The organism is Mesorhizobium argentiipisi (SeqCode) (assembly GCF_037179585.1).
GTDB classification, from domain to species: Bacteria; Pseudomonadota; Alphaproteobacteria; order Rhizobiales; family Rhizobiaceae; genus Mesorhizobium; species Mesorhizobium argentiipisi.
Genome location: NZ_JAPYKO010000020.1, coordinates 1 through 110,955 on the forward strand (window position 1 = coordinate 1; position 110,955 = coordinate 110,955).

Genomic DNA, 110,955 nt, shown 5'->3' on the forward strand with positions numbered 1-110,955 from the left:
CTCTTCGCCGCCGAGAAGCTTAACTGTCTCGGCCCAGCCATCATCAACAAGCGATTCGTGTGTCATCCCCAGCGTAGAATCACAACCGATTCCGCGCCGCAATACCCTATCTTAGCGCCTATGCCCTCAAGGGGGAGATTTGGCGCTACCGATCCACCCGCGTCGACAGAATGATCGACGACGACGTCCGCTCGACCCCGTCCATCGCCCCAATCTTGTCGAGCAGCGCGTCGAGGTCGCGGATCGATGGCGCGTCGACGATGACGATCATGTCGAAATTGCCGCTCACCGAATGCACCGTGCGCACCGGCGGCATCGCCGCGAGGCTGCGCACCACCTTGTCGGCGAGCTTCGGCGTGACGGTGAGCAGCACATGTGCCTTGACCAGCCCTTGCTCATAATCGGGCGACAGCCTGACCCCATAGCCGGTGATGATGCCGCGCTGCTCCAGCCGCTCGACGCGGCTCTGCACCGTGGTGCGCGACACGCCGAGCTGGCGCGCGAGCTCGGCGGTCGAGGCGCGGGCGTTGACGCGCAACAGCGTAAGCAGCGCCTGTTCGGCTTCACTAATCATTTTGACGAAACCTCTCGGCATATCGCTCAAAGTTCGGCGTCATATTGCCAGATTCCACGCTTCCTTTCGACAGGCAAGCTGCGAAGATTCGCGCCAAATCGAATTGGCCCAAATCAGGATTGGCAGGGATATTGATCATGAAGAACATCGTTGTTGTCGGCGCCGGCAAGATCGGCTCGACCATCGCGGAAATGCTGAACGCCACGGGCGACTACCACGTCACGCTGGTCGACCGCTCGGCGGCTCAGCTTGCCGCCGCCGAACTGCCGGCCGGCGTCGCGACGCAGGAGCTCGACATCACTGCCTCGGGTGAGCTCGAAAAAGTGCTTGCCGGCAAATTCGCCGTGCTGAGCGCCGCACCCTTCCACCTCACCACGCGCATCGCCGAGGCGGCCGCCGCCACCGGTGTGCATTATCTCGACCTGACCGAGGACGTCGTCTCGACCCGCCGCGCCAAGGAGCTGGCGCGCGACGCCAAAAGCGCCTTCATCCCACAATGCGGCCTGGCGCCGGGCTTCATCTCGATCGTCGCCAACGATCTCGCCAGCCGCTTCGACACGCTGGAAAGCGTGCGCATGCGCGTCGGCGCGCTGCCGCAATATCCGTCCAACGCGCTGAACTACAACCTCACCTGGAGCACCGACGGCGTCATCAACGAATATTGCGAGCCCTGCGAGGCGATCGTCGAGGGCGAGCTGATCGAGGTGCCGCCGCTGGAGGAACGCGAGGAATTCTCGCTCGACGGCGTCACCTACGAGGCGTTCAACACCTCCGGCGGTCTGGGCACTTTAGCCGAGACGCTGAAGGGCAAGGTGCGCACGCTGAACTACCGCACCATCCGCTATCCCGGTCACGCCGCGATCATGAAGGCGCTGCTCAACGACCTTGGGCTCCGCCACCGCCGCGACGTGCTGAAGGACATCTTCGAAAGCGCCCTGCCGGCGACCTTGCAGGATGTGGTGATCGTCTTCGTCACCGTCTCGGGCCGTAGGAACGGCCGCCTGCTGCAGGAGACCTACGCCAACAAGATCTATTCGCAGCGCATCGGCAATATCGTGCGCAGCGCCATCCAGATCACCACCGCCTCCGGCATCTGCGCCGTGCTCGACATGCTGGCCGACGGCTCGCTGCCGGCGAAGGGTTTCGTGCGCCAGGAAGACATCGCGCTCGACGCCTTCCTCGCCAACCGCTTCGGCCGCGCCTACGCCCAGCACGAGATGGTGAGCCGGCTCGCGAGCTGAGCTGTATAATCTCCCCCCTCGAGGGGGAGATGTCGCCGAAGGCGACAGAGGGGGTCCCCGCGCGCGGAGCGCTAATCTCCATCTGTCGCAAGGGAGGTCGCATCCAGTCGCACCGACCCCCTCTGGCCTGCCGGCCATCTCCCCCTCAAGGGGGGAGATTACGCTGCCTAAACATGCAGCGCGTGCCCCAGCGCCTTCAGCGCCGCTTCCTGGAATCCTTCGCCCTGCGTCGGATGCGCATGGATGGTGCCTGCGATGTCCTCCAGGCGAGCGCCCATCTCCAGCGCCAGGCCAAACGCCGCCGATAGTTCCGACACGCCCTGCCCGACCGCCTGGATGCCCAGCACCAGATGGTTGTCGGCACGCGCCACGACCCGCACAAAACCGTCCTCGCCCTGCTTCGTCATCGCGCGCCCATTGGCGGCGAAGGGGAACTGCCCGATCTTGATCTCGCCGGCGAACGCCTTCGCCTCTTCGGGCGACAGCCCCGCGGCGACCAGCTCCGGATCGGTGAAGCAGATCGCCGGAATGGCGCGTTTGTCCCAGCTTCTTTTATGACCGGCGACGATCTCGGCCACCATCTCACCCTGCGCCATCGCCCGATGCGCCAGCATCGGCTCGCCGGTGACGTCGCCGATCGCAAAGATGCCGCGCATCGAGGTGCGGCACTGGTCGTCGATGCGGATGAATTTACCTGCCATGTCGAGGTCGATCTGCTCCAAACCCCAGCCTTCGGTCAGCGGCTTGCGGCCGACCGTGACCAGGATCCTGTCGGCGGCGACCCTGGCGTTCTTGCCCTCGGCGGTTTCGACCAGCAGCGCATCGCCCTTGGTCGACAATCCCTTGGCCTTGACGCCCAGCATCACCTCGACGCCGAGCTCGCCGAGCCGCTTAAGCACCGGTCGGGTGAGTTCCGCATCATATTGCGTGAGCACGCGCGGCAGGGCTTCGACCACGGTGACCTTGGCGCCCATCTTGGCGAAGGCCATGCCGAGCTCCAACCCGATATAGCCGCCGCCGACGACCGCGAGCTTCTCCGGCACTTCGCTCAGCGCCAGCGCCTCGGTGGACGAGATGACCGGGCCGCCGAAAGGCAGGAACGGCAATTCGACCGGCGCCGAGCCGGTGGCGATCACCACGGTCTCCGCGTGGATGACCTGCGTGCCGGTCTCGGTCTCGACTTCGACGGTCTTGCCGTCCCGAAACGTCGCCCAGCCTTGCACGGTTTTCACCTTGGCCTTTTTCAAAAGTCCGGCCACGCCGCTGTTGAGCCGGCTAACGATGACGTCTTTCCATGCTATTGTCTTGGTCAGGTCGAGCGTCGGCGCACCGACCTTGATGCCCAGCGGATCCTTGCCGCGGGCCATATGCGCGATCTTCCCGAACTCTTCCGCGGCATGGATCAGCGCCTTCGACGGGATGCAGCCGACATTGAGGCAGGTGCCGCCCGGCTTGCCGAACTCGACGATGACCGTGTCGACGCCGAGCTGGCCGGCACGGATGGCGCAGACGTAGCCGCCCGGCCCGGCGCCGATGACGAGCAGCTTGCAGGAGATTTCTTTCATGGGATCACGCCATTTTGGTTGGAGGAGACCCCCTCATCCGGCCGCTTCGCGGCCACCTTCTCCCCAAGGGGAGAAGAGGACAGTGGAGGCGCCGGCGACCTCCTCTCCCCTCGGGGAGAGGTCGGATTGCCCCGAATTGCTCTTCGCAATTCGGCTGGCAATCCGGGTGAGGGGGCCTTTGCGACCATTGTCATTTTCAATCCACAAAGATCAGCGCCGGCGTTTCCAGCAGCGCCTTGATACGCTGCACGAAAACCGCGGCATCCCAGCCGTCGATGACGCGGTGGTCGAAGCTGGACGACAGGTTCATCATCTTGCGCGGGATGAACTGCGTGCCGTCCCACACCGGCCGCACCATCATCTTGTTGACGCCGACGATCGCCACTTCCGGGTAATTGATGACCGGCGTCGTCGCCACGCCACCCATGGCACCGAGCGAAGTGATGGTGATGGTCGAGCCGGAAAGCTCCTCGCGGCTCGCCGTACCGGCCTTGGCCGCATCGGCCAGCCGGTTGACCTCCGCCGCGCAATCCCACAGGTCCCGCGCCTCGGCATGTTTCACGACCGGCACCACCAGCCCGTTCGGCGTCTGCGCGGCGATGCCGATATGGATGCCTTCATGCTGGTGGATGATGCCGGCATCGTCGTCGAACACGGCGTTAAGGTTCGGCTGCTCGGCAATCGCCTTGACCATCGCCCGCATCAGGAAAGGCAGCAGCGTCAGCTTGGGCCTTTCCGTCCCCTTGGCGCCGCGCTTCTCCTTGTTCAACGTCGCGCGCAGTTCTTCGAGATGCGTGACGTCGATCTCCTCGACATAGGTGATATGCGGGATGCGCGATTTCGCCAGCGACATCTTTTCCGCGATCTTGCGCCTGAGCCCAACGACCTTGATGTCCTCGACGCCGTCCTTCCGGGCAAGCCCGGTGGCGCGGGCGACTTGCGGGCCGCGCGCGACGAACGCGTCGATGTCCTCATGGCTGATGCGCCCGGCCGGACCGCTGCCCGCAACCTGGCGCAGATCGATGCCGGCTTCCTTGGCGCGCAGGCGGACGGCCGGCGAGGCCAGCGGCTTCTCGCCTTCCGCGCGCGGCGGCGGGCCCGAAAGGCTGGGCATGGCGCGATCCTTTTTAATGCCGTCATCCCCGGGCTTCTCCCGAGGATCTGCCGACCTGCGTGGATGCGACGCCGCCAGTTCCGGGGAACCAGCGGATCCTCGGGACAAGCCCGAGGATGACGGCGCTGCGTCTTGCGCAGGCTGGAGGGGAAGACGATCGCCATCGCTCGCCCCAGCGGGGATACCATCGGCACCGCTCTCGCCTGGCGAGGTGTTTTTCACATTGCCTTCGCCGGCCACCTTCAGCCGCACGATCGGCGAGCCGATCGCCACCGTGTCGCCGATCTCGGCGCCCAGCCACAGGATCTCGCCATCGACCGGCGACGGGATTTCGACGGTTGCCTTGTCGGTCATGACGGCGGCGAGAACCGTGTCCTCGCGCACGAGGTCGCCGACCTTGACGTGCCATTCGACAAGCTCGGCCTCGGCGACGCCTTCGCCGACATCGGGAAGCTTGATGACGTGCTCGCCCATCTCAGGCCTCCATGGTTTCGATCAGGGCGCGCCCGACCCGCGCCGGACCGGGGAAATAGTCCCATTCCTGCGCATGCGGATAGGGTGTGTCCCAGCCGGCGACCCGTGCCACCGGGGCTTCCAGATGGTAGAAGCAGTTCTCCTGCACCAGAGCCGCCAGCTCGGCGCCGAAGCCGGAGGTCAGCGTCGCCTCGTGCACGACCACGCAGCGCCCGGTCTTCTTCACCGAGGCGACGATCGCCTCGAGGTCGAGCGGCAGAAGCGTCCTGAGGTCGATCACCTCGGCGTCGATGCCGGTCTCCTCGGCCGCGGCCTGCGCGACATAGACCATCGTGCCGTAAGCGAGCACGGTGACCGCCGAGCCTTGCCTGCGGATCGCCGCCTTGCCGAGCGGGATCGTATAGTGGCCGTCGGCGACCTCGCCCAACTCATGCTTCGACCATGGCGTCACCGGCTTGTCGTGGTGGCCGTCGAACGGGCCGTTGTAGAGCCGCTTCGGCTCGAGGAAGATCACCGGATCCGGATCCTCGATCGCCGCGATCAGCAATCCCTTGGCGTCGTGCGGATTGGAGGGCACGATCACTTTCAGGCCGGAGACATGGGTGAACAGCGCTTCCGGGCTCTGGCTGTGCGTCTGGCCGCCGAAAATGCCACCGCCGGTCGGCATGCGCACCACGATCGGGCAGGTGAAGTCGCCGTTCGAACGGTAACGCAAGCGCGCCGCCTCCGATACGATCTGGTCGTAAGCCGGGTAAACATAATCGGCGAATTGCACCTCGACGCAGGGCTTCAGCCCGTAGGCGGCCATGCCGATGGCCGAGCCGACGATGCCGGACTCGCTGATCGGCGCGTCGAAGCAGCGGCTCTTGCCGTATTTGGCCTGCAGGCCTTGCGTGGCGCGGAAGACGCCGCCGAAAAAGCCGACATCCTCGCCATAGACGATGACGCGCTCGTCGCGCCCCATCGATACGTCCATGGCGTCGCGGATCGCCTCGATCATGGTATGCCTGGGCATGATCAGACCCCCGCCTGCTGGCGCTGGCGTCTCAGATGCGGCGGCATCTCGGCATAGACGCCTTCGAACATGTCCCGCGTCGACGGCTTGCCGCCGGCATGCAGCGTGCCGTGACCCTCGGCCTCCTTCTGCGCCGCGATCACCGTCTCGAGAATCTCGGCCTCCGCCTGGGTGTGGCGATCCTCCGACCAGAGGCCTTTGTGGACGAGATGGTTCTTCAGCCGGATCACCGGATCGCCGAGCGGCCAGGCGTCGGACTCGGCCTTTGGCCGGTAGGCTGACGGATCGTCGGAGGTCGAATGTGCGCCGGCGCGGTAGGTGACGTATTCGACCAGCGTCGGCCCGAGATTGGCGCGCGCCCGCTCCGCCGCCCATTTGGCCACGGCATGGACGGCAAGGTAATCATTGCCGTCGACGCGCAGCGACGGGATCCCGAAACCGAGCCCGCGCGCGGCAAAGGTGCCGGAGCCGCCGCGCGCGATTCCCTGGAAGGTCGAGATAGCCCACTGGTTGTTGACGACGTTGAGCACGACAGGCGCCTTGTAGGTCGAGGCAAACACCAGCGCCGCATGGAAATCGGACTCCGCCGTCGAGCCGTCGCCGATCCAAGCGGCAGCGATCCGCGAATCGTTGGAGATCGCCGAGGCCATCGCCCAGCCGACCGCCTGGATATACTGCGTCGCCAGATTGCCCGAGATCGAGAAGAAGCCGTGCTCCTTCGACGAATACATGATCGGCAGCTGCCGGCCCTTCAGCGGATCGGCTTCGTTGGAATAGATCTGGTTCATCATCGTGACCATCGGATAGCCGTCGGCGATCAGAAGGCCGGCTTGCCGGTAGGTCGGGAAATTCATGTCGCCCGGCTTGAGCGCCTTTCGGAAAGCGCAGCTCACCGCCTCTTCGCCGAGATGCTGCATGTAGAAGGAGGTCTTGCCCTGGCGCTGCGCCATCTGCATGCGCGCATCGAAGGTCCTCAGCGTCATCATATGGCGCAGGCCTTCGAGCAGTTCCTCGTCGCTGAGCAGCCCGGCCCATGGCCCGACGGCCTCGCCGGCGCGGTTCAGCACCCGGATGATGGAGAAAGCCATGTCGCGGATGGTGCGCGGATCGACGTCGATCTCCGGACGCGGCACCGACCCGGCCTTGGGAATGGTCACATTCGAGAAGTCGGGCGTGCCGCCGGGCCGCACCTCGGGCTCGGGCACATGGAAGCGCAACAATCCAGCGTCGGCCATGAGCTCACATCCTCCAATGTTGGCGGTGCGATCTTTGCACATCCGCGCCGCCATTTCATCGGGCGAGAAGGTGGTCGCCCTCCCGGTCGTCGGCCCCGCGGAACCGATACGACACGCAGGCGCCAAGATGCAGATATGGGGGCGAAATTTCTTGTCGATGTTTTTGCTCGCCGCGCAATTTGGCGGAAGTTTGCGGGGCGATTGCCGCCAGAAAATGCGATTGGGAGGTGCGACACGGCCTTGCCCTTCTCCCCTTGTGGGAGAAGGTGGATCGGCGCGCAGCGCCGAGACGGATGAGGGGTGTTCCAGCGGAGTGAGGCGCCGGCTTTCCCTTGAGCACCTCTCATCCGTCGCCTTCGGCGACACCTTCTCCCACAAGGGGAGAAGGAAAGGACGCTGGTTCCCCTACCCCGCCCCGTGCTAACTCACCCGGCATGGCACAAAAGAAGGGATACGAGGTCGATTCGTGGCTGGCGAGGCCGGATCCGGCCATGGGAATCGTCCTGCTTTACGGTCCAGACCGCGGCCTTGTCGCCGAGCGGGCGAAAACCTTTGCCGCGAAAACCGGGCTGCCGCTCGATGACCCGTTCTCTGTCGTCAGGCTGGACGGCGCCGAAGTCGACCGCGACGAGGGTCGGCTGCTCGACGAAGCGCGCACCGTGCCGATGTTTTCCGACCGGCGGCTGCTTTGGGTGCGCAACGCGAGCGGCCAGAAGGCGCTGGCCGACGACATCAAGGCGCTGACCGCCGAGCCTGCGCGCGACGCCATTATCCTGATCGAGGCCGGCGACCTGAAGAAAGGCACCGGCCTCAGGGCCATCGTCGAGGCCGCGGGCAACGCGATCGCCTTGCCCTGCTACGCCGACGAGGCCCGCGACCTGGATACGGTGATCGACGCCGAATTGCGCAAGGCCGGCATGTCGATGACGCTGGACGCCCGCCAGGCGCTGCGCCGCAATCTTGGCGGCGATCGCCTCGCCTCGCGCGGCGAGATCGAGAAGCTGGTGCTCTATGCGCACGGCCACAAGGAAATCGACGTTGACGACGTCAACGCGCTGTCCGGCGATGTCTCCGGCGCATCCTTCGACGCCGCGGTCGACGCCATGCTGGACGGCAAGGTCGGCGACTTCGACATCGCCTTCAACCGTCACTGCCAGTCCGGCGGCCATCCCTTCCTGGTGCTGTCCTCGGCGATGCGGCAATTGCAGGCGATCCAGCTGATGCGCGCTCAGATGGAGACCGGCGGCCGCAACGCCGCCTCGGTCGTCGCCGGCGCCCGGCCGCCCGTCTTCTTCTCGCGTCGCAAGCTGGTGGAAAAGACGCTGGAGCGCTGGAACAGCGAGGCGCTCGGCCGCGCGCTCGGCCGGCTGCAGACGGCTGTTCTGCAGACACGCAAACGACCCGATCTGTCGGAAGCGCTGGCACGGCAGGCGCTGCTCGGCATCGCCATCGAAAGCGCGAGGCTGGGGCAAAGATAAACGCCGGCGATTGGCGACGGCCGGGGCGACAGCTGATCTCCCTCCTTGTAGGGAGATGGCCGGCAGGCCAAAGGGCGCTGTCTGCTTTCGTCATTCTGGGTCTGCGCGCGTCGCTTCGCTCCTTGCTCCGCCCTAGAATGACGAAGGATGGGTTGGCGGGACGGTGCCCTCTCTGCCCTGCCGAGCGTCCCCAGAGAGAGGAGACTGGCCGCAGCCACCCCCTTTCGCCAGTTCACCGCCGCCAAAAAAAAAGGGCCGACACACCGCCAGCCCTTCCGTCTATCACCGATATATCAGGTATATCCAGCCTTAAGCCAAAACCTGAGATGCCGCAGAATATCGTTACGCGCAGGCTGCCTACCGCTCATCCTTCAGCCGCCGGCAGAGCTCGTCGAGCTGCTCCAGGGAGCGGTAATCCACCTTGAGCGTGCCGCCGCTGCCCTTGTGCTCGATGCTGACGATCATGCCGAGCGTGTCGGTCATCAGCTTCTCCAGCGCCAGCGTGTCGGGGTCTTTCTCGGGCTGGCTCGCGGCGGACTTCACCTTGGCCGGCGTCGGACCGGCGGGCATCTGGGCAAGCGCTTCCGCCTGGCGCACCGAAAGCCCCTCCTTGACGATGCGCTTGGCAAGTCCGGCCGGGTCCTCGGCGGTGACCAGCGTGCGGGCATGTCCGGCCGACAGGTCGCCATCGACCAGCATGCTCTGGATGACATTGGGCAGCTTCAAGAGCCTCAGCGTGTTGGCGACATGGCTGCGGCTCTTGCCGATCACCTGGCCGAGATCGGCCTGGGTGTAGCCATGCTCGTCGATGAGCTGCTGATAGCCTTGCGCCTCCTCGACCGGGTTGAGATCGGCGCGCTGCACGTTCTCGATGATCGCCAGCTCCAGCGCGGTGCGGTCATTGACGTCGCGTACGATGATCGGGATCTCGGTCAGGCCGGCGCGCTGCGCCGCCCGCCAGCGCCGCTCGCCGGCGATGATTTCGTAGCGGCCGGGCTGCGAAGGCGAGGGGCGCGCCACGACCGGCTGCACCACGCCATGCTCGCGGATCGACTGGGCGAGGTCGGTAAGCTCGGCATCGCCGAAATGCCGGCGCGGGTTCTTCGGGTTCGGACTGACGAACTCGATCGGCACCTTGCCGTCGGCCGCCACCGCCGCGCTCGGCTTTTCCGGCGCCGCCGGACGGTCGATTTCGCCGATCAGCGCCGCGAGGCCACGGCCCAGTCTTTTTCTCGATTGGTCTTCGCTCATTATAGTGTCCAGATCGTTTCGGAATCGAATCGGCGGATTAACCAAGACGCAGGGCGAACTCTCAGGCCGCGCGCAGCTTGCGCTCGCGGCGGATCACCTCGGAGGCGAGCTGCAGATAGGCTTGGCTGCCCGAGCATTTCAGGTCGTAGAGGATCGCCGGCTTGCCGTAGGACGGCGCTTCGGAAACGCGCACATTGCGCGGGATGATCGTCTCATAGACCTTGTCGCCCATATGGGTGCGCACATCCTGCACCACCTGGTTGGCGAGGTTGTTGCGCCCGTCATACATAGTGAGCACGATGCCCTGGATGGTGAGGTCCGGATTGATCGTATGGCGCACCTGCTCGACCGTCTCCAGCAACTGGCTGAGACCTTCCAGCGCGAAGAACTCACATTGCAGCGGCACGAGAACGGAATCGGCCGCCGCCATTGAATTCAAAGTCAGAAGATTGAGCGAGGGCGGGCAGTCGATCAGCACATAGCCGAACGGCGCCGAACGTTCGGCCGCGGCACGCAGCGCATTGCGCAGCCTGAGCACGCGATCGGGGGCCGAAGCGATCTCCATCTCGATGCCGAGCAGGTCGAGCGTCGAGGGCACGATGGACAGGCCCGGCACGGCCGTCGGCACGGCAGCCGCCTCCAATTCGAGTTCGCCGGTCAGCACATCATATGAAGAAACCGTGCGGTCCTTGCGGTCGATGCCGAGCCCCGTGCTGGCATTGCCCTGCGGATCGAGATCGACGATCAGCACGCGCTCGCCGATCGCGGCAAGCGCCGTGGCCAGATTGATGGCCGTGGTCGTCTTGCCGACGCCGCCTTTCTGGTTGGCGACGGTGATGATACGCGCTGCTGTGCTCATGGGCTTATGCCAGTAATTCATTGCTGTTTCGCCGGGCGCAAGTCAGTGATTTCGAGGATGACGCCGAGTGGGTCGGTCATGCTCGAATGTTCTACCAGATCGAAGGCCCAGCGGTGAGTGCTTTCTTCCACTTCAGCCCGGTAATCCCGCCCTTTATGGAAAAGCGCGCGGGCGCCCTTCGTCAGCCAGGGCGCAGCCAGATTGAGCAGGTCCGGGAGCGCAGCCAGCGCCCGCGCCGTGACGATTTCCGGTGCAGAAACAAGTGCATAGCTGTCGTCGATACGCTTAGCCAGAACGCGTGCAGGAAGGTCGAACTGGCCGATGACCGACTGTAGGAACGACGCTTTCTTACGGTTGCTTTCGACCAGATCGATCAAGGCGCCGGGACGCTCGGCCAGCAGGAAGCCGAGCACCAATCCGGGAAACCCGCCGCCCGAGCCGAGGTCGACCCAGCGTGTTGCGGCAGGCGCGATTCGCGCGAGCTGCGCACTGTCCAGGATATGCCGGCGCCAGACATCGTCCAGTGTCGACGGCGCCGCCAGATTGATGCTGCGGTTCCATTTCAGGAACAGCTGCTCGAAGGCCTGCAGGCGCTCGAATGTTTCACGTGAAACCGGACCCGCTGCTTTCTGCAGGTCCGCCCAGGCATCCGCACTCACGCCACGGACCTTCGCGCGGCAAGCTCGGCATTGCGGACATGCGCGACAATGATGGCAAGCGCCGCCGGCGTCATGCCTTCCATGCGCTGCACATCGGCGATCGAACGCGGCTGGCGCGTCTTCATCTTCTGCTTCAACTCGTTCGAGAGCCCGGGCACGTCGGAGAAGTCGATCGCCTCCGGGATGAGCCGCGATTCCTCGTTCCTGATCTGCGCGACATCGGCCTGCTGGCGATCGAGGTAAACCGAATATTTCGCTTCCGTTTCGAGCCGCTCGGCGGTCTTGGCGTCGAGATTTGCAAAGCGCGGCTCGACGCGGGCGAGCCAGGCCATGTCGACGCCCGGATGCGCCAAAAGCTCATAGGCCGAGCGACGCACGCCGTCTTTATTGATCTCAAGCCCATGCCGCGCCGCCTCGTTCGGCGTCCAGGTAACCGACTTGGCCAAGGCCCGGGCCTCGTCGAGCTTCTGCGCCATCCCGCCAAAACGCTGCAGCCGTTCCGACGATGCGATGCCGAGCTTATCGGCCAGCGGCGTCAGCCGCTCGTCGGCATTGTCGGCCCGCAGCGAAAGCCTGAACTCGGCGCGCGAGGTAAACATGCGATAGGGCTCGGCGATACCACGGCTGGTGAGGTCATCAACCATCACGCCGATATAGGCCTCGGTGCGGCTGAGCACGACCGGCTTATCGCCAGATGCCGTGCGCGCGGCGTTGATGCCGGCGAGCAACCCTTGCGCGCCGGCCTCTTCATAACCGGTCGTGCCGTTGATCTGCCCGGCCAGGAACAGGCCGGCGACCCGCTTCGTCTCCAGCGTCGTCTTCAGCTCGCGCGGATCGACATGGTCATATTCGATCGCATAGCCCGGCTGCAGCATGGCCGCCTTTGCCAGCCCTGGAATGGTCTTCAAGATCTCGAGCTGCACATCCTCCGGCAACGAAGTCGAGATGCCGTTCGGATAGACCGTGTCGTCGTCGAGGCCTTCGGGCTCGAGGAAAATCTGATGGCCTTCACGGTCGCCGAACTTGACGATCTTGTCCTCGATCGACGGGCAGTAGCGCGGCCCGACGCCTTCGATCGAACCGGAATACATCGCCGAGCGGCCGAGATTGGCGCGGATCAGCTCGTGCGTCGCCGGCATGGTCCGGGTGATGCCGCAATGGATCTGCGGATTGGCGATTGCGTCCGTCATCAGCGAGAACGGCACCGGATCGTCGTCGGCGGCCTGGCTTTCCAGCGAGGCCCAGTCGATGGTGCGGCCGTCGAGGCGAGGGGGCGTTCCCGTCTTCAGCCTTCCAAGCCGAAAACCGGCGCGCGTCATCGTCGCCGACAGGCCCATGCTTGCCTGCTCGTTCATCCGGCCGGCGACGATCTTCTTTTCGCCGATATGGATCAGCCCGCGCAGGAAGGTGCCGGTGGTCAACACGACGGCGCCACAAGCCAGCCGCCGGTCGCCGGAAACCACCACCGCCCTGACGCGATCGTCTTCGATCTCGAGGTCCAGGACCTCGCCCTCGACCACGTCGAGATTGGCTTGCTCGCGGATCGCGGCCTGCATGGCGAGCCGATAAAGCTTGCGGTCGGCTTGGGTCCGCGGACCACGGACCGCGGGCCCCTTGCGGCGGTTGAGCAGGCGGAACTGAATGCCGGCGGCGTCGGCGATACGCCCCATCAGCCCGTCCATGGCGTCGATCTCGCGCACGAGATGCCCCTTGCCGAGACCGCCGATCGCCGGATTGCAGGACATGACGCCGATCGTCTCGAAGCGCAGCGTCACCAGAGCCGTCCTGGCGCCGGCGCGCGCGGCAGCACTCGCCGCCTCGCATCCGGCATGGCCGCCGCCCACCACCACCACATCATAGTGATCGGTCATTTCCAATAATCCGCTTTCAGAGATTGCCCGACACATGTCCCCGCTATAGCCTGCTGTCAAGGACGAAGGCGTTTCACGTGAAACATCGGTTCGCGCTTCGTCCGGTGTTTCACGTGAATCATTGCCGGGCAGGGGCCACCCGTTGTTTCACGTGAATCACTTACCGATGCAGAACTGCGAAAAGATGACGTCGAGCAAGTCTTCGACATCGACCGCACCGACGATGCGCCCAAGGCGCTCGGCCGCCAGCCGCAGTTCCTCGGCGCGCAGCTCCTGGCTTTGGCCCGACAGCGCCGCCCGCAGGAAATCCATCGCCTCTTTAAGCAACTCGACGTGGCGCAGCCTGGATGGCAGGACGTCGCTCGCCTCGCCAACCGCGGCGGCGGCGCGGGCCCCGATCTCGTTCAGAAGCCGCTCCAGTCCCGTGCCGTCCCTGGAAGAAATCACCAGGTCGTAGGCGCCGCTGTCGGCATCGGCGATATCCGACTTCGTCCCGATCGTCAGCAACGGAGCCCCACCGGGGACACCGCTGACCGGCGCCGGATCGGCCATATCCTCCAACAGCAGAACGAGATCCGCCACGCCCGCTTTGACCCGCGCTCTTTCGATGCCGATCGACTCGACCTTGCCCGCAGCCTCACGCAGCCCGGCGGTATCGACAAGCCGCACCTTCAGCCCATTGAGGTCCATAACAACCTCGAGCAGATCGCGCGTCGTGCCCGGTTCATCCGTGACGATCGCCGCCTCGCGCTTCGCCAAAGCATTAAACAGACTGGACTTGCCGGCATTCGGGGCGCCGAGGATAACGACCTCGAAACCGTCGCGAATGATCTCCGCGGCCTTGAATCCTTGGATGTGAGCCTCGATTTCTCCGATCATTGCCGACACGTCGGACCAGACCGCATCCGAAACGGAGCCCCGCACATCCTCCTCGTCGGCGAAGTCAATCTCCGCTTCGATCATGGCTCGCGCATGGATCAGCCGGCGGCGCCAACTCGAGTAGAGATCGCTCTGCGCGCCTTCGGCATTGCGCAGGGCGAAGCGGCGTTGCGCCTCCGTCTCGGCATTGACCAGATCGGCCAATGCCTCCGTCTCGACCAGATCCAGCCTGCCGTTGAGAAAGGCGCGCCGGGTGAATTCGCCCGGCTCGGCGTGCCTGACACCCTCGAAGCCGGTGATCGTCTCCAGCATCTTGGCCGCGACGGCGCGGCTGCCATGGACCTGGAATTCGGCGACGTCCTCGCCGGTGAAGCTGCCGGGCCCGGGAAAGAACAGGACAAGCCCGTGGTCGACCGTCGTGCCGTCGGGCGCCCTGAGCGTCCGCAAATTGGTAAACCGATCCTTAATCGGCCCGGCGATCGTTTCGACCACGAATCGAGTCTTGGGGCCGGAAATACGGATGACGGCTATGCCGGCAGGCAGGCGGCCGCTGGATAAAGCTACGATCGAATCCTTCGAAGCCATTGGGGAAATCATTTGCCGGACCTGCCGAACCGCCTAAATTAAACGTAGAGCATGATGCGGCCCAAAACCGCTCCGCACTTTTGGACATCATGCTCCAGCCTTTGCCGCATCCAAACCCCAACGCGGAGCCGCCCGTTGTGACCTTGCCCGCGCGAAACCTGCTTGCCGATGAAGCTAGCCCCTATCTGCGGCAGCACAGCGACAATCCTGTGCATTGGCGCGGCTGGTCGCCCGCCGCCCTTGCCGAGGCCAAAGAGCTTGGGCGGCCGATCCTGCTCTCCATCGGCTACGCCGCCTGCCACTGGTGCCACGTCATGGCGCATGAAAGCTTCGAGAACGACGCCGTGGCGGCCGTCATGAACCGGCTTTACGTGAATATCAAGATCGATCGCGAGGAGCGGCCCGACATCGACCAGATCTACATGGCGGCGCTGCATGCCATGGGCGAGCAGGGCGGCTGGCCGCTGACCATGTTCCTGACGCCCGACGGCAAGCCTTTCTGGGGCGGCACCTATTTTCCGCGCGAGGCGCATTACGGAAGGCCAGGCTTCATCCAGGTGCTGGAAGCGGTCGACAAGGCCTGGCGCGAAAAGCAGCAGAGCCTCGCCGGAAGCGCCGACGGGTTGATCGCCCATGTCGAGCAGCAACTGGCTGGCGCCAAAGGCAAGGCGGTGCTCGACCGCGACATGCTGGCCGATCTCGCCGGCCGCATCGACGGCATGATCGACCGCGATCTCGGCGGCTTGAAGGGCGCGCCGAAATTCCCCAATGCGCCCTTCATGCACACGCTCTGGCTATCCTGGCTGCGCGACGGCCAGGCGAACCATCGCGACGCCGTGCTCATCAGCCTCGAAAAAATGCTCGCCGGCGGCATTTACGATCACATAGGCGGCGGCCTCAGCCGTTATTCGACTGACGCCGAATGGCTGGTGCCGCATTTCGAGAAGATGCTTTACGACAACGCCCAGCTCATCCGCTTGTGCAACTGGGCCTATGCCGCGAGCCGCAACGACTCGTTCCGGACACGAATCGAAGAGACCGTCGACTGGCTGCTGCGCGAGATGCGGGTCGAAGGCGGTGCCTTCGCTGCCAGCCTCGATGCCGACAGCGACGGCGAGGAGGGGCTTTTTTACACCTGGAACCGCGACGAAGTCGAAGCCGCGCTTGGCCACAATGCGTCGACCTTCTTCCGCTATTTCGAGCTCGCCGCCCCGCATGGCTGGGAAGGCAAGCCGATCATTCGCCAGAGCGAGGCGCAGCAAGCTCAAGGCGTCGCCGACTACGCGCAACTTGCGCCTCTGAAGGCAAAGCTGTTGGGCGTTCGCGAAAAGCGGGTCAGGCCAGGGCGCGACGGCAAGGCGCTCACCGACTGGAACGGGCTGATGATCGCCGCGCTTGCCGAAGCGAGTCGCTCCCTTGGGCGACCTGACTGGAGCGAGGCGGCAGCCAAGGCCTTCGGCCATATTGTCGAGGCCAGCCAGGATGGCCGCCTCCCGCATTCCATGCTTGGCGCGAAAAAACTCTTTCCGGCGCTATCCAGCGACTACGCCGCCATGACCAACGCGGCCATCGCGTTGTTCGAGGCAACCGGCGATCCGGTCTATGCGGATCGCGCCAGGCAGTTCATCGGCGAGCTCGACCGCTGGCACTTGGATGGCGATAAGACCGGCTATTGGCTGACGGCGTCCGACAGCGGCGACGTTCCGATCCGCATCCGCGGCGATGTCGATGAAGCAATCCCCTCGGCCACCAGCCAGATCGTCGAGGCGCTGGTGCGGCTTTCCTCGCTCACCGGCGATCCCGATCTCTGGGAAAAGGCCTGGACGACCGCCGAACACGCCATGGGCCGGGCGTCTCAACAGCCCTATGGCCAAGCTGGCATCGTCAACGCCTGTGCACTGGCGCTCGAGCCGCTGAAGCTCGTCATTATAGATACGCCTCAGTCCCCAAGCCTTGTTCCGGTTGCGAATCGGAATCCCGACCCGCGCCGGGTCGACATCGTTGTGTCGATTGGTACGGAGGCGAATCGACCATCGCTGCCGGGCGGCGTTTTGCCGCCGACGGACAAGGCGGGCGCCTGGTTCTGCAGCGGACAGGTGTGTCTGCCGGTGGTGACGGATGCGGGTGAGGTGGAGAAGCTTCTGGGGCGAGGATAGCCACCCGGGCACGCGCCGGGTTCCTGATTTCCAGCGTCGGCGCTGCCCCTCATCTGGCTGCCGCCATCTTCTCCCCGTGAACGGGGAGAAGGGCGCTGTCGCCACCGCTTTCGCCAATCGCCAACGTTGAGAGGCCAACATTGAGAGAAGGAGTGCTGCCGCCCCAGCTCCCTCTTTCTCCCCGTTTACGGGGAGAAATGCCCGGCAGGGCAATGATGGGCGGCGCACACCTTCGCGATGACGCCGTGGCTTATGCGCCGACAGCCCTGAGCGTCGAAGCCCAAGTCAGGCAGCCGCCCTCTAATCACGTATTCATCGAATCGAAGAAATCCGCGTTGGTCTTGGTCTGCTTGAGCTTATCGATGAGGAACTCGATCGCGTCGGTCGTGCCCATCGGCGCGAGGATGCGGCGCAGCACGAAGATTTTCTGCAGGTCCGCGCGCGGCACAAGCAGGTCTTCCTTGCGGGTGCCGGACTTGAGGATATCCATCGCCGGGTAGATACGCTTGTCGGCCACCTTGCGGTCGAGCTGGATTTCGCAGTTACCGGTGCCCTTGAACTCTTCGAAGATGACTTCGTCCATGCGGCTGCCGGTATCGATCAGCGCGGTGGCAATGATGGTTAGCGACCCGCCTTCCTCGATGTTGCGGGCAGCGCCGAAGAAGCGCTTCGGGCGCTGCAGCGCGTTGGCGTCGACACCGCCGGTCAGCACCTTGCCGGATGACGGCACCACGGTGTTGTAGGCGCGGCCGAGACGAGTGATCGAATCCAGAAGGATGACGACGTCACGGCCATGCTCGACCAGGCGTTTGGCCTTCTCGATCACCATTTCGGCGACCTGCACGTGACGCGCCGCCGGCTCATCGAAGGTCGAGGAGATCACCTCGCCCTTCACCGAACGCTGCATGTCGGTCACTTCCTCCGGACGCTCGTCGATCAGAAGCACGATCAGATAGCATTCCGGATGATTGGCGGTGATCGAATGGGCGATGTTCTGCATCAGCACCGTCTTGCCGGTGCGCGGCTGCGCGTTGATCAGCGCGCGCTGGCCCTTGCCGATCGGCGCGACCAGATCGATCACGCGTGGCGAAATGTCCTTGGAGGTCGGATTGTCGACCTCCATCTTCAGCCGCTTGGTCGGATAGAGCGGCGTCAGATTGTCGAAGTGGATCTTGTGCCGGATCTTTTCGGGATCATCGAAATTGATGGTGTTGACCTTGAGCAGCGCGAAATAGCGCTCGCCCTCTTTCGGGCTGCGGATCGGTCCTTCGACCGTATCGCCGGTCTTGAGCGAAAAGCGCCTGATCTGCGACGGCGAAATATAGATGTCATCGGGTCCCGGCAGGTAGTTTGCGTTGGCCGAACGCAGGAAGCCGAAACCGTCCTGCAGCACCTCGACCACGCCGTCGCCGATGATCTCGATGTCCTGGGCGGCGAGCTTCTTCAGGATCGCGAACATCAGCTCCTGCTTGCGCATGACGCTGGCGTTCTCCACCTCGAGCGATTCGGCATAAGCGATCAGCTCTGGCGGCTTCTTGTTCTTGAACTCTGCGAGTTTCATTTCTTGCATTAGATAGACTCTGGGTAGGCTTTGGGGAGAAAAATCGGCTGAATACGACAAATGCCGGGCGCGGCCGAAAGCGAGTGAAAGGGGCGGCGCATGACGGGAAGGAAGACCCGTCTTTTATCGTCGGTCGCCTGAAAGAGCAAGCCGCCTTTTGCGGATCCTGGCTGGGCCGGGCGAAGCTAAAGCATGGTCCCCGAACCGGGGTCAGCGTGAGCTAAAAAGTGGGAACCGGCTTTCGGAAAAAACCTGCTCCTGATCTAGAACGGCTTCACGATCACCAGGATGACGATGACGATCATCAACAATGTGGGGATCTCGTTGACGATCCGCCAGTGGCGCACCGGTTTTTCGTTCCTGTCCTCGGCGAATTTCCTGACCGCGCCGGCGAGATAGCCATGCAGGCCCGACAGGACGAGCACCAGTGCGATCTTGGCGTGGAGCCAGCCACCCTGGAATGCAAAGCCTTTCCAGGCCAGCCAAAGCCCGAACACCCAGGTCACGATCATCGCCGGATTGATGATGGCCCTGAGCAGCCGGCGTTCCATCACCTTGAAGGTCTCGGACTGGACCGAGCCTTTCTCGGCATCGACGTGATAGACGAACAGCCTGGGCAGATAGAGCATGCCGGCCATCCAGGAGATGACCGCAACCACATGGATCGCCTTCGCCCAGAGATAGAAGCCGTCGCCGGCCACGACATAGAGAAGCGCCGTCGCCACGACGAGCAGGGCAATGCCGATCACCATGCGCTTCATCGCCTGGCCAGTGCTGCTCCCGCTGCTCGCGCTGTTCTCTTTCCTCACATCGCTCATCGGTGGCCCCTCACCATCTTGACCATCGCCTCGACATGCGCCACCGGCGTTTCCGGCGTGATGCCGTGGCCGAGATTGAAGATCAGCGGCCCGCCACCCAAGGTCCTCAGAATGGCATCGACGCCGTCGGCCAGCGCCTTGCCGCCGGCGACCAGGCGCAGCGGATCGAGATTGCCTTGCACCGCGCCGTCGCGCTGCAATTCCTTCGCCATCGACAAAGGCACGGTCCAGTCGAGGCCGAGGCCGGCAATGCCGGTCTTCTTCCTATAGTCGCGATAGCGTTCGCCGGCTCCCTTCGGAAAGCCGATCACCGGCACATCGGGGTAGACCGCTTTCACCTGACGGACGATCTCGGCCACCGGTTCGACGCAGAAGGCCTCGAAGGACGGTTCGTCCAGCACGCCCGACCATGAATCGAAAATCTGCACCACATCGGCGCCGGCTTCGACCTGGCGAATCAGATAGGCGGCCGAATGATCGGCCAGTGTCTTCAAAAGCCTCGCGAAGGCCTCGGGCTCGCGATAGGCGAAAAGCCGCGCCGGTCCCTGGTCGGGTGTGCCGTGTCCGGCGATCATATAGGTCGCCACCGTCCACGGCGCGCCGCAGAAGCCGATCAATGTCGTCTCAACCGGCAGTTTCGCCCGCAACCGGCGCACGGTCTCATAGACCGGTTCGAGATTCACGTGAAACACATCGCCGTTCAATGCCGGAATCTCGGCAGCCGAGATCGGCTTCAGGATCGGGCCGCGGCCTTCCTCGAAACGAACCTCGCGTCCCAGGGCATTGGGCACGACGAGTATGTCGGAGAACAGGATTGAAGCGTCGAAGCCGAAGCGTTCCATCGGCTGCAGCGTCACCTCGACGGCGAGGTCCGGATCGTAGCAGAGATCGAGGAAGGATCCCGCTCGTTTCCTGGTCTCGCGATACTCCGGAAGATAGCGGCCCGCCTGACGCATCATCCAGAGCGGCGGCGGTGAAACCGTCTCGCCCTTGAGGACGTCCAGCATGATCCGTTTCCCAGCCATCCTGCGCTGCCCTCTCCGGTCCCCTTAAATCAAATATCTATTTTTAAAGAGTCTTCTGATTCTAAGAGTCTGTTGGTTGTGATGGTTGCGACCTGTCCAGCCTGCGGCCCGAAAATGCCAGTCAGCATATTGTCGCGTACTCGCTTTCGCAATTTGGATGGCTCTGGGGACGAAGCGGATTCAGGCTTTGGAGTCAAAAGCTTGGGCTTTCCGTTCCGAACTCCGTGCTGTGGACGAAATCGGCCAACAAAAGTTGATCCCCGGTTTTGTCCCCAGCGCCGCGACAAAGCCTACAGCGGGTCGAATTGTGGACAAGCGGCCATCTGATACAGTCGCTTCCTTAGCCGAGGCCTGCCCATCCAGCCTTGTCCACAATTGCCCACAGCCCGGACCCATCCCCTGTGAACAAACCTCAGAGCTTCTTCCACCTGCACCTGATCTCCGACGCCACCGGCGAGACGCTGCTGGCGGCCGGCCGCGCAGCGTCCGCGCAATACAAGGACGCGCGCGCCATCGAGCATATCTATCCGCTGATCCGCACCGAGAAGCAGGTCGCCAAGGTCTTCGATGACATCGAGGAGGAGCCCGGCATCATCCTCTATACCGTCGTCGACCAGAAGCTCGCCCGCTCGATCGACGAGCGCTGCGCGGCGATGGGCCTGCCTTGTGTCTCGGTGCTGGAACCGGTGCTCACCGTCTTCCAGTCCTATCTCGGCACGCCGGCCGGCCGCCGCGTCGGCGCCCAGCATGTGCTAGATGCCGAATATTTCCGCCGCATCGATGCCTTGAACTTCACCATGGAGCATGATGACGGCCAGCTGCCGGCGAATATGGACGATGCCGATGTGGTGCTGATCGGCATCTCGCGCACCTCGAAGACCCCGACCAGCATCTATCTCGCCAATCGCGGCATCAAGACCGCCAACATCCCGATCGTGCTCGGCGTGCCGCTGCCCGAAAGCCTGATCGACGCCAAGACGCCTTTGGTCGTTGGGCTGGTCGCCACGGCCGAACGAATCTCGCATGTGAGGCAGAACCGCATCCTCGGCAACAGCGCCGCCTTCGTGCCGACCGACTATGTCGACCGCGCGGCCATCAACGAGGAGCTCGCCTATGCCCGCCAGCTCTGCACGAGGCATGGCTGGCCGATGATCGATGTCAGCCGCCGCTCCATCGAGGAAACGGCCGCCGCCATCGTTGCCCTGCGGGGCAAGACGCGCTAGGGCAAGCGACATAGGTGAGCACTCCGTCCAACACCCCTCATCCGACCGAGCTTCGCTCGGCCACCTTCTCCCACAAGGGGAGAAGGAAGAACGCGGCACCGGCATCCCGCAATTACCACTAGATAGCGGTTTTGCAGCGGCGATGGCCCAGGACTTTCCTTCTCCCCTTGTGGGAGAAGGTGGATCGGCGCGACACGCCGAGACGGATGAGGGTGTTGGACGGGTCGCAATCGTTGGATGAACCATCATGGCCGAGAAAATCATCCTCGCTTCGGGCAGCCCGTACCGCAAGGCGATGCTCGTCAATGCCGGCCTCGACATCGAGGCGGTGCCGGCAAATGTCGACGAGCGCGCGCTCGAGGCTCCGCTGAAGGACAGCGGCGTGTCGCCGGAGGATGTCGCCTCGATCCTGGCCGAGGCCAAGGCGACCGAGGTCAGCGAGCGCAGGCCAGGTTCCCTGGTGCTCGGCTGCGACCAGACCCTGTCGCTGGGCGACGAGATTTTTCATAAGCCCGCCGACATGGAAGGCGCTCGCCGCCACTTGCTCGCGCTCTCTGGCAAGACGCATCAATTGAACAGCGCCGCCGTGCTTTGCCGCGACGGCGAGGTGCTGTGGCGCCATGTCGGCGTCGCCAGCCTGACCATGCGCAAGCTCGACCCTGCCTTCATCGGCCGGCACCTAGCCCGCGTCGGCGCCAAGGCGCTGTCCAGCGTCGGCGCCTATCAGATCGAGGGTGAAGGCATCCAGCTGTTCGAGAAGATCGAGGGCGATTATTTCACCATCGTCGGCCTGCCGCTCTTGCCGGTGCTGAAGGAACTGCGTGCCCTGGGAGCCATCGATGGCTGAGGCAAAAGCTTTTGTCACCGGACATCCGATCGCCCATTCGCGCTCGCCGAAGATCCATGGTTATTGGCTGGCGCAATACGGAATCGACGGCAGCTACCAGGCGATCGACGTCGCGCCGGCCGATTTCACCGCTTTCCTGAGATCCCTCGGCGATAGCGGCTACCGCGGCGGCAATGTCACCATTCCGCACAAGGAAGCCGCTTTCGCCGGAGTGGCCCGCCGAGACCATGCGGCCGATGAAATTGGCGCCGTCAACACGCTGTGGTTCGAGGATGGCCTTCTCTGGGGCTGCAACACGGACGGCTACGGTTTCGCCGCCAACCTCGACGAGCATGCGCCGGGCTGGGCTGCCAATGGGCCGGCGGTGGTTCTGGGCGCCGGCGGTGCCTCCCGCGCGGTCATCCATGCGCTGAAAGAGCGTGGCATCAACGATATCCGCATCGTCAATCGGACGCTCGCGAGAGCCGAGGAACTCAGCCGCCACTTCGGCGCCGGCGTCTCGGCGCATGGCGCGGGCGCGGTCGGCGAGCTGCTTGCCGATGCCGGCCTGCTCATCAACAGCACGGCGCTTGGCATGCATGGGAACGAAGCCCTCGCCGCCGATCCGAGCGCGTTGCCCGGCCACACCATCGTCACCGACATCGTCTATGTGCCGCTGGAGACGCCGCTTCTGGCGGCCGCCAGGGCGCGCGGCCTGAAGACAGTCGATGGGCTCGGCATGCTGCTGCATCAGGCCGTGCCCGGCTTCGAACGCTGGTTCGGCCGGAAGCCGGATGTCACGCCCGAATTGCGGCGCATGATCGTCGCCGACATCGAGGGCCATTGATGATCGTGCTCGGCCTCACCGGATCCATCGGCATGGGCAAGTCCGCCACGGCGAAAATGTTCGCCGAGGCCGGCGTGCCGGTGCATGATTCGGATGAGACGGTGCATCGCCTTTATTCCGGCAAGGCAGCGCCTTCGGTCGAAGCGGCTTTCCCAGGCACGACGCAGGCAGGCGTGGTCGACCGCGTGAAGCTCGCCGGAAAAGTGCTCGCCGATCCGGCCGCGCTGAAGCAGCTCGAGGCGATCATTCACCCGCTGGTGCGCGCCGATGCCGATGCGTTTCTGGCGAAACATCGCGCCGCCGGCGCGCCGCTCGCCGTGCTCGACATCCCGCTGCTGTTCGAAACCGGCGGCCGCAACCGTGTCGACAAGGTCGTGGTCGTCACCGCGTCGCCCGAGATCCAGCGCGCGCGCGTGCTCGCCAGGCCCGGCATGAACGAGGAGAAGTTTGCCTCGATCCTCGCCAAGCAGGTGCCCGACGCCGAAAAGCGCCGCCAGGCCGATTTCATCATCGACACCGGAAATGGCTTCGACGCGGCGCGGAAGGCGGTTGAGGCGATCATCGCCGAACTCTCAGGGGAAAAGTCCGGCAAAGCCGGCTCCTGACAGCAGGCCGTCACCAGCCCCCATTGCCATTTTGTTCTGGTGTATGATTCTGCTCGCTTGGGAAGCGAACTGATTCGAATGCGTGAAATCATCTTCGATACGGAAACCACCGGCCTCGATTTGCGCGAAGACCGCATCATCGAGCTCGGCGGCGTCGAGCTGGTCAACCGTTTTCCGACCGGCCGCACCTTCCACAAATTCATCAATCCGCAAGGGCGCGCCATCCACGCCGAGGCGCAGGCCGTGCACGGCATCAGCGCCGCCGACCTGGTCGGCAAGCCGACCTTCGCCGAAATCGTCGATGAGTGGCTGGCCTTCACCGATGGCGCCAAGCTGATCGCGCACAACGCCACCTTCGACCTTGGCTTCCTCAACCTCGAATACAGCCGGCTCGACCATCCGGCCATCGATCCCGGCCGCATCGTCGACACGCTCGCTTTGGCCCGCCGCAAGCATCCGATGGGCCCGAACTCGCTCGATGCGCTCTGCCGGCGCTACGGCATCGACAACACGCGCCGCACCAAGCACGGCGCGCTGCTCGACTCCGAATTGCTGGCCGAGGTCTATATCGAGCTCATCGGCGGCAAGCAGGCGGCGCTGGTTCTGGAATCCGTGGCCGTGCAGATGAACGGCGCCGGCGAGGTGGCCGATATCGACATCTCCATCGGCGCCCGGCCTATCGCCCTGCCTCCACGTCTCACCGAGGCGGACCGCACGGCCCATGCCGGGCTGATTTCGACGCTCGGCGAAAAGGCGCTGTGGCTGAAGGTGGCGGTGGGTTGAGCGGGTGCTGTTGGCGCTGACCCTGGAGATTGGCCAAAACCTCCGTGACGTCGTCATACTCGGGCTTAACCCGAGTATCCATGCCGTGACCTCTGCGGTAGGGCGTAACGGTGCAGAATTCTGTAACCGCAGCAACGCCTTGGCGTAACGGCATGGATGCCAGGGTCTGCGCGCGTCGCTCCGCTCCTTGCTCCGCCCTGGAATGACGACCGGGAAGACGGTCACGGCCAATCGCGAAGGCTGGCGCTGTCCCGCCAGCAGCTCCAACAAAAAAGCCCGGCGCGGGGCCGGGCTCTCGATAGGATGTGGCGCCGGTTCGCCTCAGCTCACCTGCACCTTACTCGCCGCAGCCTGGTCTTCGGCGATCCTCTGCTGGAACATCTGCGCGAAGTCGATCGGGTCGAGCATCAGCGGCGGGAAGCCGCCATTGCGGGTGGCGTCGGCGATGATCTGGCGGGCGAACGGGAACAGCAGCCGCGGGCATTCGATGAAGAGCAGCGGCAGCATGTGCTCCTGCGGAAAGCCCGAAATGGCGAAGACGCCGCCATAGACCAGCTCGACATTGAACAGCACTTCCTGGTCGAAGGATGCCTTGGCGTTCAGCGTCAGATTGACGTCGAACTGCTTGTCCGAAAGCGGGTTGGCGTTGACATTGACATTGATGGCGATGCCCGGTGCCTTGTCGCGGCCGCGCAGCGAGTTGGGCGCGCCGGGGCTCTCGAAGGACAGATCCTTCACATATTGCGCAAGCACATTGAGCGAGGGCTGGTTCTGGGTGCCGTTGCCGTTGGCGGCGCCGGTCGCCGCGTCATCGTTGCTGGCCATGAGCCTTAGTCCTTTTGCCTGGGCAGCATTGCTGACCGGATTGAAATCGCGGGTTCGCTACCATGCTCGGCCGGACAAAACAAGTTTTGCCGCCCTGTCGGGCGAGAGGTCCGAGACTAATCGTTCTTCAGTCGCCGCCAGGGTGAATTGTGGTCCGGCCGGTTCGGATAATCGTCGCGCGAATAGTCGCTGTCGTCGAGGTCGATGACGTTGTCGCGCCGGCGGGCCGAAAAGCCGCGGCCGAAGCTGGTCGCCATGACGATGCGGTTCTTGAGCAGGCGCCAGGCGAAGTCGCGCACCGGCGGCAACAAGAGAAGAATGGCGAAGATGTCGGTGATGAAGCCCGGGATGATCAAAAGGATCGCCGCCAGCACGATCATCGCCCCATGCGCGAGCTGGCGGCTGGGATCGCGCCCGGCATCCATTTCCGTCCGCACCCGCGCCATGACGCCGAAACCCTGATGCCGAAGCAGCAGGCTGCCGGCGACGCTGGACAGGATGACCAGCCCGACCGTGGCCAAAGCGCCGATTTCGCGGCCGACAACGACGAAGCCGGCGATCTCCAGCAGCGGCAGCAGGAGCAGGAACAACGGGATGAAGGAAATGCGCAAAGTCTCGACCGATCGCTTTCTTCTTTTGCGGCGCTCGCGGACAATCGCCGCTGGCCTTGGCGCCTTTAGATAGGTATGGCTGCCTTTGATTTGAATGATAGCGCCTGCCGTTCTATATGCTTTGGGTGTTGAACGCTATGCGACCGCGATCCCCGAGGGGTTTACGCCGGTGCGGCAAGGACAGGGATCGAGTTGGCGGAAATTATGGGTTTCTTCGACTTCGGCACGATTTTCTTTTTGATTGCGGCGGTTGTGATCTTTTTCCAGCTGCGCAACGTGCTTGGACGTCGCACCGGAAACGAGCGCCCGCCCTTCGATCCCTATTCGGCGAGTCGCACGCGCGAGGCCGATGCGGCGCAAAAGCCTGAAAATGTCGTGTCGCTGCCGCGCAAGCGCATGCCGGGCGAACCCGCGGCCGAGACCTATGCCGCGATCGACGCCTTCGCCAAGCCGGATACCGACCTCAACAAGGGCCTGCGCACGATCAAGGACAACGATCCGTCCTTCGATCCCAAGACCTTCGTCGACGGCGCCAAGATGGCCTATGAGATGATCGTCATGGCCTATGCCGACGGCGACCGTAAGACACTGAAGAATCTCCTGTCGCGCGAAGTCTATGACGGCTTCGTCACTGCCATCGGCGAACGCGAGGCGAAGTCGGAAAAAATCCAGTCCTCCTTCGTCGGCATCGACAAGGCCGACATCGTCGCCGCTGAAATGAAGGGCTCGGAAGCGCATATCACGCTGCGCGTCGTCTCCGAGCTTATCTCGGCGACCCGCGACCAGGCGGGCGCCGTCATCGACGGCGACCCGGAAACGGTGGCCGAGGTCAAGGATGTCTGGACCTTCGCCCGCGACACCCGCTCGCGAGACCCGAACTGGAAGCTCGTCGCCACCGAAGAAGAAGACTAGATCCAGGCGGCGGGGCTCGGTCGTGCCGCTCTCTCCCATACTCAGCGAAAAATCTTTTGACGACCTGCCCGGGTGGCGCGGGGATGATCATACTGCAGCCTTCGCTGCGTTTCGCCGCTCGGCCTTCCACGCGCCGATAAAACCTTACCGCACCGGATCGCTCGGCGTCGACTTCAACACCTTTGCCGCTGCCTATGCCGAGGCGCGCGCTGTTTCGGCTCCGAGCAGGTCCGAGGCGCGATCCTTCTTCGAACGGCATTTCGTGCCGATGCTGGTGAAAGCCGAGAACGGTTCGGGTCTCGTGACCGGCTTCTATGAGCCTGAGGTCGAGGCCGCGCCGGTCAGAATCGGGCGGTTTACCGTGCCGTTGCTGTCCCGCCCCGCCGACCTGATCGACATAGACGACGGCAACCGGCCGACCGACATGGATGCCTATCTGGCCTTCGCCCGCCGGACGGATGGTGTTCCGGTCGAATATTTCGATCGTGGCGAAATCGAGCGCGGCGCGCTCGCCGGCAAAAATCTCGAAATTGCCTGGCTCGCCGAGAAGGTCGATGCCTTCTTCATTCATGTGCAGGGCGCGGCGCGCCTGAAGATGACCGACGGCAGGCTCACCCGCGTCACCTACGCCGCCAAGTCCGGCCAGCGCTTCACCGGCCCCGGCAAGATCTTGAGCGATCTCGGCGAGATCCCGCTGGAAAAGGTGACGATGCAATCGATCCGCGCCTGGTTCAAGGCCCATCCCGACCGGGTCGACGAGATCCTCTGGCAGAACCGCTCTTACATCTTCTTCCGTGAGGCCGCGGTCGACGACGCCGCGCTTGGTCCAATCGCCGCCGCCAAGGTGCCGCTGACGCCCGGCCGCTCGGTCGCGGTTGACCGGCTGCTGCACACATTTGGCACGCCGTTCTACATCGATGCGCCGACCCTCACCGCTTTCGACCAAAAACCGTTCCGCCGGCTGATGATCGCGCAGGACACCGGCTCGGCCATCACCGGTCCGGCGCGCGGCGATCTCTTCGCCGGCTCGGGCGACGCTGCCGGCGAGATCGCCGGCGTGGTCCGCAACGCGGCCGATTTCTATGCGCTGGTGCCGCGTACGCTTCTGGATGGAGTGACCCGGTGAGCCGCCGCGACGACCATCTCAGCGACGACGATCGCATCCTGTGGAACCTGGTCGCCCGCTCGGCCCGGCCGCTGAAGGGCAAGACCGCCGTCGAGATCCCCGACCTCGTCGAGCCCAAGCCCGAGCCACCGCGACCTGCCGCGAATGGCGTTGCGGCCGTGGCCGCCAAGCCGAAGACGCCGCATGTGGCGCACTCGCTCGACGACCAGACGCTGCACAAGCTGAAGAAAGGCAGGTTGCCGATCGAAGGCCGCGTCGACCTGCATGGCATGACGCAGGACGAGGCCTATTCGCTGCTGCTCAGCTTTCTTAAACGCGCGCATGCCGGCGGCATCCGCTACGTGCTGATCATCACCGGCAAGGGATCGTCCTCGGGCGGCGACGGCATCCTGCGCCGCGCCGTGCCGGCCTGGCTGTCAACACCCGCCTTCCGGCACCTCGTCTCCAGCCACGATCATGCCGCCCGCAACCATGGCGGCTCGGGCGCGCTCTATGTGCGGCTGCGGCGGACGCGTCCATGAGGGTTCGGCAATGAGCCAGCCGACATGACCCCGTTCGGCGAGAAGCTCAGGGCGCTGCGCGCCGAGCGCGGCGTCAGCCAGAAGGCGATGGCCGAAGCCATCGGCGTCAGCGCCGCCTATCTGTCGGCGCTCGAGCACGGCCGCCGCGGCGCGCCGACCTGGACGCTGATCCAGAAGATCATCGGCTATTTCAACATCATCTGGGACGATGCCGAGGATCTCGCCCGGCTCGCGGAAAGCTCGCATCCCAGGGTCAGGATCGACACGTCCGGCCTGTCGCCGGCGGCGACCGAACTGGCCAATCTGCTGGCCGAGAGCATCGAGAGGCTCGATGAGGCGGAACTGCGCCGCCTCAGCGCATCGATACGCGCGGCTCTTGATCGACGTTAATAATTCAGGCGTCTGGCGCCAGCGGATCGCCATGTCCGCTGGCGCTTGATTCGACTCTGTCTGAAGTCTTGAGATCAGAGCTTGCCGGTGCCGTTGGCGCTGCCGCCATTGGTGCTGCCCCGGCCCTCCTTGCCTTGATGGCCCTGATGATCGCGGCCATTTCCGCCGCCAAGGCAGTTCGCGGAGCTGACGCTGCAGCAGCGGCCGCTCCACAGGTCGTTGAGATTTGTCTTGGCGCAGCTTTTGGTGGTCTCGTCCGCCAGGGCCGATCCGGTCAGGGCCGACACCGCGATGGCGGCAAGCAAGGTGTTTCGCAGAAAAGCAGTCATTGAAATTCTCCATGGTTGGGTTTGTCGTCCACGGCTGTGTGTCGCCGGCCGGACGCAAAAGGTTCATGGAGAGATGCGGAAAATGTTTTCCAGAGAGCGAAGCCCTCTCTTCGTCATCTAGGGCCTACGCCGCGTCGCTGCGCTCGTCGCTGCTGGAAAGACGAAACTGAAGTTGGCGCGCTCGGCTCTGCCTACTGCACGGAGCCCACAAGCACCGGCTGGCCGTCGCGGATCGAGACCCAGCGTCCAGTGTTGTCGATCGCCTGGCGCTTGAGGAAGCGGTAGCCGGTCGCGTCCCAGGCTTTGATCTTGTCGGTCAGATTGTCGAGAACGTAGTCGCCCTTGTCGGTGCGCACTGTCAGCACCGAATGGCCTTCGCCATCGGGCTTGCGCACGACGGTGATCAAAAGGTCCGCCAGCGACATGCCCATGCGATAGAGCTGGCGCCGCTTTTCCAGCACATAGTCCTCGCAATCGCCATAGCCGTCGTCCGGATAGGCCCAGACTTCGTCCTTGCCATAGTGATCGAGGTCGCTCATCGGCTTGACGGCGGCGTTGACCTTGGCGGTCACGCTGATCAGCCGGCGCCACAGGCTATCCGTCATCCTGGCCGGATCGAGATCGACGGGGCGGATGTTGCATTCGCTCGGATGCGACTTGCAGAAATCATAGTGGCCGATCGGCTGCGACGTTAGGCCGCCCGTGGCCATCGCGCCCGCCGCCCAGGCCGGCACCACCCAATGCGCAGAGATCGCCAGTCCTGCGGCTGCACATAGGCGCAGTATCCGCGTCATCGCTGAGGAAGTCATTGCCCCCGCCCTGTTCTTTATTAACGAAACGTTAAGGGCGATTTACAGTCCGTGTCAATTAGAGACGACGGCCAGTTTGACGGCATGGTTACTTGCACGATCCCGTAGCGGCACTTTCGCAACAGAGACATGGGCGCAACACCGCCAGCCGCCGGGCGGCGGCGGAACGAAGGAGCTGCGCCGTTCAGCCTTTTGCGGAACGGACCAGCTTCGGCTTTGTCGCAACCCGGTTCTGGCGGCCATAGCTGGAAATGAAGTCGACGATGCGCGGCACGATCTCCGAGCGGAAGCGCGAGCCGTTGAAGACGCCGTAATGGCCGACGGCCGGCTGCATGTAATGCGCTTTTTTGTCTGCCGGGACGTTGACGCAAAGGTCATGCGCGGCCTGGGTCTGGCCGAGTCCGGAAATGTCGTCGTTCTCGCCTTCGATGGTCAAAAGCGCGACGTTTCGGATCGCCCTCGGATCGACCGGCTCGCCGCGATGCGTCATCTCGCCTTTCGGCAAAGCGTGGCGCACGAACACGGTGTCGACCGTCTGCAGGTAGAATTCCGCCGTCAGGTCCATCACCGCCAGATATTCGTCGTAGAAGTCGCGGTGCTTCTCGGCGCTGTCGCCGTCATGCTTCACAAGGTGCATGAAAAAATCCTTGTGGGCGATGATATGGCGATCGAGGTTCATGCTCATGAAGCCCGAAAGCTGCAGGAAACCCGGATAGACCTCGCGGCCGAAACCCGGCACCGGCCACGGCGCCTGCATGATGACATTGTCGCGGAACCAGTCGCTGCCCTTTTCCTCGGCCAGGAGATTGACCGCGGTCGGATTGCGGCGGGTGTCGACCGGACCGCCCATCAGCGTCATGGTCGAGGGCACGAACGGGTCGCCGCGCTTCTCCATCACCGCGACCGCCGCCAGTACCGGAACGGAAGGCTGGCACACCGCCATCACATGCGTGTCGGGGCCGAGCGCGTGGAACATCTCGATGACATAGTCGATATAGTCGTCGAGATCGAAGCTGCCTTGCGAGACCGGCACCATGCGGGCATCGACCCAGTCGGTGATGTGCACGTCGGCATGTGGCAGCATCGCCTCGACCGTGCCGCGCAGCAGCGTCGCATAATGGCCCGACATCGGCGCCACGATCAAAAGCTTCGGGTCGGGCTTGCGGCCGGCGGGCAGCCCGCGCTCGAAACGGATGAGGTTGCAGAAGGGCTTCGACCAGACCGTCTTTTCCGTGACGTCGACGTTTTTCCAGTCGACCACGGTCTTGTCGAGGCCGAATTGCGGCTTGCCGTAGCGCCGGGTGGTGCGCTCGAAGAGCTCGGCGGTCGCAGCGACCGAGCGGCCGAAGGGTGTGTGGGAAATCGGATTGAGCGGGTTGGAGTAGAAGAGCCGCACCGCGTCGGCATAGAGGCGGGCCGGCTGCAGCGCCGCATGGTTCAATTCGTAGAGCTGGTAGAACATCGCGAACCCCGCTGCCGTCCGACGACCAAAAGGACGACGAACCGCGCCGAGCCTTGAATGTCTCCCGGCGAGGTTAGCAAGATATTGTTGCGATGCAACACGTCATTTTGTCTGACGAATGCTTCTTTGGTTTAACCTGTTGAGAATCAGCCTCGAACGGTGGAGCCGGCTCAGTGTGCAGTGCCGAAGTGTGAAGGATATGTGTCCGGCCCCTCATGCCGAACACCGGCCACGATCCGGGACCCGCAGGCTCGCCTTGGAGCGTGGTGCGACAGCAAGAGCGTGGTGCCGAAAAAGCGCGAGGCGACTCGATCGAGCCCATGCTCCGTTTTCGATTCAGAGCCGGATCAGACGCGCGCCATGCAGACGGCGGTGTGGCCCGAACCGATGAAGCCGAGCTCGCTGGCGGCGCCGCGGGACAGATCGAGCATGCGTCCCCTCACGAACGGACCGCGATCGTTGATGCGTACGACCACGCTGCGGCCGTTGTTCTTGTTGGTGACCCTGAGCTTGGTTCCGAAGGGCAGGGAGCGATGGGCGGCAGTCAGTGCCGAGGGGTTCATGCGTTCCCCTGAGGCGGTTCTGGAATGCAGCGCGTACCAGGAAGCGTGGCCGCACTGTGCGGCGGCGGAGGAGGAGGCGGACGAGGCGCCAGCCATCAGGCCAGCCGCGATCGTTACCGCGACAAGCGCGGTCCGGTTGGTTTTCTTCATGCTTTGGGGGAGGCTCCGTTGATCGAATAGCCCCGCCTAAGTGCCGAATGAGGCGGGAAATGCGACATTGATCTGGCGGTTCCATGGCGACGGCACACGTTTGGAGTCGCCGCGAAACAGTTTGTCATGATATTTCTGAAGCCGGAGAGGCGTATTCTTGATGAATATCGGGCCGGCATCCAGGACGTTCCGGGCAAGATCGGTCTGCAGGATTTGCAGTAAGAGGAACCGAACTGTTTCGATTCCTCAGCGTCTTTCATCGCGTCCCGCCGCCATTCAGGATCGACTTTTGGAGAGGGTCTAGCTGATGCGATTGATCAGGTTTGTGCTGGCGCTGATTGTGCTGGCCGTCGGTGTGCTGTGGTCGCTGCAAGGCCTCGGTCTGGTCAAGGGCAGCTTCATGACCGGTCAGACGCAATGGCTCTATATCGGCCTCGTCACCATGCTGGTCGGCCTGGTCGGGCTGCGCTGGGCGAACCGCTCGCGCATCTGATCTTGCGATTTTTGGGTTGCCGGCCCAACGGCCGGCGCCGCGCTCAACCCCGGCCGAACAGTTGGTCCAGGATGGCGCCTTCGATCCGGGCAAGCTCCGCCGAACCGTGCCGCCGCGGCCGGGCCACCGGCACGTCGAGGTCGAGAGCGATGTTGCCGGCGCTGATCACCACGACGCGGTCGGCGAGCGCGACGGCTTCGCCGACATCGTGCGTCACCAGCACGGCGGTGAACTTCTGGTCGAGCCATATGCGCTCCAGAAGCTGCTGCATCTCGATGCGGGTCAGCGCGTCCAGCGCGCCGAGTGGCTCGTCTAGCGCCAGGATCTGCGGCTGGCCGACCAGGGCGCGGGCAAGTGCCACGCGCTGCTTTTGACCGCCCGACAGCACCGACGGCCACTCGTCGGCGCGATCGGCGAGCCCGACCTCGTCCAGCATGGCAAGCGCCCGCTGCCTGGGCTCGGCGCCGCCGGCGATGCCGGTCAATCCGATCTCGACGTTTTTCACCACGCTGGTCCAGGGCAAAGCGCGGTTCCTGGAACATGAAGCGCGTGCGGCTGTGACCTTCCTCGTCCGAGAGGGTCACTGAACCGCTGCTCGGGCGGTCGAGCCCGGCCAGCAGCCGAAGCAGCGTGCTCTTGCCGCAGCCGCTTTTGCCGATGACGGCCAGGAATTGCCCGGCCCGCACGTCGAGGCTGATGCCGTCAAGGACGATCTTGTCGCCGAAACGTTTCCCAACCTCCTTGAAGGCGAAGGCCCGGCGGCCCTCGACCGAGCCGATCGCCCGCGCATGCGCCGGCATGGGGACGAGGGAACGTGCGGCGGTAAAGCTGGCGGCCGGCATGAGTGTTCTCACCCTTTCTGGAAAGCGGGATGCCAGCCGAGCGACAGGCGCTCGAGCAGGCGGGCCAGGCTGTCGGCGAGCTTGCCGAGCAGCGCATAGATCAGGATCGACAGCACCACGACGTCGATCAGAAGGAACTCGCGCGCCTGCATGGCCATGTAGCCGAGGCCGGAACTGGCCGAGATCGTCTCGGCGACGATCAGGGTCAGCCACATGATGCCCAGCGCATAGCGTAGGCCGACGAAGATCGAGGGCAGCGCGCCGGGCAGGATCACGCTGAAGAACAAGGCGCGCCGGTCGAGCCCGTAGACCCGGCCCATCTCGACCAGTTGCGGATCGACGCCCTGGATGCCGAGCAGCGTGTTGACGTAGATCGGGAAGAACACGCCGAGCGCCACCAGGAAGAGCTTGGCTTCCTCGTCGATGCCGAACCACAGGATGACGAGCGGGATCAGCGCCAGATGCGGGACGTTGCGGATCATCTGCAGCGTCGTGTCGGTGAGGCCGCGGCTCAGCGTCGACAATCCGTTGGCGAGGCCGAGCACGAAGCCGATCGAGCCGCCGATGGCGAAGCCCGACAGCGCGCGCAAAGTGGAGACGCCGATGTTGCGGATCAGTTCGCCCGATAGCGTCAGCCGCCAGAACGCCTCGGCCACCGCACTTGGCGCCGGCAGCACATTGGCCGGGATCTGGCCCGCGCGGGCGGCGGCTTCCCAGCCGGCGATGATTGCCGCCGGCAGCAGCCAGCCGGCCGAGCCGTTGCGGGCGAGACGCGCGGCCAGGCTCACGACGCCGCCTGCAGGCGGCCGGCGCCGTGGAAGCCGACGGTGAATTCGTTGGCGATGTCCTTGTGCGCCCGCTGCCGCTGCGTGCCGAGGCCGAGCCGCGGGAACAGGAGTTCGGCGACGCGGTAGGCTTCCTCGAGATGCGGGTAGCCGGAGCCGATGATGGTGTCGATGCCGATCGCCTGGTATTCGCCGATGCGCTCGGCGATCTGCTCCGGCGTGCCGACCAGCGCCGTGCCGGCGCCCCCACGCACCAGTCCGACGCCGGCCCACAGATTCGGCGAGACGACGAGCCGGTCGCGCCGGCCGCCATGCAGTTCGGCCATGCGCCGCTGCCCGACCGAGTCCATCTCCTTGAGGAAACGCGCCTGCGCGTTTTCGATCTGCGCGTCGGTGACATGGCTGATCAGCCGCTCGGCGGCGCGCCAGGCCTCGTCCTCCGTCTCGCGCACGATGAAATGCAGCCTGATGCCGAAACGCAGCTTGCGGCCGCGCCGCGCCGCCTTCTCGCGCGCCGAGGCTATCTTGCCGGCAACCTGCGCCGGCGGCTCGCCCCAGGTCAGATACATGTCGACGAGGTCGGCCGCGAGCTCCTGACCGGTGTCGGAGGAGCCGCCGAAATAAAGCGGCGGCCGCTCCTGCAGCGGCAAGAGATCGAGGCGACCGTTCTCGACGCGGTAATATCTGCCGTCGAAATTCACCCGCTCGCCCGACACCAGGCCGCGCCAGATGGTGAGGAATTCCTGCGCCTGCGCATAGCGTTCGTCATGCGGCAGGAAGACGCCGTCGCCGGCAAGCTCGGTCGGATTGCCGCCGACCACGACATTGAGCAGCAGGCGGCCGTTGCTCAGCCGGTCGAGCGCCGCGGTCTGGCGCGCCGCGAAGGTCGGCAGCGTCACGCCGGGCCTCAGCGCGACGAGGAATTTCAGCCTTTCGGTCAGCGTCGCAAGGCCGGTGGCGGTGATCCAGGAATCTTCGCAGTTCTGCCCCGTGGGCAAGAGCACGCCGGGGAAACCCAGCCTGTCGACCGCCTGCGCGATCTCCTTGAAGTAGCCGAATTCTGGCGGACGCTGCTGCTTCTCGGTGCCGAGATAGGTTCCGTCGCCATGCGTGGGGATGAACCAGAAGAAATCGAGCGGGCTTGATGATGCGGTCATGGCTGATACCCGGGAAAAGAAGGTCGAAAACAGGGGCGGCGCCGGGCGTTCGCCGCCCGGTGCCGTGAAGGGAATTCAGTTGCCCGGCGCGGTCCAGACGGCGTCGGATATGCGCACGGCTTTCGGGATCAGCCCAAGCTTGAAGAAGCGGTTGGCCGTTGCCTGCTGGCCGGCGACGATCTCGTCGGTGATCGGGTAGATGCCGAACTTGGAGCGGTTGGCGGCGATCGTCTGCGCATCGAGCGGAACGCCGGTCACCTCATGCAACGCCTCGGCCACCTTGTCGCGGTTCTGGTCGGCCCATTTCGCCGCCTCGCCAAGCGCGGCGATCGTCGTCGAGACGAAATCCGGATGCGCCTTGGCGAAATCCTTGTTGGCGAGGACCTTGAGCACGTCGCTGGAGCGGGCAAGCACGCGCGGCTGGTAGCGGGTCTCGGCGATGGCGAAGAACGGATCCCACACCGCCCAGGCGTCGATCTGGTCGCTGGCGAAAGCGGCCGCCGCGTCCGCCGGACTGAGATAGACCGGCGTGACCTGGTCGAAGGAGATGCCGGTCTTCTCCAGCGCCGCGACCAGGAGATTATGCGCGCTGGTGCCCTTGCCGACGCCGATGCGCTTGCCCTTGAGATCGGCCAGCGACCGGATCGGCGAGGCCGGCTTGACGAAGATCGCTTCGCCGTCGCCATTGGAGGGCAGCGCCGCCGCATAGACGATGTTGGCACCGGCCGACTGGCCGAAGATGGGCGGCGCGTCGCCTGTCCAGCCGACATCGATGGCGCCGACACTCAAGGCTTCGACCAGCGGCGGGCCGGCGGTGAATTCGACCCATTTCACCGCCACACCCTTGTCGGCCAGCGCCTTTTCGATGATCTGCTGCTGCCGGGCAATTACAGGCAAGCCGGTCTTCTGATAGCCGATGTTGAACGCCTTGAGCTCCTGCGCCGCGGCGCCGAAGCACGTCGTCCCCAAGGATGCGGGAAGAGCTGCCGCTGCCAGCAGGCCGATACTGAAAGCGCGTCTCGTCAGATTGAACATGATCCTCTCCTTCGATGGCCCGAGCTGCGGGGCCGGTTGGAATGAGATCAGGCTAGGTAAATCTATAAAGTTAGTAGAGGAACGGTGTTGCGAGTTCGTGGCGCAAGCTGGAATCATTTTTCATGACCGACTCCGTGGCCATGCGGCGCTCCGCCCCGGGACAAGGAGCGCTTTGCGGCCCGGTCATTGCGACCAGTACTGCCAGGCCCAGTAGAAGCTCTCGTCACGCGGCGGCAGGCGATCGCGTTCGCCGGCAAACAGCACCGGGGTCGGCGATTTCGGCTCGTCCTGCGGCCGCTTGTCTTCCGGGTGCTTGTCTTCCAGGCGCCCGTCCCCCAGGCACTTGTCGCTCGGCGGCAGACGCAACAGCCATGTGCCGACATGCGCGAACAGCACTGCGGTGGAATGGGTCATCGACCTTCTCCTTCGCTTGCGTTCATTCCCGCCCCGCCCAGGGCACAAGGACCCGCTCGATCCGGCGGATGACGAATTCCAGGGCAAAAGCGATGATCGCGATCACCAGAATGCCCATCACCACCACGTCGGTGACCAGGAACTGGGCCGCCGACTGGATCATGAAGCCGAGCCCGCGCGTCGCCGCCACCAGCTCGGCCGCCACCAGCGTCGACCAGCCGGCGCCGAGCGCGATGCGCAGGCCGGTGAGGATCGAAGGCAGCGCGCTGGGCAGAATCACATGGCGGATGACCTGGGCTCGGGTGGCGCCGAGCGATCGCGCCGCGTCGACGCGCTCGCGCGAAACATCGCGCACGCCGGCGGCAGTCGATAGCGCGACCGGCGCCAGCATGGCGATGGCGATCACCAGGATCTTCGACGGCTCGCCGATGCCGAACCAGATGATGATCAGCGGCAGATAGGCGAGCGGCGGGATCGGCCGCAGGAATTCGAGCAGCGGATCGAACACGCCACGCCCGATCCGGCTGATGCCGATGGCGAGGCCGACCGGCACGCCGACGAGGATCGCCACGATCAGCGCGGCGAACACGCGCCAGAGTGACGCGACGACGTGCTGGAGCAGCGTCGCGTCGACGAAACCGTCGCGGGCGACGACGACGAACTTGGCCCAGACAGCCGCCGGCGAGGGCAGGAAAACCGGCGAGACCAGCTGCAGCGCGGCCGACACCGTCCAGGCTGCGAGCAGCACAAGGATGGTGATCGCGCTGACCAGCCTGGCTGAAACGGCCGCCCGTTTCGGCCGTGGCCGCGACCATGGCACGGAAAATCCCTCGGTCTCGCCGGCCTTCGCTCTCGCGCGTTCGCTATAGGCGCCGACGCTCATGCGGCCTCTCCCTCGAAGATCGCATCGGTCAGCTCCGCGCGGGCCGCGGCGAAGGTCGGATCCGCCTTGATCGCGCGGATCGGCTCGCCGGCCGCGTAGCGGCGGCCGAAATGGGTTTCGAAAGTCCGCACGACGTGCCCCGGTCCCGGCGCCAGCACGATGATGCGGGTGGCCAGCACCAGCGCCTCCTCGATGCCGTGCGTCACCATCAGCACGCCTACCTTGCTTGCGGCCCAGAGATCGAGCAGCGTCGTCTGCATGCGCTCGCGCGTCAGCGCATCGAGCGCGCCGAGCGGCTCGTCGAGCAGCAGGAATTCTGGTTCGGCGGCTAAAGCGCGGGCAAGGCCGACGCGCTGGCGCATGCCGCCGGAAAGCTCCCAGATGCGCTTGTCGCCGGCATCGCCGAGCTTGACCAGCGACAGCAATTCGTCGGCACGGCGCGCCCGCTTGTCGGCCGACACGCCGCGCAGCCTGAGCGCGAAGGCGACATTTTCCCGCGCCGTCAGCCAGGGGAACAAAGCATCGTTCTGGAACACCACGGCGCGGTTCGGCCCGGGCCCGGTGATCGGCCGGCCCCCAACCGTGGCCAGACCGCCCGCGGGCTCGACCAGGCCGGCGGCGACGTTGAGCAGCGAGGTCTTGCCGCAGCCGGAACGGCCGACCAGCACGACGAAATCGCCCCTGTCAGCATCGCTTTTGCCGACGTCGAGCGAAACGCGCTCGACCGCCGGCGCCGGCTGGCCGTCATAATGGACGCTGACCTTATCGAGGGTGAGATGCGGCATTGGGTTCTGCCTCTGCTGCCAAGCAATTCCAGGAAAGTGTGAAACGGTTGGGTTCGGCGGCTTCGCCGTAGCTTGCGTCCGGAATTGCGTTAAACGAGAAAGGGCGCCTGCCCCGAAGCCGCGTCTCGCAAGCGGCTTCGGGACAGGCAAGCGCAAGGCCAGGGAAAAAGGCGCCGCGCTTCCCCGGAAAGGCGGTCATCCTTCCGGAGATTGCATGGAGAAGGCTCAGTTCGAGGCGAGCGCCTCGCTGGCATACTTCGCCGTCACATATTTCGAATAATCGGGCAGCACGGCATCGACCTTGCCCTGCTCCTTGAGGAAGGCGGACGTCGCCGCGACGGCCTTGACGGTCGCGCCGCCGAGGAACTTGTCCGAAGCCTGCTCTTCGAGCGACGGGAAGACATAGCCCTTGAGCAGTTCCGGCACCTCTTCCAGCTTGGCGCCGGTGAGCTTAGCGATCTTGCCGGCCTCGGGCGAGGACACCGACCACGCCTCCGGCTTGGCGAGGAACTGCGCATAGGCCTTGCCGGTCACCTTGACGAAGTCGCGCACGGCCTCGGGGTGCTTGTCGGCAAAATCGGTGCGCACGATCCAGGCGTCGAAGGTCGGCGCGCCCCAGGCGGCCACCTGCGAGGAGTCCAGCACCACCTTGCCGGACGTCTTCACCTGGCCAAGCGCCGGATCCCAGACATAGGCCGCGTCGATGTCGCCGCGCGCGAAGGCGGCGGCGATCTCCGGCGGCCTTAGATTCAGAATTTGCACCGACTTCGGGTCGACGCCTTCATGCTTCAGCGCCGCGAGCAGGCTGTAATGCGTGGTCGAGACGAACGGCACGGCAACCTTCTTGCCGGCGAGGTCGGCGACCTTCTCGATGCCTGAGCCGTTGCGAGCGACCAGCGCTTCCGACGGGCCGATCAGGCCGACGACGAAGATGGTCTCGATCGGCAACTCGCGGCTGGCGGCCGCGGCCAGTGGGCTCGAGCCGACATAGCCGATATCGACCGAGCCGGAGGCGATCGCGGCGATGACGTCGGCGCCGGAATCGAACTTGCGCCAGTCGATCGCGGCCTTGGTCGCCTTTTCATAGGCGCCGTCGGCCTGCGGCACCTTCGAAGGCTCGACCACTGTCTGGTAGCCGATGGTGATCTTGAGATCGTCGGCGCTGGCCGGAACGAGCAAGGCGGCGGCGGCAACCGCCGCCGACGAGAAAAGCAGAACGCGTCGTGAAAGGATTGACATTGAAAGGCTCCATAACCCCTGAAAACCGGATTGCCTTTCTATCGTCTGCTAATTCTATTTAGTTTGTAGAGTTAAATCCTTCCAACGAAGCGCGCATTGTTGGAAAAGTGTCACCGGGTACCGGCGGAATGGGCGCAAAAGGACGGTCGCGGATAGCGAGGGGAGGACGCCTGCTGCACCTTCGGTCGCCGTTGGGGTTGGCGGAGCCGTCCCTCCGTTCGTCATTGTAGGGCGGGGCAAGGAGCGAAGCGACGCGCGCAGACCCTAGAATGACGAAGGATGTAGTAGGCCACCGGATGCCGGTCGAACGAAAAATCCGCTCATCATCCCATCTCGGCAAATCCATGCCGCAAATGGCGCGGCAATTGGAACTCCCGTTTCGTGCCTGGGCTGCTTAGTATAGTAATCTTATCAACATTGGGAGTGAGAGAACGATGCGCGACCCTCTGAAGACCGTTCCGGCGATCGTTCGTGGCTTGCGGCCGAGGCCGCCCGCGGCGTTGGCCGCGCACTGATCGCTCCGTCACGTTTCGGCTAGCAGTCATGGTTGGACGCGCCAATTCCATCATCATTGTCGGCGGCGGCGCCAGCGGCGTCGTGCTGGCCGCGCATCTGTTGAAGTCGCCCAATCCGGACCTGCGCGTCACGCTGATCGAGAAGCGGCCGCATTTCGGCCAGGGCATGGCCTATTCGACGCTGCTTTCGGCGCATGTGCTCAACGTCAACGCCTCCGGCATGAGCGCTTACGCCGACGACCCGACCCATTTCGCGCGCTGGGTGCTGGAGCGCGGCCTCGCCAAGCCGGACCAGGGGCCGTTCTATGCGCCGCGCAGCCTTTACGCCCGCTATCTGCAGGATGTGCTCGAGAGCCTCGAGGAGCGCGAGCGCGAGACCGGGCGTCTCAGGCTGATCCGCGAGGAGAGCCTGTCGATCTCGCCGACGTCGTCGGGCGTCGAGGTCGCGCTCGCCAACGGCACCAGCGTCGTGGCGCATCTCGCCGTTTTGGCCACCGGCCATGACGAGCAGCCCGGCGCCTTCCAGGGGCATGCCATCCGCATGGGGTCGGAGGCCGATACCGCGCTCGATCCGCAAGCCGCCGTCCTGCTGCTCGGCACGGGCTTGAGCATGGTCGACGCTTTCCTGTCGCTCGAACAACGCGGCCATCGCGGCGCCATCGTCGCGGTGTCGCGGCGCGGCCTGCTGCCGTCGCCGCATCGCAAGGGCAATCCGATCAAGCTCGATATCGCCGATATCCCGCTCGGCACCCAGCTTTCCTATTTCGTCGGCTGGTTCCGCAACCTGATCCGCGAGACCCAGAAGGCGGGCGGCGACTGGCGCGACGTCGTCGACGGCCTGCGCCCCTTCAACCAGACGATCTGGCAGAACTGGCCGTCCTCGGCCAAGCGCCGCTTCGTCGAGCACACCAAGGCCTGGTGGGACATCCACCGCCACCGCGTGGCGCCGGAAGTCTACGCGCGCGTCACCGAAGCGGTCAGCTCAGGCCGCATCCGCCTCGTCGCCGGCAGGGTGGTGGACATAGAACCGAACGATGGCTTCGTCGTGAAAATCCAGCCGCGCGGCACGCAGGATGTCGAGACCTTGGAGGTCGCCCGCCTCTATGATTGCATGGGCATCGCCCGCGACAGTTCGAGGACGTCGAACGGTGTCGTGCGCTCGCTGATCGAGCGCGGCCTGGCGCGGCCCGACCCGCTGCGCCTCGGCCTCGACGTCACGGCGAAATGCGAGCTGGTCGCGGCCGACGGCACGGTGTCGTCGAAGCTGCTCGCCGTCGGCCCGCTGACGCGCGGCACCTTCTTCGAGATCGACGCCATTCCCGACATCCGCGTGCAATGCGCGAAGCTGGGCAAGCACTTGTTGGGGTAGCACAATCCGATGCCGACGGGCAGGAACTCCGCATAGACGATTCCAACCGCGCTTTTACCAATGCTCTCCGTGAAATTCCATTCCTCCACTCGCCGCCGGATTGGCACGATCTATCTTCTTTCCTGATGAAAAGGGCCGGAAAAGACAGGGCGCGCGATCCGCGAAACCGGAATGGATTCCCGCGGCCTCCCGCGCGAGATTGCCGACATCCGCCTCGAACTGCTTCGATGGAGCACTCAAGATGAGCGAGCAGACAAAAGCGGCGCCGAAGGGCGCGCACATCAGCCTGTCGAGACTTCGTCCGCCTTACGCTTCGGTGCTCGACCTGATCGGCCAGACGCCGATCGTCGAGCTGACCAAATTCGACACCGGCAAGTGCCGCCTGTTCATCAAGCTCGAAAGCCAGAATCCGGGCGGCTCGATCAAGGACCGCATCGCGCTCTCGATGATCGCCGCCGCCGAGAAGGCGGGCAAGTTGAGGCGCGGCGGCACCATCGTCGAGGCCACGGCCGGCAACACCGGCCTCGGCCTCGCCCAGGTCGGCATCCCGAAAGGCTACCGCATCATCCTCGTTGTGCCCGACAAGATGTCGCGCGAGAAGATCCAGCATCTGCGCGCGCTGGGCGCCGAGGTGCGCATGACCCGCTCCGATGTCGGCAAGGGCCATCCCGAATATTACCAGGACATGGCCGAGAAGATCGCCGCCGAGCTGCCCGGCGCCTTCTATGCCAACCAGTTCGCCAACCCGGCCAACCCGTTGGCGCATGAGACGACGACCGGCCCGGAGATCTTTTCGCAGCTCGAAGGCGATGTCGACGCTGTAGTGGTCGGCGTCGGCTCCGGCGGCACGCTCACCGGCCTCGGCCGCTTCTTCGCGAAACACTCGCCGAAGACCGAGATGGTGCTGGCCGATCCGGTCGGCTCGGTGCTGGCGCCGCTGATCAAGACCGGCAAGATGGAGGAGGCCGGCAGCTGGACCGTCGAAGGCATCGGCGAGGATTTCGTGCCGCCCAATGCCGATCTCTCGCTGGTGAAAAAGGCCTACTCCATTCCCGACAAGCAAAGCATGCTGGCGGTGCGCGATCTGTTGTCCAGGGAAGGCATCCTGGCCGGCTCGTCCTCGGGCACGCTCTTGTCAGCAGCACTTCGCTATTGCCGCGAGCAGACGGTGCCGAAGCGCGTCATCACCTTCGTCTGCGACAGCGGCAACAAGTATCTTTCGAAAGTCTTCGACGATATCTGGCTGGCCGAGCAGGGCCTTGCCGACCAAGAACAGCATGGCGATCTGCGCGACCTCGTCATGCGCTCGCCGCGTACCGGCGACATCGTGACCGTCGGCCCGGAGGAAAGCCTGCTCAACGCCTATGGCCGCATGCGCCGTTCCGACGTCTCGCAACTGCCGGTGCTGGACGAGGGCAGGCTGGTCGGCATCGTCGACGAAAGCGACATCCTGGCCAAGGTCGACGGCCCCTATGACGGCCGCTGGGACCGTTTCAACGCGCCGGTGCGCACCGCCATGACGTCGAACCTGCACACGCTGCAGGCCAATCAGACGCTGGACGCGCTGCTGCCTGTCTTCGACCGCAACGAGGTCGCCATCGTCTTCGACGGGGACGAGTTCATCGGCCTGATAACCCGTATCGACCTGATCAACCATCTGAGGCGCCGCGCAAAATGACTTCGAACGGCAAGAACCGCCTGGCCTTTTCCACCCGCACCATCCATGGCGGCCAGAGCCACGATCCGCTGACCGGCGCGGTGATGGTGCCGATCTATGCCACCTCCACCTATGGCCAGCAGTCGCCCGGCGTGCACAAGGGTTTTGAATATGCCCGCAGCCAGAACCCGACCCGCTTTGCCTTCGAGCGCGCCGTCGCCGACCTCGAGAGCGGCAGCAGGGCTTTCGCCTTCGCTTCCGGCCTGGCGGCGATCGGCACGGTGCTCGAGCTTCTCGATACCGGCGCCCACATCGTCGCCACCGACGATATCTATGGCGGCTCGTTCCGCCTGATGGAGCGGGTGCGCAAGCGCTCGGCAGGTCTGCAGGTGAGCTTTGCCGACTTCACCGACTTGGCCGCCGTCGAAGCCGCCATCCGCCCGGAAACAAAACTGCTCTGGGTCGAGACGCCGACCAACCCGCTGCTGCGCATCGTCGATCTCGAAGGCGTCGCCGCGCTTGCCGGGCGCAAGGGGCTGCTCACCGTCGCCGACAACACCTTTTGCAGCCCCTATATCCAGCGCCCGCTGGAGCTCGGCATCAACATCGTCGTGCATTCGACGACGAAATATCTCAACGGCCATTCCGACATGGTCGGCGGCGTGGCGGTCGTCGGCGACAATAAGGATTTGGCCGACCGGCTGAAATTCCTGCAGAACGCCGTCGGCGCCATCTCCGGCCCGTTCGACAGCTTTCTTGCGCTGCGCGGCATCAAGACCCTGGCGCTGAGGATGGAGCGTCACTCGGCCAACGGCTTGAAAATAGCGCAATGGTTGGAGACGCGAAAAGATGTCCGCCGGGTTATCTATCCCGGCCTCGCCAGCCACCCGCAGCATTCCATCGCCGTCCAGCAGATGCATGCCTTCGGCGGCATGATCTCGGTCGATCTCGACCGCGACCTCGCCGGCACCAAGCGCTTCCTCGAACGCACGCAGCTTTTCACGCTGGCCGAAAGCCTGGGCGGCGTCGAAAGCCTGATCGAGCATCCGGCGCTGATGACGCACGGCTCGATCCCCGCCGAAAAGCGCGGCGCCATCGGCATTTCCGATTCGCTGGTACGGCTCTCGGCCGGCATCGAGGACGGCGATGATTTGATCGCCGATCTGGAGCAGGCGCTGGGGGGTTGAGAAGCGCACAACTGAGACGCACAGTCCCCACCTTCGCCTCCCCTCTCTCAAGGTCACGAGAGTATGGCTGATTTGTCGATCACTACACTAGGTGACGATCACCTTGGCGCCGATTTCGGCACGGTTGTAGAGATCGATGATGTCCTGATTCATGAGACGGATGCAGCCTGCTGAAACGGCCCTCCCGATCGTCCACCATTCAGGTGTGCCGTGCAGGCGATAGCCGGTGTCGCCGCCTTTGTTGAAGAGATAAAGCGCTCGCGCGCCGAGAGGGTTCTTGAGTCCGCCCTCCAAATGAGCCGGTATGATGCGGCCGTTCTCCCTCCTCTCGCGCACGATCATCTGTGGCGGCGCATGCCAGTCCGGCCACTCGCGTTTCATTGCGACATGTGCGGTTCCGTGCCACTCAAAACCGGCCTTGCCGACGCCGATGCCGTATCGAACGGCTTTGCCGTCCCCCAGAACATAGTAGAGAAACTTCGCTCCGGTATCGACGAAGATGGTGCCGGGCTGCTCGGCGGTCGAATAGGGCACGATCTGGCGAAGATATTTGCGGTCGACCTTGTAGGTCGGAACCGGAGGGATACGGTAACTGGCATCGGTGATGCCGCTGTAATCGAAAGGTGAAGCCTGGAAGGCACTTCCGGTAGTGCAGCCGGATAGTGCTGCAGCTGCCGCAAGCCCCGCTCCGATCAGGATCGACTTCGCGCGCATGACAGAAAACCGGCAGCCCGTTAAACTGAAACCGGTAACCCATAAATTATAGCAGATGCTGCCCTTTTCGCAAAGGAAGCAGGGAAGCCGACCCGTTCGCGGTCCTTACAGAACCCGGAGTAATGCCAAGTGATAACGAACATCATCGACCGGCGTACTAGACCGTACCGTTGGCGCAAAGTGAATGCTGCTGCGGAGGCTACTTCCAATGATCATAACGTCCCCGACAGTGACGAAATGGATTATCAAGCCGATGATCTCGTTCACGACGAATTGTTGGGCTGTGTACTCTCGGACGCGATTGTTTGGGGTCAACGATTTGAGTGTGCCGTCACTCTCTACCTTTATGATCAAGGGGATGGCCCAGAGCGCTCAGTCTCGTTGCCTGTCGCATGAATTTCAAACTGGCCCACTACCTGGATTTTGGATGACATCCTAAAGTGTACCCACTCGTGATTTTGGAGGCGCCATGCGCGTGATCGTGTTGGGTGGCGGCGTTGTCGGCGTCACTACGGCCTATCAGCTGCAGAAGGACGGGCACGAGGTCGTCATCCTCGAGCGGCAGCTTCAAGTCGCCGCCGAGACCAGCTGGGGCAATGCCGGCATGATCGCGCCGGGGCATTCGTTCGTCTGGTCGTCGCCCAGGGCGCCGATGATCCTCTTGAAATCGCTGGTGATGAAGGACCAGGCGCTGCGCTTCAGGCTTTCGGCCGATCCCAGGCTCTACAGCTGGTCATGGCTGTTCCTGATGGAATGCACGGCCGAGAAAGCCAGGCGCAACACGCTGCTCAAGCATCGGCTCGCCGCCTATTCGCAATCCGTCCTGCACGAAGTCATTGCCGACGAAGAGATCGAATACGACCGCAATGATCGCGGCATCCTCTATTTCTATCGCAGCCAGCAGGCGCTCGACAAAGGCGTCGAGCACATGAAGCTGCTCGAATCCGATGGCCAACTGATCAAGGTGCTTGACCGCGACGGCATCGTCGCGCTCGACCCCTCGCTGGCTTCCGCCAAGGAAAAGATCGCCGGAGGCATCCATTGCCCGACCGACGAGACCGGCGATCCGGCGAAGTTCACCCGGGCGCTGGCGGCAAAAGTGGTCGAGCGCGGCGGCGAGATCCGCACCGGCACGACCATCACCGGCATAGAGACATCAGGCAACGGCGTCGCCCGGGTGCTGACCGACAAGGGAAGCGTGAAGGGCGACGCCTATGTGCTGGCGCTCGGCTCCTATAGCCCGCTGATTGCGAAGACGGTCGGCATCAGCCTGCCGATCTATCCGATCAAGGGCTATTCGCTGACCATTCCGATCGGCAATCGCCCGGCGCCGCCGACCATCGCCGCGATCGACGAGCACAATCTGGTCGCCGTGTCGCGCTTCGGCGACCGGCTGCGCGTCACGGCTACCGCCGAGTTCGCCGGCTACGACACCAGCCACAAGCCGGCCGATTTCGCCTTCATGAAGGGCGTGACCAAGGAGCTCTATCCCGAAGGCGCCGATTACGACCGCGCCGAGATGTGGGCGGGTCTCAGGCCGATGACGCCCAACAATCTCCCTGAATTCGGACAGCGGCGACTCAACAACCTCTATCTCAACACCGGGCACGGCCATATCGGCTGGACCATGTCGCACGGCTCGGCCCGCATCACCGCCGACCTGATCGCCGGCCGCAAGCAGGCGATTTCGATGGATGGACTTTTGAATTGAGAGCATGATCCCGAAGGGATTGACCAGGAAAGGGAACGCCATGTCTGTCAGCGCGGCCGCTACCCGCCCTCAATCGCCAGGGCCGGTCGATTTGGGCGTCCTTCCGTCGGAGATCGACGGCGGCCTCGCCTCGCGCGCGGCGATCGGGCTCGCGATCCTCGCCACCGACCAGACGCTGGAGCACGAGTTCCGCGCCCTGATCCGCATTCCGGGCGTCGCCTTCTACGAGGCGCGCCTGTTCAACGACAACGACATCACGCCCGACACTTTGCGCGCCATCGGCCCGCGCATCGCACCCACCGTCGACCTGATCCTGCCCAGCATCCCGCTCGACGTCGTCGGCTTCGGCTGCACCTCGGCCACCATGACGCTCGGCGAGGAAGCCGTCTTCGCCGAGATCCGCAAGGCGCGGCCGGGCGTCGCCTGCACCACCCCGGTCACCGGCGCCTTGGCCGCCTTCAAGGCATTGGGCGCCAGGGGCGTCGGCCTGCTCACGCCCTATGCGCCCGAGATCAACCAGGGCCTGGTCCGCTACTTCACCGGCCGCGGCCTCGACATATCAGCCGTCGCCACTTTCGACCGGCGCGACGATCGCGAGGCGGCCCGCATCTCGCTCGCCTCGATCGAGGCGGCGGCCGAGACGATGGCCGAGGTCCCTGGTGTCGACGCGATCTTCATCTCCTGTACCAGCCTGCGCGTGGCGGAAGCCGTCGCCGAACTGGAGCGGCGCATCGGCATTCCGGTCACCTCCTCCAACCACGCCATGGCCTGGCACTGCCTGCGGCTTGCCGGCATCGACGACGTCGTGCCGGCGGGTGGGAGGCTGTTTGCGCTGCCTGCTGTTTGATCGGCGGGGCGGGCTTTCAGGCGATAGGATGCGCATCCGGCGTCCAATCGCATAGGGCGCTCCCCCTCTCCGTCTCGGCTTCGCCGAGCCACCTCTCCCCCGCCTTTGGCGAGGGCGAGGAACCCAAGCTTGCGAAGGGCGCCGCGTAGGCGATTGGCGTTTCCTCGCCCCCACAAAGTGGAGGAGAGGTGGCCGCGCAGCGGACGGAGAAGGGGACAGCGCTGCCCTCTGCCATTAACGCAGATCGTCGCCCGTTAACCGAATCGGAAGGAGATGTTTAACGCTTCGTCTCTATGCCCCTCCCTAGGAGGCACCACAGAGCGAGCATGATGAACGACGAAAAGCGAAATGAATGGCGTGCCATCTTTTACGTGCAGGCGCGCGTCGCCATCCTGTTTGTGCCGGTTGTGCTCAGCCTCCTCCTCATCGGCATTTTCGCCGGCAATGAGCGCAAATCCGTGCCTGACGCCGTCGATCCGACCGTGACGAGCTCGGTGCGCTAAGCCGGAACCTACCGGTCGGATTGCCTCAGACAAACTTCGGGATCGGGCCGTTCTGCGGCGTCGTATCGCCTTCGAGGTCGATGAACACCTCGTCGACGAAGCACCAGCCCCAGCCTTCCGGCGGGTCGTAGCCCTCGATGATCGGATGCTGCGTCGCATGAAAATGTTTTGTCGCGTGGCGGTTGGGCGAGTCGTCGCAGCAGCCGACATGGCCGCAGGTCCGGCAGAGCCTCAGATGCACCCACCAGGAGCCGCTCTTCAGGCATTCCTCGCAGCCCAGCGCGCTCGGCGTGACCTTTTTGATGTCCTTCGTATGCCTGCATTCATCCATCACGCGCTCCTCGCCGATTCACCATGTTTCGCCAGATAGGCATGCAATGCCGCGACCACCTGCGCGCCTTCGCCGACGGCGGCGGCGACGCGCTTGGTCGAGCCGCAGCGCACGTCGCCGATGGCGAACACGCCGCTGCGGCTGGTCTCCATCGGCCCGTGCCCCGGTGTCGTGTCGGGCCCGGTGCGCACGAAACCCTTGGCGTCCAGCGCCACGTTGCAATTCGCCAGCCAGTCGGTGTTCGGGTCGGCGCCGATGAACAGGAAGAGGTGGCGGATGGCGCGTGTCGTCTCCTCGCCGGTCGTCCGGTTGCGCCAGCGCAGCGTTTCGAGGTTGCCGTCATGGCCCTCCAGCGCCGCCACCTCTGTTTCCGTCAGCACCTCGATGTTGGGCTGCGCGGCGATGCGCTCGACCAGATAGCGCGACATGGTGGCGTGTAGGCTGTCGCGGCGCGCCAGCAGCGTCACCTTGCGCACCTGGCTCGCCAGATAGACGGCCGCCTGTCCGGCCGAATTGCCGGCGCCGACCAGCGCCACTTCCTGGTCTTGGCAAAGCCTGGCCTCGATCGGCGAGGCCCAGTAATGCACCGAGGTCCCCTCGAATTGCGCGAGGTTCGCAATATCGAGGCGGCGGTAGCGCGCGCCGCTGGCGATCACCACCGCGCGTGAGCGCACGCTCTCGCCATCGCCGATGGCCAGCCTGTAGCGGGCGCCGTCGCCGGCGTCGTCCAGCAGCTTCGCCTCGTCGGGGATCACCATCTCGACGCCGAATTTCTGCGCCTGGTTATAGGCGCGCGCCATCAGTGCCATGCCGGTGATTCCGGTCGGGAAGCCGAGATAATTTTCGATGCGCGCCGAGGCGCCCGCCTGTCCGCCGAAAGCGCGGCAGTCGAGCACGATGGTCGACAGCCCTTCGGAAGCGGCATAGACCGCGGCTGCCAGCCCCGCCGGCCCGGCGCCCACGATCGCCACGTCATAGATCTTGTCGGCATCGATCGGCCGCAGCAGGCCGACGCAGCGGGCAAGCTCGGTCTCGCCCGGATTGTGCATGAGCTTGCCGTTGGGGCACAGCACGATCGGCAGATGGTGCGGGTCGACATGGAAACGCTCGACCAGCGTTTTCGCGCAAGGGTCGGTGTCGGAATCGAGAGCACGATGGGGAAGTCCGCTGCGCCGCAAAAAACCCTGCAGCCGCAGCACGTCGCCATTGCCGGGCGGCCCGATCACGACCGGTCCGCTGGCGCCGCTTTCGAGCAGGCCGACCCGGCGCAGGATCAGCGCCCGCATGACGCGCTCGCCGAGATTGGCCTCCTGCACCATCAGGTCGCGCAACCGCTGCGAGGGGATGACGATCGCCTCGACCGGTCCGTTCGCCTCGGCATTGACCAGCGACGGCCGGTTCGACAACTGCGCCAGCTCACCGACGAAATTGCCGGGACCGTAGGTGATGATCGGCTCAGGCCGGCCAAGCCCGCCGGCCTGGGTGATGTCGATCTTGCCCGACAGGATGAGGATCACCCCGGGCGAGACCGTGCCGGCTGTCACGATGTGATCGCCGGCGGCATAGGCACGTGCCTCGCCGAACCGACGCATGCGTTCGATGTCCGCGTCGGTGAGGATCGGAAACATCTGGTCGCGGCGGGCGGCGATGGTCGGGCTGACGGAAGGGGCCATGGGCGGACCGTAGCGCCCGGGGCGGCTGGTTTGAAGCGGTTTGTTGGGCGACTGGCCGGAAGGGGTTGGCTGCTATGCCTTCATCTATCCGAGCGACGTCGCCAGCTTGCGCAGCGTCCCCCGCGGATCCTCGGTGATGACGGAGCCATGCGAGACAAGTATGCGCTTGAGCGCCGGCTGTTCCGCCCATCGTCTCAATTGCGCTGCGAGTGCCGCCTTGTCGCCGACCATCGTCAGTTTGACCGGCCAAGGTATATGCGGCTCATCACCGGCAAATCCCATCATGCGCAATGCCCAGCCTGCAAAAGCCGGATGCGCCGCGAATGTTGCCTACGATATCATTGAGAACGAGCGTCGTGCCGTTTGGTCCGTCAATTTGCAACGCCGCTTCGCGATTACGGGTTCCGGGGACGGTGACGAGCTTGACGTCGGGATCCCCAAAGTCGCCGCGCGTCGCATCGACATGTACCGCCTTCTCGACGCTGTTGAGTGCGCCCGCCGGTGCAATCACCTGAAGGGTGGGATAGCGATTCTTCCATGGCTTTGCATCGAGCCGGTGATGATCATTAGGGACGACCAAGAAGGCCGGCTGGCCGAAGGCTTCGATCGCGCGCATCTGTTCGTCGTCGAGCGCGATGGCGCTGAAGATGACAAGCCGCCGGTCGCGCAGTCGAACCACGGTCATGCGCCGTTTCATGTTGCCAATTGGCATCGGTATGTCGCCGGTCGCCGTCAGAATATTGTCGTCAACAGGAGAGAGCCTGCCATGCGGCAGAACCTTCCACTCCTTGAACGGCTCGGGCATCACGGAACCTCGGGTTAACCGACAAGATAGGAACGGTTCAACTCGAGACGAGTTGCAGAGCACAAAAAAGCCCGGAAAGCCCGGGCTTTTTTGCTCGTCGCGTCAGATCGTCTGAAACGGGAATTTGGTGCCCAGAAGAGGCGCAGTGACAGAAAATCGAACCGCGTCAGCACCTCTATTTCACAGCGTAATTTCAGATACTTAGACTAAGACCTCGCAGGGACCGCATCCCGCTGTTGTGGACCTCTTGCGGCGCGAATGTGTACCGCGCGACAACCCTACGCGAAGCGGACGCGTGCCCGCAAGGCGCGTCTAAGGCTAATCTTCGGAGCTGTCTTCCATCTCGGCGGTCATACCGGACTTCTGCCTTGGCGCGATCTCGCGATTTGATAGCCCCGGTTCCCTTTCAAGCAGCTCTCGTATCGGTGAGATCGAGGGGAGTTGGAGGACCTTGCAGAGCGTATCGTCAATGTCGATGCGAACCTTATCCGAGGCTAGCTTCGCAATTGGTTGAAGGGGCTGGGTCGCAACCCTGTCGTAGGCCGCCCCCAGGGCTGCAAGCTGCGAGGGCTGCAAAGACCGAACGTCCAAGACGGGCATTGACGCCCACGCCGGCTTCTTCATCTGGACAAACGCACCCTCGGTAATGACACGGCGTGCGAAGTACAGCGCAATTCCAAAGCTCGAGTTGAGGAACAGGAGCAGGGCCTTAATCTGCCCGTCGTCCAACGAGGCCGTGCTGACGGCCCACCATGTGTTGCCTAGAACGGGCTCTGAAAACCCCAGTGCAACGAGCTTCTGGGTGTTTGTGCGCAGTCGTTCCGCGACGAGAATACGGCCGGATTTGCTCCAAACTGAAGTTGCACTCTTGAGCTTCCGACCAGGAGCGGCCTTGGTGCGGGCCATTAGTCTCGCGGTGGATGTCTGGGCAATCGTTGTGACGGCTTCAGCATCATGGCCCCAGAAAGCCGGGTATGGCGACCAGTCGTCGTGGGAGATTTCAAAGGCGTCGTGTATATCGCGCCGGTCGTAACCAAGCTCTCCGAGGTCGGATAGGGGAGCCATTGGGATGGCGAAGCCCTTGTCGTTGCCCGGTAGGCGGAGGGTTCCCCCTTGCAGGCTCCAAGAAACCCTAAGAAGCTCGGCTTGCGAGATGATCGCACCCTGCCAAATCTCCTCTCCTGCGGCCGGCGGCATGGTGACCATTTCGGCAACTTTCCCCGAGGCGGTCCGCACACTCGTAACGCCGACCCCTTCGACGGCCGCAACAGGCCCAACGTGTTCCACGTCGTTCGCCAAGTGCATTGCTTCGTGGATAGACCGGGGATTGCGCCATAGGCTTATGTAGGTTGTTCTGCCTGGCTTCTCACCACCTGCGAGCTTGCGAGCAACAAAGAGAAGCTCGGAGAGGTCCGTGTTTTCGGAGAAGTTGGGCCGACTGGCATCGTGGCTCGAAATGACCGTTTCGAGGTGGTACTTGTCCGCAATGAGTTTGCGCGTCGGCCCCCACGCCTCTCCTGTGGCGAGCGCAGCCGGAAGAACGAACGCGAGCCGCCCACCCTTTTCCAGATGCTTGTCTGCGAGTGCTACGAAGACGCTTCCAAGGCCGGCGGTGACGTTCGCTGAAAGGTTCTTTACCCGCTGTTTCAGTTCGGTTTGCATGGCTCCTCGTTCATCCGGCAGCGAGCCGAAGAGGAGGTTTCCCCCGACGCTCCGGACGAACGGCGGGTTCATGACGCAAAGATCGAGCTTGGGCACCTTCGCATTCGTCACATGGGTCATCGAAGCCCCGGTACGCAGGGTCTCCGCTTGTGAGTAGTCGAGTGCGATCTGGGTCTTGATCTCGCTTCCGTCCAGAAAATCAAGACTTCCGAGGCGAGCATTCCCATGGTCGATGCCCATAGGCATGACGTAAAGGTTCATCCGCACAAACGCGATGTCGGGTGCGAGCAGGGCCAAGGTCGACGCGGTCAGGTGTACGGCAGAAGGCAATACATCGTAGCCGTGAAGGACGTTTTCCATCAGGGTCCGGTGGAGAGTGGAAAGGTCTTTGGGCTCCAAGGATCGATCGGTCGCCGCCCGTTTGCGAATGTACTCGTCCGCAAACGCCTGTGCCGCCGCCATGAGTAGCGTACCCGTTCCACACGCGAGGTCGGCCACCTTGAAGTTGGCGAGTTCGACAGGGTCGCCAAAATCCTGTTTCCATTTCGCGGCTAAGGCTATCTTGAGGAGTAAAGTCGCCGCAGACACGGACGTATAGTAGGTGCCAAGATATTTGGCGTGGTGCAGCAGCCAGTGGTAGATGCGGCCCATAAGGTCGTGCCGTAAGGCGGCTTGCTTCTCACAGATAGACTTAGCCTCTGCGAGCAGTGACTTGACGGCAAGCGTGGTGTGAGGGCTGACAGGCAGCTCGTCCAGAACCCGCTCGCCGAGCTGGAAGATTGGGACGTAGTTTATGTTCTCCCAGATCCATCTCCAGTGTTTTGATATGTCGCCTACAAGGTCGCTCTCTTTCTCGGTCTTCCGTAGCGGCGCTACGCGCCCGTCAGTCGCCGCGAGCTGGTCTTGGAAAATGAGGGCATTAGCCAGAACAAGCGCGGAGACCTTCGCGGCGGTCTCTCTACGCGCTTCAGCTTTTTCCGGGGTCTCGCCTTTGGGTGGTTTGATCCCCAGGATTGAGGACAGGCGATCGCATGCCCCCGCTTGGCCCATCCAAAGCTTGGCCACACCACTCAACTGGACATTGAGCGCCTTTGCCGTTTGTTCAACGATATCGTCTTGGGTAAGGGCCTCCTGGGCTCTTCGGAGCGCCCCCATGAGCGACGCGGGGTCGCCTTCAAACCACTCATCCCACTCGAACGTCTCGGTGACGATGCGGTAGCGAAGCCGTGATTTGGCAAGCGTGTCTAACACCTTGGTAGTGGGGGCACTCCGAAGAGCGATAGGGTAGACGGTCGCGGCAGCTATGTGAGCTATACCGGCGCGGACCCTGTTTCGCGCGTCGCGGAGCACCACCTCATCAGCATTCGGCGTGTCGCTGAATTTGCCTTCGATGGCCACGCGCAGACCGCGCAATTGAAACAGTACGTCGGGGCGGTGCTTCCCGTGCACGTGAATAGTCTCGGCATCGGCGGTGACGCCCAGTGTTGAGATCAGCAAGGCCAGTTGAGTATTGACGACCTCTTCTCGGTTCCGCTGACCACTCATGCTGGCTACCTGTCGCTCATTGATTTGCCGCGCCATGTATCGGCGACATACAGCTCAACGTCAAACTGACGCAAAAATTCGAGGGGACGAAATCCACAGTTGAAGCGGCGCGATACCCCCCGTGGGGCTTACCTCATTGCCGTTCGGCTCGCCGTTGCGATTTGGCGGCGTCACAAGCACAGGCGACGCTGGACGAAGCTATGCTGTGTCGTCGTCTATCTTTTCCGCGTCAATCACCGAGTAGGACGCGCGACCGTTATCTTTGGAGCGGAGAGTAAGCTCTTCGTAGAGGTAGCGTGCGAACATCGACCCCGCGCCAAGCACGACCCACAGCGGCACACCTATCGCGCCACCAAGGGCAGCTATGCCGGCACTCTGGCCGCCGAACAGTGCAACACCAACGGCGGCAGCACCAAGTCCCAATCGCTGGGCGACGGTCCGATTGTCCCAGCCAACGCTTTTGGTCTGTGACGCCACGATCTTCACGAGTGGCCAGATGACCTTGCTTGAGACCGTCACCGCGATGGCGTTCTTCGCCTTCTGGCGGGTGGGCAGGTCCGAGCTGCGAATGTCGAGAAGCTTCAGTGCCCAAGCCTTGAGCGCCTCATTCTGGGCCGGCGTTGCCTGTTCAGCGATCCGCACCGCGAGTTGACGATAATTCTTCTCATCCATGTGACTGCCCCCGATGTGCGCCTTCGGCTCGTATCAGAGCCGTGACTGCAATGACAGATGTCCGGAAGGGTATAGCCCAGCGTACAGGCGACGCGCTGCCCGAAAGGGTGTCCGTTAGGGTTGACTTATCCCAACGGACGGCCTAATCAGCGTACATCACGCTAACGGACACCGAGGAAGCCCATGTCCAAGACCATTCTCTATGCACGCGTCTCGACCCTTGACCAGACGCTCGGCCACCAACAAACCCAAGCGGAGGCCGCCGGGTTCACCATTGATGATGTAGTGGCCGACCACGGCGTCTCCGGGGTCAGCACGACGCTTGCCGAGCGCCCCGAAGGAAGGCGGCTCCGGGATATGCTCCGTAGGGGCGATACGCTGGTGGTGCGATGGGTGGACCGGCTCGGCCGAAACTACCAAGACGTTTGCGACACCATCCGCGAGTTCATGCGTAAGGGCGTGGTCGTCCGGACCGTGATCAACTCAATGACGTTCGACGGGGCCACCAAAGACCCCATGCAGCAGGCCGTGCGGGACGCGCTCATAGCCTTCATGGCGGCAACTGCCCAGGCGCAGGCCGAGGTCACGAAGGCGGCCCAGCGGGCGGGCATAGAGGCCGCTAGGGCGCAGGAGGACCGCTATAGGGGCCGCAAGCCCAGCTACGACAGGGCCGCGCTACAGGCTGTCACCGACATGCTGGCGCAGGGACAGGGAACCTCCGCCGTTGCCAAGGCGTCAGGGCTCACGCGGCAGACCGTGCTGCGGATCAAAGACGACCCGGCAGCGGCCGAGAAGGCGCTTGTGGCTTGGGGCATGTGAGGAGGATCGGATATGGCTTACACGCTGGCAATGACGTTCATGACCCTCTACGGGCTGTGCGGAGCGGTTGCAGTCGTGCGGTGGATCGTCGGCCGGTAGCTAGACGCCTGCGATCGTCCTTACCACACCCGTCTTCGCACTTCCCGGCTTCGGGATCCAAATCGCCGATTGGTCGTCGCCGAACGGCACCGCGCGACCTTCCAACACGCAAATGCCGACCGCCGCACAAACCACGGCGTCAAGCATGTCTTCGTAGGCTTTCCACTCTCGGCCGCTCGCACGCTCAAAATCGAGTTCTGGCATCGCCGCTGCTACACCGGAGAGTTCGTTTTCCATCAGGGCGGCAATGGCACTCATCTGACGCTGAATGTTGAGCGCCCGGACCTTGGGCGTCTCGTCGGGCCAGTAGCTACGTCTGTTGCCGAACTTGTAGGGAAGCCGCCGCTCCGCAGAGGCGAACTCAATCAAAGCCGGGTGCGGATAGACCTCCACAAGGCCGCTCACCACCGGCCCAGATGTACGCAGCTCGTAGCCCTTAAGCTCGAAGCTCGCCCGCAGCTTGTCGCTCACTGGCCCAGGACGGATCGCACTCGGTGTGTGTGTCCCCGCCCACCTATGCCCATACGCCCGAGAGACCGCATCATCGCTGGCGCGGCGAGCTACAATTGGTGACCTCGAAAGCGGCATATCGACCGCGACTAGATCGACCGGGGAGCCCACCAAGGTATTGGCCGCTTCCAATGCGTCGGAAGGTCCGCCAGCCAAGCCAGGTCCCGCTGTTGTCTCTGCGAGAGCACAGAAGGTGCTGTAGGAGGATGCCGCCGCGCGCAACCGCCAGCCTCCGCGCTCCTCGACTGCCAACGCGACACCGCTCGGCTGGGCCGCCGTCCAAGCCGCATCTATTCCCAAGACCGCTCGCAAGTCGTCCTCCCACCACCAAACTTTTTTCAGGCACAGTTCGGGCACATATGCCTTGGAATGCCTTGAGCCACAAGGCCCGGCACTGGATAGTTATCTGGTGCCTATCTCCTTGAAAAATAATATGAAGTCTGGCTGTTGACACTAGGGTCGCGATGACCGATATGCGCCTTTCGCATACGGAGTGGTGGGCTTGTCCCGACCGCTGAACCCTGAAGACCAACCCAGCTCACGGGCCATTCGGCCCCAAGAGCCTCCTTTCCAAAACCAGTAGGCTGTCCTGCCAGACAGCCCGGTCGATTGCAGCCATGCCTGACGTGCCTCTAGGGGCCGGCAGCGGGACCGTACGGGGCAAGACGATGATCCCCGGCCGAACCATAGAATGGAAGCGGGCTTGCGCCCGGGACCGGCCCTCTGCCGGACGCGCAAGCACCACATAGCCGCCAATCCGGGTTAGTCCCCGGTGAGGGTAACGGAGCCTTGGACGACCGAGGGGGAACCGTGAACCGGGCAGGTCAGGACGACACCCGGCGGCAAACAACACAAAATCAATGGTCGGGAAGTCCCGGCCGTTTCCAAACCTTCCGTCCTTCTGTGCTTAGGGGCGGATACAAATATTAGGAGAAATGAATGCGAACATGTCGCGCTGCACACTGCGGCGCACCCACGTCCTCCCGCTTCAGCCCGCACTGTCGGCGACACAAGAGCCGACTGCGGCGCCAGGGCGATGTCGAGCAGACTGCCATCAGGCGGAGTGAGCTTGCGCCTTACGTCTCCCTCGTCCGGGAGCGTATCGCCAAGAACGCCCACAGCCCCCTATGGGGCCACTTGGACGCCCGTTGGGCTGCTCTGGCTACCTCGGCAAAGGACACCGCTGGCAACCGGGTTCAGAGCCGATACCAGCGACAAGCGGCGCATGAGGTGCTGAACCTCGACGCCGAATGCTCCGCACGGGACATAGCCGTCACAGCGATGGCGATGTTCCTGTTCTGGAGCGAGAGACCGGAGCGGTTCCTGTCTGACGCCGCCTTCCGCCTCCAACTTGTGAAGCGGGTTCGGGCTCTATCCAGCAGACACTCCGGGCTCCGTTACGACCACAGAACGGGCAAGCAGGAGCGTGTCTACCGGGAGCTTGGTCCCAAGGCGGGCATGATCGTTGCCCGTGACCTGACCGCCGCCTTCGGAGGTGCCGGTCTACAACTCGCCGAACTGGAAAAACGTGATCAAGAAAGGAAACAAGCCATGACCGATGAGATCAACCAAGCCCTACGGGAGCTCGTGTGACGACGAGCCCCCAAGCACCACGAGACCAGATGTTCCGCTTTGAGCTGACCACTCAAGGCACTTCAGGAACTTGCAGAAGACGTCACAACGCTGGTCTTGGCCCATGAAAAACGCAGCGGGTCACGCGAGCGCCAGAGGAAGCCAGCAGACGCGATGACGTTCAAGAGTGCTGTGGACACCATCGTCGCCAACCTAGCTCACTATGCCCTGTTCCCGCCCGAGCAGGGCCGCATTACGCTGCCGCTGGGCCACCGCAAGCGGGCCACGGTGGGCAGGACGGTTGATGGCTTCGGCAAGCCTCTGCCGGCGCTTCTAGGGGCGCTGGAGGCCGTTGGTGTGGCGACAGTGGCAAAGCCGCAGCAGGCCGGGTACGCCACTACAATCGCTCCTACGGCGGCGTTTGCAGCAGAGGTGGGATCAAGGGGCATCAGCAGCCCGGACTTCGAGAGAAGGACGGACCTGCCGGCGATAGTCCTGACGCGGAAGGACCAATGGGGCCGACGGGAGCACGTCCCCATCCCACAGACCGACGACGCGGCGTCGAAGGCGGCACAGGTGCGGAAGTTCAATGAGCGTCTTGCGCTTGCCGACGTGGCGTACGTGGGGAACCAGCCAACCGACACCTTTGACCGGACGTTGGTAAGGCGGTTCACACTGCCTCCGGGTGCAAGATCGCCGAGGCTGGCGTATAGCGGCCGTCTCTTTGGAGGCTTCTGGCAACAGATGAGGAGGACCGAACGGAGGCACATTCGGGTTGAAGGTCATCGGATCGGGGAACTCGACTATGGGCAAATGTTCCCCCGGCTCGCCTATGCCAAGGTCGGAGCAGTTCCGCCCGAGGGAAGCCCTTACGACTTGCCTGGAACAGAGGAGTTCACTGACGAGCAACGACGCGCTGTGAAGAGCGGCTTCAACGCTTTCCTCTTCAAGGCCACGACAATGCGCAAGTGGCACCCTGACATCGAGCAAGGGCTGCCTACAGGGTGGACAGTAGGGCGCTTCAAGCAAGCAATGTTGAGGAAGCATCCACTGCTCGCACCGGTCCTGAACTGTGGGATCGGCTATGAGCTGATGTACAGGGAGAGCGAAATCCTGTGCCGCGTGTTGGAACGGACTTTGCTGGTGGACTGCGCCGTTCTCCCAATCCACGATGCTGTCTTATCGCCAATCACCAGGACCCGGGCCATCGCAGAGATCATGATGGAGGAGGCAGAACGAGTTGCGGGAGCTCGTATCAAGGCCGCCCTAAAGCCCAGCGTTTAGGTGGTGTATACCGGGGGAGGGAGTGGGGGGTAGCATCTCCCTTCCACCTCAACTACCCCTTCCTTCCCCCCACCTATCTTCCATTGTGGGACCGGTAAGGCAGCGCCGCTCGTGTTCGGCTACCATTAGTCAGATGGATCTCGTTGGATTGAACTGGTCCCACGCGGCGCGAAGAAGCAAGTCCAATGCATCCTATGCCTGCCAACTCGAAGGGTTGGGTAGACAGTTTCGCAAATATGATACTCATCGTCCGGAGCAGCTTGGACGCGATCCCTTGGGACGAACCACTCGCCTGTTGGAGGATCGTTGCGGGAATAGGGCTGCGGTTGTTTGACGTAGTAGCCCTCGATGCCTGATCTGACATCGTTGGGATCGATAGAGTGGCAATCTCGATTGCCGCAACATTTCAAGTGAAGAACGGGGTCAGTCTTGCCCGTGTACCAATCGTGAGCGTTGGCATCGCCGACTTGGGTGATGGCGATCAAGGCTAGATGCAATCGCAACCGCCACATGACGAGCCCTCGAGGATTTCTTCTATAGCGTATTAGCGATGTCTAATCAATTGGCGGAGGCGTCTCGGGGCGATGGAGCGGTCCAATTGACGGAGCTTTTGCGCCCGCTAAGGGGACACTCACGGTTATGAGATACTGAATAATAAATGAGTTACGTGGAGTGCCTGTGCGTAAGCCTGCCGACCACGTTCGGCTGATGTTCATCCGCCCTATGGACCCCGAGCTAGTCGAACAGCCGCCCAAGGGATGGGGCCATGAGGTCAAATTCGACGGCTACCGGACCCAAGTCATCAAGGACGCTGACGGTATCCGCTTCTACACCAAGAACGGCTTCGACTGGACGGCCAAGTACCGGCCGCTCTCCGACGAGGCAAATGCGATAGACGCTGGAAGCTTCGTTATCGAGGGCGAGACCATCGTCACCAACGAGGCAGGACTATCGGACTTCCATGCGCTCCGCTTCGCCATCACGAAACGCGGCAAGGCCGGCGCTCCGCCACCGAAAGGGCTCGCCAAAGAGAAGGCCGAGTGGCTCAAGCCGGGTCTGGTTGGGCGGGTAAAGTTCCTGAAGGGTGAGGAAAAGGGACTTTCGCGAGGAAGATTGAGAGCGTGCTCTTGACCGGGTGAAGACGTTACGTCACCTTTTACATTGTGCCTTGAGAGAAGCGGCCCTCGGCACCTTTCGGATAAGCCGCGTGATAACCGACGACGGGTGAGCCCTTACGTCGAAGAGAAGTAAGAAGCAGCACGGCTGCCCGACATAACTCCTTGCTCAACAATCAGGCTCGCCGCCCGCTCCACGGGCGTTCGCGGCTTCAAGAGCGAATTGGAGAAGGTCATGACAGCCGAACGATTGAGAGTTCGCGATGCCGGTGGCGAGGGCTATGAAGTCCTCGACTACGACGGACAGCCCATCGCCATTTGTGCCACCATAGTCCACGCGGCTCAGTATGTGCGCAGTTTCGCAGCGCGGTTCTGGCTTGACTGGACCGTTGACCCGGCCAAAAGCGGTTTCTCCGCCAGTTTCCTTGGCTCCAATAGCGTTGGCCGCATCTGGCGCGATACGTCGCGGGGTCTGCGAGAGGGCACTTGGCGCTGGTCGATCTCGACCAACGACACCCGGTGGCGCAACGACGAGGGACCGCGCGGCCGTGAGCATGGCAAGGGCTTAGCCATGGTCCAGCTAGAGCATGAGTTCACGTGCTATCTGGCCAACACGCCCCACGGCCATTCGCCTTACGCGCGGGCCAAGGGTCTGGAATGAGCCCCGAACCCAGATGATCATCTTCCGGCCCGGATCATTGCTCGCGCAATCGCCAGCTCGGCCTCGACCTTGGCATTTTCCCTCTGGGCCATGTTGTCCGCGGCCATCAGGCGGCGCAGTGACCGCACTACCTCGCCGCGCTGCCACCCAGCCTCCCGCATGCAATCCCCAATGGCCTGAAAGCCGGGTTCCATCGCCTCCTGACAGTCAATCTCGCGGTCGGGGTAGTCGCGGTCATGGCGCGGTGCGCTGATCATGCGTTGCCTTCCACTGTGCTATCCTCGTCCAACGCATACGGAACCGGCAGATAGGCATTTGCCACAAGCCAGTCGCTGACGATGGTTCGTATGAGGTCAGCTCTCGTGAGCCCCATCTCTTCCGCCACGTTCGACAAGGGCTCCTGTACGCTCGGCTCAAGGACCAGCCCGGTTACGTTGCGGAGCATCAAGGCTGCTCGTCGGAGCATGACCTGAAGGTCCGCGCGGGGCACCTCGGCGATTTGATTGGCCGCGCTTTCCAAATCGGCGGCGATGTCATGACGGCTCATGGTCGGCCTCCAGCTATAGGTAGTGCTCGCCCTCCGCCCGGTGTTCAAAGCAGAACCAGTGGGGGGCCTGCTTCGGCTTCGCAAACCCCCAGCCGGCATCCTTGGCGCAACCTTCGTGTTCGCAGACATGATGCTGGACGCCGGGCGGAGTGGCATATTCAGGTCTTGGCACTCGGATTTCGTCGCTCATATACAACAGTGAACAAAATGAGAACAAATCTGTCAAGCGCCTCTTGACCGGAGCCGCCGCCGTTCCTCATTTCAGATCATGCCCGAGCAACCCGAGAAGTGGCCTAGAGGTGCCGCATGGACCCTGACCCATGCCCATGACGCGGGGCAAGTGGCGGGATCCGCTGCGCCCGCTGTAGGGTCACGCGCTACTACAAGCCGGCAGAGCTTCGGGAGGTGATCGGGAACGTCACGATTGACGAGGTGCGAGACAAGGTGCGCTGCCAGGAATGCAAGAGCAGGGAGTGGATGAGCGCCCAGCTCTTTCATCCGACCGGCGAGCAGGCACACACCATCCGGTACAGGCGGCTCGTGGAAATCCGGTGGGAGAAACGGGTCATCTGGCGGGACGAGTAAAATGCCGGACCCCGCCCCCCTTCGTCCTGGTTACCCAACCCGCGCCTCTGGGATGCGGGCGCGGTTAGAGCTTCGGGACCGAGGTTATTAGGCCGCGCACCACAACCTTGTCATCCACTTCGATCTTGCAAACCGCCTCAAATCTCTCTCCGGGCCAATTTCTGTCTTTCATGAACGCGGAGACATGCTCTTGTTCGTCTTCATTGGGTGGACGGCAGAATGACCAGGCGTCTTCGAGGTAGAAGGGAACCTTCTGCGGAAATCCCAAATAGCGTCTGGTCGTCTTCTCGTTTGGAACATCGACCAAGATGCCGCGAAGCCCGCTCTTGTAGGAAACCGAGAAGGCCCCTTCGGGCATACTAGGCCGCGTAAACAGCCCGGCCCGGTAGGCGTCATGGACACCGTAACCTCCACAGCCGATGAAGGCGGCCAGCACAGCCCGTTTCGCCCACGTCCACATACCGTCCTGCCCCCACTTGCGATGATCATTCGTAAGGAATGAAAAGTCCGAGTTCAATATCTCCCATGCCCTTGGACGGTGACTGCGGGTGGAGGGTTTGAAGGGGCGCGGCCTCACAGCCACGTAATGGTGCTGCTCGGCGCGGGTGCGCCTGACCGGACGCAGGGAAGGCCCTATCGGCGCTTGCCGGCAACACCCATGGCCGCCTTGAGCCCGCGTTCGGCCACCTTGAGGCGAGCATCGGGGCCGCCGTAGCGTCCAGTCTGCCCCACGCTGGCGTGACCTAAAATGAGCTTGCGGTCGAACTCGTCTACCCTCGCCAACATAAGGCGGTCCTCCACAGTGTGTCGGAGCGAGTGGACGACGATCTTGGGATCATCCGTTATCGCGCGGACATGCTTCATGAGGGCGGCCGACGCCGCGTCCGACCCACGGGGCCGCCCATACCGGGTGAACAAGGCAGGCCCGCTCCCCGCCGCTGCTACAGCCTCTTTCGCCGCCGCCAGGGCGTCGCCAATCAGCGGTACGCGGCGGATGGACGCCGCCGTCTTAAGCCGCCGGTGAGCGTGTGGGACTAGGTTCAGGTAAGGGACAGCCCCGTCCAACACCACGTCGGCTATGAGAAGCCCGGTAACCTCTCCAAGGCGGCATCCGGTCCATTCAGAAATCCGCCATATGCGAGACAGATCGTCCCCCGCGTGAGCCACTATGCGTTCCCGAAGCGGCCTCATCATCGCCTCGGGTATAGGCTTACGCTCGTCAACCGCTGGCGTGGCCGACGCCTCCGCTCCCTTTATCGACAGGTTGAGAAATGGATTGGACATCGCGTCCTTGAGGCCAAGCTCTGTCATGCCGAGATTGATCAAAGCTCGAATGTCATTCATGTAGCGCCGCACGGTCGCGGCCTTCATGCCTTCGTCTCGGACGAGATAATCTCGCACGTCTCGGGCGTCCTCTCTGGTCAGGCTGATCATGGTGCGGTCTTTGCCGACCCCCGCGTCCTTCATGTACCCCAAGACCCGGTTGAGCCGCGCCGTCTTCGCCGCCTCGTTGATGTCGCCTTCGACCCGCTCTCGCATGTAAAGCTTCCGGGCGTCCTCTATCGTGGGCGCAGGCCGGGACAGGTTCCCGCCGCTGGTCAGGATAGCCAAGGCGCGGGCCTCGATCTCCGGGACGCCCACAGGCTCTCCCTCTACATGCAGGCCGTCGCCGCCCTCGCGCGGGAAAGATGATAGGTACGCTTCACGGATCAAGAGCGCGGCCTCGGGGTCACTGCCGGGCAGCATACGGTCCCCCACATGCACCGTAGTCGCCGCAAGCTCTGCCGCCCGCCTCTCTGCGAGCCGGTGAACGTCCAAAGCCGTGTGCGGCACATCAGCAGGCATGTCCCGGCGACGGCGAGCCGCCATGACCAGTCCCTCGAACTCGCTGTTTACCTTGGGGCAGTTTCTCAAGGCTTCCCGCTCTGTCGAGCCGAGAAGACGCTTGAACTCGTTCTGTCTAACCAGTGCGGTTACGTCTCTAGGCAGTCGCCGCCGGTAATGCCATGTGCCGGCCTTGGTCAGATAGACGTGCTTCAATACCAGTCCCATTGTGTACCTCCGGTGGACCGGAACGTGGACCGGAGGGACGGCCTAAGCCTTGAAATCGTTGAGAAATATGGGTTCCCGAGAGAACCATGGTGCCCAGAAGAGGACTCGAACCTCCACTCCTTGCGGAACACGGACCTGAACCGTGCGCGTCTACCAATTCCGCCATCTGGGCTGGTGGGCGCTCATGTAAGCGGGCGAACGATATGTGTCAACGCGCTTTTTTCGCGGGCCGCCTTGACTGGCCCAACAGGCTCACCCCTCCAACACTTCTTTCTTTGCCACGGTGGAATCGGCGTTGAGCTTGTAGATCACCGGCACGCCGGTGCCGAGCTCGAGCTTGACGATCTCCTCGCCGCTCTTGCCGTCCAGCGCCATGATCAGCGCACGCAGCGAATTGCCGTGCGCGGCGACCAGCACGGTCTCGCCGCGCAGCACATGCGGCTGCACCTCGTGCAGGTAATAGGGCCACACGCGCGCGCCGGTGTCCTTCAGGCTTTCGCCGCCGGGCGGCGCGATGTCGTAGGAGCGGCGCCAGATATGCACCTGCTCCTCGCCCCATTTCTTGCGCGCGTCGTCCTTGTTGAGGCCGGAGAGGTCGCCATAGTCGCGCTCGTTGAGCGCCTGGTCGCGGATCGTCTTCAGCTCGCTCTGGCCGACGATGTCGAGAATGTGCTGGCAGGTCTTCTGCGCCCGCTTCAAGGCAGACGTGTAGGCGATGTCGAATTTCAGGCCGCGCGCCTTGAGCTTCTCGCCGGCCGCGAGCGCTTCCGCCGTGCCCTGGTCGGTCAGGTCGACATCGCGCCAGCCGGTGAACAGGTTCTTCAGGTTCCATTCGCTCTGGCCGTGGCGCACGAGCACGAGAGTTCCCGACATGTTTGCTCCTTCGACATTTTGCAGAAGAGAGACGCCTCAGCTCAAGCCGAGCACGTCCCGCATGGAATAAAGCCCGGGTTTTTTGCCGCGCGCCCAAAGCGCGGCCTTGACGGCGCCGCGGGCGAAGATCGCCCGGTCCTCGGCATGGTGGGAAAGCGTAATGCGCTCGCCGGTGCCCGCAAGGATCACGCTGTGGTCGCCGACCACCGAGCCGCCGCGCAGCGTCGCGAAGCCGATCGAGCCTGTCTTGCGCACGCCAGTATGGCCGTCGCGCACCCGCACGCTGTTGTCGGCAAGATCGATGCCGCGCCCCTTCGCCGCCGCCTCGCCGAGCAGCAGCGCCGTGCCGGACGGCGCGTCGACCTTGTGGCGGTGGTGCATTTCCAGGATCTCGATGTCGAAATCGTCGGCGTCGAGCGCCTTCGCCGCCTGCTCGACCAGCACCGCCAGCAGGTTGACGCCGAGGCTCATATTGCCGGATTTGACGATCGTGGCATGGCGCGCGGCGGCGGCGATCTTCGCATTGTCCTCGGCCGAGCAGCCGGTTGTGCCGATGACATGGACGATGCGCGCCTGCGCGGCATAGCCGGCGAATTCGACGCTTGCCGCGGGAGCGGTGAAATCGAGCACGCCGTCGGCCTTGGCGAAGGCCGGCAGCGGATCGTCGACGATCGGCACCTTGATGATGCCGATGCCGGCAAGCTCACCTGCATCCTTGCCGAGATGGGCCGAATCCGGCCGCTCGATCGCGGCGGCGACGCGCGCGCCGGGCATTGTGTGGATGGCGCGGATCAGCGTCTGGCCCATGCGGCCGGCGGCGCCCACCACCACCAGGCCCATATCGCCGGCTTCACTCATGCGCTTCTCCTGACGGTTTTCTTGGCGCGGCTGCGCGGTGCGGGACTTTGGGCCGAAGTCTGGCTTGCCTTGACGTCGTCGACAAGCCCCAGCCCCTTCTTGCCCTGGATCCGGTGGAAGCGGGCATAGATGCTGTGCGGGTCGGCCATCAGCGAGGCATGCGTGCCTTGTTCGACCAGCCGCCCCTCTTCCAACACGATGATGTGGTCGGCATTGACCACCGTCGAAAGCCGATGCGCGATCACGATCGTCGTGCGCCCTTCCATCACATGGGTCAGCGCTTCCTGGACGCGCGCCTCAGCCTCGTTGTCGAGCGCCGAGGTAGCCTCGTCGAGCAACAGGATGGGCGCGTGTCGCACGATGGCGCGCGCGATCGACACGCGCTGGCGCTGGCCGCCGGAAAGCGTCGAGCCGCCTTCGCCGACCGGCGTGTCGTAGCCTTGCGGCTGCTGGCGGATGAACTCGTCGGCCGCCGCCTGTTTCGCCGCCTGCTCGATCTCGGCGTCGGTGGCCGACAGCCGGCCGTAGCGGATGTTGTCGCGGATCGTGCCTTCGAAGAGATAAGGCGCCTGCGCCACATAGGCGATCGATTGGCGCAGCGAATGCTTCGTAACCTTCGATATATCCTGGCCGTCGACCTCGATCGAGCCCTTGTCGACGTCGTAGAAGCGCTGCAGCAGCGCCACTATCGTCGACTTGCCCGCGCCCGAGGCGCCGACGATGGCCGTGACCTTGCCGGCCGCCGCGGTAAAGCTCAGGTCCCTCAGCACCGGCGTGTCGGCTTTGTAGCCAAAGGTCACATTGTTGAAGCGCACCTCGCCGGTGGTGACCTTCGCCTCGACCGCGCCGGGGGCGTCGCCCTGCTTCGGCTCGAGGTCGAGTAGCTCGTAGATCATGCGCGCATTGACCAGCGCGCGTTCCATGCCGACCTGTGTGCGCGCCAGGCGCCTTGCCGGGTCGTAGGCCATGATCAGCGCGGTGATGAAGGAGAACACCGCGCCCGGCGGTTGTCCAAGCACCAGCGCCCGATAGCCGGAATAGGCCAGCACGGCGGTGATGGCGAGGCCGCCCAGAATCTCGGAAATCGGCGACAGCCGCTCGGCGACGCGGGCGATCTTGTTGTTACGCTGCTCGGCAGCGTCGGCCATGATGCCGATGCGGCGCGCCAGCTCGTCCTCAAGGGTGAAGGCCTTCACGATTGCGATGCCTTGCGTTGCCTCCTGCACCGACCCGTTCAGCCGCGAGTTGATCAGCACCGATTCCCGGTTGATCCGCCGCAGCCGGCGGGTGATGTAGACGACGGCCCAGATCAGCGGCGGCCCGATCAGCAGCGAACTGAGCGACAACACCGGATCCTGGTAGATCATCACGCCGACAAGGGCGACCAGCGAGACCGCGTCGCGGCTGATGGAGGTCAGCGTCAGCGACAGCAGGTCGCGAATGCCGCCGACATTCTCGTTGACCTGCGCCGCCAGCCGGCCGGAACGGGTCTCGTTGAAGAAGTCGACGCCGAGCTTCATCAGATGGTCGAAGCTGCGCTTCTGGTAGCGGGCGACCAGATTGTTGCCGATCCTGGCCAGCGCCACGGCCTGGCCGTAGCCGGCGAAGCCGCGCAGCAGGGAGGCGCCCATGAACCCGGCGCAGATCCAGACGATCATGTCGCTGCGCCGTTCGTAGAAGATCTGGTTGATCATCGGAGCCATGATCCACGCCGTGAAGGCGGTGGTGCCGGAGACGATCAGCAGGCACGCGACGGCAACGACATAGGTCCAGCGGTATTCCCTGCCGTTTTCGGCCAGGATGCGGCGCAGCACCGCGCTCACCTCGGCGGGCTGGACTTTCAGTTTGAGCGAAGTTTGAACAGTCAAATCAGGGGCGCTTCGTGGTTTTCCGCCTGTCGGACGGACCGTATTTCCGGCATCCTCTTAACGCCCCGGCTACGGCTTGCCTATGGCGAAACTTCGTCGCGGCGGCCGGTCGATATCCCGAAACCGGGGCGCGATCAGGCCCGCCAGTGCCGCCCCGCCGTCTGCACGCCGAACAGCGAAGGCGTCCTGGCATAGGCGGCAAGGCCGAGCAGCGCCGCCAGCGGATGGGTGATGACATAAACCGGCATTTCGCGCATCATCGCGCTGTGGGGCGCCTTGTCCTCGAAGGCAGCGCGGAAATTGCCTTCCTTCAGCGCCGGCACGATCTTTTGCGCGATGCCGCCGGTGAGGAACACGCCGCCGCGGCCCATGAACACCAGCGCCAGATCCCCGGCCGTGCGGCCGAGGCAGGTGACGAACAGCTCCAGCGCCTCTTCGGCCACCGCATCGGTTTTGGCGAGCGCGGCCGCTGTGATCTCGGCCGGCGTCGTCAAGGGCGTCGGCTTGCCGTCCGTCCTGGCCACGGCGCGGTAGACGTTGACCAGCCCGCGACCGCACAGGATCTGCTCGCCGGAGATGCGGCCTTCGAGCTTGTCGATATGCGGGAACACCGCGAAGTCGCGCGGCGTGCGCGGGCCGATATCCATATGGCCGCCCTCGCCCGGCACCGGGATCCAGTGATTGAGCGCATAGATCAGCCCGGCGACGCCAAGACCCGTGCCGGGGCCGAGCACGACGCGGCTTGCATGGGGTTCCGGCGTGCCGCCGCCGATCTTTTCCATATGCTCCTCGCCGAGCGCCACCACCGCCAGCGCCTGCGCCTCGAAATCGTTGAGCACGACGACCTCGTCCAGGCCCAGATTGGCGAGCATCTGCCGGGGTTTTACGATCCAGGGGCAGTTGGTGAGCGGGATCTCGTCGCCGTCCACCGGCCCGGCGACCGCCAGCACCGCCGAGTTCGGCCGGATGGACGAACGGTCGAGCACCGCCGCCTGGATCGCCTCGTCGATAGTGTTGAAATTCGCCGTCTGGACGATTTGCGGCTCGGTCGCTTCCGAATTTGCGTCGAGCACGATCGAGAAGCGCGCATTGGTGCCGCCAATGTCGCCGATCAGGACCGGAAACCGCAGTCCCTTCTCGTCTTCGCCTGCCATGCTCTTGATCGTCCTCGTTGTGGCGCCACTGCGCCGTTTCAATCGATTGACTAGCGCATGACCCTGCAAAGGGGAAGCGGGTTCGGCGTCAGGCTTGAACTCCTGGCTCGCCGGCGTCCTCTCCCCTTAAGGGGGGGAGATTACCCAGGGCCTCAGTTCCCCGGCCTTGGCCTTGGCAGCGGGATGCCGATTTTTGGCGTCGGCGCGAAAGCGCTTGCCGCCGCCGGGATCGCGGCGTTGCCGCTCGAGATCGTTTCCGCCGGCTCGATCGGCTGCGGTTCGGCCACGGCGACCGCGGCGCCGCCGCCATGATAGGTCACCGCTTCCAGCGATGGCGCGTCCGGTGCGTTGACCACGTCCTGGCATTGCTTCGGCAGGTTGGCCATCGTCATCAGGTCGCGCGCCTTGGGCGCATCCGGATTCTTGTTCGGCCGCCACGGCTCCTCGGTGAACCACCAGGCAAGCGGCTTGCCGCAGCCGTCGTCGTCCGGTGTCGCTTCCTGCCCCTTGCAGAAGGGCGAGCCCGGCTGGCAGCCGATGCGCATATGGAAATGATAGTCATGGCCCCAGAACGGCCGGATCTTGCGCAGCCAGGAGCGGTCGCCGGTGACGGTGTCGCAGAGTTTCTTCTTGATGCCTGGATTGACCAGGATGCGCTCGACCTCCGGATAGCTCGCCGCACGCTTCAAAAGCCGCGTATGCGCCGGCGTCCACAGCGCGTCCTTCACCAGATGCGTCTTCTCGTCGACCATCAGCGTCGCGCTGATGGTCTCGCGCTGCGCGATGGTCAGCGGCCGCTTCGGCATCGGTGTCAGCCAGATATCGGCGTCGAGCCCGATCTGGTGCGAGGCGTGGCCGGTCATCATCGGTCCGCCGCGCGGCTGCGAGACGTCGCCGACCAGAAGCCCCGGCCAGCCGTCGGCGACCGCGTCGCGCGAAAGCTTTTCGATCAGCGCGATCATCGCCGGATGGCCCCAGCGCCGGTTGCGCGAGGGGCGCATCACTTCCCAGGTCGGGCCGTCCATCGGCAGTGCCACGCCGCCGGTGAAGCAGCCTTTGGAATAGAAGCCGAAGGATTGCGCGGGCGCCACGGCCGGCAGTTTTCGGGCGCCGAACAACTCCTTGGCACGAGGTTCGGCCGAAATGGCGACAGCCGCCAGCGCGGCCAGGGCCAACAACGCCAGGGCGGCGGTCAGGAACGGCTTGCGGTCGGGCAGCGATCGCAAATTCATGAGGCTGGGTCCCTCTCCAGTCTATCCCTTTGCCGCGGTCAGGCGAACCCGGTCAAGGAACGAATCATCCACGCCGCGCGTCCCTCATCGATCAAGGCAATAGAACACGATGTCTCGTCCGACCGCTTCACTCCGGCGTCATCTTCTCATCGGGCTGCGCGGCTCTCCGTCCCGCCAGTTGCCCTCGGCCCACATCCGCTCCAGCGCCACCCGGTAGTTGGGAAACCGGAAGCTGTAGCCGGCCGCCTTGATCGCCTGATTCGCGACGCGCTTGTTCTCGCCATAGAAAGACCGCGCCATGGGCGAAAGTTGGGCGGTCTCGAAGGGAATTTCCGGCGGCGGTGTGACGCCCATCAGCCCGGCGGCGTAAGCCACGACATCCTGCGGCGGCGCCGGCTCGTCATCGGTTACGTTGAAAATGCTGCCGAGATTCTTTTCGGCCAGAAACCAAAGCGCGCCTGCGATGTCGTCGCAATGGATGCGGTTGAACACCTGTCCCGGCTTGACCAGCCGCCTTGCGGTGCCGTCCTCGAGATTGGACAGCGCGTTGCGGCCGGGTCCATAGATCCCGGAAAGCCGCAGGATCGCCACCGGTTTGCCGATCTCTTGGCCAAGCTTAAGCCATTCCTGCTCGGCCGCCACCCGCATCGTCGAACGCTTCGACACCGGCCGGCAGTCGCTGGTCTCGTCCACCCAGGCGCCGCCATGGTCGCCATAGACGCCGACGGTCGAGAGATAGCCGACCCACTCCAACGCCGGCATGTTTGCCCGGATCGTTTCGCCGGCGGCGTTGAGCACCGGGTCGCCGGCCTCGTCCGGCGCGACCGAGACGATGAGATGCGTCGTCTCTGCAAGCGCCTCACCCAGTTCGGCCGATAGTGCGCCGTCGAACTGCAGCGGCTCGATGCCGGCCGATCGCAGCGCCTCGAACTTCTCCGGCGCCCGGGTCGTGCCGGAGACCGCCGCGCGCCGGTCATTGGCCCGCGCGAAAGCCCTGGCCGAATAGCCGGCGCCGAAAATGAAGAAGCGTCTTCCGCTCATCGATAAACCCTTCAATCGGCCTTCGCCGGATTTGCCAGCGCTGCCAACCATTCCTCCCGGACTGCCGCATCGGCCTCGGTTTTCGCGGCGGTTGCGGCAAGGCTGCCAAATTCGCCCTCGGAGAGCAGTCGCGACAGGGCCCAGATTGCCGCACCCCGCACCAGCGGCGAGGCGTCGCCCAGCAGACCGCGCGCGATCGGCGTCAGCGAAGCGTCGCCCGAATTGCCGGCGGCGATCAGCACGTTGCGGACAAAGCGGTCGCGGCCGATGCGCTTGATGGGCGAGCCAGAGAAGAAAGCGCGGAACGCTGCATCGTCGAGCGCGAGCAGCTCCGACAGCGGCGGCTCGCGCAGATCGGCGCGCGCGGCAAGCTTCGCCTCCGAAGCCGCGCTGGCGAACTTGTTCCAGGGGCAGGCGGCCAGGCAATCGTCGCAGCCATAGATGCGGTTGCCGATCGCCTCGCGGAATTCGCGCGGGATCGGCCCCTTGTTCTCGATGGTCAGGTAGGAGATGCAGCGCCGCGCATCGAGCCGGTAAGGCGCCGGGAAAGCATCGGTCGGGCATACGTCGAGACAGGCGCGGCAGGAGCCGCAATGGTCGATCTCAGGCCTGTCCGGCTCCAGCTCGGCCGTGGTGAAGATCGTGCCGAGGAACAGCCACGAGCCATGCGCGCGGCTGACCAGATTGGTGTGCTTGCCCTGCCAGCCGAGCCCCGCGGCTTCCGCCAGCGGCTTTTCCATCACCGGTGCGGTATCGACAAACACCTTCACGTCGCCGCCGGCGCGCGCGACGATCTTGCCGGCGATCTCCTTCAGCCGGCCCTTCATCACGTCGTGATAGTCGCGGTTTTGCGCATAGACCGAGATCGCGCCGCGGTCGGACTTTGCGAGAACATCGCGCGGATCGCGATCCGGGCCGTAATTCATCGCCAGCACGATGATCGAGCGCACCTCCGGCCACAGCGTCGACGGCTCGGCCCGGCGCTCAAGCGTCTCGGCGATCCACGCCATCGAGCCATGGAAACCGTCGGAGACGAATTCGGCCAAGCGCGCGGGCGCCAGCGGGATCGCGTCCGGCCGGGTCACAGCGACGGCCTCGAAACCGGCGCGGCGCGCCTCCGCCTCGATCAGCGCGCGCAGTTTTTCAGAAGTCGAGGTCCGCATAATGCGATACCGGCGACAGGCCGCGCACCCGGTCGGAGAGCAGCGGCCGGAACGACGGCCGTGATTTCACCCGTGTGTACCATTCGCGCGCGGCGCCATGTTCACGCCAGTCGATCTCGCCGAGATAATCGAGCACCGAAAGCGTGGCCGCCGCGGCGAGGTCGGCATAGGTCACCTTGTTGCCGGCCAGCCAATGGCGCGTGCCGGCCAGCCAGTTGGTGTATTTCATGTGCTGTCGGATGTTGGCGCGCGCGGCGCGGATCGCGGCGGAGTCCGGCGAGCCGCCGCCGGCGGTTTCCGGCATGACCGGCTTCAGCACGCGCTCGCGCACCAGATGCCGCGTCACTTCGCTTTCCGCCTTCGCCAGATACCAGTCGGTCAGCCGGCGGATTTCGGCGCGCTGCATAGGGTCCTCGGCGAACAGCCGCTTGTCGCGCTTGAGCACCCCACGAGTCTCGTCAAGATATTCGGCGATCACCATGGCGCCGACGATCGGCACATCGCCTTCAGCGAGCAGGATCGGCAGCGTGCCGGCGGGGTTCAGCGCCAGAAACTCCTTGCGCCGGGTCCACGGCTTTTCCTCGATCAGCGCCAGCTCCTCGCCATACTCGCCGAAAGCGAGGCGCACGAAGCGGCAGGTGGCGAACATGGGATGATGGAAAAGCGTCAGCATGGTTCCGCGATGAAAAGGCGCACTGGCGAATCGGTGTCAGCGCCGATAAGTCTTGGCCGCCCGATTCCAGGGACTGTCATGGTGTTGCGACCTATAGGGGGACTTCCGCCCCATGACAAGCAAGCCCTTCCCTTAGCCGTCATTCAAAGCAGAGGTTGCCATGGAAAGCCAGACCATCGTCGAAGCGCTGCTGCTTGGGTTGCTGGAGGGCCTGACCGAGTTCATCCCGGTGTCCTCGACCGGCCACATCCTGCTTGCCGGCCATTTCCTCGGTTTCCATTCCACCGGCAAGGCCTTCGAGATCCTGATCCAGCTCGGCGCGATCCTGGCGATCCTCAGCGTCTATTTCAGCAAGCTCTGGCAGATGCTGATCAAGCTGCCCAGCGACCCGCAGACCCGGCATTTCGTCATCGGCATCCTGATTGCCTTCCTGCCGGCCGCGGTCGTCGGCGCGCTGGCGCATGATCTCATCAAGACCATCCTGTTCGAATCGCCCCGGCTGATCTGCATCATGCTGATCATCGGCGGGGTGGTGCTGCTTATCGTCGACCGCATTACCTTCAAGCCGCGCTTCCATGATGTCGAGCGCTTCCCGTTGAGCGTTTATCTCAAGATCGGCCTGTTCCAGTGCCTGTCGCTGATCCCCGGCACCTCGCGCTCCGGCTCGACCATCGTCGGCGCGCTGCTGATGGGCGTCGACAAGCGCGCGGCGGCCGAATTCTCCTTCTTCCTCGCAATGCCCACCATGGTCGGCGCCTTCGCCTTCGATCTTTTCAAGAACCGCAACGTGCTGACCTCGGCCGATTTGCCGATCATCGCCATCGGCTTCGTCGCCGCCTTCGTCACCGCTTTGTTCGTGGTGCGCTTCCTGCTCGATTACGTCTCGCGCAACGGCTACGCGCTGTTCGGCTGGTGGCGGCTTCTAGTGGGGGGCGTTGGGCTGGTGGCGCTATTCATTTGGGGGTGAGAGCCCACCCCTAGGGAATGGCAATTACATACGGCGCTCGCCCTCACCCAGCCTCCGCTTCGCTCGGCTGACCTCTCCCCGAGGGGAGAGGAGATTGCCGGCGCCGCGCCAATCTCTTCTCCCCTCGGGGAGAAGGTGGCCGCGAAGCGGCCGGATGAGGGGGCCAGCGCTGTCGTATACGATTGTCCTGCCTTGTAGGAGGGTGAGCCTCAATTCCGTCCATAAAACGCGTTCTCGACATGCACCGGCCAGCGCCAGGGCAGCACGGCCACCATGTCGAAACGCATCGACAGCCGGCCGTAATCCGGCTGGCGCGACAGCCACAAATCCGCGGCGCCCTCGATGCGGCGTTCCGATTCACGGCCGATCGCTTCCATCGCCTCGATCAATGTCCGCCGCGCCTTGACCTCGACGAACAGCACGAGGTCGCCGCGCCGGGCGATGAGGTCGATCTCGCCGAGCCTGGTGCGGTGGCGGCGCGCTAGAATCCGGTAGCCCTTTATCATCAGCGCCAACGCCGCCAGCCACTCGCCGCGATGGCCGCGCCGATAGGCTTTTCGGCGATGGCCGATCGAACGCTCAGCCACCGCCGTCCGCCTTGAGCTCGATAAGCCGGCGGTAAAGCGCCTGTTTCTGCCCGCCGGTCATCTTCGCCGCTTCCGCTGCAGCTTTCGAGGCCGGCATTTCGGCAGCAAGCGAGAGCAGGAGGCGGTCGATGTCGGCCGGCTCGTCCTCCGCCGCTTCGGGCGGGCCGACACAGATGACGATCTCGCCTTTCGGCGTGTCTGCCGCGGCATAATGGTCGGCAAGCTCGGCCAGTGTGCCGGTGCGCATCTCCTCGAAGGCCTTGGTCAGCTCGCGGCCGATCGCGGCCTGGCGGCTGCCGCCCAATGCCTCGACCATGGCGCCGAGCGTCTCTGCCAGACGGCGCGGCGATTCGAAGAAGATCAGTGTCGCCGGCACCTGTTTGAAGGTCTCCAGCTTGGTCAGCCGCTGCCCGGTCTTCACGGGCAGGAACCCGGCGAACAGGAAGGCATCGGAAGGCAGGCCCGACGCGGTCAGCGCTGCAAGCGCGGCCGAAGGTCCGGGGATCGGCACCACACGAATGCCGCGCTCCAACGCTTCGCCGACCAGCCGGTAGCCGGGATCGGAGACCAAAGGCGTGCCGGCGTCCGAGATCAGCGCCACGCTCTGCCCGGCCGCCAGCGCTTCGATCAGCTTCGGCCCGGCCTCACTCGCATTGTGCTCGTGATAAGCAGTCGTGCGGCGGCGGATGCCGTAGCGTTCGAGCAGCACGCGCGAGACGCGCGTGTCCTCGCAGGCGACGATATCAGCAGCCGCCAGCGTCTCCAGCGCGCGCAGCGTGATGTCGGCCAGATTGCCGATCGGCGTCGCCACCAGATAGAGCGCCGGCTGAAGCGGCCGCGCCGCGATCTCGCTCTGTCCGATCAGATAGCTGCGTTTGTCGCCGGTCACCGAATGCCCCTCATAGTCCGCCCTGTTTCGCATGGCTGACGCCCCGTTGCAAAACGTGAGGTCGAGGTAAGGAAATCGCCTTGCCTTTGCCACAGTGCGGAACGAAACCCACATCGGCGAATTTAACCCCTGATTCCCCGGGAGGAGGCAGGACCGAACGATGCCCAATCGCTTCGATATTTTTATCAGCCGACTTGAAAGCAAGACCGCCCGCGAGGGCATTCCTCCACACCCCATCGCCGCCGAGTCCGGCGCGCGCCGCGACAAGGCCGACCAGAAGCCTGTCCGTCACGGCGAGGCGCATGGCGAGAAGCACCGCGGCAAGCACCGCCAGAAGCACGACGCTTGAACCAACTGGCAACCTTTGCGACCTCGCGCCTCGTCATTCCAGGGCGGAGCAAAGAGCGAAGCGACGCGCGAAGACCCTGGAATCCATGCCGTTACACCGAAGCGCCACCCACGGTGCAGAATTCTGCACCGCCGCGCCCTTCGTGCGAGGTCACGGCATGGATTCTCGGGTCAAGCCCGAGAATGACGAACGCCACGCGGAGCGCCACATCTCAGAGATATCTGCCGGCCCTCACTTCCAGCAGCCGTACCAGTTGCGGGTCCATGAAGTCGTAGTCATCCGGAATATCGAGGCAGATCACCCTGGCGCCCTTCAGGCTCGACCGGAATCTCTTCTGCAGCTTGGCGCGGTGTGCCTTTTCCATGACGAGGATGATGTCCGCCCAGGCGACCAGCTCATGCGTCAACGGATTGTCGGCGTCGTGATTGGTGCCGGCTGATTCCACCTCGATGTCGCGGCGTTTGGAAAACACCTGCTCGGCCGTCGGACTGCGCAGCCGGTTCTGGCTGCAGACGAAAAGCACGTTCTTCAAAGCTAGCAGATATTCCTATGGAGGGAACCAGCGCTACTCGTCCATAATCTCGCGTATTGATTTCGTAAGCGGTATGTACTGATCCAGAGTAAGTCCGTTCAAGTCGAATTCTATCGAATCGTCTTTTGCGATTGTCCTTAAATTTATCCCGACATAAGTCATGAAGCTGCGCACGACGTCAAACTCGCTCAAGCCCGATGTTTTGTGTTTCTTCGATTTCTGGTTTCTGCTGAATACGGTCACTGCTTCATAGAAGTCGGGATGCGCACGGGATTTCGAAATCTCGGTCAATCCAAACTCAAAAACGTCATCCGTGTTTAAAGTTCGCAGCGTCTCATGAATCAGGAACTTCATTGCAGGTCCCATTGGATGCGTGGAAATGGCATTCGGCTAGGGCAGGCCGATATCTAACATCATCGGGCAGACTGACAAACCAGTTGGCTGCTGCTCTACCGCGCCAAATCCGCCACCACCGCATCCAGCACGATCATGCCGGCGGTCGTGGCGCGCAGGCGGGCGTTGCCGACCGGCGCCACCAGCCCTTCTTCCTGCAGCACCGAAAGTCGCGAACTCGACAGGCCGCGACCCGAGAGCGCCTCATAGCGCTGCAGGTCAATGCCTTCGGCAAGCCGCAGGCCCATCAGCAGGAACTCGTCGGCTTCTTCCGCGCGCGTCAGGATCTCGCCGCCGGTGACGCCATTGCCCTTGGCCTCGACCAGATTGGCCCAGGTCTCCGGCATCCTTTCCGCTATCGTCACCGTGCGGCGGCCGTTCTCGACGAAGCGGCCATGCGCGCCGGGGCCGACGCCGACATATTCGCCGTAGCGCCAATAGGTCAGATTGTGCCGGCTCTCGGCGCCCGGCCGGGCGTGGTTGGAGATCTCATACGCCGGCAGGCCATGCGCCGCCGTCACCTCCTGCGTCAGCGCGTAGAGGTCGGCTGCATGATCGTTGTCGGGCAGCGTGAATTTGCGCGCAGCGTAAAGCGCGTGGAAGGGCGTGCCCTCCTCGATGGTGAGCTGATAGAGCGACAGGTGGTCGACGGCATAGCCGATCGCCTGCTCCAGCTCCGACCCCCATGCTTCCGGCGTCTGGCCGGGCCGCGCATAGATCAGGTCGAAGGAGAGGCGGGGAAAAATTTCGCGCGCGAGGCCGATGGCGTGCAGGGCCTCCTCGACATTGTGCAGCCGGCCGAGGAAGCGCAGATCCTTGTCGTTCAGGGCCTGCACGCCGAGCGAGACGCGGTTGACGCCGGCGGCGCGATAGCCGCGGAAGCGCTCGGCCTCGACCGAGGACGGGTTGGCCTCCAGCGTCACCTCGATGCCGGCCGGCACCGTCCAGTTCCTCGCCACGGCCTCCAGGACGGCGGCCACCGTTTCCGGCTTCATCAGTGACGGCGTGCCGCCGCCGAGGAAGATGCTGGTCACCTCGCGCGGCCCGGTGCGGTCGCGCATGGTCTTGAGCTCCGTCTCGAAGGCGCGCGCAAAACGCTCCTGGTCGACCGGCTGGTGGCGGACATGGCTGTTGAAGTCGCAGTAAGGGCACTTGGCCGCGCAGAACGGCCAGTGGATATAGACGCCGAAGCCGGGGCTGCGGTCGAGCGGGATGGTGACCGCGCTCATGCCGATCCTAGCCTAGCCAAGTCCAGACGCCCCAAATCCAATCGCGCTTGCGCGAATTTCTGGAAAGCGCGGGCGCGGTGCGACAGCGCCGTCGCCTGGCCGGGCTTCCAGCCATGCTTTTCTTCCGCGCTCATCTCGCCAAAAGTCCTGTCGAAACCGTTGGGCAGGAACACCGGATCGTAGCCGAAACCGAGCGTGCCGCGCGGCGGCCACACCAGCGTACCTTCGGCCTCGCCGCGATAATATTCGGCCTCGCCATCCGGGAACGCGAGGCAGATGACGGCGACGAAGCGGCCGGTGCGCTGCGAAGGCTCGGTCGCGCCGACGTCCTGCAGCGCGGTCTCGGTCTTCTGCATGGCCATGCCGAAATCCCTGCTGCCGTCGGGCTTCTCGGCCCAGTTGGCGGTATAGACACCGGGCGCGCCGTCGAGCGCGTCGACGCAGAGCCCGGAATCATCGGAAAGCGCCGGCAGGCCGGTCGTCTTGGCGGCGGCATATGCCTTGATATAGGCGTTCTCCTCGAACGTGGTGCCGGTCTCGTCCGGCTCGGGCAGGCCGTAGTCCTTGGCCGATTTCGCTTCGAAGCCGAACGGCGCCATCAGGTCGGCGAATTCGCGCAGCTTGCCTTCATTGTGGCTGGCGACGACGATCTTCTTTCCGTTAAGCGAATGCATCAGAAACCCCAGATCCTTGGCTCGGCGAACTCGATCGAATTGCCGGACGGGTCACGGATATAGATCGAGTGCCCGCCCTGCGGCCATTCGAAATCGCTTTCGATGGCGATGTTGTTCGCGGCGAGATGCTTGCGCCATGCGGCGATTTCATCGGCGGTTGCCGCAAAGCAGAGGTGCCCTTCGCCGGCCGTGCCGTGCGGCGGCACCTTCAGCCGCGCGTCCGGCGCCGGCGGGATTTTCGTCGCCTCGGCGTTGAAGAGAAGCAATACGCCGTCGCCGCAGCGGAAGAAGACATGCCGGCCCTCGACCTTGCCCAGCGCATCGAGGCCGATGATGTCGCGGTAGAAGGCTTCGGCGGCCTTGAGATCATTCACATACAGCGCTGATTCCAAGATTGCTGAGGGAGTCAAGAGGCACCCCCCTCTGGCCTGCCGGCCATCTCCCCCGCAAGGGGGGAGATTGGCAGCCCCGCCGCCGCCGCAAACCTTTCAGCGTTGGAGATTGGCGAAGGCCGAGACAACACCTGATCTCCCCCCTTGCGGGGGAGATGGCCGGCAGGCCAGAGGGGGGTGTGAAGGATCGCCGACCTCATCGCATTCAACGTCAGGCCACCGCCATCTGCTGCAGGCTCACCAGGCGCTGGATGCCCTTCTTCGCGAGTCCCATCAGCGCCGCGAACTGCTCTTCGGAAAACGGCTCACCCTCGGCCGTACCCTGGATCTCGACGATGCCGCCCTTGCCGGTCATGACGAAATTGGCGTCGGTGCCGGCCGAGGAATCTTCGAGGTAGTCGAGATCGATGACCGGCTGGCCGTCATGGATGCCGCAGGAAATCGCCGCGACATGGTCCTTGAGCACCTTGGCGACGCTCACCATCTGGCGCGCTTCCATCCAGCGCAGGCAATCATAGAGCGCCACCCAGCCGCCGGTGATCGAGGCCGTGCGCGTGCCGCCATCGGCCTGGATCACGTCGCAATCGACGGTGATCTGCTGTTCGCCCAGCGCCTGCAGGTCGACAACGGCGCGCAGCGAACGGCCGATCAGCCGCTGGATCTCCAGCGTGCGGCCACCCTGCTTGCCGGCGGAGGCCTCGCGCCGCATGCGCTCGCCGGTCGAGCGCGGCAGCATGCCGTATTCGGCTGTCACCCAGCCCTTGCCGGAATTGCGCATCCAGGCCGGCACCTTTTCCTCCAGGCTCGCCGTGCACAAGACATGCGTGTCGCCGAACTTCACCAGGCACGAACCTTCGGCATGCTTGGAGACGCCGCGCTCGAAGGAGATGGCGCGCATTTCGTCGGCTTGGCGTTTGGAGGGGCGCATCGAGGCTCTTTCTGTTCTTTCCCAGATTCGTCGGCGGCTTGTAGACGCATGCGCAGCATGGCGCAAAGGAAAACGCGGTCGCAAAGGAAAACCGGCTGGGTAACCGCGAACGCGGCACCGTGACCGCAAATGCGGCACGTGACCGCAAATGCGGCACGTGACCGCGAATGCGGCACCGGGTTGCGCCGCTGTGGCTTAAGTCTATATCTTTCGGCAGGAGGTTTCTCGCCGGAATGAACAAACCAGTCGATCCGACGTCGCAGTCGCCCGGGCCTCAGTCGCCCGTACTTCAGTCACTCGACATGCGCTCGCGCGATATTTTCCGGCGGATCGTCGATTCCTACCTGCGCGACGGCGAGCCGGTCGGCTCGCGCAGCCTGTCGCGCATCCTGCCCTCGTCTCTGTCGCCGGCCACCATCCGCAACGTGATGAGCGACCTCGAGCATCTGGGCCTGATCTACGCGCCGCATGTGTCCGCCGGGCGGCTGCCGACTCAGACAGGCCTGCGCTTCTTCGTCGACGCCTTCATGGAGCTCGGCGACCTTTCCGACGACGAGCGCCGCACCATCGAGGCGCAGGTGCGCGCCTCGGGCTCGGGCGCGACGCTGGAGCATATGCTGACCGAGGCCAGCCAGATGCTGTCCGGCATGTCGCGGGGCGCCGGCCTCGTGCTCGCCTCCAAGCACGAGGTGGCGCTGAAGCACATCGAATTCATCCAGCTCGAGCCCACCAAGGCGCTTGCCGTGCTGGTGTCGCAGAACGGCGACGTCGAGAACCGCGTCGTCGAGCTGCCGGCCGGCATCACCGTGTCGCAGCTGCATGAGGCGTCCAATTTCCTCAACGCCCACATCCGCGGCCGCACCCTGGCCGAGGCGCGCGTCGAGATCGCTCGCATCAAGGAGGAGACCAGGGCGGCCCTCGACACGCTATCGCAGGATCTGGTCGAGAAGGGCCTCGCGGTCTGGGCCGGCGCCGAAAGTGGGCTGCCGGCGCGTCTCATCGTGCGCGGCCGCGCCAATCTCCTGGAAAACGTCACCGCCCAGGCCGATCTCGAATTGCTGCGTCATCTGTTCGAGGACCTCGAAACGCAGGACGGGCTGCTGCAGCTCCTCGACCTTGCCGAGGAGGGGCCGGGCGTGCGCATCTTCATCGGCTCGGAGAACAAGCTGTTTTCACTGTCCGGCTCGTCGCTGGTCGTCGCCCCCTATCGCGACAAGGACGCCCGCGTCGTCGGCGCGCTTGGCGTCATCGGGCCGACGCGCCTGAACTACGCCCGCATCGTGCCGATGGTCGACTATACGGCGCAGCTGATTTCGCGCATGCTGCGCTAAAGTGCGGCGAGATTCAGGTGAGACCGGCCTGCAAACGGCAGCTTCCTGCGCTTCCGGCCTTCGCCGGCCGAAGCGCTTGTGAGTGGCGCGGCAGCTTGGTTAAGGCTACGGTCGGCATAGGCCGGTGCTCACGTACTTGAAGTACGCTCCGCTCCGGTTCTCGGAAGCTACCATTTTCGGCGCGGCCTGACCTGAATCTCGCCGCCCCTAGGGTTCGCGGCAGCTGCAGAGGGAGAACAAATATGGCGCTGGAAGCAATCAAGGCCCAGATCGACCTCCTGCTTCAGGAAATGATCAACCAGCCCGAGGACGAGCACGAGATCCAGGAGCAGCTGCGCGAGAAATTAAGGGAAATGCGCGCCATGGGCCTGCCCTTACCGATGGACCTCGTCGAGTTGGAAAAGCGCCTCGACGACGATTTGGATGCCGAAGAGGCCTGAGGCCGGCGCTCCGTCAAATCGGCTTGCGCACGCTTCTCTTTTCGATCGTTTGCCCCAATATGTCCTGTCTGCGGGCGCCTTATCGAGTGAGGCGCCCGCAGACGGGACATGTTGACAGACGACGGAGAACAGCATGATGCGGATCGCCGGCCTTGCGGGCTTCGCGCTGGTTTTAGCCACGGGTGCCTTTGGGCAGCAGGCGGATCAGCCCTTGCTCAGCGGCGAAAAGGCCTTCGGCGACTGGAAGGCCGACCGACCGGGCGTGCGCAGGCTGCTGAAGCCCGAGGATTTGCCGAAGCCCGATGTGACGGAATCCGCTTCGAACGGCGGCGGCGTCACCGATCGCCCCGAGGATGCGAAGCCGAAACTTCCGCCCGGTTTCTCCGCCGAGCTCGTCGCTTCCGGCATCGACAGCCCCCGTGTCGTGCGCGTGGCGCCGAACGGCGATCTCTTCGTCGCCGACAGCCGGGCGAACCAGGTTCGCGTCTATCGCCTCGCGGAAGGCAGCGCGAAGCCCGCGCAGAAGTCGATCTTCGCCAACGGGCTGACGCGGCCCTACGGCATCGCCTTCTATCCGCCGGGCGGCAAGCCGCAATGGGTCTATATCGCCAACAGCAACAGCGTCGTCCGCTTCCCCTATCGCGACGGCGACCTGGAAGCGTCGGGCAAGCCGGAAACCATCGTGGCCAAGGTCCCCGCCAGCCACCATTGGACGCGCGACATCACCTTCTCGCCCGACGGCAAGACGCTCTATCTGTCGGTCGGCTCCGGCTCCAACATCGCCGAGGATATGGGGGCGAAGCCGAAGGGCGGCGTCGAGGAATGGGCGAAATCGCAGCCGCTCGGCGAGGCCTGGGGCGCGGAACAGGGCCGCGCCGACGTGCTGGCCTTCGACCCCGACGGCAACAACCGCAGGACGATCGCTACCGGCCTGCGCAATTGCTCCGGCATGACCGTGCAGCCGGCGATAGGCGCGCTCTGGTGCGTCGTCAACGAGCGCGACGAGCTTGGCGACAACACCCCCTTCGAATACGCGACCGCCGTGAAGGAAGGCGCCTTCTATGGCTGGCCCTGGTATTACATCGGCGACAATGAGGACCCGCGCCACAAGGGCGCGCGCCCCGATCTCGCCGGCAAGGTCACGGTTCCGGATGTGCTGATACAGGCGCATTCGGCGCCGCTCAACATCGCCTTCTACGACGGCGGGAATTTTCCGGCTGATTATAAGGGCGACGCCTTCGTCACGCTGCACGGCTCGTGGAACCGCAATGTCCGCACCGGCTACAAGGTGGTGCGGCTGAGATTCAAGGACGGCAAGCCGACCGGCGAATACGACGACTTCGCAACCGGCTTTGTCATATCCGACGACGCGGTCTGGGGCCGGCCGGTCGGCGTCGCCGTCGCCAGGGACGGCGCGCTGATCCTGACCGAGGACGGCAACGGCACGATCTGGCGTATTACGCATGGTGGGTAGCTCCCGGTCGAGCTGTAGCGGGCTCCCCCTCACCCGGATTGCCAACCGAATTGCGAAGGGCAATTCGGGCAATCCGACCTCTCCCCAAGGGGAGAGGAGCAGGTAAGCGCCGGCGCCAATCTCTTCTCCCCTCGGGGAGAAGGTGGCCGCGAAGCGGCCGGATGAGGGGGCTGGCGCAAACGAATCCGGCCTTAGCGATTTCATTCCCGTTCGATTTCGTGCGACAAGCGCATCCCTATCTCGGGATTGCAACCATGACACTCACCGGATTCCTCGCTTACAGCGCCGCCCTCGGCGTCGCCGCCGCCATTCCGGGCCCCGGCGTCACGGCGCTTGTCGCCCGCGCGCTCGGCTCCGGCTTCCGTTCCTCGCTCGCCATGTCGTTCGGCCTGATGCTCGGCGACCTCACCTATCTCACCGCCGTGGTGCTCGGGCTCGCCTTCGTCGCCCAGACCTTCGCCGTGGTCTTCCTCGCCATAAAATGGGCCGGCGTTGCCTATCTTGCTTTCCTCGCCTGGCGCTTCTGGACCAGCGGCATCACGCCCGAAAACATCGAGGCGCGAAAGGCCAAGGGCGGGCTGGTGTCGAGCTTCATCGCCGGACTGACGGTGACACTCGGCAATCCCAAGACGATGATCTTCTATCTCGCCATCACGCCGACCATCGTCGACCTGAAGACGATCACGCTCGCCGACTACGCCATCCTTGCGATCCTCACCGTGGTGGTTCTGTTCGTGGTGCTGGTGCCTTATCTGGCGCTGGCGGCCAAGGCGCGCTGGTTCCTGAAATCGCCGCGCGCGCTGAAGGTGCTGAACCGCACCGCCGCCGGCTTCATGATGGGCGCGGCTGCCGCTATAGCCGCGCGTCAATAGGTTCCAATCTCAACCGATCCCGGATTCGGCCAAACTATTCCTGAAACGCGTGGTGGCGGAAAATGCATTTCCGGTCGCGAACGCTTTTGAGCAACCGCCCCACTCGGATATTTTCCAGCCTCAGCCTATCTTGCGCGGCTGAAAGCCCTATTCTGTTTTGCCTATAGCCATTGCCTTGGGAGCGAAACCAATGAACAAGCCCGTCACCTCCGCGCGCATGCCCGGCCGCGGCCGCGTCTTCAACTCGATCACGGAGACGATTGGCGACACGCCGCTGGTCAGGCTGGACAAATTTGCGAAGGAGAAGGGCATCGTCGCCAACCTTCTGGCCAAGCTCGAATTCTTCAACCCGATCGCCTCCGTCAAGGACCGTATCGGCGTCGCCATGATCGAGGCGCTGGAGGAAGCCGGCAAGATTTCGCCCGGCAAGACCACGCTGATCGAGCCGACCTCCGGCAACACCGGCATCGCGCTTGCCTTCGCAGCCGCCGCCAAGGGTTACAAGCTGATCCTCACCATGCCGGAGACGATGTCGGTCGAGCGCCGCAAGATGCTGGCGCTGCTCGGCGCCGAGCTGGTGCTGACCGAAGGCCCGAAAGGCATGAAGGGCGCCATCGCCAAGGCCGACGAGCTCGCCGCCACGCTGCCCAACGCCATCATCCCGCAGCAGTTCGAGAATCCGGCCAATCCGGAAATCCACCGTCGCACCACGGCCGAGGAAATCTGGAACGACACCAATGGCGAGGTCGACATCTTCGTCGCCGGCATCGGCACGGGCGGCACCATCACCGGCGTCGGCCAGGTGCTGAAGAAGCGCAAGCCTTCGCTGCACGTCGTGGCGGTCGAGCCAGAAGCCTCGCCGGTTCTATCGGGCGGCCAGCCCGGCCCGCACAAGATCCAGGGCATCGGCGCCGGCTTCGCGCCCAAAATCCTCGACACCTCGATCTATGACGAGGTCGTCAGGGTCTCGAACGAGGATTCGGTCGCTAATGCGCGTCTTGTCGCCCGGCTCGAAGGCGTGCCGGTCGGCATCTCGTCGGGCGCCGCGCTCCAGGCCGCTATCGTCGTCGGCTCGCGACCGGAGAACAAGGGCAAGACCCTCGTCGTCGTCATCCCCTCCTTCGCCGAGCGCTATCTCTCGACCATCCTGTTCGACGGGCTGGGCGCCTGAACGGACTGGACCGCTGAAAAGGCGCCGGTGGCATTCGTCGGCGGCTTGAGGCAGGCGCCGCTTCCGGCTCAAATCGCCGCCGGCCCCAATCGGCCGGTGGGAGGATATTCATGTACAAGCTCTATACACGCCCAAACAGCGGCGGCTTCGTCGCCGAGGCCGCGCTTGCCATGGCCGGCGTCCCCTTCGAGCAGATCGACGTGCCCAAGAAGGATCCGCCCGATCCGGCCTTCCTCGCCATCAGCGCTTTGAACCAAGTGCCCGTGCTGACGCTGCCGGACGGTCATTCGCTGACCGAATCGGCGGCGATCTGCATTCTGCTTGCCGAACGCCACCCTGAAGCCGGTCTTGCGCCCCAAGCGGGCTCGCCCGCCCGCGCCGATTTCCTGCGCTGGATGGCTTTCATGTCGTCGGTGCTCTACCCGGCGGTGCTGCGGCTCTATTACGCCCATCGCTACACCACCGACGGCGAAGGCCTGCAGCCTGTTAAGCAGGCGGCGGTCGCCGAGATGGATCGCGGATTTGCCATTCTCGACCAGGCTTTGGCCGGCCGCGACTGGCTGGCCGGCGAGACGCTGTCGCTGGCGGACATCTACCTCGTCATGCTGGTGGCTTGGCACCCCGAGGTCCAGAAGGCGCACGGCGCCTGGCCGAACATCGAACGCCTGTGGGCAAGGCTGCGCGAGAATGAGCTGATGCGCAAGCTGAACGCATCGCACGAGATGTGGCCCGAAAGCTAATTCCTGACGAGCTTCGCCTTCTCGCCCTGCAGGAAACGCCGCAGCGCGGCGTCGCGCTCGAGGCCGATCGCCCGGTCGTAGGACTGGGCCGCCTGCTTGATATTGCCGAGCCTGGCCAACAGCCCGGCGCGTGCGGCCCAATAGGGCTGATAATCCTGCAGCCGCTTGTCGTCGCCCAGCACGTAAAGCGCCGCCAGGCCGGCCGTGGCGCCCTCGGTTTCGGCGATCGCCACCGCGCGGTTGATCGCCACCACCGGCGAGCCGGCCACGGCAAGAAGCGCATCGTAAAGCTGACGGATCGCCGCCCAGTCGGTGCCGCTGCCGCGCCGGCGCGCCGTATGGGCGGACTGCACGGCGGCCTCCAGCTGGTAGCGGCCGATGATGCCCCTGTGCGCGGCGCGCACCAGCAAGGCCTCCGCCTCGTCGATCAGGCGGTCGTCCCAGAGCGCGATATCCTGCTCGGCTAAAGGCACGAAATCCCCCTCCGGGCCGCGCCTCGCCGAGCGGCGCGCCTCGGCGAACAGCATCAGCGCCAGCAGTCCCAGCGCCTCCGGCTCATCCGGCATCAGCGAGGCGACCAGCCGTCCAAGCCAGATGCCTTCGGTCGCGAGATTGCGCCGCCGGCTGTCCGTGCCGATCGGATCCGACCAGCCTTCGGCGAAGGTGGCGTAGATCGCTTCCAGCACCGCGCCCAGCCGCTCGCCCAGTTCCGCCTGCTCCGGCACGCGAAACGGAATCCCGGTCTCGCGGATGCGCGCCTTGGCCCGCACCAACCGCTGGCCCATCGTCGCCGGCGAAACCAGGAAGGCCGAGGCGATCGTCGCGGCGTCGAAACCGAGGATGGTCTGCAGGATCAGCGGCGCACGCACGCTGGCCTCGATCGCCGGATGGGCGCAGGCGAACATCAGCCGCAACCGATCGTCGGGCAGATCTTCGCCCCGCACGCGCTCCTCCATCTCTTCGGCGATCAGCTTCAGGTGGTCGCGCGCCGCCTCGCCGGTCAGCCGCCGCCGCACGGCGTCAACGTCGCGCCGGCGCGCCACGGACAGAAGCCAGGCTTCCGGCTGCGCCGGCACGCCGGTTCGCGGCCAGCGTTCGAGCGCGGCGGCGAAAGCATCGGCCAGCGCGTCCTCGGCGCCGGCGACGTCGCGCGTACGCGCCGCGAGCCAGGCCACTAGTTTGCCGTAGCTGCGCCGGGCGGCCGCCTCGGCCGCCGCCCGCGCGATCTCGGAACGATCATCCATCGCGGGGTCACTCCGCGGCGGCGATGTACTCGGCCATTTCCCAGATCGGCCGCAGCTCGACCGTGCCGGTGCTGGACGCCGGGCAGCGCGCGGCCCATTCGATGGCCGTGTCGATGTCGGCCGCCTCGATCATGTAGAAGCCTGCCAGCTGCTCCTTGGTGTCGGCATAGGGGCCGTCGAGCACGTTGGTCTTGCCGTTCGTCATCCGCACCGCGGTGGCCGCCTGTGTCGGGCGCAGCCGCTCGCCGGCGATGTACGCGCCGGATTTCTTCAGCGCCTCGGTATAGGCGCCATAGGCTGCGAGCACCTGCTGGGTCTGCTCCTTCGGAGCGTTCGCCATCGCGGCTTCGTCATTGTAGATCAAAAGCATGTATCGCATGATCTTCTCCCGTTTCTTGAAGGCCGCATCGTCGCGTGCCGGCCTATGTCGTGCGGCCTTGGCCGATTTCGACAGGCGCCGCAAAAATTTTCGCCTGTTGCCGTGACGGGCGCAAGGACGGCACGTCAGCCCGCCGAGACCGCCTCTGCCATCTCCGCCGCGGCCGGGCGCCGCGCCGGTTCCAGCCAGCCGCGATAGCGCACGATCAGCCCGGCCGCCGGGTGCGATATCTCGACATGGAAGCGGAAGCGGCCGTCCTCGACGGTTTCATACGCTTTCGAGCGCGGGCAAAGCCACATCGGCAATGGCAGGCCGAGAAAGCTCCAGCGGCGCAGCACGAGCGACAGGCGGTTTTCGCTCGCCACCAGCGCCATGGCGAAGGCGAGCGGGCCGAAGCGTTCGCAAAGCAGCCGCTCCGATCGGCGACGCCCGGCAAATTGCCGGCTCGAAAAACGGTGCGCGCCGAATTTGCGGATCCAGGTCTCGCGTTGCCCGTCGGTTACGAAACGCACCTTGACGGGGACATCCGCCGCGCCAGGCGGGAAGTCGGCCATGCGCGCGGCAAGCCGGCTAAGAACACCGCCGCCACGTTCGACGCTGGCGCGTCCCTCCGCTATTGCCGTTCCCTCATGCATAGCCCGTATTTCAGCCGGAAGGCTTTTCCAGGCATCGCCGAGCAGATCGGGATAGAGGTCCTTCCCCTTGCTGGTGTCGTCCCTGAAGCCGGTGTGGATCGTCTTGCCGGCGAACAGCGTTTCATAGTCCTCCAACTCGACGTCGCGCACCGCCGCCCGCGCGCCCGGCCCGGGCATGCGGCCATCGAGCGCCTTGCGGATGATCGCCGCGACCGCCATGGCCGGGATCAACGGCCCGTTATCGCCCTCGGCCAAAAGCTGCCAGGAGCGCCTGGCCGGGCCGCCCTCCGCATCGGTGCCCTCGACCTCCACGAACATGCCGCCGCGATGCTCGCCCCATGACAGCCGGTTGGTCGCCCAATGCATCAGCGGCGCCAGCGGCGACAGCGACCGCACCAGGCCGGCGCGTACCAGCCAGGCCAGGCCAATCAGCGCTCGGTGCAGCACCTCGGGCACCGGCCCGGCGCCCATCCAGATCGTCTTCGCTTCCGGCCACAGCGCCTGCAGCGCGCGCAAATCCGGCACGTCGACCAGCGAGAACAGCGTGTTCCTCAACGGCATGCGCCCGGGCGGCGCGATCGTATAGCGCGTCTGCTCGGTGAGCGGATAACCCTCGGTCGGGCTGCCGTCCCGCCGCAGCCGCACCGGCCGGCCGGCATAGCTTGCAATGGCGCGGATGACGTTCTCGCCGACGCCGGCGAAGGGCGACGGCGCGATGCCGCCGCGGATAGTGTCGACGCGCGCCATGCCGGCCGAAAGGCGCCGCACCACCGCCGCCGTCAGCACCGGGAAGCTCGACACGCCGGAGAGCACCATCACGCCGGCCGCTTTGGCCGCCGCATCGAAAGCCGATACCCCGGCGACAAAGTCCGAACCGTCGGCAAGATCGAGGTAATGGATGCGCACTTCGATGCAGGCGTCGACCAGCCGGTAGCGCCCCTCGCCATAGGCCTGGAACGGGCCGCTGGCGTCGGCGACAATGTCGGGCAGCACGCCGGCGAGCTGCGCGCCAAGGTCGCCGTCGCGGTCGAATGTCGCCGGCACGAGCCTGGCCTTGGTCGCGCCCCGTCCTTTGCAGTAGGCCTCGGCCCTGGCGAGCGACCGGCCGGCGATGATGAGCTCGAGGCCCGGCTCGTTCTCCAGCAATTGGACGATGCGTCCGCCGAAAGTGCCGTAGCCGCCGACGATGAGAAGCTTCATGCCTTGCCCCCAAGCCTTTGCCCCAAGCCAGTTTTGCCGGAAGCGCCGTCAGCCGATCAGCCGCTCCCGCAACTCGGCCGAAGGTATCTCGCAACTGTCTTTCCGGCCGAACAGCGCGTAGCGGTTCTTGGCGACGCGGTCGTAGAGCCAGTCGCGCAGCGGCCGCGGCAGGATGAGCAGCGCCTTCGCGGCACGCCATGGCCAGCCGAGCGCGGCCATGACGGCGACGAAACTGTCGAGCTTGGTGAAGGCCGCGCCGTCGATGATGGCGAGGTTGCTGTCGTAATCGTCGGTGGGTAGGCCGTGCTCACGAAACAACGCCTCGCCGAACCGCGATTGCGCCGTAGCGAAGCGGAAGCGATTTTTCCGGTCGAGCTTGAGGATGAGCTGGACGAAGCCCGAGCAGAACACGCAGACGCCGTCGAAGACGATCAGCGGCTGGCGGGCGTCATAGGCCTGGCGTCGGAAGAAGGTGGGACTTTCGGGCAGGTCGGTCATGGCGGCCCCGGCTGCTTGTGTTTTTAGACACTAAGCCAGCCGGCGGCGGCGTTAAAGTCGCGGCGTTGTCGCACGCCAGTTGGCGGCGAGCGTCAGGCGCTCGGCGCGATAGGTCGTGGCACGCTGATCGGCGGCCGGCCGGCAGATGCGGCTGTGGTGGGCGCGCAGGCTGGTCATGTCAGTTCGCGCTGACGCCCAGCGAGTTGCCGCGGCGCGCGCAGGCCGGACCCGGGCCGCGCATGTAGTAGCGCTCCGGCCGATAGGTCGGCGCGACGAATTCGCGAATGGCGGCGGCGTAGCCGGCGATCTGATTCCAGAAGGTCATTTTACCCTGTCCCTGTCCCGCTTTCGGATGTCCCGTCCGAATTGTTCGAGAGCATAGCGTCGATGCGTGAATAGTCGGTGAACGTGATGTTAATTTCTGGTCCGAAACGCGTTGCATCGTGGCCGGATTGCGGCTGATTCGCGGTCTTTCGGTGCTTTCGTCGCGTTTCCGGCTCGTGTGACTTTTGCATCACATATGTTTCGTTCCGATGTCGCTTGGCCGCGCTTCTGTTTCACGTTCGTCCTGCGACAGGAAATTTCCTTTCGCGCGGCCCGGCGGGCAGGAACCTGTCACGGAAGCCGACGTTGACCCGCAAGGCCGGGCGGACCCGGCCGTGTTGACGGCTGTCCCGCCGCGCAACTTCCCGACAATGCGAAACATGGAAAGGCAACCGCCATGGGCTTCTTTTCGAAAGACATCAAGACGCTGGACGATCTCTTCATCCACACGCTGCGCGACATCTATTATGCCGAAAAGCAGATCGAGAAATCGCTGCCGAAGATGATCGACAAGGCAACCGATCCGCAATTGAAAGCCGGCTTCGAGAAGCATCTCACGCAGACCAAGGGTCACATCGAGCGGGTCGAGCAGGTGTTCGAGCTGCATGGCGTCAAGGCCAAGACCGTCAACTGCCCGGCCATCGACGGCATCCTTGAAGAGGCCGACGAAGTCAGCGGCGATGTCGACGACAAGGAAGTCCTCGATGCGGCGCTGATCGCCTCCGCGCAGGCCGTCGAGCATTACGAGATAACGCGCTACGGCACGCTGATCGCCTGGGCCAAGCAGCTTGGCCGCAGCGACTGCGCCAACGTGCTGGCCAAGAATCTCAAGGAAGAAGAGGCGACCGACCGCAAGCTCACCGAGATCGCCGAAAGCAAGGTGAACTTGCAGGCGGCCGAATAGCCGTGCCCATCTAAGGCCGGTGCGCCTGGCGCCGGCTTTCCTGTCCGGGAACCGAAGCGGCGCTCCGGCCGTTTCGGTTCGTCCGATGCTGCAAGGAGTTCGTCATGGCGCCGCGCCCCGCCTGGAGCGGTTATCTCAAGCTTTCACTTGTCACCTGCGCCATCGAACTGAGCAACGTCGTCACCCACGCCGAAAAGGTGTCCTTCCACATCCTCAACCGCAAGACCGGCAACCGGGTCCGGCGTGTCTATGTCGACCAGAAAAGCGGCAAGCCGCTGGAAGAGGATGAGGAGGTCAGGGGCTTCGAGGTCGGCAAGGACGAATTCATCCGCATCGAGGACGAGGATATCGAGGCGGTCCAGATCGAGTCCTCGCACACGCTCGATCTCAACGGCTTCGTCGACAAGGCTTCGATCGACCAGGTTTATCTCGACACGCCCTATTACGTCTCGCCGGCCGACAAGGTGTCGGAGGAGGCTTTCGCCGTCATTCGCGATGCTCTTGCCGAGAAGAAAATGGCCGGCCTCGCCCGCATCGTGCTTTATCAGCGCGAGCGCCCGGCGGTGATCGAGCCGTTCGGCAAAGGCATGCTGCTGACGACGCTGCGCTATGGCGATACGGTGCGCGACGCGTCCGCCATCTTCGCCGATATCCAGTCCGCGAAGCTGGACGGCGAGATGGTCGAGCTGGCCGAGCACATCATCGACAAGAAGAAGGCGAAGTTCGACACCGCCAAATTCAGGGATCGCTACGAGGAGTCGCTGCTCGAGCTGGTCCGCGCCAAGAAGGCGGGCAGAAAGGCGCCAAAGGCCAAGGCATCGCCGAAACCGTCCAATGTCGTCAATCTGTTCGACGCACTGAAGAAGAGCCTCAATGCGGATGACAGCAAAGCCGGCAAGGCATCGTCCAAAGCGCCGGCCAAACGGGCGAAGACCAAGGCCGCGCCGAAGCGCAAGTCCGCATAGGAGCCCACGCCGATGGCCAGCCTTGAACAATATCACGCCAAACGCGATTTCAAGAAAACCGCCGAGCCGGCCGGCAAGGTGGCGCGCGGCAAGCAGGCCGGCGGCATCTTCGTCGTCCAGAAGCACGCCGCGACGCGGCTTCATTACGATTTCCGCCTCGAGCATGACGGCGTCTTGTGGAGTTGGGCGGTGACACGCGGCCCGAGCCTCGACCCGCATGAGAAGCGGCTGGCGGTGCATGTCGAGGATCATCCGATCGATTATGCCTCCTTCGAAGGCACCATTCCGAAGGGCCAATATGGCGGCGGCTCGGTCCTGGTCTGGGACGAAGGCACATGGACGCCGGATGGCGATCCGGCCAAGGGCATGAAGAAGGGCCATATCGACTTCGAGCTCGAAGGCCACAAGCTCAACGGCCGCTGGCATCTGGTCCGGCTGAAGCCCCGCCCCGGCGAGAAGCGCGACAACTGGCTGCTGATCAAATCCGACGACGCCGCCGCCCGGCCGGGCGAGGACATTCTGGTCGAGGAGCCTCGTTCGGTTAAATCCGGCCTGACCATCGAGGAAGTCGGCGAGGGCAAGGCTGCCAAGGGGCAGACACCGAAAGTCTGGCAATCGAACAAGCCTGCCAAAGCCAAGGCCGGGCAGGCCAGGCGCCTCGACTTCATAGAACCCCAGCTGGCGACGCTGGAGAAGGAAGCGCCCGGCGGCGACGACTGGCTGCACGAAGTGAAATTCGACGGCTACCGCACGCAGGCGCAGATCGAAGGCAGCGAGGTCAGACTGCTCACCCGCGCCGGCCTCGACTGGACCGGGAAATTCGAGGGGCCGGTCACCGCCGCGCTGGCCAAATTGAAATGCCGCGACGCCATCATCGATGGCGAGATCGTGGTGCTGGCAGACAGTGGCGTGTCGTCCTTCCCGATGCTGCAGGCGGATCTGTCGGCGCGCCGCGCCGACCGCTTCATCTATTACGTCTTCGACCTGATGAGGCTCAATGGCGAGGATCTGCGCCGTGAGCCGCTGGTCGAGCGCAAGCAAGCCCTGGCTGAGCTGCTCGGCGAGCAGCCCGAAAATTCGGCGCTGCGCTTCAGCGACCATTTCCACGAGCCCGGCAAGGTGATGCTGCAACATGTTTGCCGCATGGGCCTGGAAGGCGTGGTCTCGAAGCGCGCCGACGCGCCCTATCGCAGCGGGCGCGGCCTCACATGGATCAAGTCGAAATGCACGCTCAGGCAAGAGTTCGTCATCGGGGGCTATCTGCCTTCCGACAAGACGGGCCGCGGCCTGCGCTCGCTGCTGGTCGGCTTCAACGAAGGCGGCAAGCTGCATTACGCCGGCCGTGTCGGTACCGGCTTTTCCGGCAAGGTGATGACGGATCTGAAAAAGAAGCTCGATAGCCTCGAGACGAAAACCTCGCCTTTCTCGACGGCGGTGCCCAAGGGCAAGGGCCTCACCTTCGTCAAGCCGGAACTTGTCGGCGAGGTGGAGTTTCGCAGCTGGACATCCGACCGTATAATCCGCCACGCCTCCTTCCAGGGGCTTCGCGAGGACAAGCCGGCGGAGGAAGTCGTGCAGGAAAAGCCGATAAAGGCCGGGAGCGAGGCAAAGCCGGGCGGAAAACCCGCCAAGACCTCAGCCGGAGCGGCGAAGACCTCGATAAAACTCTCGCATCCCGACAAGCTGCTGTGGCCCGACGAGAAGGTTTCGAAACAGGACCTGCTCGGTCACTACGCGCTGGTCTGGCCGCGCATGGCTGAATTCGTCGTCAACCGGCCGCTGAGCCTGGTGCGCGCGCCGGATGGCATCCACGGCCAGCGCTTCTTCCAGAAACACGCTTCGCCCGGCATGAGCGACAAGATCGCCCGCATGAAAGATCCGACCGATGGCGAGGAGATCCTCTACATCAAGGACTTCGACGGGCTGGCGGCGCTCGTCCAGTACGGCGTGGTCGAGGTGCATATCTGGGGCTCGACCATCGACCAGCTGGAAAAGCCGGATCAGATCATCTTCGATCTCGATCCGGACGAAGGCATCGACGCCAGCCGCGTGCGCGAGGCGGCGCTCGACATCCACAAGCAGCTTGACGAGCTGTCGCTGCCCAACCTGGTCAAGACCTCCGGCGGCAAGGGCTATCATGTGCTGGTGCCGCTGAAACCCTCGGCGGAGTGGGACGAGGTCAAGGATTTCGCGCATGATTTCGCCCGCGCCCTGGAGCAGGCTGCGCCCGACCGATACACCTCGACATTGTCGAAGAAGGCGCGCACCGGAAAGATATTCGTCGACTATCTGCGCAACGGCCGCGGCGCGACCACGGTCGCGCCCTATTCCTCGCGCGCCAAGAAGGGCGCGACGATATCCATGCCGGTGACCTGGCCGGAGATCGAGAAGGGGCTTGCGCCGAACGCGTTTCCGCTCGGGGATGCATCCACGCTGGCCCAAATGAAGAAGGCCGATCCCTGGAAGGAGTTCTTCAAGCTGGGGAAGGCGCTGAAAAGGGGGTAATTTCAGCGCCGAGGGACAGCATCGTGAGATTGCCGGCTTAGGAGAGAAACACCCTCTCGAACGCCTGCCTGCCGGTCGGCGAGAACACCACAGCGCGGCTGTTCTTCTCGCGCCGCGCCCATTTCTCGGCGATGATCTTGTCGAGGATGGCGGCGCCCAGCGTGCCGGCAAGATGCGAGCGCCGCACGCTCCAGTCGAGGCAGGCGCGGCACACCGGCCGCCGCGCCTTGGCTTGTGTGTCGATGCCGAGCGCGGAAAAATGCGAGGCGCCGGAGGACGAGAGCCTGATCTGATTGTCCTCGCGCAGCAAAAGCTTCCTGTCGAATAGCCGGTCGAGCATCGCCACCGCCTGCTCGCCGGCGAGGTGATCGTAGCAGACGCGCGCCACACGCATGGCCGCATCGCGCGGACCGGGCCGCACCCGTTTCGGGCCGACCGCCTCGGCAACGCCGATGATCGCCTCGATCATCCCGGCCACTTGCGCGCTGGCGAGGCCGTAATAGCGGTGGCGGCCCTGGCTGGCCAAGGTGAGCAGCCCGCCTTCCATCAGCTTCGACAGATGCGAGGAAGCGGTAGGCAGCGACACGCCGGCCTCCAGCGCCAGTTCCGACGCCGTCAGCGCCGTGCCGCCCATGAGAGCGTTAAGCATATTGGCGCGCGCCGGATCGCCCACCAGGCTGGCGATGCGCGCAATGTCCGGTCCTTCACGCATGGTTCGATCCTCATCGAAGCATTCCCGTCAGAGAAGCATTATTCTGGGGTCATCTCAAGCAGCCCGGGCAAACACTCCTGACAGGAGAATGCCTAGCACAATGACGGAGACGATGTTTCGACCGCGATCGAACTGTCGTCGTCGAAAACCAACGGACGAGGAGACCGATTATGACCATCACCTGTTTCATCCGCTACGAGATCGACCCGTTCGGCAAGGCCGCCTTCGAGCAATATGCGCGGACCTGGGGCCAGGCCATTCCCCGCTGCGGCGCCGACCTGATCGGCTATTACGCGCCGCATGAAGGCTCGGCCACCACGGCCTATGCCGCCTACAACATCGAGAGCCTCGCAGCCTATGAAGCCTATCGCGCCCGGCTTGCCGCCGACCCGGCGGGCAAGGCAAATTATGAATTCGCCAGGCGCGAGAAATTCATCTTGAAGGAAGATCGCGTCTTTCTGAAGCTCGTGTCGGGGCCGCACGGTCCAAGACAGTTCTTTCGCACCGACGTGACCGTCAAGGAGGAAATAGCGGCATGATTGCTGTCATCTTCGAGGTTGAGCCGGCCGAAGGCAAGCGCGATGCCTATCTCGGCATCGCCGCCGAGCTTAAGCCGCTGCTCGAGAGCATCGACGGCTTCATCTCGGTCGAGCGCTTCCAGAGCCTCGCCGATCCCAAGCGGGTGCTGTCGTTGTCCTTCTGGCGCGACGAGGAAGCGGTGAAGGCCTGGCGTAACACCGCGGAGCACCGGCAGGCGCAGCAGGCCGGCCGCGGCGGCATCTTTGCCGGCTACCGTCTGCGCATTGCCCATGTCGTGCGCGATTACGGTATGGAGGAAAGGGCGGAGGCGCCGGTGGATAGTCGGGTCGTGAATGGATGAAGCTCCCCCTTCTCCCCTGGTGGGAGAAGGTGTCGCCGAGGCGACGGATGAGGGGTGTTCCAGGGAACGCCAGCCTCTCACTCCGCTGGAGCACCCCTCATCCGTCTCGGCGCTATCGCGCGATCCACCTTCTCCGACAAGGGGGATAAGGGAAACCGGCGCTACGCGTTCCCGATCAGCACGCCCGCCCCGAACACCAGCGCGCCGCCCAACACCACCTGGAAGGCGGCGCGCCAGAAGGGCGTCTGCATGTAGCGGTTCTGGATGAAGGCGATCGCCCAGAGCTCGAAGAACACCACGACCGCGGCAACGATCGTCGCCGTCCAGAAATAGGGAATGAGATAGGGCAGCGCGTGGCCGAGCCCGCCCAGCGTCGTCATGATGCCGACGGTGAGGCCGCGCTTGATCGGCGAACCGCGCCCCGACAGCTTGCCGTCGTCGGAGGCGACTTCGGTGAAGCCCATCGAAATGCCGGCGCCGATCGAGGCGGCGAGGCCGACGAGGAAAGTCTGGAATGTCGCATGGGTCGCGAAGGCTGCGGCGAAGATCGGCGCCAGCGTCGACACCGACCCGTCCATCAGCCCGGCCAGCCCCGGCTGCACATAGGTGAGGATGAACTGGCGTTGCTCGGCCGTCGCCTCCTCCATCTTGACCGTGCCCGGCACATGCTCCTGCTCGAGTTCATGCGCCGAGCTTTCATGGCCCTGTTCGGCCACGGCGAGATCGTCGAGCAGCTTTCGCGTCGAGGCGTCGGTGGTGCGCTTGGCCGCCTCGACATAGAAGCGATAGGCCTGCCGCTCCATTTCCTCGGCTTGCCGCCGCACATGCTCGATGCCGAGCGGCTTCACCAGCCAGTCCGGCTTGCGCTCGAAATAGCCTTTCACATGCTCGCGCCGGATGAGCGGTATGCGCTCGCCGAAGCGCTTGCGGTAAAGCCCGATGAGCGAATCGCGATGGCCATCCTCCTCCTCGGCCATAGCCTCGAACACTTTTGCCGATTGCGGAAAGTCGTCCGCGAGCCCATCGGCATAGGCGCGGTAGATGCGCCCGTCATCCTCCTCGGAAGAGATCGCCAGCGCCAGGATCTCCTGCTCCGACAGCGAATCGAAGGAACGGCGGCCGAAGCCGAAAACACGGGAAAGCATGATGGGATCACTCTAGTTTAGAATCGTTCTAAACTAAGATCTTGGTCGCTTGCCGTCAATCGCTGGCGGCCATCGACGCGCTCGCAAATGGTTGATCCCCAGCGCGGTCGGGCCGCTCTTCATTATTGCTGAATGTTTGCCTATATGGGTGGCAACAACCGAAATTGAAGGAGACCAACCGAATGACGGACAAGAAGCCTCCGCACGCATTCGATGCGAAGCCCGTTCTCGACCTCATCGCCAGCATCGAGGCCGACCTGCAGCGCCTCAAGGACTTGGTCGAGCAGCAGATCGAAAAATTCGATCCCGCCAATCCGCACAACAAGACGCCTGACGGCAAGCTCACCGAGGAAGGCGTCGAGTGCTGCTATCGCATGTTCGACGAGGGCAAGTCGCGCTACACCGTCGCCCAGCAGATGAAGATCTCCTTCGCCGCCGCCACCCACCGCTTCAACAATTGGCGCAAACTTGGCGGCAGCAAAAGGACGAAGACCCTCTTGGGGTGAAGGGCGGTCCTTCGCTTCGTCAGGGTGTCGATCGAGCGCCTGTGCACGATGTTGAACTCGCGTAAGGCGGGCGACGGCGACGGCGGGCTTCCGCCAATCCCCGAGGTCTGGGACGCCCCGCCCGACATGTATAGCCGCTACTGCTCCTCGATCGTTGTGATGCCTTCGATTTCCGGCAGCCAATGCAACGCCGAGCGGTGCCAGACCTGTCTTCTCGGCACCAGTTGGTCGCGCTGGCGCGCCGTGCCCACCCTAATGCCATAGATTTTCGGTCCATCGCCTACCGACGTCGCATAAAGATGCGATCCGCATTCGCCGCAAAACCCCTGCGCGCGCTTGGCGCCGCTGGATCCGGTCTTGATATACACTTTCGGCGTGCCCTTGGTGATCCTGTAGTCGCTTTCCGGCGCCGGAACGGTCACGCGAAAGGCCGTGCCGGTCAGCTGCTGGCAGTCCGTGCAGTGGCAGATCGAGGTTTTCTCAGGATCGACCTCCGCCTCATAGGTGATCGCGCCGCAATGGCATCCGCCCTCGATCTTCATCGGCCGTCCTCCTCACAAATTTCGCTGCGTTCACCCTAACTCTCGCCGGAAGCCTCGGCCATGGCCTTGCGCCGCCGCTCCCATGTGCCAGTGGCATGCGGCTTGACGAACAGCCTCGATATCTGCGGCATTTCCTGCTGGAGCCTTGCCTCGAGGCGCTCGACGCAGGCTTCGATCTCGGGCGCGGTGAGATGATCCTCGAATTCGATGCTCAAGCCCGCGACGATCTCCTCCGGGCCGATATGGACGCTCACTATGCCGTTCGCCCGCTGCACCGCCGGATCCGCCTGGGCGATCTCCAGGACTTGGCGCTGCACTTCCGGGGAGGCGGGCTCTCCCAGGAGCAGTCCCTTGCTTTCGCGCGCCAGGAAGACCGCCGTCGCTCCGAGAATGATTGCAATGCCAATCGAGCCCACGCCGTCGAGCTCGGGGATCTCCAGGAGTTCGGCGGACAGGATGCCGGCGAAGGCAACGGTGAGACCGAGCAGCGCGGCGCTGTCCTCGAACAGCACCGTGTAGACGCTGGGGTCCTTGCTGCGGCGCACCGCCTGGATCCAGCCCTGCCTGCCCTTCTGCTGCCGAAACTCCTTCAACGCGATCAGCCATGAGCTGCCCTCGAAGAGGAAGGAGAGGCCAAGCACGGTATAGTTGACCTTGGCGTTGACGACCGGTTCGGGCGCCATGATGTGGATGACGCCCTCATAGAAGGACACGCCGGCGCCGAGCGCGAACACCAGAAGCGCGACGATGAAGCTCCAGAAATAGAGCTCGCGCCCGTGGCCGAGCGGATGCGTGCGGTCGGGCGGCCGCGCGGCGCGGTGCATGCCGTAGAGAAGCAGCGCGCCATTGCCTGTGTCGACCAGCGAATGCACGCCTTCCGACAGCATGGCGGACGAACCGGTGAAGACTGCCGCCGCGAATTTGGTGAGCGCGATCGCCAGATTGCCGGCAAGCGCAGCGTAGATCACACGTTTCGATCCGCTATGTCCTGCCATCCGATCTCCGACCTGCCCCGCGCTCGAGCTTAACGGGCCGCCCGCCGAAGCTCTACAGACAATGCGCCAGCCCATGCGAGGTTTCGAACCGGTGTCGCGCCCGGAAAATCGGTTGACAGCCGATCGGCCGGCTTCGCAAAGCGGCACAGCCTCTTGCAGTCCGGCATTTCTCTTGTTTCACTTGGACCGCCCACAAACCGGAGGAGCGAATCATGGCAAAAGGTGCGATGAAGGCGGGCAAGGAACCCCGCAAGCCGAAGAAGGATGCCAAGAAGCCTGCCGCGGCCCCGGCTCCGAAGGCGCCGCCGGTCAAGGCGCTGCGCATCAAGGAAAAGTAAGCGGCCGGATTCGGTCGACCCGGCTCGATCCAGGCGTCAACCGGCAGCATGACCATGCTGCCGGTGTTTTGTTGACCGTAAAAACAAGGGCACCCTATATCCAAGGGGCGAGGACGACCTCGCTTTGCCCGAAAAACCGGCCGGGACGACCCGCCATACCAAGCATCTCAACCGATGCTGGATGACGGAGTGTTTAGATGTCGTGGATATTTCTTTTCTTCGCCGGCCTTTTCGAGATCGGCTGGGCGATCGGCCTCAAATATACCGACGGCTTCTCCAAACCGCTGCCGACCCTTCTTACCGTCGCCTCGATGATCGTCAGCCTCGGCCTGCTCGGCCTGGCGCTGAAGACGCTGCCTGTCGGCACGGCCTATACGGTGTGGACCGGCATCGGCACCGTCGGCACGGCGCTGCTCGGCATCTGGCTGCTCGGCGAGCCCGCGACCGCTGTCCGGCTCGCATGTATCGGCCTGATCGTTTGCGGCATCGTCGGCCTCAAACTGGTAGCCTGAGCGTTTTCAGGCACAAACACGTTCAGGGCCGCTTTCGGCGACCCTGACTCATTTTTCAGCAAACCCGAACTTAGCGGGCGGAGAAGCCCGGCGGCGCCCTGCCGACGCGCGCCTTGCGGGCGGCGTAGCGTGCGTCACGTTTGGCCTTGCGCTCGGCCTCGTCGGCAAGCTCAAGCGCGATCCGCTGGGCCTCCTCGGCCTCGCGGCGCCTGGCCTCTTCGGCCGCCGCTGCTTCCGCCGCAAGACGCGCCGCTTCGGCAATCGCCTCGCGCTCGGCCTTCTCGGCCGCTTCACGCGCCAGCTTTTCCTGCTTCAATCTTGCCTTTTCGGCCTCGCGGATGGCGCGGGCCTCGAGGATAGCCTTGCGTTCGGCCTGGCGGGCCAGAACGGCTGGATCATCCGCCGCCGGCTTTGCCTTGAAGCGCTCGAGCAGCGCCTTCTTTGCCTCGTTCGCGGCGTTGCGCCGCTCGAAAATGTCTTTTTCCCTGTAGATAGCCAAGTGTACTTCCCTGCAGTCTATTCGCGACGCTTACATACGCGTGAAAGCGGCGAGTTCAAGCGCCAATTCGGTATGCCAGCCATGAAAAATCCGGGCTTGTTGCCGCAGGGATACGGCTCGGCGATGCATGATGCACTGTTCACAGATCGCACCTCTGGCGATCGGCAAGGCAGATCGTTACGTCTTGCGCGACAAGCAACATCCACATGAAAGCCCTTAGGACGCGACCAGATGGAACTCGGTCTCTACACTTTCGCCGATGTCAGCCCGGAGCCGGGCCCCGGCGCGATGGGCCCGCATGAGCGGCTGCGCAACCTCATCGAGGAAATCGAGCTGGCCGACCAGGTCGGCCTCGACGTGTTCGGCCTCGGCGAGCATCACCGCCCCGACTACGCAGCCTCGGCGCCTGTGGTGGCGCTGGCCGCGGCGGCCGAGCGCACGAAGCGCATCAAGCTCACCAGCGCGGTCACCGTGCTCTCCTCCGACGATCCGGTGCGCGTCTTCCAGCAATTCGCGACGCTTGACCTGCTGTCAAACGGCCGCGCCGAGATCATGGCTGGGCGCGGTTCCTTCATCGAATCCTTCCCGCTGTTCGGCTACAACCTCGAGGACTATGACGAGCTCTTCGCCGAAAAGCTCGACCTGCTTTTGGCCATCCGCGACCAAGCGAAGGTGACATGGCAGGGCAAGCTGCGCGCGCCGATCAACGGCCGCGGCGTCTACCCGCGTCCGTTGCAGGAAAAGCTGCCGATCTGGATTGCCATCGGCGGCACGCCGCAATCCGCCGCTCGCGCAGGCGTGCTCGGCCTGCCGCTGGCGCTTGCCATCATCGGCGGCGAGCCGGCCCGTTTCGCGCCGCTGTTCGAGATCTACCGCGAGGCGGCGCAGCGCGCCGGCACCGATCCGGCAACGCTTGCCACCAGCATCAATGTGCACGGCTTCATCGCCGAGACGACCGAACAGGCGGCCGACGATTTCTACGGACCGCAGGCCGAGGTGATGAACCGCATCGGCCGCGAGCGCGGCTGGGGTCCGACCTCGCGCGCGCATTTCGATCAGGCGCGGGGCCCGAACGACGCGCTCTTCGTCGGCAATCCTGAGGCGGTGGCGGAAAAGATCGTCGCTCAGCACAAGATCTTCGGCAACGATCGCTTCCTGCTGCAAATGGCGATCGGCACCATGCCGCACGCCAAGATCATGAAAGCGATCGAGCTCTACGGCACCAAGGTGGCGCCGATCGTGCGCAGTAAGACGGCAGAGGCGGCATCCCCTGCGCCGGCGCCAATGTCGAGGGTGACTGGCGCCTGAGCGGCAGCTGCCCAAGGTCTTCCATGATCGCCGGCTAACGGAACCTTGGCGCGGCGAGCACGTTTTCCCCGTCGATTGCACCGGTTGCGGTGCCTTGTTTTGACGCAATTCCGGACGGAAAACCGCTCACACTTTCCTGGAATTGCTCTAGGGGAACCGATGAAAGCCGAACCGATCGCTTCGGGCGCAGGCGTTACCGAAAGTCCTGACGCGCGCGCCGAGGCGCGGGCGGACATGCGCCTGATGCGCTCGCTGGTGATCGGGATTTTCATTCTGATGACGGCGGCCGCGCTCTATTTCGCCCGCGCCTTCTTTATGCCGGTGATACTTGCCTTCCTGCTGGCGTTGACGCTGACGCCGATCGTGCGCTTCCTGCGCAAGCGCGGCATTCCGGAAGTGGTTTCGGCGACGCTGCTCGTGCTGCTGTCGATCTTCATTTTCGCCACCGCCGGCTATCTGCTCAGCGGTCCGGTCATTGACCTCATCAACAACTCCTATTCGATCGGCCAGCAGCTCACCGAGCGGCTGGCGCCGTTCAAGCGGCCGCTCGAACGGATGATGGATCTCGCGCATCAGCTGGAAGCGCTGACCGAGACTTCGCAGGAGCCGGGCGTGCAGCGGGTCGCGGTGGCGCCTTCCGGCTTCCTGTCGACGGCGGCGAGCAACATCCTGGAAGCCGGCACCTCGATCACCATCGTGTTCGTGCTGTCGCTGTTCCTGCTCGCCTCCGGCACGCTGTTCTACGAGAAAATCGTCCAGTCCTTCACCAGTATGACGCAAAAGAAGCGGGCGTTGCGCATCGTCTATGACGTCGAGCGCGAGATTTCCCACTATCTGCTCACGGTCTCCATCATCAATATGGGTCTCGGCACGGTGATCGGGCTGGGTCTCTGGGCGCTCGGCATGCCCAATCCGCTGGTCTGGGGGGCGATGGCGGCATTGCTCAATTTCCTCCCCTATGTCGGCGCGCTGATGACCGTCTTGATCGTCGCCATCATCGCGCTGATCAGCTTCGACACGATCGCCTATGCGCTCCTGGCGCCAGCCTTCGTGGTGTTGTGCGACATCGTCGAAGGCCAGTTCGTGACGCCGACGGTGGTCGGGCGACGCCTCGAAATCAATGCGGTGGCGATCTTCATCGCCATCGCCTTCTGGTCCTGGCTGTGGGGCTTCGTCGGCGCGCTGATGGCGGTGCCGCTGCTGGTCGTCATCAAGGTCTTTTGCGACCATTTCGAAAATCTGAGCCCGGTCGGCAATTTCCTGGCGGCGCAGCACACGTCTGTCGTCGATGACGAGCCGGCCGGGAACAACCACAATCAGGCGGCCTGAGGCTGCCCAATCTCAAACCTCGGCCATTGTTTGCGACACCGGTGACCAGTGCCTATATCGGACCGGTCAAGCCGGACCTGCCCCTGAATGAGCAACTTCGATCTCGATGGCTATTTCGCCCGCATCGGTTATGGCGGACCGGCCGACGCTTCGCTGGCCACGCTGCAGGCGCTGCACGCCGCGCACCCGCAGGCGATCCCGTTCGAGAACATCGATGCTTTGATGGGCGTTTCCGTCGGCCTCGATATCGCTTCGCTGCAGGACAAGATTTTTCGCCAGGGCCGTGGCGGCTATTGCTTCGAGCACAATCTTATTTTCATGCACGCGCTTGACGCGCTGGGCTTCACCGTCAGCGGACTTGCCGCCCGCGTGCTCTGGGGCCAGCCGGACGACGCCATTACCGCGCGCAGCCATATGCTGCTGCGCATCGAGCTTGGCGGCCGCACTTACATTGCCGATGTCGGCTTCGGCGGCCTGACGCTGACAGCGCCGCTGCCGTTGCAACCCGGGCTGGAGCAGCAGACGCCGCACGAAACCTTCCGCCTCGTCGAGACCGGCGGACAATTCCGCCTGCAGGCGGACATCGGCGGTGATTGGCGCACGCTCTATCGCTTCGATATGAGCCAGGCCTATGAGGTCGACTATCGGGTCGCCAGCCATTTCCTGTCGACGCGTCCCAGCTCGCATTTCCTGTCGACGCTGGTCGCCGCGCTCGCTTTGCCCGACCGGCGCTATGGGCTGCGCAACAACCGGCTGTCGACGCATCATGCCGGCGGCCGCGGCGAGCAGCGCGAGATCGCGACGGCCACTGAGCTCGCCGACGTGCTGGAGAACCAGCTCGCCATCATCATTCCCGACCGCGCCGCCTTCGAGGCGAGGCTGCGGGAAAAACGCATCGTGGAGACCTGACCAATGACGGACCTTTCGGTTCTCGACCTGTCGCCGATCACGCAAGGCAGCACCGCCTCGCAGTCGCTTGCCAATTCGCTTGATCTCGCCCGTCATGCCGAGCGCCTGGGCTACCGGCGCTACTGGCTGGCCGAGCATCACAACATGCCGGGCATTGCGAGCGCGGCGACGTCGGTCGTGATCGCGCATGTCGCCGGCGGCACCAAGACGATCCGCGTCGGCGCCGGCGGCATCATGCTGCCCAACCATGCGCCGCTGGTGATCGCCGAGCAGTTCGGCACGCTGGCGGCGCTTTTTCCCGGCCGCATCGACCTCGGCCTCGGCCGCGCGCCGGGCACCGACATGCTGACGGCGCGGGCGCTGCGCCGCAACCTCGAAAGCGCCGACAATTTCCCGCAGGACGTCGTCGAGCTGATGGGCTATTTCCAACCGGCCGAGGAAGGCCAGCGCATCCGCGCCGTGCCCGGCGAAGGCCAGACCGTGCCAGTCTGGATTCTCGGCTCCAGCCTCTATGGCGCGCAGCTCGCGGCGCTTCTCGGCCTGCCTTACGCCTTCGCCTCGCATTTCGCGCCGGCCGAGCTCGACCATGCGCTGGAGGTTTATCGCACGCGGTTCCAGCCGTCGGCGCAACTCGACAAGCCCTATGTCATGCTCGGCCTCAATGTCTTTGCCGCACCGACGGACGCCGAGGCGAAGCTTCTGTTCAGCTCGCTGCAGCAAGCCTTCGTCAATCTGCGCAGCGGCCGGCCGGGACAGCTGCCGCCGCCGGTCGAGAATTACGACCGCGATCTCGACCCTACGGCGAAAACCATGCTTGCCCAGGCGCTGTCCTGCGCCGTTGTCGGCTCGCCGGAAACGGTGCGCCAGGGCATCGACGCCTTCATAAGCCGCACCGGCGCCGATGAATTGATGGTGACGGCGCAGTGCTTCGACCACGCGGCGCGCGTGCGCTCCTTCGAGATTCTTGCCGACGTGCACAAATCGATGTCGAAGGCGGCCTGACGGCGCCATAGCTTCTGACATGCCCGTCTGATAGAGCTTTTCACCGTTCCGCGGAAACGGCGGACCGCTCTATCTCTTTGCTTTGCCGCAATTCCGGGCGGAAAACCGCTCACACTTTTGGTGGAATTCTTCTAAGGGCAGACTCCCTGCCAAGCGCGAGCCTGCTCATGAACCATGATCTCGACGACCGCATGCATTTCACCATCGACCTGGCGCGGCGCGCCGGCGAGCTGGGGCTCAAATATTTTCGCGACCTCGACAATCTGGCCGTCGAGAGCAAGGGCCACCAGGACCTGGTTTCCGAGGGCGATCGCGAGGTCGAGCTGTTCATCCGCGCGGCGATCGCCGAGGCCTATCCGCAAGACGGCATCGTCGGCGAGGAGCACGCGGCGGTGGCCGGAACAACCGGTCATGTCTGGGTGATCGATCCGATCGACGGCACCGCCAATTTCGTGCGCGGCATTCCCGCCTGGTGCGTGGTGATCGCCTGCGCCAGGAACGGCGAGACGATCGTGGGCGTCATCCATGAGCCTTCGACCGACGAGACGTTCTACGCCCGCCGCGGCGGCGGCGCCTTCCTCAACGGTAAGCCGATCAAGGCCAGCAATGCGGCGTCGCTTTCCGAAGGCGCCGTCGGCACCGGGCTTTCCAACCGCGCCTCCACCACGAATGTCGTCGTGCTCATCGGCCTGATCATGGCCGAAGGCGGCGTCTTTTACCGTAATGCTTCCGGAGCGCTGATGCTTGCCTATGCGGCGTCCGGCCGGTTGCTCGGCTATGCCGAGGAACACATGAACGCCTGGGACTGCCTAGCCGGCATGCTGCTGGTCGAAGAGGCCGGCGGCACGACGCTGAAAGCCGATCCGGAGACGGTGATCGACCAAGGCACGCGGGTGATCACCGGCGGCAGGCACATCTTCCCAAAGCTGCAGGCGCTGTGCGCAGAGGCCTTCGAACCTACGCGCTGACGCTCTGCGCGACCGCGCCGAGCGGCCGGCAGGAATTGCGGATCATCAGCCGGCCCTTCAGCACGAGCTTGCGCGGCGGCGCGTCGCGATTGCCGGCCAGCCGGTCGAGCAGAAGGTTCGCCGCCTGCTCGCCGATCGCCTGCACCGGCTGCGCCACGGTGGTCAGTTGCGGGACGAACACGTCCGACCAGGGAAAATCGTCGAAACAGGCGACCGAAATGTCTTCGGGGCAGCTGAGACCGATGTCGCGGATCGCCTTCATCGTGCCGATCACCATCGGGTTGTTGGCCGAGAAGATCGCGCTCGGCCGGTCGTGCAGCGACAAGAGCTGCATGGTCGCGTTGTAGCCGTCGATCTCGTGGAAATTGCCGGAGCGCACGAGCTCCTCCGCCACCGGCAGGCCGGCCACCTGCAGCGCCTCGCGGTAGCCGATCATGCGGTCATGCATGGGGGATATGTCGGATGTGCCGGTGATGTAGCCGATGCGGCGATGGCCAAGATGGATCAGATAGGTGACGGCGTCGAACACGGCGCGCCGATTGTCCAGAACCACCGCGTCGGTGTCGACGCCCTCGCAGAGGCGGTCGAGCAGCACCACCGGCACATTGGCGTCCTCGACGATGTCCTTCAGAATGCCGCCGTCGCCGACGCGCGCCACGATCAGCCCGTCGACCATGCGGTCGAGCAGCAGGCGGATCTGCTCGTCCTGGGTGTTCAGATCCTCGTCGGTGCAGCACAGCATGACGGCATAGCCGGCGCGGTCGAAGGCCTGCTGGATGACCGAGACGACATCGGTGAAGAACGGGTTGGTGATGTGCGGCACGGTAAGGCCGATGGTGCGCGTTGTGCCCATCTTCAGGCTCCGGGCAATAGCATTGCGCTTGTAGCCGATATCGCGGATCGCCTGCTCGATGCGTTGCGTAAGCTCGGGGCTGACGGTGGCGGTGCCATTGAGCAATGCCGACACGGTGGCCACCGACACGCGCGCCGCCTCGGCAACGTGCAGCATGGTCGGCGCCGTGGATTTCCGCTGGTTTTTCCGCCCTGACACTGTCATTTTCGAAACGTTTAGTCACCCCTATTCGGCCAACCCTACGTAAAGCCGGCATTTTTCGCAAGAATTGAAATGCGTCAATCCTCAGTGACCCAGATAGGCGCTTGACAGATTCGAAACGTTTAGATTAGCGTTCGGGCATCGAAGACGACGGAGGGAGGCCGTCCTTTGCCATGCAGCGCGCTGATTCCATCACGACTGGCAATGTGGCCGCCGACGGTCCCGCCGTCGTCCTGGGCGCGACCGGCATTTCCAAGCGGTTTGGCGGCATCACCGCGCTGTCCGATGTGAGCCTGGACCTCAGAAGCGGCGAGGTGCATGCGCTAATGGGCGAGAACGGCGCCGGCAAGTCGACGCTGATGAAGATCCTCTCCGGCGTCTATACGGATTACGAAGGCACTGTTGCCGTCGACGGAAAGCCGGTCCGTTTCGCTGGTGTCCGCGATGCCGAAGACGCCGGCATCGCCATCATCCATCAGGAGCTTAACCTCGTTCCCGAACTCAGCGTCGCCGACAACATCTTCCTCGGCCGCGAAAAGCTGATCGCCGGGCTGGTCGTCGACCGCAAGGCGAGCAGCCGTGCGGCCAGCGCGCTGCTGCAGCGTCTCGGCATCGAGCTCGATCCGGAAGCGCGCATCGGCACGCTGAGGGTCGGCGAGCAGCAGCTGGTGGAGATCGCCAAGGCGCTGTCGAAATCGGCGCGCATCCTGATCATGGACGAGCCGACCTCGGCGCTGTCGCCGGCCGAGTGCGAGCGACTGTTCCGCATCATCCGTCAGCTCGCGGCGAGCGGCGTCGCGGTCGTCTACATCTCGCATCGCATCGACGAGGTCATGCATCTGGCAAGCCGGGTGACGGTGCTGCGCGACGGGCGCCATGTCTTCACTGAGGACATGGCGGGACTGGGCGAAGACGCCATCATCTCGGCCATGGTCGGGCGCGACCTTCTGGCGTCCTCCGATCATGAGCGCGGCCCCGGCGGCAAGGTGGTGCTCTCGGTCAGGGACCTGTCGCTGTCGAAACCCGACCGGCATGGCTGGCGCATGGTGATCGACGGCGTCGGCTTCGACCTTTCAGCCGGCGAAATCCTCGGCATAGGCGGGCTGTTGGGTTCCGGCCGCACCGAAATCCTGGAGGCGATTTTCGGCTCCAGCGACGGCCGCACCGGTGGCGAGATCCGGCTCGACGGCGTGCCGGTCGAGATCGGCTCGCCGCGTGAGGCCCGCCGGCTCGGCATCGCCTTGGTCACCGAGGACCGCAAGACGCAGGGCCTGCATCTCAAGGCCTCGATCACCGACAATGTCGCGCTGCCGCTGGTCGGCGCGCTGGCGCGCTTCGGCCTGCGCTCGCGTTCGGGCGAGCAGGGCCTGGCGCGCGAGGCGGTGAGCGCGCTCGGCATACGCTGCGGAAGCATCGAGCAGGCGGCCGGCACGCTGTCCGGCGGCAACCAGCAGAAGGTGGTGATCGGCAAATGGCTGGCGACACGGCCGCGCGTGCTTTTGCTCGACGAGCCGACGCGCGGCATCGATGTCGGCGCCAAGCGCGAAATCTACGACCTCATCTTCAAGCTCGCCGGCGACGGCCTGGCGATCGCGGTGATCAGCTCCGAACTGCCCGAGCTCCTGCATCTGGCCGACCGCATCCTGGTCATGGCTGATGGCCGCCAGCGCGGAGTCCTGTCCCGCGCCGAGGCCAGCGAGGAGGCGATCATGCGGCTTGCCGCACCAAGACGGGCAGCGAGAACAGCCGCATGAGCCTCATCAGCCTTCTCTCCCGCACCAAGCTCTACTGGGGGCTGATCGCCATCTTCCTGATCGGCGTCTTCGGCTCGCCGATCAGCTCCAAGGGCAACAACATCTTCTTGTCCTACGGCAATCTGCTCGACGTGCTGCGCCAGGTGTCGACCACCGGCCTCATCGCCACCGGCATGACGGCGGTGATCCTGACCGGCGGCATCGATCTTTCCGTCGGCTCGCTGATGGCGATCTGCTCGGTCGTCTGCGCCATGCTTCTCACCGTGCCGGGCGCCACCCCGTCGGCGGCGCTTGGCGTGCCGACGACGGCGCTGGCGGCTCTCTGCCTCGGCGCGCTGGCCACGCGCTTCATCCTGCTCAACATCGAGAAATCCCGCACCGGCGCCCAAGCCGGCCGCGAGGTGCGGCTGGACAAGGCGCGCGGGCTTGTCATCCCGGGCATCGTCGGCGTGGTGCTGTGCTGCCTTTCGCTGTGGTACCTGCTGCCGCAGGTGGAGACCAAGTTCGGCGTGCTCGGCGTGCTTCTGGTGGCGCCTTGCGTCGGCCTCCTGTTCGGCACCATCAACGGCTTCATCATCGTCGCCGGCCGCCTGCAGCCCTTCATCGTGACACTTGCGATGATGGTGACGGCGCTCGGCATCGCCAGGCTCACCGCCGGCCAGAACAACGCGGTGCTGCCGGTCTATACCGGCTCCAACGCCACCGCCGACTTCGAGATCCTGCGCTCGCTGGTGTTCGGCGTCGTGCCGATGCCCGGCCTCTTCTTCCTCGGCGCGGTCGTGATCTACGGCGCGGTGCTGCGCTTCACGCCCTTCGGCCGCTATGTCTACGCCATCGGCGGCAATGAGGAGGCGGCGCGGCTCTCCGGCATCGCGGCCGGTCGCGTCAAGATCGCCACCTATGCCGTGTCCGGCCTGCTCGCCGGCATCGCGGCGGTGCTTTACGTGGCGCAATACCGGCAAGGCAAGCCGGATGCCGGCGCCGGGCTGGAGCTCGACGCCATCGCCGCCGTGGTCATCGGGGGCACCAGCCTGATGGGCGGGCGCGGCAGCCTGATCGGCACCTTCTGCGGCGTGCTCATCTTCGGGCTGCTCTCCAACATCCTGCAGTTGCACAACATCAATTCGAACCTTCAGCTGGTGCTGAAGGGGGCGATCATCATCGGCACCGTGCTCGTGCAGGAGCGCAACGCCGGCGATCTTCTCAGCTATCTGCGCCTGCCCGGCGGACGGACGGCGCAAAAGGAAACGGCCGCGGCAAAACGGCCGTCACAGGAGACCTCGTCTCTATAATCCGGAGGAAACAGGACCATGAAACGACGTGATATGCTGAAGCTCGCCACCTTCGCGGCGGCTCTTCTGACGACGACCGCTCTCTTTTCCAGCAACCACGCCTTTGCCCAGGACAAGAAGTGGAAGATCGGCTTCTCGCAGGTGACGACCATCGAGCCCTGGCGCGCCCAATTCAACAAGGACATCATCGCCGAAGCCGCCAAGCACCCGGAAGTCGAGCTGATCATCACCGACGGCGAGGACAAGACCGAAAAGCAGGTCGCCGATGTCGAGAACCTGATCCGCCAGGAGGTCGACGCGCTGCTGGTGTCGCCGA

The 110,955-nt window shown here is 64.3% G+C and carries 114 protein-coding genes, 1 tRNA gene and 1 pseudogene (1 of these 116 only partly in view); 48 read left to right on the plus strand and 68 right to left on the minus strand.

Annotated elements, in window-relative coordinates:
- Positions 1-145: 145 nt before the first annotated feature.
- Positions 146-574, minus strand: coding sequence for an Lrp/AsnC family transcriptional regulator (locus O7A05_RS23790; protein WP_337095372.1), 429 nt, complete (start codon positions 572-574; stop codon positions 146-148).
- 137 nt (positions 575-711) lie between these two features.
- On the opposite strand from O7A05_RS23790, the gene O7A05_RS23795 reads away from it, so the two are divergent.
- Entirely contained in the window at positions 712-1,815 is a 1,104-nt protein-coding gene (locus O7A05_RS23795; RefSeq protein WP_337095373.1) for a saccharopine dehydrogenase family protein, read from the plus strand.
- A gap of 167 nt (positions 1,816-1,982) precedes the next feature.
- Here the strand turns inward: O7A05_RS23795 and lpdA are convergent, their stop codons facing one another.
- The 4 genes from lpdA to O7A05_RS23815 all read right to left on the minus strand — a co-directional run bounded on the left by lpdA (position 1,983) and on the right by O7A05_RS23815 (position 7,218).
- On the minus strand, positions 1,983-3,380 hold the full coding sequence (gene lpdA / locus O7A05_RS23800) for a dihydrolipoyl dehydrogenase (protein WP_337095374.1): 1,398 nt from the start codon (positions 3,378-3,380) through the stop codon (positions 1,983-1,985).
- Between the two features lie 196 nt (positions 3,381-3,576).
- A complete protein-coding gene (locus tag O7A05_RS23805; RefSeq protein ID WP_337095375.1) occupies positions 3,577-4,968 on the minus strand; it encodes a dihydrolipoamide acetyltransferase family protein in 1,392 nt (463 codons plus the stop codon).
- 1 nt (position 4,969) lies between these two features.
- Positions 4,970-5,983: an alpha-ketoacid dehydrogenase subunit beta gene (locus O7A05_RS23810; protein ID WP_337095376.1), complete on the minus strand. Its 1,014-nt coding sequence runs from the start codon at positions 5,981-5,983 to the stop codon at positions 4,970-4,972.
- 2 nt (positions 5,984-5,985) lie between these two features.
- Positions 5,986-7,218, minus strand: a complete 1,233-nt coding sequence (locus O7A05_RS23815) for a 3-methyl-2-oxobutanoate dehydrogenase (2-methylpropanoyl-transferring) subunit alpha (RefSeq protein ID WP_337095377.1) — start codon at positions 7,216-7,218, stop codon at positions 5,986-5,988.
- Positions 7,219-7,652: 434 nt separating this feature from the next.
- Between O7A05_RS23815 and holA the strand changes: the two genes are divergently transcribed.
- Positions 7,653-8,696 carry a DNA polymerase III subunit delta gene (gene holA / locus O7A05_RS23820; RefSeq protein WP_337095378.1) on the plus strand — a complete coding sequence of 348 codons (1,044 nt, stop codon included), beginning with the start codon at positions 7,653-7,655 and terminating at the stop codon, positions 8,694-8,696.
- Between the two features lie 357 nt (positions 8,697-9,053).
- Here the strand turns inward: holA and O7A05_RS23825 are convergent, their stop codons facing one another.
- From O7A05_RS23825 to mnmE, 5 genes are all read right to left on the minus strand, one after another.
- Positions 9,054-9,947, minus strand: a complete 894-nt coding sequence (locus tag O7A05_RS23825; protein ID WP_337095379.1) for a ParB/RepB/Spo0J family partition protein — start codon at positions 9,945-9,947, stop codon at positions 9,054-9,056.
- A 61-nt stretch (positions 9,948-10,008) separates the two neighbouring features.
- A complete protein-coding gene (locus tag O7A05_RS23830; protein ID WP_337095380.1) occupies positions 10,009-10,806 on the minus strand; it encodes a ParA family protein in 798 nt (265 codons plus the stop codon).
- A gap of 17 nt (positions 10,807-10,823) precedes the next feature.
- Positions 10,824-11,465 (minus strand): 16S rRNA (guanine(527)-N(7))-methyltransferase RsmG, encoded by a 642-nt coding sequence (gene rsmG / locus O7A05_RS23835; protein ID WP_337095381.1) that lies wholly within the window; start codon positions 11,463-11,465, stop codon positions 10,824-10,826.
- Positions 11,462-13,336 (minus strand): tRNA uridine-5-carboxymethylaminomethyl(34) synthesis enzyme MnmG, encoded by a 1,875-nt coding sequence (gene mnmG, locus O7A05_RS23840; protein WP_337095382.1) that lies wholly within the window; start codon positions 13,334-13,336, stop codon positions 11,462-11,464. Before mnmG ends, rsmG begins: the two co-directional genes overlap by 4 nt.
- Before the next feature lie 156 nt (positions 13,337-13,492).
- Positions 13,493-14,800 carry a tRNA uridine-5-carboxymethylaminomethyl(34) synthesis GTPase MnmE gene (gene mnmE / locus O7A05_RS23845; RefSeq protein WP_337095383.1) on the minus strand — a complete coding sequence of 436 codons (1,308 nt, stop codon included), beginning with the start codon at positions 14,798-14,800 and terminating at the stop codon, positions 13,493-13,495.
- 137 nt (positions 14,801-14,937) lie between these two features.
- Here mnmE and O7A05_RS23850 point away from each other — a divergent pair, with 137 nt between their 5' ends.
- Positions 14,938-16,956 carry a thioredoxin domain-containing protein gene (locus O7A05_RS23850; RefSeq protein WP_337095384.1) on the plus strand — a complete coding sequence of 673 codons (2,019 nt, stop codon included), beginning with the start codon at positions 14,938-14,940 and terminating at the stop codon, positions 16,954-16,956.
- 304 nt (positions 16,957-17,260) lie between these two features.
- Here the strand turns inward: O7A05_RS23850 and rho are convergent, their stop codons facing one another.
- From rho to hemE, 3 genes are all read right to left on the minus strand, one after another.
- The gene (rho, locus tag O7A05_RS23855; RefSeq protein WP_127230347.1) at positions 17,261-18,526 is read right to left on the minus strand and encodes a transcription termination factor Rho; all 1,266 of its coding nucleotides are present in this window, start codon (positions 18,524-18,526) and stop codon (positions 17,261-17,263) included.
- Between the two features lie 254 nt (positions 18,527-18,780).
- Positions 18,781-19,335 carry a protoporphyrinogen oxidase HemJ gene (gene hemJ, locus O7A05_RS23860; RefSeq protein ID WP_337095385.1) on the minus strand — a complete coding sequence of 185 codons (555 nt, stop codon included), beginning with the start codon at positions 19,333-19,335 and terminating at the stop codon, positions 18,781-18,783.
- Positions 19,332-20,360, minus strand: coding sequence for a uroporphyrinogen decarboxylase (gene hemE, locus O7A05_RS23865; RefSeq protein ID WP_337095386.1), 1,029 nt, complete (start codon positions 20,358-20,360; stop codon positions 19,332-19,334). Before hemE ends, hemJ begins: the two co-directional genes overlap by 4 nt.
- Before the next feature lie 401 nt (positions 20,361-20,761).
- Between hemE and O7A05_RS23870 the strand changes: the two genes are divergently transcribed.
- The 5 genes from O7A05_RS23870 to dnaQ all read left to right on the plus strand — a co-directional run bounded on the left by O7A05_RS23870 (position 20,762) and on the right by dnaQ (position 24,644).
- Positions 20,762-21,583, plus strand: coding sequence for a pyruvate, water dikinase regulatory protein (locus O7A05_RS23870; RefSeq protein ID WP_224588334.1), 822 nt, complete (start codon positions 20,762-20,764; stop codon positions 21,581-21,583).
- Between the two features lie 247 nt (positions 21,584-21,830).
- On the plus strand, positions 21,831-22,430 hold the full coding sequence (locus tag O7A05_RS23875) for a Maf-like protein (RefSeq protein ID WP_337095387.1): 600 nt from the start codon (positions 21,831-21,833) through the stop codon (positions 22,428-22,430).
- Positions 22,423-23,256, plus strand: coding sequence for a shikimate dehydrogenase (locus O7A05_RS23880; protein ID WP_337095388.1), 834 nt, complete (start codon positions 22,423-22,425; stop codon positions 23,254-23,256). The genes O7A05_RS23875 and O7A05_RS23880 overlap by 8 nt, the downstream gene beginning before the upstream one ends.
- Positions 23,256-23,861: a dephospho-CoA kinase gene (coaE, locus tag O7A05_RS23885; protein ID WP_337095389.1), complete on the plus strand. Its 606-nt coding sequence runs from the start codon at positions 23,256-23,258 to the stop codon at positions 23,859-23,861. The genes O7A05_RS23880 and coaE overlap by 1 nt, the downstream gene beginning before the upstream one ends.
- Before the next feature lie 78 nt (positions 23,862-23,939).
- The gene (gene dnaQ / locus O7A05_RS23890; RefSeq protein ID WP_337095390.1) at positions 23,940-24,644 is read left to right on the plus strand and encodes a DNA polymerase III subunit epsilon; all 705 of its coding nucleotides are present in this window, start codon (positions 23,940-23,942) and stop codon (positions 24,642-24,644) included.
- Positions 24,645-24,965: 321 nt separating this feature from the next.
- Here the strand turns inward: dnaQ and secB are convergent, their stop codons facing one another.
- Together secB and O7A05_RS23900 are read right to left on the minus strand one after the other, a co-directional pair.
- Positions 24,966-25,469, minus strand: coding sequence for a protein-export chaperone SecB (secB, locus tag O7A05_RS23895; protein ID WP_040986315.1), 504 nt, complete (start codon positions 25,467-25,469; stop codon positions 24,966-24,968).
- A gap of 116 nt (positions 25,470-25,585) precedes the next feature.
- Positions 25,586-26,080 carry an FxsA family protein gene (locus O7A05_RS23900; protein WP_224526084.1) on the minus strand — a complete coding sequence of 165 codons (495 nt, stop codon included), beginning with the start codon at positions 26,078-26,080 and terminating at the stop codon, positions 25,586-25,588.
- A 204-nt stretch (positions 26,081-26,284) separates the two neighbouring features.
- On the opposite strand from O7A05_RS23900, the gene O7A05_RS23905 reads away from it, so the two are divergent.
- The 4 genes from O7A05_RS23905 to O7A05_RS23920 are packed head-to-tail and all read left to right on the plus strand — an operon-like array spanning position 26,285 to position 29,029.
- Entirely contained in the window at positions 26,285-26,992 is a 708-nt protein-coding gene (locus O7A05_RS23905; RefSeq protein WP_337095391.1) for a Tim44/TimA family putative adaptor protein, read from the plus strand.
- Positions 26,993-27,014: 22 nt separating this feature from the next.
- Complete coding sequence (gene mltA, locus O7A05_RS23910; RefSeq protein ID WP_337095392.1) at positions 27,015-28,118, plus strand: murein transglycosylase A; 1,104 nt, start codon at positions 27,015-27,017, stop codon at positions 28,116-28,118.
- A complete protein-coding gene (locus tag O7A05_RS23915) occupies positions 28,115-28,639 on the plus strand; it encodes a Smr/MutS family protein (protein ID WP_337095393.1) in 525 nt (174 codons plus the stop codon). The genes mltA and O7A05_RS23915 overlap by 4 nt, the downstream gene beginning before the upstream one ends.
- Positions 28,640-28,663: 24 nt before the next feature.
- Positions 28,664-29,029, plus strand: coding sequence for a helix-turn-helix domain-containing protein (locus O7A05_RS23920; RefSeq protein WP_224629840.1), 366 nt, complete (start codon positions 28,664-28,666; stop codon positions 29,027-29,029).
- Between the two features lie 74 nt (positions 29,030-29,103).
- On the opposite strand, the gene O7A05_RS23925 is transcribed toward O7A05_RS23920, so the two are convergent.
- The 4 genes from O7A05_RS23925 to O7A05_RS23940 form a co-directional block, all read right to left on the minus strand.
- Positions 29,104-29,358 carry a hypothetical protein gene (locus O7A05_RS23925; protein WP_224526073.1) on the minus strand — a complete coding sequence of 85 codons (255 nt, stop codon included), beginning with the start codon at positions 29,356-29,358 and terminating at the stop codon, positions 29,104-29,106.
- A 191-nt stretch (positions 29,359-29,549) separates the two neighbouring features.
- On the minus strand, positions 29,550-30,167 hold the full coding sequence (locus O7A05_RS23930) for a transglutaminase-like cysteine peptidase (protein ID WP_337095394.1): 618 nt from the start codon (positions 30,165-30,167) through the stop codon (positions 29,550-29,552).
- 184 nt (positions 30,168-30,351) lie between these two features.
- The gene (locus O7A05_RS23935) at positions 30,352-31,629 is read right to left on the minus strand and encodes a polyhydroxyalkanoate depolymerase (RefSeq protein ID WP_337095395.1); all 1,278 of its coding nucleotides are present in this window, start codon (positions 31,627-31,629) and stop codon (positions 30,352-30,354) included.
- 347 nt (positions 31,630-31,976) lie between these two features.
- Positions 31,977-32,342 (minus strand): septal ring lytic transglycosylase RlpA family protein, encoded by a 366-nt coding sequence (locus O7A05_RS23940; RefSeq protein ID WP_337095396.1) that lies wholly within the window; start codon positions 32,340-32,342, stop codon positions 31,977-31,979.
- Between the two features lie 307 nt (positions 32,343-32,649).
- On the opposite strand from O7A05_RS23940, the gene O7A05_RS23945 reads away from it, so the two are divergent.
- Positions 32,650-32,835: a hypothetical protein gene (locus tag O7A05_RS23945; RefSeq protein ID WP_337095397.1), complete on the plus strand. Its 186-nt coding sequence runs from the start codon at positions 32,650-32,652 to the stop codon at positions 32,833-32,835.
- A 43-nt stretch (positions 32,836-32,878) separates the two neighbouring features.
- Here O7A05_RS23945 and O7A05_RS23950 read toward each other — a convergent pair.
- From O7A05_RS23950 to tauA, 8 genes and pseudogenes are all read right to left on the minus strand, one after another.
- Positions 32,879-33,677, minus strand: a pseudogene (locus tag O7A05_RS23950) (ABC transporter ATP-binding protein).
- Positions 33,678-33,685: 8 nt separating this feature from the next.
- Positions 33,686-34,465, minus strand: coding sequence for an ABC transporter permease subunit (locus O7A05_RS23955; protein WP_337095398.1), 780 nt, complete (start codon positions 34,463-34,465; stop codon positions 33,686-33,688).
- Positions 34,462-35,619, minus strand: coding sequence for an FMNH2-dependent alkanesulfonate monooxygenase (gene ssuD / locus O7A05_RS23960; protein WP_337095399.1), 1,158 nt, complete (start codon positions 35,617-35,619; stop codon positions 34,462-34,464). Before ssuD ends, O7A05_RS23955 begins: the two co-directional genes overlap by 4 nt.
- A gap of 75 nt (positions 35,620-35,694) precedes the next feature.
- A complete protein-coding gene (locus O7A05_RS23965; RefSeq protein ID WP_337095400.1) occupies positions 35,695-36,654 on the minus strand; it encodes a sulfonate ABC transporter substrate-binding protein in 960 nt (319 codons plus the stop codon).
- A 183-nt stretch (positions 36,655-36,837) separates the two neighbouring features.
- Positions 36,838-37,068: a hypothetical protein gene (locus O7A05_RS23970; protein ID WP_337095401.1), complete on the minus strand. Its 231-nt coding sequence runs from the start codon at positions 37,066-37,068 to the stop codon at positions 36,838-36,840.
- 22 nt (positions 37,069-37,090) lie between these two features.
- On the minus strand, positions 37,091-37,951 hold the full coding sequence (locus tag O7A05_RS23975; protein ID WP_337095402.1) for an ABC transporter permease subunit: 861 nt from the start codon (positions 37,949-37,951) through the stop codon (positions 37,091-37,093).
- Positions 37,948-38,736 carry a taurine ABC transporter ATP-binding protein gene (locus O7A05_RS23980; protein WP_337095403.1) on the minus strand — a complete coding sequence of 263 codons (789 nt, stop codon included), beginning with the start codon at positions 38,734-38,736 and terminating at the stop codon, positions 37,948-37,950. The genes O7A05_RS23975 and O7A05_RS23980 overlap by 4 nt, the downstream gene beginning before the upstream one ends.
- A gap of 225 nt (positions 38,737-38,961) precedes the next feature.
- The gene (gene tauA / locus O7A05_RS23985) at positions 38,962-39,975 is read right to left on the minus strand and encodes a taurine ABC transporter substrate-binding protein (protein WP_337095404.1); all 1,014 of its coding nucleotides are present in this window, start codon (positions 39,973-39,975) and stop codon (positions 38,962-38,964) included.
- A gap of 543 nt (positions 39,976-40,518) precedes the next feature.
- Between tauA and O7A05_RS23990 the strand changes: the two genes are divergently transcribed.
- The 3 genes from O7A05_RS23990 (at position 40,519) to O7A05_RS24000 (ending at position 44,703) form a co-directional block, all read left to right on the plus strand.
- Complete coding sequence (locus O7A05_RS23990; RefSeq protein WP_337095405.1) at positions 40,519-41,859, plus strand: FAD/NAD(P)-binding protein; 1,341 nt, start codon at positions 40,519-40,521, stop codon at positions 41,857-41,859.
- Between the two features lie 241 nt (positions 41,860-42,100).
- The gene (locus O7A05_RS23995) at positions 42,101-43,537 is read left to right on the plus strand and encodes a pyridoxal-phosphate dependent enzyme (protein ID WP_337095406.1); all 1,437 of its coding nucleotides are present in this window, start codon (positions 42,101-42,103) and stop codon (positions 43,535-43,537) included.
- Positions 43,534-44,703, plus strand: a complete 1,170-nt coding sequence (locus tag O7A05_RS24000) for a trans-sulfuration enzyme family protein (RefSeq protein ID WP_337095407.1) — start codon at positions 43,534-43,536, stop codon at positions 44,701-44,703. Before O7A05_RS23995 ends, O7A05_RS24000 begins: the two co-directional genes overlap by 4 nt.
- An 87-nt stretch (positions 44,704-44,790) precedes the next feature.
- Here O7A05_RS24000 and O7A05_RS24005 read toward each other — a convergent pair whose 3' ends face one another.
- Positions 44,791-45,417 carry a L,D-transpeptidase gene (locus O7A05_RS24005; RefSeq protein ID WP_224588366.1) on the minus strand — a complete coding sequence of 209 codons (627 nt, stop codon included), beginning with the start codon at positions 45,415-45,417 and terminating at the stop codon, positions 44,791-44,793.
- Positions 45,418-45,886: 469 nt separating this feature from the next.
- On the opposite strand from O7A05_RS24005, the gene O7A05_RS24010 reads away from it, so the two are divergent.
- From O7A05_RS24010 to O7A05_RS24020, 3 genes are all read left to right on the plus strand, one after another.
- On the plus strand, positions 45,887-47,128 hold the full coding sequence (locus O7A05_RS24010; protein WP_337095408.1) for a D-amino acid dehydrogenase: 1,242 nt from the start codon (positions 45,887-45,889) through the stop codon (positions 47,126-47,128).
- A 40-nt stretch (positions 47,129-47,168) separates the two neighbouring features.
- Positions 47,169-47,975 (plus strand): maleate cis-trans isomerase family protein, encoded by an 807-nt coding sequence (locus O7A05_RS24015; protein ID WP_337095409.1) that lies wholly within the window; start codon positions 47,169-47,171, stop codon positions 47,973-47,975.
- Positions 47,976-48,304: 329 nt separating this feature from the next.
- Complete coding sequence (locus O7A05_RS24020; protein ID WP_337095410.1) at positions 48,305-48,478, plus strand: hypothetical protein; 174 nt, start codon at positions 48,305-48,307, stop codon at positions 48,476-48,478.
- A 25-nt stretch (positions 48,479-48,503) separates the two neighbouring features.
- On the opposite strand, the gene O7A05_RS24025 is transcribed toward O7A05_RS24020, so the two are convergent.
- From O7A05_RS24025 to O7A05_RS24050, 6 genes are all read right to left on the minus strand, one after another.
- Positions 48,504-48,809 (minus strand): UBP-type zinc finger domain-containing protein, encoded by a 306-nt coding sequence (locus O7A05_RS24025; RefSeq protein ID WP_337095411.1) that lies wholly within the window; start codon positions 48,807-48,809, stop codon positions 48,504-48,506.
- Positions 48,809-50,482, minus strand: a complete 1,674-nt coding sequence (locus O7A05_RS24030) for an FAD-dependent oxidoreductase (RefSeq protein WP_337095412.1) — start codon at positions 50,480-50,482, stop codon at positions 48,809-48,811. The genes O7A05_RS24025 and O7A05_RS24030 overlap by 1 nt, the downstream gene beginning before the upstream one ends.
- 84 nt (positions 50,483-50,566) lie before the next feature.
- Positions 50,567-50,767 carry a hypothetical protein gene (locus O7A05_RS24035; protein WP_337095413.1) on the minus strand — a complete coding sequence of 67 codons (201 nt, stop codon included), beginning with the start codon at positions 50,765-50,767 and terminating at the stop codon, positions 50,567-50,569.
- Positions 50,748-51,287, minus strand: a complete 540-nt coding sequence (locus O7A05_RS24040; protein WP_337095414.1) for a hypothetical protein — start codon at positions 51,285-51,287, stop codon at positions 50,748-50,750. The genes O7A05_RS24035 and O7A05_RS24040 overlap by 20 nt, the downstream gene beginning before the upstream one ends.
- Before the next feature lie 318 nt (positions 51,288-51,605).
- Positions 51,606-54,494 (minus strand): N-6 DNA methylase, encoded by a 2,889-nt coding sequence (locus O7A05_RS24045; RefSeq protein WP_337095415.1) that lies wholly within the window; start codon positions 54,492-54,494, stop codon positions 51,606-51,608.
- A gap of 198 nt (positions 54,495-54,692) precedes the next feature.
- Entirely contained in the window at positions 54,693-55,166 is a 474-nt protein-coding gene (locus O7A05_RS24050) for a hypothetical protein (protein WP_337095416.1), read from the minus strand.
- 183 nt (positions 55,167-55,349) lie between these two features.
- Here O7A05_RS24050 and O7A05_RS24055 point away from each other — a divergent pair, with 183 nt between their 5' ends.
- Positions 55,350-55,985, plus strand: coding sequence for a recombinase family protein (locus tag O7A05_RS24055; protein ID WP_337095417.1), 636 nt, complete (start codon positions 55,350-55,352; stop codon positions 55,983-55,985).
- A gap of 99 nt (positions 55,986-56,084) precedes the next feature.
- Here O7A05_RS24055 and O7A05_RS24060 read toward each other — a convergent pair whose 3' ends face one another.
- Positions 56,085-56,951: a DUF429 domain-containing protein gene (locus tag O7A05_RS24060; RefSeq protein ID WP_337095418.1), complete on the minus strand. Its 867-nt coding sequence runs from the start codon at positions 56,949-56,951 to the stop codon at positions 56,085-56,087.
- An 873-nt stretch (positions 56,952-57,824) separates the two neighbouring features.
- Between O7A05_RS24060 and O7A05_RS24065 the strand changes: the two genes are divergently transcribed.
- The 4 genes from O7A05_RS24065 (at position 57,825) to O7A05_RS24080 (ending at position 61,226) form a co-directional block, all read left to right on the plus strand.
- Entirely contained in the window at positions 57,825-58,187 is a 363-nt protein-coding gene (locus tag O7A05_RS24065; protein ID WP_337095419.1) for a hypothetical protein, read from the plus strand.
- Between the two features lie 153 nt (positions 58,188-58,340).
- Positions 58,341-59,450, plus strand: a complete 1,110-nt coding sequence (locus tag O7A05_RS24070; protein ID WP_337095420.1) for a hypothetical protein — start codon at positions 58,341-58,343, stop codon at positions 59,448-59,450.
- A 678-nt stretch (positions 59,451-60,128) separates the two neighbouring features.
- A complete protein-coding gene (locus O7A05_RS24075) occupies positions 60,129-60,581 on the plus strand; it encodes an ATP-dependent DNA ligase (RefSeq protein WP_337095421.1) in 453 nt (150 codons plus the stop codon).
- Positions 60,582-60,800: 219 nt separating this feature from the next.
- Complete coding sequence (locus O7A05_RS24080; RefSeq protein ID WP_337095422.1) at positions 60,801-61,226, plus strand: hypothetical protein; 426 nt, start codon at positions 60,801-60,803, stop codon at positions 61,224-61,226.
- Positions 61,227-61,243: 17 nt separating this feature from the next.
- On the opposite strand, the gene O7A05_RS24085 is transcribed toward O7A05_RS24080, so the two are convergent.
- The 13 genes from O7A05_RS24085 to O7A05_RS24145 form a co-directional block, all read right to left on the minus strand.
- Positions 61,244-61,483, minus strand: a complete 240-nt coding sequence (locus O7A05_RS24085; protein ID WP_337095423.1) for a hypothetical protein — start codon at positions 61,481-61,483, stop codon at positions 61,244-61,246.
- Positions 61,480-61,773 (minus strand): hypothetical protein, encoded by a 294-nt coding sequence (locus O7A05_RS24090; protein WP_337095424.1) that lies wholly within the window; start codon positions 61,771-61,773, stop codon positions 61,480-61,482. The genes O7A05_RS24085 and O7A05_RS24090 overlap by 4 nt, the downstream gene beginning before the upstream one ends.
- A 649-nt stretch (positions 61,774-62,422) precedes the next feature.
- Positions 62,423-62,794, minus strand: coding sequence for a hypothetical protein (locus tag O7A05_RS24095; protein WP_337095425.1), 372 nt, complete (start codon positions 62,792-62,794; stop codon positions 62,423-62,425).
- A gap of 197 nt (positions 62,795-62,991) precedes the next feature.
- Positions 62,992-64,410, minus strand: coding sequence for a tyrosine-type recombinase/integrase (locus tag O7A05_RS24100; protein WP_337095426.1), 1,419 nt, complete (start codon positions 64,408-64,410; stop codon positions 62,992-62,994).
- An 87-nt stretch (positions 64,411-64,497) separates the two neighbouring features.
- A tRNA-Leu gene (locus O7A05_RS24105) sits at positions 64,498-64,582 on the minus strand.
- Between the two features lie 80 nt (positions 64,583-64,662).
- On the minus strand, positions 64,663-65,283 hold the full coding sequence (locus tag O7A05_RS24110; RefSeq protein WP_337095427.1) for a 2,3-bisphosphoglycerate-dependent phosphoglycerate mutase: 621 nt from the start codon (positions 65,281-65,283) through the stop codon (positions 64,663-64,665).
- A 36-nt stretch (positions 65,284-65,319) separates the two neighbouring features.
- On the minus strand, positions 65,320-66,141 hold the full coding sequence (gene dapB / locus O7A05_RS24115) for a 4-hydroxy-tetrahydrodipicolinate reductase (protein ID WP_337095428.1): 822 nt from the start codon (positions 66,139-66,141) through the stop codon (positions 65,320-65,322).
- Positions 66,138-68,009, minus strand: coding sequence for an ABC transporter ATP-binding protein (locus O7A05_RS24120; protein WP_337095429.1), 1,872 nt, complete (start codon positions 68,007-68,009; stop codon positions 66,138-66,140). Before O7A05_RS24120 ends, dapB begins: the two co-directional genes overlap by 4 nt.
- Positions 68,010-68,143: 134 nt before the next feature.
- Complete coding sequence (locus O7A05_RS24125) at positions 68,144-69,163, minus strand: glucokinase (protein WP_337095430.1); 1,020 nt, start codon at positions 69,161-69,163, stop codon at positions 68,144-68,146.
- Positions 69,164-69,315: 152 nt separating this feature from the next.
- Positions 69,316-70,395 (minus strand): penicillin-insensitive murein endopeptidase, encoded by a 1,080-nt coding sequence (mepA, locus tag O7A05_RS24130; protein WP_337095431.1) that lies wholly within the window; start codon positions 70,393-70,395, stop codon positions 69,316-69,318.
- A gap of 138 nt (positions 70,396-70,533) precedes the next feature.
- Complete coding sequence (locus O7A05_RS24135; protein ID WP_337095432.1) at positions 70,534-71,436, minus strand: SDR family oxidoreductase; 903 nt, start codon at positions 71,434-71,436, stop codon at positions 70,534-70,536.
- 11 nt (positions 71,437-71,447) lie between these two features.
- Entirely contained in the window at positions 71,448-72,599 is a 1,152-nt protein-coding gene (gene queG / locus O7A05_RS24140; protein WP_337095433.1) for a tRNA epoxyqueuosine(34) reductase QueG, read from the minus strand.
- Entirely contained in the window at positions 72,580-73,272 is a 693-nt protein-coding gene (locus O7A05_RS24145; protein ID WP_040986376.1) for a glutathione S-transferase family protein, read from the minus strand. The genes queG and O7A05_RS24145 overlap by 20 nt, the downstream gene beginning before the upstream one ends.
- A 160-nt stretch (positions 73,273-73,432) precedes the next feature.
- Here O7A05_RS24145 and O7A05_RS24150 point away from each other — a divergent pair, with 160 nt between their 5' ends.
- Positions 73,433-74,239, plus strand: coding sequence for an undecaprenyl-diphosphate phosphatase (locus O7A05_RS24150; RefSeq protein ID WP_337095434.1), 807 nt, complete (start codon positions 73,433-73,435; stop codon positions 74,237-74,239).
- A 209-nt stretch (positions 74,240-74,448) separates the two neighbouring features.
- On the opposite strand, the gene O7A05_RS24155 is transcribed toward O7A05_RS24150, so the two are convergent.
- Entirely contained in the window at positions 74,449-74,826 is a 378-nt protein-coding gene (locus O7A05_RS24155) for a YraN family protein (RefSeq protein ID WP_337095435.1), read from the minus strand.
- On the minus strand, positions 74,819-75,748 hold the full coding sequence (rsmI, locus tag O7A05_RS24160) for a 16S rRNA (cytidine(1402)-2'-O)-methyltransferase (RefSeq protein WP_415927049.1): 930 nt from the start codon (positions 75,746-75,748) through the stop codon (positions 74,819-74,821). The genes O7A05_RS24155 and rsmI overlap by 8 nt, the downstream gene beginning before the upstream one ends.
- 127 nt (positions 75,749-75,875) lie before the next feature.
- Between rsmI and O7A05_RS24165 the strand changes: the two genes are divergently transcribed.
- Positions 75,876-76,064, plus strand: coding sequence for a hypothetical protein (locus tag O7A05_RS24165; RefSeq protein WP_095767932.1), 189 nt, complete (start codon positions 75,876-75,878; stop codon positions 76,062-76,064).
- 211 nt (positions 76,065-76,275) lie between these two features.
- On the opposite strand, the gene O7A05_RS24170 is transcribed toward O7A05_RS24165, so the two are convergent.
- The 6 genes from O7A05_RS24170 to rph all read right to left on the minus strand — a co-directional run bounded on the left by O7A05_RS24170 (position 76,276) and on the right by rph (position 80,212).
- A complete protein-coding gene (locus tag O7A05_RS24170; RefSeq protein ID WP_337095436.1) occupies positions 76,276-76,596 on the minus strand; it encodes a low molecular weight protein tyrosine phosphatase family protein in 321 nt (106 codons plus the stop codon).
- A 33-nt stretch (positions 76,597-76,629) separates the two neighbouring features.
- On the minus strand, positions 76,630-76,950 hold the full coding sequence (locus O7A05_RS24175) for a hypothetical protein (protein ID WP_337095437.1): 321 nt from the start codon (positions 76,948-76,950) through the stop codon (positions 76,630-76,632).
- A 95-nt stretch (positions 76,951-77,045) separates the two neighbouring features.
- Positions 77,046-78,218, minus strand: coding sequence for a radical SAM family heme chaperone HemW (gene hemW / locus O7A05_RS24180; RefSeq protein ID WP_337095438.1), 1,173 nt, complete (start codon positions 78,216-78,218; stop codon positions 77,046-77,048).
- A complete protein-coding gene (gene rdgB, locus O7A05_RS24185) occupies positions 78,215-78,892 on the minus strand; it encodes an RdgB/HAM1 family non-canonical purine NTP pyrophosphatase (RefSeq protein WP_337095439.1) in 678 nt (225 codons plus the stop codon). Before rdgB ends, hemW begins: the two co-directional genes overlap by 4 nt.
- Positions 78,892-79,302 carry a VOC family protein gene (locus O7A05_RS24190; RefSeq protein WP_337095440.1) on the minus strand — a complete coding sequence of 137 codons (411 nt, stop codon included), beginning with the start codon at positions 79,300-79,302 and terminating at the stop codon, positions 78,892-78,894. The genes rdgB and O7A05_RS24190 overlap by 1 nt, the downstream gene beginning before the upstream one ends.
- A 193-nt stretch (positions 79,303-79,495) precedes the next feature.
- A complete protein-coding gene (rph, locus tag O7A05_RS24195) occupies positions 79,496-80,212 on the minus strand; it encodes a ribonuclease PH (RefSeq protein WP_337095441.1) in 717 nt (238 codons plus the stop codon).
- 233 nt (positions 80,213-80,445) lie between these two features.
- Here rph and hrcA point away from each other — a divergent pair, with 233 nt between their 5' ends.
- From hrcA to O7A05_RS24225, 6 genes are all read left to right on the plus strand, one after another.
- The gene (gene hrcA, locus O7A05_RS24200) at positions 80,446-81,543 is read left to right on the plus strand and encodes a heat-inducible transcriptional repressor HrcA (protein ID WP_337095442.1); all 1,098 of its coding nucleotides are present in this window, start codon (positions 80,446-80,448) and stop codon (positions 81,541-81,543) included.
- A gap of 242 nt (positions 81,544-81,785) precedes the next feature.
- Entirely contained in the window at positions 81,786-81,983 is a 198-nt protein-coding gene (locus O7A05_RS24205; protein WP_337095443.1) for a hypothetical protein, read from the plus strand.
- A gap of 133 nt (positions 81,984-82,116) precedes the next feature.
- Positions 82,117-83,457 (plus strand): PQQ-dependent sugar dehydrogenase, encoded by a 1,341-nt coding sequence (locus O7A05_RS24210; RefSeq protein ID WP_337095445.1) that lies wholly within the window; start codon positions 82,117-82,119, stop codon positions 83,455-83,457.
- Between the two features lie 254 nt (positions 83,458-83,711).
- Positions 83,712-84,329 carry a LysE family translocator gene (locus tag O7A05_RS24215; protein ID WP_337095446.1) on the plus strand — a complete coding sequence of 206 codons (618 nt, stop codon included), beginning with the start codon at positions 83,712-83,714 and terminating at the stop codon, positions 84,327-84,329.
- A gap of 190 nt (positions 84,330-84,519) precedes the next feature.
- Entirely contained in the window at positions 84,520-85,500 is a 981-nt protein-coding gene (gene cysK, locus O7A05_RS24220) for a cysteine synthase A (protein ID WP_337095447.1), read from the plus strand.
- A 110-nt stretch (positions 85,501-85,610) separates the two neighbouring features.
- Entirely contained in the window at positions 85,611-86,240 is a 630-nt protein-coding gene (locus O7A05_RS24225) for a glutathione S-transferase family protein (RefSeq protein WP_337095449.1), read from the plus strand.
- Here O7A05_RS24225 and O7A05_RS24230 read toward each other — a convergent pair.
- The 6 genes from O7A05_RS24230 to O7A05_RS24255 all read right to left on the minus strand — a co-directional run bounded on the left by O7A05_RS24230 (position 86,237) and on the right by O7A05_RS24255 (position 90,521).
- Positions 86,237-87,484: an RNA polymerase sigma factor gene (locus O7A05_RS24230; protein WP_337095450.1), complete on the minus strand. Its 1,248-nt coding sequence runs from the start codon at positions 87,482-87,484 to the stop codon at positions 86,237-86,239. The two genes, O7A05_RS24225 and O7A05_RS24230, sit on opposite strands and share 4 nt — an antisense overlap.
- A gap of 7 nt (positions 87,485-87,491) precedes the next feature.
- Entirely contained in the window at positions 87,492-87,863 is a 372-nt protein-coding gene (locus tag O7A05_RS24235; protein WP_337095452.1) for a YciI family protein, read from the minus strand.
- A gap of 125 nt (positions 87,864-87,988) precedes the next feature.
- Positions 87,989-89,698 (minus strand): DUF4166 domain-containing protein, encoded by a 1,710-nt coding sequence (locus O7A05_RS24240; protein WP_337095453.1) that lies wholly within the window; start codon positions 89,696-89,698, stop codon positions 87,989-87,991.
- Between the two features lie 48 nt (positions 89,699-89,746).
- Entirely contained in the window at positions 89,747-90,196 is a 450-nt protein-coding gene (locus O7A05_RS24245) for a thiol-disulfide oxidoreductase DCC family protein (protein ID WP_337095454.1), read from the minus strand.
- A gap of 51 nt (positions 90,197-90,247) precedes the next feature.
- Positions 90,248-90,373, minus strand: coding sequence for a hypothetical protein (locus tag O7A05_RS24250; RefSeq protein ID WP_263484105.1), 126 nt, complete (start codon positions 90,371-90,373; stop codon positions 90,248-90,250).
- Between the two features lies 1 nt (position 90,374).
- Positions 90,375-90,521 carry a hypothetical protein gene (locus O7A05_RS24255; protein ID WP_337095455.1) on the minus strand — a complete coding sequence of 49 codons (147 nt, stop codon included), beginning with the start codon at positions 90,519-90,521 and terminating at the stop codon, positions 90,375-90,377.
- A gap of 396 nt (positions 90,522-90,917) precedes the next feature.
- Here O7A05_RS24255 and O7A05_RS24260 point away from each other — a divergent pair, with 396 nt between their 5' ends.
- From O7A05_RS24260 to ligD, 3 genes are all read left to right on the plus strand, one after another.
- Positions 90,918-91,424: a YciE/YciF ferroxidase family protein gene (locus O7A05_RS24260; protein ID WP_224515196.1), complete on the plus strand. Its 507-nt coding sequence runs from the start codon at positions 90,918-90,920 to the stop codon at positions 91,422-91,424.
- Between the two features lie 104 nt (positions 91,425-91,528).
- On the plus strand, positions 91,529-92,389 hold the full coding sequence (gene ku, locus O7A05_RS24265) for a non-homologous end joining protein Ku (RefSeq protein ID WP_337095456.1): 861 nt from the start codon (positions 91,529-91,531) through the stop codon (positions 92,387-92,389).
- A gap of 12 nt (positions 92,390-92,401) precedes the next feature.
- Positions 92,402-94,894: a DNA ligase D gene (gene ligD, locus O7A05_RS24270; RefSeq protein WP_337095457.1), complete on the plus strand. Its 2,493-nt coding sequence runs from the start codon at positions 92,402-92,404 to the stop codon at positions 94,892-94,894.
- Positions 94,895-94,931: 37 nt separating this feature from the next.
- On the opposite strand, the gene O7A05_RS24275 is transcribed toward ligD, so the two are convergent.
- The gene (locus tag O7A05_RS24275) at positions 94,932-95,606 is read right to left on the minus strand and encodes an ArsR/SmtB family transcription factor (RefSeq protein WP_337095458.1); all 675 of its coding nucleotides are present in this window, start codon (positions 95,604-95,606) and stop codon (positions 94,932-94,934) included.
- A 170-nt stretch (positions 95,607-95,776) separates the two neighbouring features.
- Here O7A05_RS24275 and O7A05_RS24280 point away from each other — a divergent pair, with 170 nt between their 5' ends.
- Together O7A05_RS24280 and O7A05_RS24285 are read left to right on the plus strand one after the other, a co-directional pair.
- Positions 95,777-96,145 carry an NIPSNAP family protein gene (locus tag O7A05_RS24280; protein ID WP_337095459.1) on the plus strand — a complete coding sequence of 123 codons (369 nt, stop codon included), beginning with the start codon at positions 95,777-95,779 and terminating at the stop codon, positions 96,143-96,145.
- Positions 96,142-96,486, plus strand: coding sequence for an antibiotic biosynthesis monooxygenase family protein (locus tag O7A05_RS24285; RefSeq protein WP_337095460.1), 345 nt, complete (start codon positions 96,142-96,144; stop codon positions 96,484-96,486). Before O7A05_RS24280 ends, O7A05_RS24285 begins: the two co-directional genes overlap by 4 nt.
- Before the next feature lie 161 nt (positions 96,487-96,647).
- Here the strand turns inward: O7A05_RS24285 and mbfA are convergent, their stop codons facing one another.
- The gene (gene mbfA / locus O7A05_RS24290; protein WP_337095461.1) at positions 96,648-97,631 is read right to left on the minus strand and encodes an iron exporter MbfA; all 984 of its coding nucleotides are present in this window, start codon (positions 97,629-97,631) and stop codon (positions 96,648-96,650) included.
- A 182-nt stretch (positions 97,632-97,813) separates the two neighbouring features.
- Here mbfA and O7A05_RS24295 point away from each other — a divergent pair, with 182 nt between their 5' ends.
- The gene (locus tag O7A05_RS24295; RefSeq protein WP_224515182.1) at positions 97,814-98,137 is read left to right on the plus strand and encodes a hypothetical protein; all 324 of its coding nucleotides are present in this window, start codon (positions 97,814-97,816) and stop codon (positions 98,135-98,137) included.
- A gap of 137 nt (positions 98,138-98,274) precedes the next feature.
- On the opposite strand, the gene O7A05_RS24300 is transcribed toward O7A05_RS24295, so the two are convergent.
- Together O7A05_RS24300 and O7A05_RS24305 are read right to left on the minus strand one after the other, a co-directional pair.
- Positions 98,275-98,679 (minus strand): GFA family protein, encoded by a 405-nt coding sequence (locus tag O7A05_RS24300; protein WP_337095462.1) that lies wholly within the window; start codon positions 98,677-98,679, stop codon positions 98,275-98,277.
- 35 nt (positions 98,680-98,714) lie between these two features.
- On the minus strand, positions 98,715-99,674 hold the full coding sequence (locus O7A05_RS24305) for a cation diffusion facilitator family transporter (protein ID WP_337095463.1): 960 nt from the start codon (positions 99,672-99,674) through the stop codon (positions 98,715-98,717).
- A 212-nt stretch (positions 99,675-99,886) separates the two neighbouring features.
- Between O7A05_RS24305 and O7A05_RS24310 the strand changes: the two genes are divergently transcribed.
- Both O7A05_RS24310 and sugE read left to right on the plus strand, forming a co-directional pair.
- Entirely contained in the window at positions 99,887-100,012 is a 126-nt protein-coding gene (locus O7A05_RS24310) for a hypothetical protein (RefSeq protein WP_140752416.1), read from the plus strand.
- Positions 100,013-100,209: 197 nt separating this feature from the next.
- Positions 100,210-100,524 carry a quaternary ammonium compound efflux SMR transporter SugE gene (sugE, locus tag O7A05_RS24315; RefSeq protein WP_337095464.1) on the plus strand — a complete coding sequence of 105 codons (315 nt, stop codon included), beginning with the start codon at positions 100,210-100,212 and terminating at the stop codon, positions 100,522-100,524.
- Between the two features lie 70 nt (positions 100,525-100,594).
- Here sugE and O7A05_RS24320 read toward each other — a convergent pair whose 3' ends face one another.
- Positions 100,595-101,023 (minus strand): DUF6481 family protein, encoded by a 429-nt coding sequence (locus tag O7A05_RS24320; protein WP_224515176.1) that lies wholly within the window; start codon positions 101,021-101,023, stop codon positions 100,595-100,597.
- A gap of 231 nt (positions 101,024-101,254) precedes the next feature.
- Between O7A05_RS24320 and O7A05_RS24325 the strand changes: the two genes are divergently transcribed.
- The 5 genes from O7A05_RS24325 to O7A05_RS24345 all read left to right on the plus strand — a co-directional run bounded on the left by O7A05_RS24325 (position 101,255) and on the right by O7A05_RS24345 (position 106,539).
- Entirely contained in the window at positions 101,255-102,331 is a 1,077-nt protein-coding gene (locus O7A05_RS24325; protein WP_337095465.1) for an LLM class flavin-dependent oxidoreductase, read from the plus strand.
- Between the two features lie 159 nt (positions 102,332-102,490).
- Entirely contained in the window at positions 102,491-103,660 is a 1,170-nt protein-coding gene (locus O7A05_RS24330) for an AI-2E family transporter (RefSeq protein ID WP_337095466.1), read from the plus strand.
- A gap of 87 nt (positions 103,661-103,747) precedes the next feature.
- On the plus strand, positions 103,748-104,569 hold the full coding sequence (locus tag O7A05_RS24335) for an arylamine N-acetyltransferase family protein (RefSeq protein WP_337095467.1): 822 nt from the start codon (positions 103,748-103,750) through the stop codon (positions 104,567-104,569).
- A gap of 3 nt (positions 104,570-104,572) precedes the next feature.
- Positions 104,573-105,571: an LLM class flavin-dependent oxidoreductase gene (locus O7A05_RS24340; RefSeq protein WP_337095468.1), complete on the plus strand. Its 999-nt coding sequence runs from the start codon at positions 104,573-104,575 to the stop codon at positions 105,569-105,571.
- Positions 105,572-105,738: 167 nt separating this feature from the next.
- Positions 105,739-106,539, plus strand: coding sequence for an inositol monophosphatase family protein (locus O7A05_RS24345; protein ID WP_337095469.1), 801 nt, complete (start codon positions 105,739-105,741; stop codon positions 106,537-106,539).
- On the opposite strand, the gene O7A05_RS24350 is transcribed toward O7A05_RS24345, so the two are convergent.
- Positions 106,529-107,548, minus strand: coding sequence for a LacI family DNA-binding transcriptional regulator (locus O7A05_RS24350; RefSeq protein WP_337095470.1), 1,020 nt, complete (start codon positions 107,546-107,548; stop codon positions 106,529-106,531). The two genes, O7A05_RS24345 and O7A05_RS24350, sit on opposite strands and share 11 nt — an antisense overlap.
- A gap of 218 nt (positions 107,549-107,766) precedes the next feature.
- On the opposite strand from O7A05_RS24350, the gene O7A05_RS24355 reads away from it, so the two are divergent.
- The 3 genes in view from O7A05_RS24355 to O7A05_RS24365 are tightly spaced (at most 18 nt apart) and all read left to right on the plus strand, a layout consistent with a single transcriptional unit that may run on beyond the window.
- Positions 107,767-109,347, plus strand: coding sequence for a sugar ABC transporter ATP-binding protein (locus O7A05_RS24355; RefSeq protein WP_337095471.1), 1,581 nt, complete (start codon positions 107,767-107,769; stop codon positions 109,345-109,347).
- On the plus strand, positions 109,344-110,639 hold the full coding sequence (locus O7A05_RS24360; protein WP_337095472.1) for an ABC transporter permease: 1,296 nt from the start codon (positions 109,344-109,346) through the stop codon (positions 110,637-110,639). Before O7A05_RS24355 ends, O7A05_RS24360 begins: the two co-directional genes overlap by 4 nt.
- Before the next feature lie 18 nt (positions 110,640-110,657).
- Positions 110,658-110,955, plus strand: partial view of a substrate-binding domain-containing protein gene (locus O7A05_RS24365; RefSeq protein WP_337095473.1) — the 5' end (the start) only. Its footprint extends 671 nt past the window's final position; 298 of the gene's 969 nt are visible here — the first part of the coding sequence; the start codon lies at positions 110,658-110,660; the stop codon falls past the right edge of the window.

Coding starts and splice junctions, on each gene's coding strand:
- O7A05_RS23790 (WP_337095372.1), bottom strand. CDS start 574: ATGATTAGTGAAGCCGAACAGGCGCTGCTTACGCTGTTGCGCGTCAAC.
- O7A05_RS23795 (WP_337095373.1), top strand. CDS start 712: ATGAAGAACATCGTTGTTGTCGGCGCCGGCAAGATCGGCTCGACCATC.
- lpdA (WP_337095374.1), bottom strand. CDS start 3,380: ATGAAAGAAATCTCCTGCAAGCTGCTCGTCATCGGCGCCGGGCCGGGC.
- O7A05_RS23805 (WP_337095375.1), bottom strand. CDS start 4,968: ATGGGCGAGCACGTCATCAAGCTTCCCGATGTCGGCGAAGGCGTCGCC.
- O7A05_RS23810 (WP_337095376.1), bottom strand. CDS start 5,983: ATGCCCAGGCATACCATGATCGAGGCGATCCGCGACGCCATGGACGTA.
- O7A05_RS23815 (WP_337095377.1), bottom strand. CDS start 7,218: ATGGCCGACGCTGGATTGTTGCGCTTCCATGTGCCCGAGCCCGAGGTG.
- holA (WP_337095378.1), top strand. CDS start 7,653: ATGGCACAAAAGAAGGGATACGAGGTCGATTCGTGGCTGGCGAGGCCG.
- O7A05_RS23825 (WP_337095379.1), bottom strand. CDS start 9,947: ATGAGCGAAGACCAATCGAGAAAAAGACTGGGCCGTGGCCTCGCGGCG.
- O7A05_RS23830 (WP_337095380.1), bottom strand. CDS start 10,806: ATGAGCACAGCAGCGCGTATCATCACCGTCGCCAACCAGAAAGGCGGC.
- mnmG (WP_337095382.1), bottom strand. CDS start 13,336: ATGACCGATCACTATGATGTGGTGGTGGTGGGCGGCGGCCATGCCGGA.
- mnmE (WP_337095383.1), bottom strand. CDS start 14,800: ATGGCTTCGAAGGATTCGATCGTAGCTTTATCCAGCGGCCGCCTGCCT.
- rho (WP_127230347.1), bottom strand. CDS start 18,526: ATGCAAGAAATGAAACTCGCAGAGTTCAAGAACAAGAAGCCGCCAGAG.
- hemJ (WP_337095385.1), bottom strand. CDS start 19,335: ATGAGCGATGTGAGGAAAGAGAACAGCGCGAGCAGCGGGAGCAGCACT.
- hemE (WP_337095386.1), bottom strand. CDS start 20,360: ATGGCTGGGAAACGGATCATGCTGGACGTCCTCAAGGGCGAGACGGTT.
- O7A05_RS23875 (WP_337095387.1), top strand. CDS start 21,831: ATGGCCGAGAAAATCATCCTCGCTTCGGGCAGCCCGTACCGCAAGGCG.
- O7A05_RS23880 (WP_337095388.1), top strand. CDS start 22,423: ATGGCTGAGGCAAAAGCTTTTGTCACCGGACATCCGATCGCCCATTCG.
- coaE (WP_337095389.1), top strand. CDS start 23,256: ATGATCGTGCTCGGCCTCACCGGATCCATCGGCATGGGCAAGTCCGCC.
- dnaQ (WP_337095390.1), top strand. CDS start 23,940: ATGCGTGAAATCATCTTCGATACGGAAACCACCGGCCTCGATTTGCGC.
- secB (WP_040986315.1), bottom strand. CDS start 25,469: ATGGCCAGCAACGATGACGCGGCGACCGGCGCCGCCAACGGCAACGGC.
- O7A05_RS23905 (WP_337095391.1), top strand. CDS start 26,285: ATGGGTTTCTTCGACTTCGGCACGATTTTCTTTTTGATTGCGGCGGTT.
- O7A05_RS23920 (WP_224629840.1), top strand. CDS start 28,664: ATGACCCCGTTCGGCGAGAAGCTCAGGGCGCTGCGCGCCGAGCGCGGC.
- O7A05_RS23925 (WP_224526073.1), bottom strand. CDS start 29,358: ATGACTGCTTTTCTGCGAAACACCTTGCTTGCCGCCATCGCGGTGTCG.
- O7A05_RS23930 (WP_337095394.1), bottom strand. CDS start 30,167: ATGACTTCCTCAGCGATGACGCGGATACTGCGCCTATGTGCAGCCGCA.
- O7A05_RS23935 (WP_337095395.1), bottom strand. CDS start 31,629: ATGTTCTACCAGCTCTACGAATTGAACCATGCGGCGCTGCAGCCGGCC.
- O7A05_RS23940 (WP_337095396.1), bottom strand. CDS start 32,342: ATGAAGAAAACCAACCGGACCGCGCTTGTCGCGGTAACGATCGCGGCT.
- O7A05_RS23945 (WP_337095397.1), top strand. CDS start 32,650: ATGCGATTGATCAGGTTTGTGCTGGCGCTGATTGTGCTGGCCGTCGGT.
- ssuD (WP_337095399.1), bottom strand. CDS start 35,619: ATGACCGCATCATCAAGCCCGCTCGATTTCTTCTGGTTCATCCCCACG.
- O7A05_RS23965 (WP_337095400.1), bottom strand. CDS start 36,654: ATGTTCAATCTGACGAGACGCGCTTTCAGTATCGGCCTGCTGGCAGCG.
- O7A05_RS23970 (WP_337095401.1), bottom strand. CDS start 37,068: ATGACCCATTCCACCGCAGTGCTGTTCGCGCATGTCGGCACATGGCTG.
- O7A05_RS23975 (WP_337095402.1), bottom strand. CDS start 37,951: ATGAGCGTCGGCGCCTATAGCGAACGCGCGAGAGCGAAGGCCGGCGAG.
- O7A05_RS23980 (WP_337095403.1), bottom strand. CDS start 38,736: ATGCCGCATCTCACCCTCGATAAGGTCAGCGTCCATTATGACGGCCAG.
- tauA (WP_337095404.1), bottom strand. CDS start 39,975: ATGTCAATCCTTTCACGACGCGTTCTGCTTTTCTCGTCGGCGGCGGTT.
- O7A05_RS23990 (WP_337095405.1), top strand. CDS start 40,519: ATGGTTGGACGCGCCAATTCCATCATCATTGTCGGCGGCGGCGCCAGC.
- O7A05_RS23995 (WP_337095406.1), top strand. CDS start 42,101: ATGAGCGAGCAGACAAAAGCGGCGCCGAAGGGCGCGCACATCAGCCTG.
- O7A05_RS24000 (WP_337095407.1), top strand. CDS start 43,534: ATGACTTCGAACGGCAAGAACCGCCTGGCCTTTTCCACCCGCACCATC.
- O7A05_RS24005 (WP_224588366.1), bottom strand. CDS start 45,417: ATGCGCGCGAAGTCGATCCTGATCGGAGCGGGGCTTGCGGCAGCTGCA.
- O7A05_RS24010 (WP_337095408.1), top strand. CDS start 45,887: ATGCGCGTGATCGTGTTGGGTGGCGGCGTTGTCGGCGTCACTACGGCC.
- O7A05_RS24015 (WP_337095409.1), top strand. CDS start 47,169: ATGTCTGTCAGCGCGGCCGCTACCCGCCCTCAATCGCCAGGGCCGGTC.
- O7A05_RS24020 (WP_337095410.1), top strand. CDS start 48,305: ATGAACGACGAAAAGCGAAATGAATGGCGTGCCATCTTTTACGTGCAG.
- O7A05_RS24025 (WP_337095411.1), bottom strand. CDS start 48,809: ATGGATGAATGCAGGCATACGAAGGACATCAAAAAGGTCACGCCGAGC.
- O7A05_RS24030 (WP_337095412.1), bottom strand. CDS start 50,482: ATGGCCCCTTCCGTCAGCCCGACCATCGCCGCCCGCCGCGACCAGATG.
- O7A05_RS24035 (WP_337095413.1), bottom strand. CDS start 50,767: ATGATGGGATTTGCCGGTGATGAGCCGCATATACCTTGGCCGGTCAAA.
- O7A05_RS24040 (WP_337095414.1), bottom strand. CDS start 51,287: ATGCCCGAGCCGTTCAAGGAGTGGAAGGTTCTGCCGCATGGCAGGCTC.
- O7A05_RS24045 (WP_337095415.1), bottom strand. CDS start 54,494: ATGAGTGGTCAGCGGAACCGAGAAGAGGTCGTCAATACTCAACTGGCC.
- O7A05_RS24050 (WP_337095416.1), bottom strand. CDS start 55,166: ATGGATGAGAAGAATTATCGTCAACTCGCGGTGCGGATCGCTGAACAG.
- O7A05_RS24055 (WP_337095417.1), top strand. CDS start 55,350: ATGTCCAAGACCATTCTCTATGCACGCGTCTCGACCCTTGACCAGACG.
- O7A05_RS24070 (WP_337095420.1), top strand. CDS start 58,341: ATGACGTTCAAGAGTGCTGTGGACACCATCGTCGCCAACCTAGCTCAC.
- O7A05_RS24080 (WP_337095422.1), top strand. CDS start 60,801: ATGACAGCCGAACGATTGAGAGTTCGCGATGCCGGTGGCGAGGGCTAT.
- O7A05_RS24085 (WP_337095423.1), bottom strand. CDS start 61,483: ATGATCAGCGCACCGCGCCATGACCGCGACTACCCCGACCGCGAGATT.
- O7A05_RS24090 (WP_337095424.1), bottom strand. CDS start 61,773: ATGAGCCGTCATGACATCGCCGCCGATTTGGAAAGCGCGGCCAATCAA.
- O7A05_RS24100 (WP_337095426.1), bottom strand. CDS start 64,410: ATGGGACTGGTATTGAAGCACGTCTATCTGACCAAGGCCGGCACATGG.
- O7A05_RS24110 (WP_337095427.1), bottom strand. CDS start 65,283: ATGTCGGGAACTCTCGTGCTCGTGCGCCACGGCCAGAGCGAATGGAAC.
- dapB (WP_337095428.1), bottom strand. CDS start 66,141: ATGAGTGAAGCCGGCGATATGGGCCTGGTGGTGGTGGGCGCCGCCGGC.
- O7A05_RS24125 (WP_337095430.1), bottom strand. CDS start 69,163: ATGGCAGGCGAAGACGAGAAGGGACTGCGGTTTCCGGTCCTGATCGGC.
- mepA (WP_337095431.1), bottom strand. CDS start 70,395: ATGAATTTGCGATCGCTGCCCGACCGCAAGCCGTTCCTGACCGCCGCC.
- O7A05_RS24135 (WP_337095432.1), bottom strand. CDS start 71,436: ATGAGCGGAAGACGCTTCTTCATTTTCGGCGCCGGCTATTCGGCCAGG.
- queG (WP_337095433.1), bottom strand. CDS start 72,599: ATGCGGACCTCGACTTCTGAAAAACTGCGCGCGCTGATCGAGGCGGAG.
- O7A05_RS24145 (WP_040986376.1), bottom strand. CDS start 73,272: ATGCTGACGCTTTTCCATCATCCCATGTTCGCCACCTGCCGCTTCGTG.
- O7A05_RS24150 (WP_337095434.1), top strand. CDS start 73,433: ATGGAAAGCCAGACCATCGTCGAAGCGCTGCTGCTTGGGTTGCTGGAG.
- rsmI (WP_415927049.1), bottom strand. CDS start 75,748: ATGCGAAACAGGGCGGACTATGAGGGGCATTCGGTGACCGGCGACAAA.
- O7A05_RS24165 (WP_095767932.1), top strand. CDS start 75,876: ATGCCCAATCGCTTCGATATTTTTATCAGCCGACTTGAAAGCAAGACC.
- O7A05_RS24175 (WP_337095437.1), bottom strand. CDS start 76,950: ATGAAGTTCCTGATTCATGAGACGCTGCGAACTTTAAACACGGATGAC.
- hemW (WP_337095438.1), bottom strand. CDS start 78,218: ATGAGCGCGGTCACCATCCCGCTCGACCGCAGCCCCGGCTTCGGCGTC.
- rdgB (WP_337095439.1), bottom strand. CDS start 78,892: ATGCATTCGCTTAACGGAAAGAAGATCGTCGTCGCCAGCCACAATGAA.
- rph (WP_337095441.1), bottom strand. CDS start 80,212: ATGCGCCCCTCCAAACGCCAAGCCGACGAAATGCGCGCCATCTCCTTC.
- hrcA (WP_337095442.1), top strand. CDS start 80,446: ATGAACAAACCAGTCGATCCGACGTCGCAGTCGCCCGGGCCTCAGTCG.
- O7A05_RS24205 (WP_337095443.1), top strand. CDS start 81,786: ATGGCGCTGGAAGCAATCAAGGCCCAGATCGACCTCCTGCTTCAGGAA.
- O7A05_RS24210 (WP_337095445.1), top strand. CDS start 82,117: ATGATGCGGATCGCCGGCCTTGCGGGCTTCGCGCTGGTTTTAGCCACG.
- O7A05_RS24215 (WP_337095446.1), top strand. CDS start 83,712: ATGACACTCACCGGATTCCTCGCTTACAGCGCCGCCCTCGGCGTCGCC.
- cysK (WP_337095447.1), top strand. CDS start 84,520: ATGAACAAGCCCGTCACCTCCGCGCGCATGCCCGGCCGCGGCCGCGTC.
- O7A05_RS24225 (WP_337095449.1), top strand. CDS start 85,611: ATGTACAAGCTCTATACACGCCCAAACAGCGGCGGCTTCGTCGCCGAG.
- O7A05_RS24230 (WP_337095450.1), bottom strand. CDS start 87,484: ATGGATGATCGTTCCGAGATCGCGCGGGCGGCGGCCGAGGCGGCCGCC.
- O7A05_RS24235 (WP_337095452.1), bottom strand. CDS start 87,863: ATGCGATACATGCTTTTGATCTACAATGACGAAGCCGCGATGGCGAAC.
- O7A05_RS24240 (WP_337095453.1), bottom strand. CDS start 89,698: ATGAAGCTTCTCATCGTCGGCGGCTACGGCACTTTCGGCGGACGCATC.
- O7A05_RS24245 (WP_337095454.1), bottom strand. CDS start 90,196: ATGACCGACCTGCCCGAAAGTCCCACCTTCTTCCGACGCCAGGCCTAT.
- O7A05_RS24250 (WP_263484105.1), bottom strand. CDS start 90,373: ATGACCAGCCTGCGCGCCCACCACAGCCGCATCTGCCGGCCGGCCGCC.
- O7A05_RS24255 (WP_337095455.1), bottom strand. CDS start 90,521: ATGACCTTCTGGAATCAGATCGCCGGCTACGCCGCCGCCATTCGCGAA.
- O7A05_RS24260 (WP_224515196.1), top strand. CDS start 90,918: ATGGGCTTCTTTTCGAAAGACATCAAGACGCTGGACGATCTCTTCATC.
- ku (WP_337095456.1), top strand. CDS start 91,529: ATGGCGCCGCGCCCCGCCTGGAGCGGTTATCTCAAGCTTTCACTTGTC.
- ligD (WP_337095457.1), top strand. CDS start 92,402: ATGGCCAGCCTTGAACAATATCACGCCAAACGCGATTTCAAGAAAACC.
- O7A05_RS24275 (WP_337095458.1), bottom strand. CDS start 95,606: ATGCGTGAAGGACCGGACATTGCGCGCATCGCCAGCCTGGTGGGCGAT.
- O7A05_RS24280 (WP_337095459.1), top strand. CDS start 95,777: ATGACCATCACCTGTTTCATCCGCTACGAGATCGACCCGTTCGGCAAG.
- O7A05_RS24285 (WP_337095460.1), top strand. CDS start 96,142: ATGATTGCTGTCATCTTCGAGGTTGAGCCGGCCGAAGGCAAGCGCGAT.
- mbfA (WP_337095461.1), bottom strand. CDS start 97,631: ATGCTTTCCCGTGTTTTCGGCTTCGGCCGCCGTTCCTTCGATTCGCTG.
- O7A05_RS24295 (WP_224515182.1), top strand. CDS start 97,814: ATGACGGACAAGAAGCCTCCGCACGCATTCGATGCGAAGCCCGTTCTC.
- O7A05_RS24300 (WP_337095462.1), bottom strand. CDS start 98,679: ATGAAGATCGAGGGCGGATGCCATTGCGGCGCGATCACCTATGAGGCG.
- O7A05_RS24305 (WP_337095463.1), bottom strand. CDS start 99,674: ATGGCAGGACATAGCGGATCGAAACGTGTGATCTACGCTGCGCTTGCC.
- O7A05_RS24310 (WP_140752416.1), top strand. CDS start 99,887: ATGGCAAAAGGTGCGATGAAGGCGGGCAAGGAACCCCGCAAGCCGAAG.
- sugE (WP_337095464.1), top strand. CDS start 100,210: ATGTCGTGGATATTTCTTTTCTTCGCCGGCCTTTTCGAGATCGGCTGG.
- O7A05_RS24325 (WP_337095465.1), top strand. CDS start 101,255: ATGGAACTCGGTCTCTACACTTTCGCCGATGTCAGCCCGGAGCCGGGC.
- O7A05_RS24330 (WP_337095466.1), top strand. CDS start 102,491: ATGAAAGCCGAACCGATCGCTTCGGGCGCAGGCGTTACCGAAAGTCCT.
- O7A05_RS24335 (WP_337095467.1), top strand. CDS start 103,748: ATGAGCAACTTCGATCTCGATGGCTATTTCGCCCGCATCGGTTATGGC.
- O7A05_RS24340 (WP_337095468.1), top strand. CDS start 104,573: ATGACGGACCTTTCGGTTCTCGACCTGTCGCCGATCACGCAAGGCAGC.
- O7A05_RS24345 (WP_337095469.1), top strand. CDS start 105,739: ATGAACCATGATCTCGACGACCGCATGCATTTCACCATCGACCTGGCG.
- O7A05_RS24350 (WP_337095470.1), bottom strand. CDS start 107,548: ATGCTGCACGTTGCCGAGGCGGCGCGCGTGTCGGTGGCCACCGTGTCG.
- O7A05_RS24355 (WP_337095471.1), top strand. CDS start 107,767: ATGCAGCGCGCTGATTCCATCACGACTGGCAATGTGGCCGCCGACGGT.
- O7A05_RS24360 (WP_337095472.1), top strand. CDS start 109,344: ATGAGCCTCATCAGCCTTCTCTCCCGCACCAAGCTCTACTGGGGGCTG.